Here is a 99286-nt window from a genome sequence, read left to right as displayed (position 1 = left end):
CGTCACCAGGCGGACGACCTCGCCCAGGAGATCCGGCAGCTGGCGAGGCGAGGCAAGGAACTGGGCAAGCTCCGCAGCCAGTTGCTCCTGCTCGCCGCGCTCCAGCGCCGCGAGGACGTGTTCCTTCGTCGGGAAGTGGAAGTAGAACGTGCTTCGCGCCACGCCCGCGGCGGCGACAATCGCGCCGATATCCGCGTAGCCCATACCCAAACGCCTGAACTCCGCTATCGCGGCATCGAACACGCGCTGTCGCGTCTCGAGCCGCTGCGCCTCACGCCCGGGCGACTTCTCCGGCACCCGCACCATGGGTAGATATGTACCATTTTCGACTGACGACTGTCAATGACATCTGTCGACGAGCCGGCCCGCAGGCGCCGCCTGGCCGGGCCTCCGGAAGGTCCCGGGCCTGCCGGCCGGGCCGGAGCCCGGCCGGCGGGCGCACTCCGGCCGGCCGTGGGTGCGTGGGGTCAGGCGGCGGCACGCTCGAGGATGTGGACGCCGCAGGCGTTCCCGAGGCCGATCACGTGGGCTAGGCCCACCTTGGCGTTCGGCAGCTGGCGGCCGCCGGCCTCGCCGCGCAGGTGGGTCGCGATCTCCCAGACGTTGGCGATCCCGGTGGCCGCGATCGGGTGGCCCTTCGACTCCAGGCCGCCGGAGACGTTGACGGGCGCCCTGCCGTCGCGCCAGGTCGCCCCCGAGTTGAAGAAGTCGACCGCGCCGCCCTGCTCGCACAGCATCAGGTTGTCGTAGTGCACCAGCTCGGCGGTGGCGAAACAGTCGTGCAGCTCGACGAGGTCGAGCTCGCCCGGGCCGATACCGGCCTGCTCGTAGGCCTGGGCCGCCGCCTGCCGGGTCAGCGTGTTGATGTTCGGCAGGACCTGGCAGGCCTCCTCGTACGGGTCCGTCGTCAGGACCGACGCCGAGATCTTCACCGCGCGCCGCTGCTGCTCCAGCGAGAGCGTCCTCAGCTTCGCGCCGGACACGAGGACGGCCGCCGCCGCGCCATCGCAGTTCGCCGAGCACATCGGCCGCGTGTTCGGGTAGGCGATCATGACATCGTTCATGATCTGGTCGAGAGTGAACCGCTTCTGGTAGGACGCCAGCGGGTTCAGCGTCGAGTGCGCGTGGTTCTTCTCGGAGATCTTCGCGAACAGCTCGAAGGACGTGCCGCCGTACTTGTGCCCGTACTCCAGGCCGATCTGGGCGAACACGCCCGGCATCGTCTCGGTACCGATCCGGCCGTCGATCGGCCCGACGGCGCCGAACCGGCCCGACGGCTGCCACGTCTGGGAGTCGCCACCACGGCTGCCCCCGGTGAGCAGGCCAGCACCGGAGAGCTTCTCGACGCCGACCGCGATGCCGTAGTCGACCTCCCCGGCCTTGATCGCCATGCTGACGACCCGGATCGCGGTAGCGCCGGTCGCGCAGGCGTTCGAAACGTTGTAGACCGGGATCCCGGTCTGGCCGATCTGCTTCTGCAGGCTCTGGCCGGCGACCCGGCCGAGCAGCGAGCCGAACGCCATGACCCCCATCTCGCGCATGGTGACACCGGCATCACCAAGCGCCCCCATCGTCGCCTCGGCCGCGAGGTCGATCACGTCCTTGTCGGGGTGCTTGCCGAACTTGGTCATGCTGATGCCGAGGATCCAGACGTCGTCGCTGGCCATCTCCGCCGCTCCGCTTCTCATGTCGAGTTGAAAGTCTGTGGGGCGCCGCACGCCCCGGCGCCGGGGCGTGGCCGCCCGGGCCGGTGGCCAGGGCTCAGCGCTGTGGCTCGAAGCCGAAGCTGACGGCCTCGGTGCCGGCCTCGTCGGTACCGACCGACTGCAGCGCGAAACGGACCTTCATCCCGACGTGCACCGCCTCGGGCGTCGGCTCGACGTTGATCAGGTTCGCGCGGACGGTGGTACCACCACAGTCGACGGTCGCGGAGACGAACGGGACCGGGATCCCCGGCGCGGCCAGCGAGACGATCGTGAAGGCCCGGACCTCGCCCTCGGTGGCGACGCCGACCTTGCGGAACCCGGTGCCGAAGCAGGCCGCGCAGGCATTGCGGCGGTCGAAGAACCGGGCCCCGCAGCGGGCACACTCGTTCGCGACGAGGTGCGGGCTGTCGCCGAGAACCAGGTACTCGACAAACGGGATCGACTGCGACACGGTCGGCACTCCTACGCGGTACGGCCCCGGGGGGGCGGTCATGGAAGCGAAATGGCGGAACCGCACTCGGCTGAGCTGATCCGGCGGCCCCGGGCCCGGCGGGCGCCTCGGCGAGGCCGGCTCGGCGCCCGGACCCCACCGGGCAACGGACCGGGACGCTCGGCGCGGCGCATGCTGTTGGAGCTGTTCTTCATGGGGCCGGCCACTGCCAGGAAAACCCTCGGACGGCACCATCTCAGCGGCGTCGCAGTGTCATCTCAGCGTCGCCCCGGTGTCGCAGTGCCGCCTCGGCGGCTCAGTATCCCGGGTGCGCGACCGACTTGGTCTCCAGATACTGCCGGAACCCGGCGTGGCCATTCTGACGGCCGATGCCGCTGGCCTTGTAGCCGCCGAAGGGCAGATCGGACCCGTAGGCGGCGGCACCGTTCACGCCGATGCTGCCGGTCCGCACCCGGCGGGCGACCGCCAACGAGTGCTCCACCGAGCCGGAGATCACGTTCCCGGCAAGGCCGTAGACGCTGTCGTTCGCGATGCGGACCGCATCGTCCTCGTCATCGAACGGGATTACGACGAGCACCGGGCCGAAGATCTCCTCCTGGGCGATCGTCATCGCATTGTCGACGTCGACGAACAGGGTGGGGCTGACGTAGAAGCCCTTGTCGCGGCCCGCCGGCGGGCTGGTTCCTCCGACCAGCAGTGTCGCGCCCTCGTCGATGCCCTTCTGGATGTAGCCGACCACCCGCTCGCGCTGCTTGGCCGAAATCACCGGACCGCACAGGGAGCTGATGTCCTGCGGATCACCGGGCACGATGTTCTCGTACATGTTCCTGAGTATCGCGACGCCCTCGGCGTAACGCGATCGAGGCAGCAGCATCCGGGTGGGGATGGCGCAGCCCTGGCCGGCGTGCACGCAGGGGCCGATGCCGCTGCGGCAGGCCACCGCGAGGTCGGCATCCTCCAGCACGATGGTCGCCGACTTGCCGCCGAGCTCCAGGAACAGGCGCTTCATCGTCGCGGCGCCCTTTTCCATGATTCGCTTCCCGACGGCAGTTGAGCCGGTGAAGGAGATCAGGTCCACCTTCGGTGAGAGTGTGAGCTCCTCGCCGACAAGGTGGTCGGACGCTGTCACGAAGTTGACGACGCCAGGCGGGATGTCCGTGCGTTCGAGAATCAGGCGCCCGAGCCGTGTCGCGTTGAACGGCGTGTCCGGTGCCGGCTTCACCACGACCGTGTTCCCGGTGGCCAGGGCCTGGCCGAGCTTGTTCAGCGTCACCTCGAACGGGAAGTTCCAGGGCACGATCGCGCCGACCACCCCGACCGGCTCGTGCCAGACCTGCCGCCAGGCCCGCTGATGGGTAACCTCGACGATCGCGTCGCCGAGGTCGATCTCCCAGGGGAACTCGTCGATCAGCCTCGCCGGGTAGGACAGGGCGTTGGACAGGGGGGCGTCCAGCTGCGGCCCGTGCGTCAGTGACCGCGGACATCCGACCTCGGAGATCAGCTCCTCGCGCAGCTCCTCCCGCTCGGCTTCCAGCGCCGCCTGCAACTGCTCAAGACAGCGCTTGCGGAATGCGCGGTTCATCGACCAGTCGGTGTCGTCGAAGGCCCGGCGGGCAGCATCGATGGCCCGGTGCATATCGGCGCGGGAGGCGTCCGCGACCTCGCCGAGCACCTCCTCCGTGGCTGGGTTGACGTTGGTGAACGTGCCGTTCTCGCCGTCGATGAGCTTGCCGTCGATCAGCATCCGGGCCTCGTGCCGGGTCGTCGCGGTGTCAGCCATCGGCTGCTCCCTCTCGTAGGGCGTGGGGGTGGCCTGAGGCCGGCCTGTGGTCACGAGCCGCGGGATGCGCTGCGGGGCACGTCCCGGAAGGCGACGTCGCGGTCGAGCGTGCGTTCCCGCGGCATGCCGAGCACCCGTTCGGCGACCACGTTGCGGGCCATCTCGGTGGTGCCGCCGCCGATGCATGAGGTCTGGCGCATGAGGTAGGCGAGGCCGGTGTCGGCCGCGGCTCGGTCGTCGTCGGACCAGGCCGCCGCGACGGCACCCGCGATCTCGGACCTGATGGTGGCCGTACGGGCTCGGGCGATGCCGCCGAACAGCCGGCTCACCGCGGCCGACTGATCGGACATCCGGCGGCTCCTCATGCCAGCGCCGACCCGTCGGGACAGTTCCCGGACTGCTACCTCGAGCATCCGTGCCTCGCCGATGAGGTCTCGGGCCAGTGGGTCGTCGAGCCGGCCGACGTCGCGGGCGACCTGCAGCGGGGTGGAGACGGTGCCGCCGCGGGGGGAGCCCGCCGGGTGGGTGACATAGGCCGACTCGAAGATCGTCCGCTCGTGGTACATCCAGCGGGTACACACCGACCAGCCGCCGTCGATGTCGCCGACGCGGTCGCTGTCGGGAACAATGACGTCGGTGAGGTACTCCTGGCAGAAGTCCTTGCCGCCGTTGAGCATCTCGATCTGGCTGACCTCGATGCCCGGCTGGCGGATCGGCAGGAGGAAGACCGTGAGCCCGCGATGCTTCGGTACGTCCCAGTTGGTCCGGGCCAGGCAGAGCGCCCAGTCGGACCACCATGCGCCCGTCGTCCAGATCTTCGAACCGTTGAGCACCCAGTCGTCACCCTGGCGCACGGCGGAGGTGAGCGCGCCGGCGAGGTCCGAGCCACCGGAGGGCTCGGAGAGGAACTGCATCCAGATCTCCTCGCCCTTGAGGATGGCGGGGAGGTGGCGGCGCTTCTGCTCCTCGGTGCCGAAATCCAGCAGCACTGCCGCGCAGGGCGCCATCGTCGGAATCTGGAACCGGGTCGGGCACTCGTAGCCGGCGAGCTCCTCGTTGAAGGCGTGCTGGTGCGCCGGGGTGAGCCCCTGGCCGCCGTACTCGCGGGGGATGCAGATCCCGGCGAACCCGGCGTCGAAGAACTTCCGCTGCAGCTGCCGGTCGTACTCGACGGCGGCGAGCTCCTCGCCCGCCGGGACGCTGCGCAGCCCCATCGCCTTCTCGGCGGAGAACGGCTCGAGGCTGCCCCGGATCCAGGCCCGCGCCCGCAGCCGGAAGCTCTCGATGCCCTCGATCTCCTCGCCGCCGGCGCCGGTCATGCCGCTCCCTCACGCAGTTCGACAAGGCCGGCGATCCGCGCGCGGTGCTCGGCGGGGGTGCCGAGGAGCATCCGGTTCAGCGCGGTGCGCCGGAGGAACAGGTGCAGATCGTGCTCGAAGGTCAGCCCGATCCCGCCGTGCAGCTGCACGCACTCCTGCAGCAGCTCGCCGCCGTAGTGGCCGATGAACGCCTTGGCGATGCTGACGAGCTCCGCCGCGTCGCCGGCCTGGTCCTGGACGGCGGCCGCGGCCGCGTCGCTGAGGGCGTGGGCTGTTTCCAGCCAGACCTTCATGTCGGCGTAGCGGTGTTTGAGGGCCTGGTACGAGGCCAGCGGCCGACCGAAGCTGTAGCGGTCGAAGGCCCAGGCGACAGCGCTGTCAAAGCCGGTCTGCATCGCGCCGACGGCCTCCGCGCACAGGATGGTCAGAGCAAGCTGGAGCTGGCGTTCCACCTGGCTGTCGGCCGCGCCGATCTCGCCGAGGACGGCGTCGGCCGGCAGGCGAACGCCGTCGAAGGTCACGGTGGCGAACCGACGGGTCAGGTCCACGGTGCGCATCGGGGCGATCGACACCCCGGCCGCGTCGGCGGGCACCAGCACCTGAGTCAGCCCGCTGCCGGTCCGGCCGGTCACCAGCAGGTACTTCGCCTGGCCCCCGGCCTCGACGGGACGCTTGACGCCGTTCAGCACAACGTCGCCGCCGTCGGCGCGGATCTCGAGCGCGATGTCCCCGAGCCGGCTGTGCGGCGGCGGCTCGCCGAGGCACCACGTTGCGACCGCCGCGCCGGACAGCAGCTCGCCGATGACGTCTGCGCGGTCCGCGCCGCCGGCCTCGCTCAGCGCCGCGGCGACGACGTTCGCCGGGACAAGCGGCCCCGGCGCGGCGTGCCGGCCGAACTCGTACGCGATCAGCGACAGGTCGACGACGCCCTTCCCGCTGATGCTGCCGCCACCGGCCTCCTCGCTGACCAGCAACGACGTCCAGCCCAGATCGGCGCCGCGCTTCCAGTACTCGCCGTCGTGGCCGGCGGGGTCGTCGCGCAGCCGCCGCACCGCCTCCGCGGGAACCTGCTCCTGGAGGAACTTCGCGGTCGTCTCCCGGAAGAACTCCTGGTCCGGGCTCAACTCCACCAGCATCTGCCTGCTCGCTCCTGTGGTTGGTGGCCGGGCCCAGCCCGGACTAACAGCCGCCGCGCCCTGGGGTCCGCGGGCCTCGGCCGAGGCCCAGCGGCCGGCCCGCGGGACCTCCCGCCCGCGTGCCGGCCGGAACGCGCGTGATCCTCGGGGACGCCCCCGGCGTCCCCGAGGATCAGCGCACGACGCTGTCCGGCACGCGCATCAGGCGCGCCAGGTTGCCACCCATGATCTTGCGGACGACCTCGTCGGAGACGCCGTGGATCTCCTCGACGTAGGACGGCGGGTGGGCGAGGCCCTCGGGGTGCGGGTAGTCGGAGCCGAACAGGACGTTGTCCTCGCCGATCAGCTGCGTGAGCGCCCCCATGTCCTCTTCCCAGAAGGGGCTGATGTGGATCTGGCGCTTGAAGACCGCCACCGGGTCCTCAAGGAAGTCCTGCGGCATCTTCTTGTAGAGATCGGCGAGCTTCTTCAGCAGCGGGGCAGCCCAGGTGCCGCCGTTCTCGATGACGGCGACCCGCAGCGCCGGGAAGCGCGACAGCGCACCGTGGCAGATGAAGGCCGAGACCGCGTCCTCGATCGCGCGTGACTGGTGGAGCATCCGGAAGGCCTGCGGCTGGAACGGCAGCATCTCCTGGTTGTTGCCCATCCACGCGTTGGCATAGAGGTTGTAGCCGGAGTCGGACGCGTGCATGGCGACGAGGACGTCGTGTTCGACGACCCTGGCCCAGAAGGGGTCGAACTCGGGAAAGGCGAACGAGCGGGAGCCGACCGCCGCGGGCACGGGCGCTGGCCGGATGAGGACGACCTTCGCGCCGTTCGCGACGACCCAGTCGAGCTCCTCGATCGCCTTGTCGACGATCGGCAGCGTGATGACCGGGGTGGGGAAGATGCGGTCGGCGTAGTTGAAGGTCCAGGTCTCGAGCATCCACTGGTTGAGCGCATGGACCGCCGCGTGGGTGAGGTTCAGGTCGTCCTTCATGCGTTCCTCGACGAGGCTTGCCAGCGTCGGGAACAGCAGGGTCCGGTCGATGCCCTGCTCGTCCATGAGCTCGAGGCGCGGCGCCGGCTCACGCCAGGCCGGAATAGCGCGGACCGGCTTGCCGAAGATCTCCCGGCGGCTTTTCCCCTCCGGGTTGCCCTTCCGGTAGTAGTCCTCCTGGGCGCCGGGCCGGGCGACGACGTCGAAGGTCGGGTTGGGGATGTACTCCGAGACCTTCCCCCGGACCATGATCTTCGTGCGGCCGCGGACGTCGACGTAGTCGATCGCGCCCTTGTAGCGGTCGGGCAGGAACTTGGTGAGCGCCTCCCTGGTCTCGTACAGGTGATTGTCCGCGTCGAAGATCGGGACGCCCCGCAGATCTGTCGTCATGTCGTCGCTCCGGGTCGTGGAGCCGGCAACGTCGTCGGGTAAGCCACGTGCCGCCTCCTGTGATGCCGCGGTCGCCCCGAAGGCCGGGGCGTGATCGCGTGGTCTTGACGTATATTCGCGCAGCGAGTATGACATGAAACCGAGGAGGGGTCCAGCCCCGCCAGCCCGGAAGGCTCCCGATGACGATCACGAACAGCAACGACGTCTACTACGACCCCTACGACGTCGAGACCGGCGCCGACCCCTTCCCGGTGTTCCGCCGCCTCCGTAATGAAACACCTCTGTATCACAACGAACGGTACGACTTCTACGCCCTCAGCCGCCACGAGGATGTCGAGCGGGCGCTCGCGCGCAACGACATCTACATCTCCGGCCGCGGCGTCGTGCTCGAGCAGATCCGGGCCAACATGCCCATCCCGCCCGGGACAGTGATCTTCGAGGACCCGCCGACGCACGGGATCCACCGCAGCCTGCTGGCCCGGCTCTTCACGCCGAGGAAGATCGCCGCCCTCGAGCCGCAGATCCGCGACTTCACCGTCCGCACCCTCGACCCACTTGTCGGCGCGGGCGGCTTCGACTTCATCAGGGACCTCGCGCTGCAGCTGCCGATGCGGGTGATCGGGATGCTGCTTGGCATCCCGGAGCAGGACCAGGCCAGCGTGCGCGACTCGTATCTGGGCGGCCAGATCGGGCGGCCTCAGGAGTTCGAGGAGGGCCTGCTCGACGGCGCGATGTTCGCCGACTACATCGACTGGCGGGCCGCGCACCCCTCGGACGACCTCATGACCGAGCTCATGACCGCGGAGTTCACCGACGAGCACGGGGTTTCCCGGCGGCTGACCCGCGACGAGGTCCTCGCCTACGTGAACATCCTCGCGGCCGCCGGCAACGAGACCACCGGCCGGCTCATCGGGTGGACCGGCAAGACGCTGGCCGACCACCCCGACCAGCGCCGCGAGCTCGCCCAGGACCCGTCCCTGATCCCGAACGCGATCGAGGAGATCCTTCGCTTCGACCCGCCCGCGCTGCAGACCTGCCGCTACGTCGCGACGGACGTCGAGGTCCACGGGCAGACCGTGCCGGCGGGCAGCGTGATGATGCTGATCCTCGCCTCCGCGAACCGCGACCCGCGCCGCTACCCCGACCCGGACCCGGAGACCTTCGACATCCACCGCTCGATCGGCCAGCACCTCACGTTCGCCCTCGGCGCCCACTACTGCCTCGGAGCGGCGCTCGCGCGGCTCGAGGGCCGGGTCGCCCTCGACGAGGTGCTGCGGCGCTTCCCCGACTGGGAGGTCGACGAGGCGAACGCCCACCTGGTCTCCACGTCGACGTTCCGCGGCTGGTCGCGGCTTCCCGTCCGCACCGCCTGACCGGCCCGGCCACCCCGGCTGCTCCCGCGCGCCGCGCCAGCGGCCGGCGCACCGCGGCCATCGTTTCAACCGAAAGGGGCACACCTTGCCTTCCGCACAACAAGCACGGGAGTGGGTGGCCGACGGCGGCCTGCACGGGATCGGGGACTCGTTGTACACCCCGTTCAGCGGGCCTGACGGCGACGACATCGACTACGACGCCTACCGGGCCCTCGTGCGCTACTGCGTCGGCGACCTGGGGCACCCGATGCTCTGGCTGACCAGCGGCCTGGCCGAGTGGTGGGCGCTGACGCTCGACGAGCGCAAGAAGCTCCTCGAGGTCGCCGTCGAAGAGGCCCGGGCCGTCGCCCCGTCGACCGTCATCCAGGCCTGCACGATCGCGAACTCGGCGAAGGAGACCGTCGAGCTGACCCGGCACGCCCAGCAGGCCGGCGCCGACATCTGCTTCCTGCAGACCCCGCCGATGGAGGTCCACGGCGGCGAAGGCCTGCTGCGGTTCTTCCACTACATCGCCGACCGCACCGACATCGCCTTGGGCCTGTTCAACTCGCCGTCCTCGGGCTACGTGCTCACCCCGGCGGATATCGGCCAGATCGCCGCCGAGATCCCCGCGGTATGCGCGCTCAAGCAGGGCACGATGCACTACGGCGAGTCGGCGGCCATCCACCGGGCCGCGCCGGAGCTGTTCATCTGGGAGTGCGACTCGATCGCCTACCGGGCCGGGATGCTCCAGCAGGGCATCGTCGGCGCGGCGCAGCTCGGCACCGCCGGCTACCTGTTCGAGACCCCCGAGAAGCGCATGTACACGGAGTACTGGACGCTGATCTGGGAGGGGAAGATCGTCGAGGCGCTCGCCTACGGCAAGGAGTCCGGCCTCGACGCGCTCTACGCCGAGAAGGGCTCCTGGTACACCAGGTTCCCGGGCCGGCCTGGCTACTTCACCCACTGGTCCGAGGCCTACCGATACGTCGCGACGATCATGGGTATGCCCATGGGCGACTACCCGCACGGCCGTCCCCCGCAGGCGGTCCTGCCGGAGGCGGCAAAGACCCAGCTGCGACGTGCCTACGAGAATGCCGGCCTGGTCAAGCAGCCGGCGGAGGTCTGAACCATGGTGCGCGACATCCGCGAGCTGACCGACGACGCAGAGGCCTACGCCGCCGAGCTGCGCCGGCGCTGGACCGGGCTACTGAGCTACCGCTACATCGGCCGCAGCCACTCCTCCATGAACAACGGGCCGGTCGACAACACAGTCACCCTGCGCAGCGACATGCGCAACGCGGCCGGCGGCCTGCTCGTCGCGCCGCTGTCGATCAGCTCGCCCTGCGGCAACGTGGGCTCCGACCTCGTCTCGGTCCCGAACCCCGTCATCCACTCCTGCCAGATCCTCGACGGCGCGCAGGACGTCAAGCGCATCGAGGTGGTCGGCTCCGACGTGCTGCACATCGGCAGCCGGATGGGCTACAGCCGCGCGAAGATCGTCGACGCGGACGACCCCAGCCGGGTCATCGCCTACACCGAGGGCCAGGGCGTCAAGATCGGCGTCCCGCCCGGCGGCTTGAAGAAGATGGACGAGGACAAGCTGGAGATCGTCGACGGCCCGGACCTGCCGCCGCTGTGGGACGCGTTCGGCTGCGTGCTGCGCGACGACGGCCACTGGACGCTGCCGCCGCTGTCGGTCGAGCTCGCCTCGCCTGACGCGGCGCTGCACATCGGCCCGCAGCATGTCCTGCTCGAGACCGCCGCCGCCTCGGCCGCCGCGGCGGCGATGGGCACCGACCGGCTGCAGATGCGGGCCTGGCACGTCATGTTCCTCTCCCGGGCGAAGGTGGGGCCGTTCCGCGCGGACGCCGAGGCCGACAGGGGCCCCGACGGCCGGGTCGGGGTCCGGGTGGTCCTGCACGACGAGGGGAACCAGGACCGGAAGGTCTCGACGGCCTCGGCCGTCCTGCAGGTGGTCCCCGCATGACCGCCGTGATGGAGGGCGTGCGCATCCTCGAGGTGGCCGAGCACACGTTCGTGCCCGCGGCGTCCGCGCTGCTGGCCGACTGGGGCGCCGAGGTCATCAAGATCGAACATGTCGAGCGCGGGGACGCGATGCGCGGCCTGGCCTCCACCGGGGTCCTCGACCTGCCCTCGGATGTGCACGTCCTGCTGGAGCACTCGAACCGGGGGAAGAAGAGCCTGGGCCTCGACCTCACCACCGACGAGGGCCTCGACATCCTCTACCGGCTCGCCGCGACCTGCGACGTCTTCCTGACCAACAAGCTGCCGCGGGTTCGGCAGAAGCTCAGGATCGACACCGACACGATCCGCGCCCACAACCCGAACATCATCTACGTGCGCGGCACCGGCCAGGGCGAACGCGGCCCGGACGCCGACAAGGGCTCCTACGACGCACTGGCGTTCTGGAACCGGGCCGGCATGGGCATGGCCGTGGCCCGGCCCGAGTACGGCCACGTCCCCACCCCGCCGGCGCCCGGCTACGGCGACTCGATCGGTGCGATGACGATCGCGGGCGGCATCATGGGTGCCCTGTTCCACCGGGAGCGCACGGGCGAGGTGACGACTGTCGACGTCTCGCTGCTCGGCACCGGGATCTGGGCCATGGGCCAGGCCATGGCCATGTCGATGGCGCTGGGCACCCCGTGGGTCCAGATCCCGGGCGGCCGCAACGGCACCAACCCGCTGGCGCGCAACTACCGGACGAAGGACGGCCACTGGCTTGCGCTGACCTGCCTGCAGGCCGGCAAGTACTGGCCGCCGCTGTGCGAGGTCCTCGAGCGGGCCGACCTCGTCACCGACCCGCGGTTCGCCGACCACGCGTCGCTCAACCGCAACTGCGACGAGGCCGTCGAGATCCTGGGCGCCGCGTTCGCCGAGCGGACCGTCGCGGAGTGGCGGGCCCTGCTCGCCGACTTCACCGGCCAGTGGACGGTCATCCAGGACACCCTCGAGGTCGCCGAGGATCCGCAGACGGTGGCCAACGGCTACGTCCAGGAATGCCACACCGCCGCCGGGACGCCGTTCCGCCTCGCCGCCGCCCCGGTGCAGTTCGGCGACGAGCCCGCCGCGCCGAAGCGGGCGCCGGAGTTCAACGAGCACGGCGACGCGATCCTCGGTGACCTCGGCCTCGGCTGGGACACCGTCGTGGATCTCAAGGTCCGCGGCATCGTCGCCTGATCCCGCGCCGGCCCCTCGACGCGCGCCGGCGGGCAGCCGCCGCGCGCGTCGGGCCGGCCCGGCCGGCCCAGAGCGGCGCGGGCGCCCAGCCCCGGCGCCCGCGTCTCGAACACAAAGGAGCGACAATGCGGCCCCTTCCCGAACTGACCCCGATGAACGAGTGGTTCTGGAAGTCCGGCGCCGACGGCAAGCTGCGGATTCAGGGCTGTTCGGCGTGCCGCGTGCTCGTGCATCCGCCGGCGCCGATCTGTCCGGCCTGCGGGAGCCGCGCCTGGGAGCCCACCGAGGTGTCCGGGCTGGCGACCGTCGTCGGGTTCACCGTCAACGCCCAGCAGTGGCTGCCGGACGTGCCACCGCCGTACGTGATCGCGAACGTGGCGCTCGCGGAGGACGCGGGCGTGCGGCTCACGACGAACATTGTCGGCTGCGGCCCCGCCGAGGTGCGCATCGGCCAGGAGGTCCTGGTCCGGTTCGAGCAGCACGAGGACGTGTGGCTGCCGGTGTTCGCGCCGACAGGGAACACCGACCCGACCGACCGGGTAGGCGAGCCGGTGCTCGCCCCGATCCGGCCGCCCGCCAGCGAGCGCCGGTTCGAGCACGACGCGGTCCTGTCCGGCATCGGCCGGTCGAGGATGGGCCGGCGCCTGATGGTCGACCCGCTGTCGCTGACCATCGACGCCTGCCTGGAGGCGATCGCCGACGCGGGGCTGACCCGCGACGACATCGACGGGCTCGCGACCTACCCGGGCGGGGCCACGTCCTCCGGGATGAACGAGGGCGGCATCACCGCCGTCGAGGAGGCGCTGCGGCTGAACCCGACCTGGATTCAGGGCGGCTCCGAGCAGCCAGGCCCCGGCGGCGCGCTCATCGCCGCCATGCTCGCCGTCTCCTCAGGTCTGTGCCGGCACGTGCTGTGCTTCCGCACCGTGTGGGAGTCGACGTACAAGGCGCTGCGCCTCGGCGGGGGCGGCGGCCGGGTCTCGGGGACGATGATGCCGTGGCGGGTGCCGTTCGGCGCGATGTCCGCGGCGAACTGGATCGGGATGAACGCGAGCCAGTACCTGCACCGCTATGGCGCGACCAGGGAGCTGTTCGGGGCGGTCGCGGTCAACAGCCGGGCGAACGCCGGCCGCAACCCGGCGGCGATCTACCGCGACCCGCTCACGATGGACGACTACCTGTCCGCGCGGATGATCTCCTCCCCGTTCGGCCTGTACGACTGCGACGTGCCGTGCGACGCGGCCATCGCCGTCGTCGTCTCCGCCGCCTCCGTCGCGCCGGACCTGCCGAAGCCCGCGGTGCGCGTCGAGGCCGTCGGCACCCAGATCCGGGAGCGGGTCTCGTGGGACCAGGGCGTCATCACGCACGAACCGCAGGTTCTCAGCCAGGCGCAGCACCTGTGGAGCCGCAGCGGCCTGCGCCCCGCCGACGTCGACCTCGCCCTGCTCTACGACGGCTTCACCTTCAACGCCGTGTCCTGGCTCGAGGGCCTTGGTTTCTGCGGGCTCGGCGAGGCCCAGGACTGGATCGACAAGGGCCGGCGGATCGCGCTCGACGGCGAGCTGCCGGTCAACCCGCACGGCGGCCAGCTCTCCGAGGGCCGCACCCACGGGTTCGGGTTCATCTACGAGGCCATCACCCAGCTGCGCCATGAGGCCGGCGAGCGACAGGTCGCGAATGCCCGCACCGCGGTCGTCACCTCAGGCGGCGGCACCCCGTCCGGTGTGCTCCTGCTCCAGCGCGACGGTGTCTGAGGCCGGCCTGGCCCATCCCGGCCCGGTGAAAGCCGCGACCGGCCCCCATCTCCCCCATAACCGTCCGTCCTCTGGTGAGGAGTCCCGATGAACCTCGAAGACATGATCATGGTCAGCATCGACGACCACATGATCGAGCCGCCCGACATGTACAAGAACCACGTGCCTCTCAAGTGGCGCGACCAGGCACCGAAGGTCGTCCGCAGCGAGGGCGTTGACGAGTGGGTATTCCAAGGACAGAAGACCTCCACTCCGTTCGGGATGGCGGCGACCGTCGGCTGGCCGAAGGAGGAGTGGGGGTTCTCCCCCGGCGCGTTCAACGAGCTGCGGCCTGGCTGCTTCGACGTCCACGAGCGGGTTCGGGACATGAACGCCGGCGGAGTGCTCGCGTCGATGTGCTTCCCGACGATGGCCGGCTTCAACGCGCGGACATTCAGCGAAGCCGCCGACCTCGACCTGTCCCTGATCATGCTGCAGGCATACAACGACTGGCACATCGACGAGTGGTGCGCCGCTTACCCCGGCCGGTTCATCCCGCTGGGCATCGTCCCGATGTGGGACGTAGACCTGGCCGTCGCCGAGGTCCGCCGGCTCGCCGCCAAGGGCTGCCGGGCGATCAGCTTCCTCGAGGCCCCGCACGGGAAGGGCTGGCCGAGCTTCCTGTCGGGCCACTGGGACCCCATGCTCGCCGCCCTCGTCGACGAGAACATGGTGCTCTGCCTGCACATCGGCGGCGCGTGGGACCTGGTTCGGCTCGCCCCGGAGGCGCCGGTCGACCACACCATCGTCATCCCGTCGCAGCTGACCATGCTCACCGCGCAGGACCTGCTTTTCGGCCCGACGCTGCGCCGGTTCCCGGCGCTGCGGGTCGCCCTGTCCGAGGGCGGCATCGGCTGGATCCCGTTCTACCTGGACCGGATCGACCGGCACTACCAGAACCAGGCGTGGATCGACAACAGCTTCGGCGACAAGCTGCCGTCGGATGTGTTCCGCGAGCACTTCCTCGCCTGCTACATCACCGACCCGGCGGGGCTGAAGCTGCGCCACGAGATCGGCATGGACGTCATCGCGTGGGAGTGCGACTACCCGCACACCGACACGACCTGGCCCGAGGCCCCCGAGTACGCGTGGGCGGAGTTCCAGGGAGCGGGCTGCACCGACGAGGAGATCAGCAAGATCACCTGGGAGAACGCCTGCCGCTTCTTCGGCTGGAACCCGTTCACCCACCTGAAGAAGCAGGACGCGACGGTCGGGGCGTTGCGCGCCGCCGCCGCCGACGTCGACACCACCAGGATGTCCCGCGCCGAGTGGCGCCAGCGCAACGAGGCGGCGGGCATCGGCCTCATCTGAGCCTCATCTGAGCCGCGGCCCTCGACGCCCGGGCATCCCGACGACCATCCCGAACGGAGACGGACCATGGACAGCACCGAGGAGACCATCCGCGCGTTGGCCGCGCGCGTCGCGCGCCTGGAGGACCTGGAGGAGATCCGCAGGCTTTACGTCGACTATGGCCGCCACCTCGACGCCGGCGACGCCGCGGCCTACGCGTCGTTGTTCGCCCGGGACGCCAAGCTGCGCCTGGGCCCGGTGATGCGGGCCGACGGCCGCGAGGAAATCGAACGGGCTGCCAGCAAGGTCATCGGGTCGACGGCCGAGGGCGCGTCCCGATCGGTGCACCTGCTCGGGTCGCCGAGTGTCGAGCTCGGGGACGACGGCACCGCGACCGGGGAGTGCGTGTGGTCGGCGATCTCCCGTCACGAGGACGGCACCCCCGGAGTGCTCGTCGGCCGCCACGTCGACCGGCTCGTGAAGGAGGAAGGCCGCTGGCGCATCGCCCGCCGGGTCGGCCTCGTCGACGTCGGGGCGCTGCGCTGAACCGGCGGCTGTGCCGCCCGGCCGGCACAGCCGTTCGGCCCCCCAGGATCACCCCGCCCAGGCCCGCCGGGCAGCACGCCACGGAATCCGGCGGGCTGGTGGGCTTTGGCTGTCCGGATATCGTCGCCCGGTGAACCCAACACCGGCGGGCGACATGCACAGCGACGCGACCCCGGGCCGCCGCTCCTACGACAGCGCGCTGCGCCGCCAGCAGGCAGCCGACACCCGCCGACGGATCCTGGAGGCAGGTAGCGAACTGCTGCACGTGTCCCCTGTGTGGAACTGGCCGGCGCTGACAGTCCGCACGGTGGCAAGCAAGGCTGGCGTCAACGAACGGACCGTCTATCGCTACTTCGGCAGCGAGCGGGAGTTGCGCGACGCGGTGATGACCCAGATCCTGCAGGAGTCCGGCGTCGACCTCGGCCATCTGCGGCTCGACGACATCGACGAGGTGAGCCGGCGCGTCTTCGCCTATCTGGCTTCGTTCCCGCCGCCGCCGCAAGAGGCGCAGCAGCCCCGGGAACAGCTGCCCGACCCGACGATCGCCGACGTGCGGCGGCGCAAACGGGGGGCGCTGCTGGCCGCGGTGACGCCGACGACCCCAGCCTGGTCGGCCGAGGACCGGGAGGTCGCGGCGGCGGCGCTTGACCTGCTGTGGAGTGTCACGTCCTACCGACACCTGATCTACGAGTGGGAGCTCGAGCCGTCTGCCGCGGTCCGCTGTGTCAGCTGGCTCCTTCGACTCGTCACCGACGCCGTGCGTAGCGGCGAGACACCGCCCCGCTGACTGGTGACGGCGGCGTCTGTTCCGCGCTCCGTCAGACCGCGACGCGGCTGAAGGCGGCGATCAGCGCGTCGACGACGGGGGTGATGCTCGCGGGCTTGATCTTCTCCTGCCCGGTGACCCGGCGATAGATGAACGGCGAGATGAGCAGGTCGATGAACAGCTCGACGTCGGTCTCCTCGAGCAGGTCGCCGCGGTCGATCGCGCGACGGATGACCCGCGTGTAGGCCAGGCGGGACTCGTGGTCGGTCTCGTCCCGCAGAGCCGCGAGTTTCGGGTCTCGGACCGAGGCCTCCATCAGCGACGGGAACACACGGATGTGGTTCAGATAGATGACGAGCTGGCACAGCATCCCGACGAGGTCGTCGCGCAGCGATCCGGTGTCCGGGTCGGTCAGCGCCTGTTGGATCCGCGCGAACGCGGCGTGAATGAGGCGGTCCCGGGAGCCCCAGTGGCGGTAGATGGTCGGCCTGCTGACGCCTGAGCGTTCGGCGACAGCCTCGACGGTGACGACGGAGACGCCCTGCTCGGCGATCAGGTCGATGGTGGCCTGCAGGACGATGTCCTCCGGCGTGCGCGGACGCGGGGACAACAGCTCACGCGCCTGTCGTGATGGCCATGACGCGCGGGAACCCTGGCCACGGGAACCCCGGACGCCCGGCCTGTGGGCGCCGCGAGTTCACGTGCGGCCGCCGATCTGCTCTGCTGAGACGAAGCGGGCTCATTGTAGGCGGTTCCTCTCAGGTGCCTGGGCGGGACATAGCCGAGATCCCGGCATCACGGTCCGGTCGCGACCTCGTGGCCGGGTGCCATATGCACGACCCCACAGACCGGCGGCCCTGGTCGCAACCGCCCCGGCACGAGGCCGTTCCGCATTTTCCCCACCCGTCGAATGATACGAGACAGTTTCATAACTTTCGGCAGACTGGTCCGAGAAACCAGACGCAGGCCGCGCCGCGCAGGACGGAATGGAGACACAGTGGCGATGGAGTTCGATCTCAAGGGACGCCGAGTGCTCATCACCGGCGCCGGGCAGGGTGTCGGCCGCGGCATCGCCCACGGCTTCGCCGCCGCCGGCGCGCAGGTCGTGGTCAACGACCTGTTCACCGACCGTGCCCAGGAAGTCGCCGACGAGCTGGCCGCCACGGGCGCGGCGGCGCTCGCCTGCCCATTCGACGTGACCGACTACGCGGCCGTGGCGGCGGCCGTCGACGAACTGGGCGGTGTCGACATCCTCGTGAACAACGCGGGCAACGCCGGCGCCGACGGCTGGACGGGCCTGGCGAAGTTCGTCGACACAACGCCCGATCAGTGGGAGCCGTTTCTGCGGGTCAACCTCTACGGCGTCCTGTACTGCGCTCGGGCCACCCTCCCCAGCATGATCGCAAAAGGCTGGGGCCGGATCGTCACCATCATCTCGGACGCCGGCCGCACCGGCGAGGCGAACATGGCGGCCTACTGCACCGCGAAGGCGGGCGCCGCCGGGCTGACCCGGGCGCTCGCGATCGAGAACGGCCGACACGGGATCACGGTCAACAACATCTCGCTCGGCACGATGCGCACCCGGGAGACCGGCACCATCTGGGCCGACCCGGACAACCCGACGGCGAAGAGCATGCTCGCGCGCTACGTCGTGCGCCGCCCTGGACTGCCCGAAGACGCCGCGGCCCTGGCCGTGTTCCTCGCCAGCGAGCAGGCGTCGTGGATCACGGGCCAGACCTGCCCGCTCAACGGCGGCATCTCCTTCGCCCAGTGACAGCGAGGGCCTCGCCATCCTCGGAGCGGGGGCCGTGCGGCAGCCAGCGCCGGCGGCCACGGCCATGCGCGCGGGTCAGCAGAAGTCAGAGCCGCCGTCGACGTTGATGTTCGCGCCGGTCATGTAGCCATTGGCCTTGGACGCGACGAAGGCGATCACTCGGCCCACCTCGGGCGGCGTGCCCGCGCGCGGCAGGAATGCGGGGTGACCGATGATCTCAGTGATGCCGGCCATCACCGCGTACGGGTCGTCGGCGTCGAGGCCGTTGCGCCGTGCCCAGGCGGCCAGCGTGCCGGACAGCACCGCTCCCGGCGACACCGTGTTGACGAGGATCTCGTCCTTGGCCAGCGACTGTGCGAGGTTCTTCGTCACGCTGGTGACCACGGACTTCGCGGCCGTATAGGCGACGAGCGACGGCGACTGGCGCTTCGTGGACTGCGCCGCGACGTTGACGATGCGCCCCCATGCGGCGGCCCGCAGCAGCGGCAGCGCGGCGCGCACGCAGCGGACCATACCCAGCGCGCCGGAGTCGAGAACCCGGACCCAGTCGTCGTCGGAAAGGCTCTCGAACCCGCCGCCGCCGCTCGGGCCGGCGGCGTTGACGAGGATGTTGAGCTCGCCCCACCGGTCACGGACCGTCCTGAAGGCTGCCTCAACCTCCTCGAGCCGGGTGACGTCGGCGGGCAGCGCGACGGCGTCCGCCGCGCCCAACTCGAGCAGGCGGGCAACCGTCTTGTCGAGCTCCGCGCGGTCGCGGGCGAGGACGCCGATCCTCGCGCCCTCGGCGGCGAAGCACTCCGCGGCCGCACGGCCCATGCCCTGGCTCCCACCCTGCACCACGGCCGTCGCGCCGGCCAGCCCCAGGTCCACCCTGCCGCACCTCCCATGACGTGGCCGGAGACGAGGGGCCACGCCCGCGAACCGACCTCCCGGCGGGCGGATCGCCCGTTCGCGGGCCGGCACGCCGACGCTCGCCGGCCCCATTCCCGGCACCGTTGACTCCCTGGCCTGGCCACCGTCCATGAACCGGCCAGCGCCGGCCGGGCCTTGACTGTAGAGCCGGCCAGGCCCAAAGTAAACGAGACAGTATCGTCTCAATTCACGCCCGCTCGATGCACGCCCGCTCGATGCACGCCCGCTCGATGCACGCCCGCGCCAGCTGAGGGGCGTGACCGTGACCGGCGAACGTCGGCCCCGCGCGCCGCGACCGTCAGGCGGGCGGTGAGGCCAGACGATCCAGACCGCCGCGACGGGCCTCACCCCCGCACTGGCTCGCGCCGGTCGGCCCAACTTCAGGAGTATGACCGCCTTGAGGACCATCGGACACTGGATCCAGGGGCAGCCGGCCAGCGAGCCCGCCGGCCGCGTCGGCACTGTCTACGACCCGGCTCGGGGCGCCCAGGTCGCTGAGGTGCTGCTGGCGTCACGCGCGCAGGTCGACGAGGCCGTAAAGGCCGCCGTCGCCGCGGCGGACACCTGGGGCGCGTCGTCGCTGAGCCAGCGCGCCACCCTGCTCTTCCAGCTGCGGCAGCTCCTCGACGCCCACCGCGACGACCTGGCCGCCCTCGTCACCTCCGAGCACGGCAAGGTGCGGTCCGATGCCCTCGGCGAGGTCGCCCGCGGCATCGAGTGCGTCGAGTTCGCCTGCGGCATCCCGCACCTGCTCAAGGGCGAGCGCAGCGCCGAGGTCTCCCGCGGCGTCGACGTGCACACCGCTCTGCACCCCGTCGGCGTCGTCGCCGGGGTCACCCCGTTCAACTTTCCGGTCATGGTGCCGCTGTGGATGCTGGCGAACGCTCTGGCCTGCGGGAACGCCTTCGTGCTCAAGCCGTCGGAGAAGGACCCGTCGGCGTCGCTGCTGCTCGCCGAGCTGGTGAGCAAGGCCGGGTTCCCCGACGGGGTGTTCACGGTGCTGCAGGGCGACGCCGAGGCCGTCGACGCGCTGCTGGCCCACCCCGATGTCGACGCCGTGTCGTTCGTCGGCAGCACCCCGGTGGCCCGCCACGTCTACGAGACCGGCACGAAGGCCGGCAAGCGGGTGCAGGCTCTCGGCGGCGCGAAGAACCACCTGGTCGTGCTCCCCGACGCCGACCTCGACGCGGCGGCGGACGCCGCCGTGTCCGCCGCGTACGGCTCAGCAGGCGAACGGTGCATGGCGATCTCGGTGGTCGTCGCGGTCGGAGGTGTGGCCGATCGCCTCGTCGAGGCGATCGCGGCCAGGATCCCGAGCGTCGTCATCGGCCCCGGCGACGACCCGGCGTCGATGATGGGCCCGCTCATCACCGCCGAGCACCGCGACCGGGTCCGCTCCTACGTCCAGGGCGCGGCCGGCGAGGGCGCACGGGTCGTCGTCGACGGCGCCGCCGCCCCGACGGGGGCGGGGTTCTTCCTCGGCTGCTCGCTGGTCGACCAGGTCTCCCCCGAGATGCGGGTCTACACCGACGAGATCTTCGGACCGGTGCTGTCCGTCGTGCGGGTGGACACCTTTGACGAGGCGGTCAGACTGGTCAACGCAAACCCCTATGGCAACGGCGTCGCGCTGTTCACCCGCGACGGGGGCGCGGCCCGCCGGTTCGAGCGGCAGATCGAGGTCGGCATGGTCGGGATCAATGTGCCGATCCCGGTGCCGGTGGCCTGGTACTCGTTCGGCGGCTGGAAGAACTCGATCTTCGGGGACGCGTCGATCTACGGCCCGGACGGGATCCGCTTCTACACCCGTACGAAGGTGGTCACGTCCCGCTGGCCCGACCAGCCTTCCCGGGTCGACCTCGACTTCCCGGCAGTCCTGTGACCAGCACCGCGGGCCCGGTCGGCGAGCAGCCCGTGCGGGACGCCCAGGCCGGCGGGCCTGGCGGGGTGCCCATGCCTCGCCGCCCCAGCAGCCTGTCGCGCCGCTTCCGCGTCGAGCTGCCGGCCTTCGTCGGCGACACGGTGCGCGCGACGATCCACCCGGGGCCATGGAGTTGTTGGCCCGCAGGCCAGTCGTCGGCCGGCGCGTTCGGCGTCGCGCTCGACAACGTCCTCGGCGTGAGCACCCTGCGCGTCCGGCCGCCGGGGCACCGGACGGTCACCGCCGAGATCTCCCTCGACGTGCTCGCTCCCGAGAGGCTGTACTACGGCACCCTCGTCGCGGTCGGCCAGATCCTGCGCCTCGACGCCACGGGTGGGTTCGCGCGCTGCGACCTCGTCAACGGCGCCGAGACGACGGTGGCGGCCGGGATCGGCCGCTTCCAGTTTGCCCCGCTCCCCGTTTCGCGGCCCGGCGCTCCCCGGCCGCCGGCTCCGCCGAACGGGGTGCCCGAGCCCGATATGGAGCCGGCGACGGGCCGGGACCTGGCGGAGATCCTCAACGCCTGGGTCGAGCCCGGCGACCTCCGTGCCCGGGTCGTCGTCAACGACCCGTCGGAGCTGGGCAACCCCAGCGGGACGATCCATGGCGGGGTGCTGTTCTGTGTGTCCGAGCTCGCCGCGAGCGCGCTCGTGCGCCCCGGCGGGGAGCAGACCCGGTCGGTACGGATGAACTTCCTGCGCCCCGGCCGGGTCGACACGCCACTGGTCGTCACTGCCGAGGTGGTGCACCGCGGCCGGACGGCGACCGTGTGCCGAACGGCGGCGGCTGGGCCCGACGGCAGGCCGTACGCGGTCGCCACGGTGACCCGGCTGGTCCCGGGCGGCACTGTGGAGGCCTCGCCGCCGGCCCAGCGAGGCGGAGGCAGTGAGCACCTGGACGGCCCCACAATCCGCGAAATGTTATGAGACCGTCTCGTTTACTTTCAGCATCTACAGCTCTACAGTCAAGGCTCGCGAACCGGCCAGCCGGGTTCCTCGGATCCACTCGGTCGGCCGCTGGACGGCACCGCGACGCGTCATCGACCCAGCCCCTACCTGTTGCAGCCGAGGCAGCGGGTCGGGGCGAATCGCTACGGCCGCCGCCCGATCCCCAGCCCATGCCCGCGCGCCGGCGGCGGCACAGCTCAGCGGAGGAACGCATGCAGTTCGAGCACGTCCGCCTCGAGGTCGAGGACGCCATCGGGACCATCATCCTGGACCGGCCGGAGAAGGCCAACGCCCAGAGCCCGAAGGTCCTCGAGGAGCTCGACGCGGCCTGGAAGGCGGCGGACGAGGACAGCCGGGTCAAAGTGATCGTGTTCCGGACGACGGGTAAGAACTTCTCCGCCGGCCACGACATGACGCCCACCGAGCAGGCCGCGCCGCGGCCCGCGTGGCAGGCCGACCGGCACTACGACTGGGAGACCCGCCGTTTCCTGCACTACGCCAAGACGTGGCGGGAGGTGCCCAAGCCGTCGATCGCCGCCGTGCAGGGCAAATGCATCGCCGCCGGGCTCATGCTGTGCTGGCCCTGCGATCTGATCATCGCCGCGGACGACGCGCAGTTCTCCGACCCCGTGCTCTACATGGGGATCGCCGGGGTCGAGTTCCACGGCCACACCTGGGAGTTCGGCCCCCGCAAGGCCAAGGAGCTGTTGTTCACCGGTGAGGCGCTCAGCGCCGACGAAGCGCGGCTGCTCGGCATGGTCAACCGGGTCGTCCCCGCGGACCAGCTCACCGACGCGACGCTGGCGCTGGCCCGGCGGATCGCCCGGCAGGACAGCTTCGCGCTGCGGATGGCGAAGCGGGCGGTGAACCACACCCTCGACGTACAGGGCTTCACCACCGCGGTCGACGCGGTGTTCGACATGCACCAGCTCGGCCACGCCCGGGCCGCGGTCGTCAACGGCGGGAAGTCGTCGGTGCTCGCCGGGCTGACCGCGATGAAGGACCAGGTCAAGGGGAGCTGACCGGCGGGCGGCCATCCCGCCCACCTGCTTGGCCCGTCACGACGGCCGAGACAGCGGGACAAGCAGCGTCCCCGGACAGCGTCGCCCGGAAGCGCCCAATACACACAGAGACGAGGTGGGGTCGATGCGCGCGGTTGTCGTCGGCGCGTCCAGCGGACTAGGCCGCTCCATCGGGGTCGATCTCGCGCGGCACGGGGCGCAGGTCGCGCTGCTCGCGCGACGGCACGACCGACTGGTGGAGGCGGCGAAGGACGCTGGGCCCGGCACCCTGGCCATCACCTGCGACGTCACACGGGAATCCTCCTGCCGGGACGCCATTGAGGAGGCCGCGAAGCGCCTCGGCGGCATCGACGCCCTGGTCTATGCGTCCGGCATCGGCCCGATGGGGCACATCGAGGACCTCAGCATGGACACCTGGCGGCGCACCTTCGACACGAACGTGATCGGCGCGTCGGTCGTCACCGCGGCGGCCTTGCCTCATCTGAAAGCCTCTGCGGGCCACGCCGTCTACCTGTCGTCCATCAGCGCCTCCTACACACCGCCGTGGCCTGGCCTCGGCGCCTACGCCGTCAGCAAGGCGGCGCTCGACAAGCTGACCGACGCCTGGCGCGGCGAGCACCCCACCGTCGGGTTCACCCGGATCGCGATGGGCGTCTGCAGCGGCGGCGGCGGCGGCTCGCACACGGACTTCACCGCCGAATGGGACATGAGCATGGCCGCCACGTTCGCCAAGACGTGGGCGGACCGGAACCTGTTCCGCGGCGACTTCGTCAACGTCGACGACCTGCTGAGGATCGTACGCGGGCTCCTGGAGGCCGGCGGCGCCGTGGCCCTTCCTGCAGTAGTCGTGACGGCGAGGACAAAGCAGTGAGCATTTTCGGCCCCATCGGTATCAATCAGCTTCTCCATACGTCGAAGGCGGCGACCGGCAAGACTCAGCCCTAAGACCTGAGTGTGGCGGCCGCAACCCACCCTGATCTCGTTGCTGGCCGGCGAGCCGCCTGTCTCCGGTCCCGGAATCCCAGCAGCTCCCGGGCTGATCCTTGCCAGGGACGGGGCGAAGCATTCCCCAGGACAGGCTGGCCCGGACACGATGGGAAAGCGAGTCCCTGCCGGCAAGGAAATCTGCTGGCAGTAGTCTCCAGGCGCAGGCCTGCGGAAGAAACGGAGCAATGGGTGAACCTGCAGGGACGCTCGGCGATCGTGACGGGTGGCGCTGGCGGGCTCGGATCGGCGACGGTACACAGACTCGTCGAGATCGGCATGCACGCCGTCATCTTCGACCGGGACGCCGACCGCGCCGCTGAGCTCGCAAAGGAACTCGGCGACAGCGCGAGCGCCGTCAGCGGCGACGTCCTGGCCGACGACGACGTCACCGCGGCGATCGACGCCGCCCGTGCCGTCGGCCCGCTCTCGCTACTCGTCAACGTCGCGGGGGGTGGCGCCGGCGGCGGGCGTCTGGTCGCCCGCGACGGGACCCCGCACGACAAGACCGCGTTCATCCGGACCCTCGAGATGAACGTGCTGACGACGTTCAACATGACGCGGCTGACCGCGGCGGCGATGGCGGGCAACCAGCCTGACGAGTTCGGCCAGCGCGGCGTCGTCGTCAACACCGCCTCGATCGCCGGGATGGAAGGCCGCACCGGCCAGGTCGCCTACGCTTCAGCGAAGGCGGCCATTCTCGGGATGACGCTGCCCATGGCCCGCGACCTCGCCCCGATTGGTGTCCGGGTGTGCGCGATCGCCCCTGGCACCATGGGCACCCCGATCATGTACACGCTGCGCGAGGAGCTCCGGGAGAAGCTCGTCGAGGGCATCGTCTTCCCGCACCGGTTCGGCCGGCCTGAGGAGTACGCCCTGCTCGTCGAGGCGATCGCGACCAACCCCTATCTCAACGGCGAGAACATCCGCCTCGACGGCGCACTGCGGTTCGCGCCTTGACCAGCTGGGAGCGCATTTCCCCTCGCTGGCCCTACGCCTGAGGCGGCCACCGCGCCAACCCGTCGACCGGCCGTCCTGACGTCAGTCTTGGCCTCTCCAAATCGGCATGGACTCTCACCTGCCGGCCACCCGAATCACGGACACCGCAGTTAGGCATAATCATGAGCGAGCTGTACTGGGATCCCTATGACAAGGCGATCGATGCCGACCCGTATCCTGTCTGGCGTCGGATGCGCGACGAGCAGCCGGTCTATCGCAACGAGAAGCTAGACTTCTACGCGCTGTCCCGGCACGCCGACGTCGAGGCGCTGCACCGCGACCCGCAGACCTTCAGCTCGGCGTACGGCATCGTGCTCGAGCTCATGCGGTCCGAGCCGATGAACAGCGCGCACATCATCTCGATGGACCCCCCGAAGCACACCCTCCTGCGAGCCCTGGTGTCCCGGGCGTTCACCCCTCGGCGCGTCGGCTCCCTTGAGGACCAGGTCCGCGCGTTGTGCGTCGAGATGCTCGACGCACGGGTCGGCTCGGGCGGGTTCGACTACGTCCAGGACTTCGCCGCCCAGCTGCCCTCGAAGGTGATCTCCGCGCTGATCGGCGTCGATCCGGAGGACCGGGAGGAGATTCGGCAAACCATCGACCTGATGTTCCATCTGGACCCCGACCGAGGGATGATCAACGACATCGCCATCGGGGCCAACATCAAGCTCCATGGCTACTTCGTGGACCGCATCGAGGCCCGGCGCAAGGCACCCCGTGACGACATGCTGACCGCTCTCACGGAAGCCGAGCTAAAGACCGAGGAGGGCACCCGGCGCCTCACCACCGAGGAGGGTGCGCACTTCAGCAACCTGCTGGTCGCCGCGGGCACCGAGACGGTCGCGCGGCTGCTCGGGTGGGCCTGCGTCGCGCTTGAGGCGCATCCGGACCAGCGCGCCGACCTCGCGGCCGACCCGTCGCTGCTCAGGAACGCCATCGAGGAGATCCTCCGCTACGAGGCACCGTCCCCGGTCCAGGGCCGCACCACCACCCGCGACGTCGAGCTACATGGGACAACCATCCCCGCGCGGTCGAAGGTGCTGGCGCTCACCGGCTCCGCCGGCCGCGATGAGCGCAAGTACACCGACCCCGACCAGTTCGACATCCGCCGGCGCTTCGACAGCCACGTCTCGTTCGGCCACGGCATCCACTTCTGCCTCGGCGCCTCACTTGCCCGGCTGGAGGGCCGCGTGGCACTGGAGGAGACGCTGCGCCGCTTCCCGGTCTGGGAGGTCGACCACGAGAACACGGTACGGCTGCACACCAGCACCGTGCGCGGGTACGCGCGACTTCCAGTCAAGGTCTGAGGACTCGTCTCTCCATACCGGCCAGGCAGCACCTCGCGCCAGCGCGGGAGCGTTCATTGACACGCATTGTAACTACGTGTGAGATCTTGCTGGAGACGCTCGGAAATCTGTCACAGTGATCTCGACCAGAGAGGAACCAATGAAAAGGAAGAGCATTTCGATGCTTTCTGCGGCGGCAGCGCTGATCGTCGCCGCCGGCTGTTCGTCGGGCGGCGGCGGGAGCGGCGGCAGCGCCGGCGCCGGCGCCAGCGGTAGCGCATCGGCCCTGCAGACCGTGACGGTTGGGCTGTTAGCCGACATCACCGGCCCGGCCGCGTCCTCGAGCAAGACCGTGGTCGGCGGCGTGAAGGCGGGGACGTACTACGCGGCCCGCGAAGGCTACAAGATCAAGTATGTGGTCGGCGACTCTCAGACAAACCCCACCACGGCGCTGTCGGTCGCCCAGAAGTTCGTCACCCAGGACCACGTCCAGGCCGTGATCTCCTTCTCCTCGCTGGCCTTCGGAGCCGCGAACTACCTCACCGCCCACCACATCCCGGTGGTCGGGTCCTCTCATGACGGGCCCGAGTGGATCACGGCCGAGAACATGTTCTCGATCACCGGCGCCACGCACACGACGATGGTTACCACGACCGCGGGCAAGTACCTCAAGATGCAGGGGGTCACCCGCCTGGCATCCGTTGGCTACTCGATCTCGCCGTCCTCCTCCGAGGCTGCCTCCGCGGCCGCCGAGTCGGCGAAGGCGGCCGGGATCAGCGTCGGCTTCCTCGATGCCAAGTTCCCCTTCGGCAGCACCAATGTCGGCCCCGAGGTGCTGGGGATGAAGAACGCCAAGATCGACGGCTTCTACGCCTCGGTCGAGCCGAACACTGCCTTCGCGCTGCTCACCGGGCTGCGGGACCAGGGAGTGAACCTCAAGACCGCGCTGCTGTTCACCGGCTACGGCGGCGACCTGACGCAGGGCGGCCCGGGCGCGATTGACGCCGCCCAGGGCGTCTCCTTCGCCGTGCCCTTCGAGCCCGTCGAGATGCAGACGCCCGCGACCAAGCAGTTCGAGAGCGACCTGAGGAGCGCTGGGCTGGCCGGGGAGCCCACGTTCGCGAACTACGGCGGCTACGTCTCCGTCGGTCTCCTCGTCCAGGGCCTCAAGGCGGCCGGGCCGAAGCCGACCAACGCCTCGCTCATCACGGCCTTGTCCAACATCCACGACTTCACCGCTCTCGGCCTCTACGGCAGCCACAAGCTGGACATCAACGACCGCACGAACATCGTCGGAGGCGTGGACAACTGCCTCTGGATGGTCAAGCTCCAGGGCAGCTCCTTCAAGCTGGTCAACGGCGCGACCCCGGTCTGCGGCGACATCCTCAAGGGCGTGACAGTGGCACCCGCGTCGTAAGTAGCGGGCCAACGCACCACGAAGCACGGCGGCCCGGGCCTGCCATTACGCAGCGGGCCCGGGCCGCCGAGTCCGGGGACCGGGCAAACGCGGCACCGAGCTCATGGAAAGGAGCCCCAAAGTAATGCGGTTCATGTTCCAGTACCCAGAGAAGAAGGGCACCGCCGGCGATCTTCTCGATGCCGGGGCTATCGGCGAGGTGGCGCGGGCGGTCGAGCGGAACGGCTTTTCCGGTTTCTCGCTCACGGAGCACCCGGCGCCCGGAGCCGCCTGGCTTGCCGCCGGCGGTCACCAAACGCTCGACCCGTTCGTCGCCCTGGCCTACGCGGCTGCCGTCACGGAACGCATCCGGCTTCTCACCTACCTGGCCGTCGCTCCTTACCGGAACCCGTTTGTCCTCGCCAAGGCCGCGGCGACCGTAGACAAGCTCTCCGGCGGCCGGATGATCCTCGGCCTGGGCGCGGGATACCAGAAAAGCGAGTTCCACGCCCTCGGCGTCGAGTTCGCCGAACGCAACGCGCTGTTCGACGAGGTGCTCGACGTTCTTCCACTGCACTGGAGCGGGGAACCCTTCACCTACCAGGGCCGCCATTTCAGCGCCCGGGACGTCGTAGCCCTCCCCCGGCCCGTGCAGAGCCCGATCCCGGTCTGGATCGGGGGCAACTCGGCACTGAGCCGCCGCCGGGCCGCCGAACGAGCACAGGGCTGGATGCCGATGGCGGGCGGCGCGCTGGTGAGCGCCTCCGCCCGCACGCCGTCCCTCGACTCGCTCGGCGACCTGGACGTCACCATCGCCAGCCTGCGGGAGGCCGCCGCCGCCGCCGGCCGCACCGACCAGGTCGACGTACTGTATTCCTACCGCGACTTCGGGCTCGAGACGCCGGCCGTCGACGCCGACCGCCACCGCGAAGCCTTCGACGATCTCAAGAAGACCGGCGTCACCTGGATCTCAGTAACGACACGCAGCAGCTCCCCCGCAGCCACGCTGGAATTCCTCGAGGCATTCGGCTCCACCTATTTGACCTGACGGCACGGGTGCCCGCCGGCCCCTCGACACATCACGATCCGTACACGCGTCACCACATTGGCAGATCTCTCGACCTTTCGCCAGCGCGGATGTCCCCACCCGCTGTTGCCCCATCACCTCCACAAGTTCACGCAGTCAGCCAGGTCGAAGAGCGAACAGGGTCCAACCACACTCGGGCACCCCACGATATTCGGGAACGACTACTCCGCAGAGCCCTCTGTCCACATTCGACGCAGGGTGCGGTATCTTCCCGGAATCTGGTCCGACCGACACGACGGCATTCAGAGAGATCGCGGCCGTCACATCGCCGGTAGGCCAGCCATGAGTCCGAGGGGGACGATCCGAGTTGGCGATCCAGTTTTGCTTATATGACCCTTGCTCACCCACGATGCTCCGACGTACCCGTCTCCGTACACCGCTGGCGATCGTGACGGCCTTCGTCGCCGCGCTGGCGGCGAGTGGCTGCGCCGGCACCTCGGGGCCTTCTCAGTCCTGCGTCTCCCCAGGAGTTTCGGCACATGAGGTCCGGATTGGCTTCGTCGACCCGGACGACGGTGCAGTCGGTAAGGCGCTCGAGGCCGCGCGTGGCGGCATCGACGCCCGCCTCGGACTGGTGAACGACGCCGGCGGGGTCTACGGGCGAAAGATCACATACACCTGGCAGAGCGACCAGTCCACGCCCGCGGGCAACGACGCCGCCGTACGGAGCCTCGTGGGGTCCAGCGGGGTCTTCGGGCTTATCGAGGCGTCGACCAGCGCGGCCGGCGGCGCGGACTACCTCCGGACCCTCCAAGTGCCCACCGTGGGTCTTCCCATCGAGCGCATCTGGGCCGATCCGGCCTACCCGAACATGTTCTCCTACCCGTCGGTGCTTGCCGGCGGATCGGTTTCGGACGTCTTCGGCAGGTATGCAAGCGGGCAGGGCGGGCACCGAGCCGTCATCGTCACAACCGACTCGGCCGCGGCTGCGCAGCAGTTCACTCCCGCGCTGGAACAGAGCCTTGCCGCCGCCGGGATTTCGACGACGAGGCTCGAGTACAACTCGGCGGTCACCAGCCCGGCGCAGCTCGCCAATCGACTTCGCGGGTCTGGCACGGACGTCCTCGCGCTGGACCTCCCGTCGATCCAAGCTCCGCAGATCCTCGCGGCCACCAGAGCCGCGGGTATCTCCTTCCGGGCAGTCATCTCCGTCGCCGGCTACAGCGACGATACGATCCAGCGTTACGGCAGTTCGGTCGCCGGCCTCACAACCTTCTCCACCCTCGTGCCGCTTCAGACCCACCTTCCCGCCCAGCAGGCCTATCTGGCCGCGGCAGCCAAGTACGCGCCCGAGCTCCAGACGCCGACTCAGGACGTGGCGTACGGGGCCTATGTCGCCACCGATATTCTCCTGCGAGGGCTGACGGCCGCAGGGGCCTGCCCAACCCGCCAAGGTTTCATCAAGTCTCTACGGGCGGTGAAGGACTACAACGCCGGTGGGCTGCTCGCCGGGCAGATCGACCTCACCCACAGCGCCGGGCAGTCGATCAAGTGCCTGATCTTCATGCGGGTGAACGCGGCTGGATCGGCCTTTGAGCTCGTCCCCGACCCTCTCCCGGGAGCGTCGTCCAAGACGGAATGGTGCGGCGGCGGCGGCGGTCCCCCCAGCTCCTGATCCACCCAGGCGAGTCGTGAACGGTCGGGGGGAATGGGCCAGATCGCGCGCGTTCCCCCCGACACGCACCCCCGGCTGGTGTCGACGCCGACCGCCACCGCGAAGCCTTCGACGATCTCAAGAGAACCGGCGTCACCTGGATCTCAGTAACGACACGCAGCAGCTCCCCCGCAGCCACGCTGGAATTCCTCGAGACGACACTCTCGTGCAGTCAACGGCAAGCGACCGGCCGGCTACACAGACCGATTTCGCGATTTCGCGGACACCGATGGACGTATGTGCGTGCGCCGGCCCTCGACGATTTGTGGAAGCCTGGGCAAATGCTACCTGTTCAGGTGGAGGCGCCGGCCTCCATAACGCGCATCGACGGTGCCCCCCATTGGGGGCGTCGACCGGTACCCGCACCTCCGCATGGTGCGATATCTTCCCGGGCAGCTGACCCGGCCGACACGGCCGACACGGCCGACATCTCGAGGACCTCGGCCGTAGCCTCGCCGGTAGGTCAGTTCTGGCGACCCGAGGAGACGAGCAGTGTTCGCGACCCAGTTTCGCTTATGTTTTCGCCACTTGTCCACCGGCCCTCTAAGCTCCCGCGGTGGCACGGCGCTGGCGGTTGCGGCTACGCTACTCGTAGCGGTGTCTGCGATCGGTGGCTGCGCCGGCGCGGTGGGGTCTGCTCCAGTGTGCGACTCCCCAGGCGTATCGGCCCACGAGATCCGGATCGGCCTGATCTACCCCGACAGCGGCGCCGTCGGGGCCGCCCTCGAGGCCGCCCGTGGCGGTGTGGATGCCCGCCTCGGGCTCGTGAACGACGCCGGAGGCGTCTACGGCCGGAAGGTCACCTATGTGTGGCAGGGCGACGAGGCCACTCCCACGAGCAACGACACCGCCGTGCGAAGCCTAGTCGAGTCCAGTGGGGTCTTCGGCATCTTCGAAGCATCGACGAGCGCGTCCGGCGGCGCGGACTACCTCCGGTCGCACCAGGTGCCCACCGTGGGTCTTCCCATCGAGCACATCTGGGCCGACCCGGCCTACCCGAATTTCTTCTCCTATCCGTCCGTCCTCACTGGCGGGTCCGTCTCGGACGTCTTCGGGCGTTATACGACGGCGCAGGGCGGGCACCAGGCCGTCATCGTCACTACCGACTCGGCCTCGGCCACGCAACAGTTCACGCCCACGCTTGAGCAAAGTCTCAGCGCGGCGAGGATCCCGACGACGAGGCTCGAGTACAACTCGGCGGTCACCAGCCCGGCGCAGCTCGCCAATCGGCTGCGTGGGACCGCCGCGGACGTCCTCGTACTGGACCTCGCGTCGTCCGACGTTCCGCAGGTCGTCGCCGCCACCCGGGCGGCGCACATACCCTTCCGGCTGATTCTCTCCGTCGCTGGCTACGGCGACGAGACGATCCAGCACTACGGCAGCGCGGTCACCGGCCTCACGACCTTCTCCACTCTCTTGCCCCTTCAGGCGCACCTTCCCGCCCAGCAGACCTATCTGGCCGCAGCCGACAGGTACGCACCCGAGCTCCAGACGCCGACGCAGGACGTGGCGTACGGGACCTATGTCGCCGCCGACCTCCTCGTGCGCGGTCTGACGGCTGCTGGGCCGTGCCCGACCCGCGCAGGGTTCATAAAGGCCCTGCACGGGGTGAAGGACTACAACGCCGATGGGCTTCTCGCCGGGCGGGTCGACTTCAGCCACAGCGTCACGCAGTCCATCAACTGCCTGATCTTCATGCAGGTGAACGCGGCCGGAACGGCGTTCGACCTCGTCCCCAATACGATTCCAGGCGCGCCGTCGCCGACGGAGTGGTGCGGAGACAAGCCCGCCCGATCCTGACCCACCCAGCCAGGCCGGGACCGGTCGGTGGGAACCTGGGTCACGTCGTGTGCGTCCCAGCCAACGCCCGACGCGCACCCCACGCTCGCGTAGGGCGGAGGACCGGGGCCCCGGCGGGTGGCGCGTGCACCACCCGCCGGGCGGGGTCAACGATTCAGCCAGATGTCGGCGGCGCGGGTGTAGCCACAGGACGTGAACGAGGCGGGCATCTGGACCTCGTCCTTGGCGATGAGCCCGCTGATGTAGGGGCCGAACCAGATGTAGAAGAAGCCGGCCGCGTCCAGCTGCTCGATCTTCTTCACGGCCGCGACGCGACTGTTCTTGTCGACTGCCTTGGTCGCTTGGTCGAGCAGGTTCTCCAGCGTCGGGTCGACCGGGCCGCCCTGCATGTGCCGGCCGCCAGCAACGTTCGACAACAGGTTGCGGTAGTAGCCGCGTGCCGGGCCAGCGAACGGTTGGATGCCGTTCCACGTCAGGTCATAGGCCTGCCTGGACAGCCGGGAGACATAGTCCGCAGTCTGCAGCACAGTCAGCGTGACATGGATCCCGATGCCAGCCAGCGTCTGCTGGAGGAACTGTGCCTGGTCAGGGTAGGTCGCGAGCCCGAGCAGCTCGTAGTGGTCCTTCAGCGGGCCCTTCTCCGCGACATAGTCCGCGACGAGCTTCTTCGCCTCGGCCAGGTCCGTCTTCGGCCACAGCCCCTGCGCGCATTCCGGCAGGTTCGGCGCATACGGCGCGCACGGCAGGCTGCCCGACCACGCACCCTGGAACAGCGAGGCGTTCACCGCCCGCGGGTCGATCGCCAGCGCGATCGCCTTACGGATCCGCACGTCGTCGAACGGCGCCCGGCTCTCGTTCGGCACGATCCCGGCACCACCGGTCAGGCTCGTGCTCACGACCCGGACGCCCGGCGTGCCGCGCAGCGCCGCCTGCACCGTCGGGTAGTTCGCGGCGACGTCGACCGCGCCGCTGGCCAGCGACTGGCCCAGCGTCACCGGATCGGTGATGACCTGGAACACGACCTTGTCGAGATACGGCCTGCCCACATCCCAGTAGTGCGGGTTACGCACCAGCACAGCCTGCGAGTCCCGCGTCCACGACTGCAGCATGAACGGCCCCGCCCCGACCGGGCGCTGCGCGAACCCTCGCGGGTCGGCCTGGTACGCCGTCGGCGACACCATCATCCCAACGAGCGACGTGAAGGCGTAGGGGAACGAGCCGTCCGGCCCACCGAGAACGAACTGAACCGTGGCCGGGTCGACCACATTCATGGCCTTGATGTCCGACACCGTCGCCAACTGCGACGAGCCCAGTGAAGGGTCCTTCGTGAGGCCCACGTTGAACTTCACCGCCGCCGCGTCCAGCGGCGTCCCGTCGGTGAACGTGACCCCGGGCCGCAGCTTCATCGTCCACGTGACCGAGTCCGAGGTCGTCATGCTGGTCGCCAGGTTCGGCTGCCAGTCCCCCTTCGCGTCCAGCTTCAGCAGCGTGTCATAGACGAAGTTGCCCCGGTCCTCACCGGAGTTCGCCTCCTTGAGCTGCTGCGGCGTCCACCCCGCGATCTCGTTGTTCACGCCGACGGTCAGCGTGCCACCGTGCTTCGGGGCACCGGTCCCGGCCACCGTCCCGACCGTCCCACCCCCCGAAGCCCCGCACGCCGCCAGCGCGAACCCGGTGGCTAAGAGGAACGGCAACAACCGCCCCACGAAACACCTGCGACGCCCGCCCACGATCACCCTCCGTCTCCATGACATCCAGGACTGGATTCTAAAATGACATCCAATATTGGACACAGTGTTGTGCTGGAGACGGAGCGGGTGTGCCCGGCGGGGGACGCGGTGGTCAGTCGGCGGTCAGCAGGCAGGCCCAGTAATAGGAGTTCGTCCACAGCGCGGTCTTCGCGTCCGGGACCTGGCGGGCACCGGACTGGCCGCGCAACTGGTGGACCGACTCGATGCAGAAGTTGGCGCCATGGCGACGGCCCACGTTGCAGGCCCCACCGTCGGTGTTCATCGGCAGCGCGCCGCCCAGGCGGGTCGCCCCTGACTGGATGAATGGCCCTGCCGTGCCGGGCTCGCAGAACCCCAGTGCCTCGAGCCACATCATCGGCCAGATCGTGAAGCCGTCGTAGAACTGCACGGTATCCACATCGGCTGGCCGGAGGCTCGTTCGGCTCCAGAGCGCCTCGGCGGTCGCCGCTGGCGAGTCCCACATGTAGAATGGGCTTTCCGGGCCGCCGTCCCGCGGCTTCCAGGACATGCCGTAGGCCGACGCCTCGACGAACACCGGCTTCTGCCGGAAGTCGCGCGCCCGTTCCTCGGTCGTGAAGATCACCGCCGAGCCGGAGTCGACCGGGTAGTCGCAGTCGAAAAGACGCAACGGCTTGCTGATGTAGCGGCTGGCGAAGTAGTCGTCGAGCGTCATCGGCTTGCGCAGCAGCGCATCCTCGTTGAGCGACGCATGGTAGCGCTGGGTGATGACATGGCTGCCGAACTGCTCTTCGGTCGCGCCGTAGAGGTCCAGATAGCGCTGCGCGGTCAGCGCACCGGGCCACTGCACCGGCAGGATCTGCCCGAACGGCCGGCCGAACTGGAAGTCGTTGAAATGGTCGGGTACCCGCTCGGGCTCGCCCGGCTCGTCGCTGACCAGGTCGGAGACACTGAGCCGCTGGTTGATCACTCGGAACGCGATGCAGGTGTGGCAGTTGCCGGCCTGAATAGCCGTGATCGCTTCCCGGGCCGGGTGGGCAAAGACGACGCCGCCGCCGGAGGAGCTCACGTGCAGCGGGTCGACGCCGAGCATGTGCCCAAGGTCGTCGGAGTTGATGACGTCCAGCCCGACCGGAGCCGGCCCGGCCGTGTCCCACGAAAGGGTGACGCCGTCAAGGTCCGCCGGTGTCATGCCCGCGTCCTCGAGCGCCGCCTTCCCGGCCTGCATCGCGAGCTGGCGCGACGACAGGCCGGTCCGGCGACCGGTCGTCGAGTACCCGACCCCGACGATCGCCACGCGATCGGTTGCCACGGGTGTCCCTACCTCCTGAATGGTCGCGCGTCAGCCAGCCGCGCCTGAGCGCGGGTGGAAGACCGGAAGCGTCAGCCCCGGCGCGGCGTCGGTGAAGGTCACCTCGACCGGCAGCCCGACTCGCAACCGCTTCTCAGGGCAGTCGATGATGTTGGTTGTCACCGCCAGGCCAGGCTGCTCGTCGAGCTCGACGACGGCGAGCACGAACGGGACCTTGTCCGTCCAGTACGGGTGGTACGCGGCGACGGAGACGGTGTAGGTGTAAAGGGTGCCCAGCCCGCTGACCCGCTCTGGGGTCATGTTCACCGACAGGCACCGACGGCAGATCGGCCGCGGCGGGTGGACGTAGTAACCGCAGTCCTGGCAGCGCAGGATCAGCAGTTCCCGGCGCGCCGCGCCCTCCCAGAAGAACCGGGTGTTGTCGGTGAGCTCGGGCATCGGCGGGTAGACCACCCGCCGATGCCCGTCCTGCCGGGCCACGGGCCCCGTCACGCCTGCGCGGGCGTCGGCAGGTCGATGCGGTAGAGCTCGGCCGCGTTGTCCTGCAGGATGCGCCGGCGACTTTCCGGAGCGACCTCGGCCAGCGTCGAGTTGAGGTGCTCGCGGTGCGGGTAGAGGCAGGTCGGGTGCGGGTAGTCGGTCTCGACGAGGACGTTGTTCACACCGATCGCGTCGAGGTACTTCAGCGCCTCGCGCTCGAACCAGAACGTCGCGTAGAAGTGGTCGCGGAAGTACTCCGTAGGCCGCTTCTGGAGGTTCTTCCCCTCGTTCGGCATCATCTCGACCAGCTGGTACTCCATGGCTTCGAGGAAGTACGGGATCCAGCCGATCCCGCTTTCCACTGAAACCAGCTTCAGCCCGGGGTGGCGGTCCAGAAGACCGCTGTAGATAAAGCACATCATGGTCCGGGCGCTGCCGAGGGCGAACAGGGGCGCGGTGATCGCCATCCAGGCCTCGGGGCCGAAGTTGTCCCACGGCATCTTCATGATGGGGCTCGCGTCGAGGTTCCCACCGACGTGGAAGTTGACCGGTGTCCCGGTTGACGAGCAGAAGTCCCAGAAACCCGCCCAGTAGGACGTCGTGAAGTCGGGCAGACCAATCTGCTCGGGCTTGTCGGAGATGACCACCCCGTGCAGGCCGAGGTCCTCGACGGCTCGCCGGGCCTCCCGCTCGAGCGCCTCCTGGTCCCAGAACGGCAGGATCGCCTGCGGGAGCAGCCGGCCACCCGACTCCTGCTGCCACTCGGCTATCGCGTCGTTGTAGATCTGGACGAGAGCCAGCCGCAGGTCGGGGTCCTTGACGTCGTTCATGAACTTCAGCGTCGCCAGCCCGGCGGCGTTCGGGTAGACGACCTGCGCCCAGATGCCGAGGCTGTCGAGCAGTTTCACCCGTGCCGTGGCGTCGTAGGCGGCCGCGTGGACGTCGTCGAAGGTCGGCCGGCTCGGGTCCTTGAAGTTCGCCAGCGCGTCCGAGTCGACGACCTCCTGGGTCTCGGGCGCCTCGATACCGCGGTGCTTGACGCCGTCCTTGTCGACGATGCAGGTGCCGAGATGACCGAAGCTCTGGCCGCCCTCAATGAACCAGTGGTCACGGCCGTTGACCCGCTTCACGTAAGGCAGGCGGTCCTTCAGGCTCGCCGGAGCGCGCGACACCCACAGGTCCGGCGGCTCCGTCCAGTGTGCGTCACCGTCGATCACATGGTACGAGCCCAAAATATCCTGAGGACTTTCCGCAGTTGTCATCGAGGTCTCCTCTCGGTCCGTCGTCACTGTAACTTCGCGATTCGGCCGCCCACAAGCAAACGTGCACGAGAAAGGCACGCCGCACGCGTTCGGCAATCACTTGAGCGGGAATTGCCAGCTGCCCGCGGTGTGCAGCTGCCCAATGTGGTCAGCTGGACGGCACCGCTAGACGACGCGGGCGTCGGCGCAGGCCCAGGCTTTCGTCATCATGTCGACGATGCAGGGGTTGACGTCGATCGACTGGCAGCCCGGGTGGGACACCATGAACTCGGCGACGGAGGCGAGCGCCGCGGCCAGCTCGTCGACGAGGGCGGGCGCCTTGGCGTCCAGGTAGCGGCCGATCCGGGTACCTGTGACCAGCTCCCGCGCCGCGGTGCCCGTCACCAGGTCGGCCAGCGCCAGGCGGGTGTCGTCAAGGAACTCCACCGGGCCGCCGCCGGAGCCGAACAGGACCACGGGACCGAACTCGGGATCCCGGTGAGCGCCGACGATCAGCTGCACCTGCCCGGGAGCGAATCCCTCGACGACGACCGACGACACGTCCCACTCCTCGCCAGCGGCGAGGATGCGGTCGTAGGCGGCCCGGACGCTTTCCGGGCCGCTGCCGCCATGGACGAACTCGAGCAGGCCGTGGTCGGCCTTGTGCACGGCGCTGGGCACGTTCGCCTTGAGGACGATCTGCCCGCCGAGCGCGGCCGAGGCCTCGGCCGCGGCCTCGGCCGAGACACACGTGCGGGCCTCGACGAACGGCAGGCCGAGCTTGCCGAGCAGCGCCCGGGCCGCGGCGTACGACAACGGCGTGAACGCGGCGCTCACCGCCTCCGCCGCGGGCGCCCGCCGCCGGGCGAGCGTGGCCAGCAGGTCCGGGCCGCGCAGCCCATAGTCCTGGTAGAGGGACATCGCGCGCACGGCCCGGGCCGAGTTCGGGAAGACTGGCCGCCCGGTCGAGGCCAGCAGCGAGACCTGGGTGCCGGTGAACTCGCCCGCCGGCCACGCGGACAGGGCGGCCTTCGCCTCGACGGCCTCGAGGGCCCGGGGCAGCTCGGCGTAGTAGCGCTGCGCGAGGTCGCCGCCGAAGACCGGCGACGCGACGAGCATATGGCTGTAGTCGTTGGTGCGGACGAACGCCTCGATGCCCTCCCGCAGCCGGTGCGGGCGGCTGACGACCTCGCCGGTCGGGTCGAACGGGTTGGCGCCGGAGGCGTACTCGAACGTGGAGTCGACGAAGGCGGCGAACTCCTCGGTCGCCGGCGGCAGCGCGATCCCGTGCTCCGCGCACTGGTCGGCGATGAGCGCGGCCTCGCCGCCTGAGACGGAGACAACGCCCAGCCGGATCGGCTGCGCTGGCGGCGGGCCCCAGGACTCCACCAGCCGGGCGACCTCCCAGAGCTCGTCGAGGTCGCGGACGGCGATGATTCCATGATCGCGCAGGACGGCCGCCTGCACCGCGGCGTTCCCCGCGATCGAGCCCGAATGCGCGCGCACGACCGCGCCGCCGACCGAGGACTGGCCGACCTTGAGCAGCACGATCGGCTTGCCCACGGCCAGGGCCGCGCTGGCGGTGGCGCGCGCCTTCGCCACATCGCCGAACGACTCGAGCACGGCCATGATGACGCTGATCCGGGGGTCGGCGAGGAAGTGCTCGACGAGGTCCCACACGTCGAGGTCGATCTGGTCTCCGGTCGCGACCGAGATGCTGACGCCGACGCCGTTGGCCTGGGCCCGGTTGAACAGGGTGTTCCCGCAGGCGCCGCTCTGGCTGACCAGTGCCACCCGGCCGACGCGCACCTGGTCGGGACCGTGGTGGTTGTGCGCGGCACGCGGGACGTAGTCGTCGAACAGGTTGACCAGGCCCGCGGTGTTCGGCCCGAGGACTCGCAGGCCGCTGCTGTGGATGAGCTCCTCGAGCTCGGCCGCGCGGGCCTGGCCCTCGTCACCGGCCGCCCCCTCCCCGAAGCCCGAGGAGACCAGCGTGACCGACCCGACGCCCTTGGCGGCACATTCCCGCAGCACGGGCAGGGCGACTCGCGCGGGAACCGTCACGACCGCCGTGTCGACCTCTCCTGGAATGTCGAGAACGGAGGCGTGGCAGGTGATTCCCTGGACCTGGGACCTGCCCGGGTTCACCGCGTAGATCTCGCCGCGGTAGCCGAAGCTGCGTAGGTTGTGGATCGGGGCGCCGTTGAACGTCGTCGGGACCTCGCCGGCCCCGATGATCGCCACCGAGCGTGGCGTGAGCAGCGTCTCCAACGCTCGCTGCCTGCCGGTATGGCCAGTCACGTCACCGCTCCTGTTCGGTTTCCTGGGCCAGCTCCGTCGGGAAGACGACGCCGTCGTGCTCGCCGAGGGTCGGTGGCGCCAGGTAGGGCTCAAGAATCTGGTCGTGGACCCGGATCGGCGTCATCGCATGCGTGATGACGCCGAGGCTCGGATGTGTGACGGTCCGCACCGACCTGGCCTCAGGCGCGGTGACGGCCTCGGGCACTTCGCGCACGACGCCGTTCGGGACACCCCGCGCTTCGAGCGAGTCGGCCCAAGCGTCGGCGCTGTCGGCGGCGAGCGCCTGCTCGAGCTCCTTGCGCAGGGCGTCACGGTAGGCCACCCTCGCGCCGTTCGAGTGGAACCTGGGGTCCGTGGAGAGGTCGGGACGCCCAAGGACCATGCACAGCTCGCGGAACTGGGCGTCGGTGCCGGCCGCGATCACCAGGGGGCTGGTCGCCGTTGGGTAGACGCCGTAGGGGACGACATGCGGGTGCTCCGTGCCGAGGCGCCCCGCCGGGGCCCCGGCGAGGAACCAGCCGGCTGCCTGGTTCGACAACAGCGACAGAACCGACTCGTAGAGCGAGACGTGCACCGGTGTCCCGGTGCCGGTCCGGTCCCGCTCGTACAACGCCGACGTGACCGCGCTGACCGCGTAGAGCCCGGCGGACAGGTCCGCGATCGGAACGCCGACCTTCACAGGGCCGCCAGCCGGCTCGCCGGTGACGGCCATGAGCCCGCCGAGGGCCTGGATGATGAGGTCGTAGCCCCGCCGTTCCGGCTCCTCGGGCCCGAACCCGGAAAGCGTCAGGTGGACGATCCGTGGGTTGATGCTGGCCACACGCTCCCAGTCCACGCCCAGCCGGGTCGCGATCTCGCCGGTGAAGTTGTGGACGACGACGTCGGCCTCAGCCAGCAGCGTGTCGAGCCGTTCCCGGCCGGTCGGGCTGGCCAGGTCGAGGACGATCCCCCACTTGTTGCGGTTGGGCCCGAAGTAGTAAGCGGCGGTGCCCTGGAAGAAGGGCGGCCCCCAGCGGCGGGTCTCGTCACCGGCCGGGCTCTCGACCTTGACGACGTCGGCGCCCAGGTCGGCGAGGACCATGGTGCAGTAGGGCCCGGCCAGCACACGGGACAGGTCGAGGACCTTCACCCCATCGAGGGGGCGGCCGCTGTTCGCCGGGGAGCGCGGCCACCGCGCCTCGGGGGTCAACGGTCACGCTCCCCGGCCCGCGGCGAGCACCGAGCGCCGCCTTGATCGGATGACGGACGAGGCTCGCGCATCGTCAGGGTTCCACCTCCAGGGACCTGGATCATGTCGAGGGTGCCAGGGCGTCGGCGCCGCCGGGCGGCGCCGACGCCCATCAGGCGTCCTTGCCGCTGCTCCCGCCGCGGCCTGACGGGTTGTTCAGGCGTTGGTCGTAGAGGGCCTGGGCGGGGCTGGTGTGATGGCTGAGCTGGTGGGTCATGAAGTGGTACCGGTCGAAGTCGTCCCACCCCTGCCGGGCAGCCAGGAACTGGAAGCTCAGCTTGGACAGTTCGAGGGTCTCCCGGGAGACCTGCAGCAGGCGGTCCGCGGTGGCTTCGACGTGCTTGTCGAGCTGGTCGTGCTCGACGACCCAGTTGACCAGGCCGGCCTCAAGTGCCTCCTGGGCGCCGAGTCGTTCATTGAGCCACAGCAGCGACTTGGCCCGTCGTACCCCGACGTTGCGGACGAACGTCGGCACCTCTGCGTCGTTGATCTCGAGCGGCCCCAGAATCGGGGAGCCGAAGACCGAGTCCGGGGTCGCGACCACGAAGTCACAGGCCTCGACGAACATCATGCCAGCGGCCAGGCAGTGGCCCTGCGCCCGGCAGATCGTCGGGATCGGCAGCCGCCTGACTCTTTCCACTGGCTGCACGAACATCTGCCATTCCTGGCGCCACCGGCGTTCCGCCGTCGACTGGTTGGACCGGTAGCGGGGGTTGTCGGCCGACTGCCGGAGGTCATGGCCGGCGCTGAACGACTTCCCCTTCCCGCCCAGGACCAGCACCCGCACCGACTCGGACCGCTCCAGGTCGTCGAGCGCGGCGCACAGCGCCTCGAGCATGTCGAGGTTCTGAGCGTTGTGGACCCGGGGGCGGTTCAGCCAGATCCACCGGACTGGGCCCCGGTCCTCGACGAGGACCGGGGGCTCGTCGGCCGGCGTGGCCGCTTCAGATGCCACCTGGGCGCACCTCCTCCGGCAGCTGGGCCTGGGCGGGGCTCACTTCGCCGGCTCCAGCGCCTTCTGCTGGAGCCGCTCGACCTCGGCGGCCCGCTCGACGGCCTCGTTCGCGCGCTGGAGGATCTGGAACGCGCTGCGGACGAACGGGCCGTCGGTCATCTGGCCCTCCACGACGCGGACCGTCTCGCCGACGGCCTCGGCCTCCTCCGCGGCGGCGACGACCTTCTGCGCCCACTCGATGTCACGCTCGGACGGGGTGAACTCGCCGTGGATCGGCGGGAGCTGCCGCGGGGAGATGACGAACGACCCGTCGAAGCCAAGCTGAGCCGAAGCCCGCGCGCAGAACGCCGTCCCCTCCGCGTCGTACATGTTCGCCCACCCGGTGTCGATGGCCTTCAGGCCGGCGGCACGAGCCGCGATGATCAGCCGCTCCTTGGAGTACAGGTGCTCGAACGGGTAGTCCCAGATGACCCGGTCGCCGCCGATACCGATCCGGCGGACCCGCAGCTCGCTGGACAGGTCGCCGCCGCCGAAGGCGAGGCCGCGCAGCCGCGGCATCCGGCTGATCTCGTCGATGTTCTGCACCGCGGCGGCGGTCTCGACCATCGACCACAGGCCGACGGAGCCGATCTCCCGCCCGGCGGCGTGCTCGGCCCGGGCGAGCAGGTCGCCCGCGACCTCCAGGTCCTTCGGACCGCGGACCTCGGCGAGCATCACCGACGGGACGCCCGCGTCGACGAGGGCGTGGAGGTCCTCCGGGCCCTCGTTGCCGAAGACGCTGTTGATCCGGACGGTGACTTCCTTGGTGCCGAAGTCGGCCGACCTGATGAACTTCGCGACCGCCGCGCGGGCCTCGGCCTTACGCGACGCGTGGACGCCGTCCTCAAGTTCGATCATCAGGCCGTCGGCCGCCGACCGGGCGGCCTTGTCGAGCAGCTTGGGCTGCAGGGCCGGGACGATGAGCATCGAGCGCAGCAGAGTCATGTGCACACCTCCGGGGCTAGCTGAAGATCTTGCGGGTGCCGCGGTCGACCTGGATGTCGACGAGGCGCGGCTCGCGGGACGCAACCGCTTCCAGGACCGCGGCGACCGCGGTCTCGACGGTGTCGACCCGTACGCCGTCGACTCCGAGGGAGCGGCCGAGGCCGACGAAGTCGACTTCGGGAGAGACGATGTTGAGCCCCGGTACCTTCTCGACCTCTTCGAGGCTGATGCCGGTCAAGGACATCAGACCGCCCTTGAGAATCCGGTAGCTGGCGTTGTTGAGCACGCAGACGACAATCGGGACGTTGTAGCGTGCGGCCGTCCACAGCGCCTGGATCGAGTGCAGGGACGACCCGTCACCGATGACGGCCACGACGCTGCGGTCCGGGCGGCCGATGGCCGCGCCGACCGCCTCCGGCAGGCCGAAGCCGATGCCGCCGCCCTTGGTCCCGCCGAGGTAGCCGAGCTCGTCGGTGAACTGGCCGGCCAGCTGCACCCAGGCCGAGTTCGACAGCGACTCGTCGACGACGGTGGCGTTCTCCGGCAGCTTCTCGTAGAGCGCCGTCATGAGGGATGCGGTGTTGATCGGGACGTCGAGCGCCCGCTTCGCGGCCGAGGCGACGACCCGCGCCCGTGCGGCGGCGTGCTTCTCGACGAGCTGGGCGTGCCGCTGCGCCACCTGCTCCGCGAGCTCGGGCTTCATCGCCGCCGCCGAGGCCTCGGCGAGTGCCGTCAGCGTCGCCGCGGCGTCGCCGAGAAGCGTGACGTCGACGTCGATGCCCGGCCCCTGCGAGCTGTGGTCCGTCAGGGCGATGACCCGGTGCCCGGGCGCGGACCAGTTGGTGCCGCCGAACAGGGCGGGCGCGCGCAGGCCGAGCCCGCAGGCCAGCACGACGTCGTGCTTGGCGAAGATCTCTTCGAAGTTCTTCGCGTTCGGGAACATGATCCCCTGGGACATCGGGTCCGAGGTGGGATAGTTCGCGTACGTCGAGACCGGCTCCCAGTAGACGGCCGCCGCCAGTTCGTGCGCGAGCCGGCGCAGCTCGGGGACCGCCCGGCCAGCTCCGATGATGTCGCCGGCGATGATCGCCGGGCTCTCCGCCGCGTGCAGCATCGCGACCGCGGCCTCGACCATCGCCGCCGGCGCGGTGCCCAGGGCGGGGACCGGGCCGGCGTCCGGCAGGTCACCCGAGTCCGGCAGAGGCATCGTCTGCAGGTCGAGGGGGATGCTGACGAACGTCGGCGCCTGCGCTGGGGACAGCGCGTCGCGGATGGCCCGGCCGACCGCGACCGGCACCTCCTCCGCGGTCTGGGCCTCCCAGGCCCACTTGGTCACCGGCCGCATGAGACTGACCAGGTCGCCGTAGAGCACCGGGTTGAGCAGCGTGTGGCGGCGGTCCTGCTGGCCGGACAGCACGACCAGGGGCGTGCCGTTGCGGAAGGCATTGTAGATGTTGCCCAGTCCGCAGGCCAGCCCCGGGGCGACGTGCAGCAGGCTGACCCCGGCTTTCCCGGTCGCGATCGCGTAGCCGGCGGCCATGCCCGTCGCGACGTTCTCCTGGAGGCAGAGGTAGTAGGACATCCCTGGGGTGCGGCCGATCGCGTCGACCAGTGGGAGCTCGGTCGTCCCGGGATTGCCGAACACCGCGGTGACGCCGTGGGCGCGCAAGGTCCCGGCGAGTACCGAACTCACGTCGGGAGACGTTGTGGTCACCTGACCTCCGATGGGTGTAAATCTTTTCCCGCGAGCGCGCGAAAATCGACGCGAAATGCGTCACGCTTGATTCACTGAAGTTCCGCGAGCTTGCCATCGCGGTTATTGTGCGCAAGATTTGATTTACGGTTACGAGACGGTATAGTAACGATACACCAACGCCCACGCAAGAGGCGCTGTCAACCATTCCGAGGGGGTCTGTCCGTTGCAGTCCGCGACCGTTTCGATCGACGAGGTGTTCCAGGTGCAAGCGCCACCGGACGCCGCGTGGAAGTTGCTGACCGACCCGGCCGTCGTGGTGCGGTGCATGCCCGGCGCCGAGATCCTCGAGGAACGCGCGGACGGGACGCTGCTGGGCACACTGAAAGTGAGGCTCGGTCCCACCGTAGTCGCTTTCAGGGGCGAAGTCACTCCGACGTTCGACCACCCCATGTACCAGGGCAGCCTGGCCGCTCAGGGTGCCGACGGCCAGGGCAGGACGCGCGCGAGGGCGACAACTGGTTTCTCCGTGGCACCTGGCCAGTGTTCAGGTGCGCAGGTTTCCCTCACTGGCAAAATCGAGGTCGCGGGCCCACTCGCGCCGTTCGTGCGGACCGGTGGTGCCCACCTTACCCGCCGCATGGTCGCCGACTTCTCGGCAAACCTGGCCGCTCAACTCGAGACCGCCGCCGCCTCCGCGGATGATCCGCCCACGGACGGGAACGTGGCGCCGCGTCCCGTCCCGGCCGCGGCACCAGTGAACGGGTTCCGTCTCCTGGCCGCGACCGTGCTCGACCTGTTGCGCTCCGGTATTCGCCGTCTCGGCGCCCTGATACGGCGGCCGGCCCCACGAAAGGACCACCCGTGAAGGTCTACGAAGCCCTCGCCCGCGCCGTCCTCGACGAGGGGACCCGCACGGTGTTCAGCCTGCTCGGCGACGCCAACATGGAGTTCGTCGCCTCGCTGGGCCGGCTGGGCCTGGCCGACATCCGGCAGTCCCGGCACGAGAGCGGCTCGGTCGCCGAGGCAGAGGGCTACGCCCGTGCGTCCGGCTCGCCCGGGGTCTGTTCGGTGACCTGCGGGCCAGGCCTCGCCAACGCCCTGACATCGCTGACGGGCGCCGCCCGGTCCCACGCGCCGATTGTCCTGGTCACCGGGCAGCCGTCCCGCGACGACACCACCAACCTGCAGCGCTTCGACCACCGCGGCCTCGCCCAGCTGGCCGGCGCCGCCTACCAGACGGTGGGCAGCCCAGGGGCGGTCCTCGACGCCGTGCGGGCCGCGTTCCGGACCGCCCGCACCGAGCGGGTCCCGGTGCTTTTGGACGTCGACATCGACATCCAGAACGCCGAGTATCCGTGGGACTACGCCTATGAGCCGTCGACTGTCGGCCTGGCCCCGGCGCAGCGCCCCCGCCCGGACGCCGCGGCGCTCGCCGCCGCGGTCGAGGCGCTGAGCGCAGCCGAGAGGCCAGTCGTCCTGGCCGGCGAGGGGGCGCCGGACGGCGCCGTCGATGTGCTGCGCGAGATCGCCGCCCGCGCTGGGGCGCTGCTGGCCTGCACGATGCCCGCCCGCGGCCTGTTCCACCCCGACCCGTTCAACATCGGCGTCGCCGGGCTGTTCTCCTCCCCCGCCGCCAGCGAGCTCCTGGCCGAGGCCGACTGCGTGCTCGCCGTCGGCGCGAGCCTGAACTACTTCACCACCGAGGGCGGCTACCTGTTCCCGGCCGCCTCGATCATCCATGTCGACACGGCCGCGCAGATCACCATGTCGACCGGCCGGTCCGCGGACGTGTACGTCCGCGCGGACGGGCTCGCCGCGGCCGAGGAGATCCTCGCCGCGCTGCGCGCCGCGCCGGCGCGGACCGGGTTCCGCACCGACGAGGTCGCGCGGAAGATCCGCCAGACCCCGGTCGACGCGACGACGCCCGAGCTCGAACCGGGCACGGCCGACCCGCGCGAGGTCTGCGAGGAGCTCGAGCGCAGCCTGCCGGCGGAGGCCGGGCTCGTCATCGGCGGCGGGCATTTCTGGGCCTTCCCGATCATGCACATGGCCCGGCGCTACAGCCCGCAGCTGTTCGGCCATCACTTCGGCGCCATCGGCCAGGGCCTGCCGCTCGCGCTTGGCGCCGCCGCGGCTACCCCCGGCCGGCCGCTCGTGCTCGTCGAGGGCGACGGCAGCGTGCTCCTGGCCGCCGGCGAGCTCGAGGCTCTCGCCCGCCCCGGCAACCACGTGCTCGTCCTCGTCCTCAACGACCAGGCGTTCGGGGCCGAGTACCACAAGCTGCGGGCGAAGGGCTTCGAGCCCGACCTGGGCCTGATCCCGCCGACCGACATCGCCGCGGTCGCCCGGGCGTTCGGCTGCCCGGCGGCGACGATCACCGACGCCCGCGAGCTCGCCCCGCTGGTGAAGGAGTTCCTCGCCGGGAGCGGGCCGCTGCTCGTCGACTGCCGGATCTCCCGGTCCGTGATCAGCGCGCCGTACCGGCGCATGCACTTCGGCCTGGACCACTGAGCCATCCCCTCCTACTGGATCTGCTCACGGAGACGCAGGCGAGGCGGCGACGGGCCAGCCGCACCGACGCCGGCCCGCGCCGCGTGACCCGCGAAGGGAGACACAGGTGACACCCCCGAGCGAGACCGGCCTGCTGGCGCACCCGGACCGTTTCTTCATCGACGGCGCGTGGGCCGCGCCGTCGTCCGACGCACGCCTGGAGGTCGTCGACTCCAACACCGAGGAGGTGTTCCTGCGGGTCGCGGAGGCCCGTCCGGCGGACCTCGACCGCGCTGTCGGCGCGGCACGCCGCGCCTTCGACGACGGTCCGTGGCCACGCCTCACCCACGCCCGCCGCGCCGAGTACCTGCGCGCGATGGCCGCGCAGCTGCGGACCCGGTCCGAGACGCTGGCCCAGCTGTGGCCACGCGAATCCGGGGCGTTGTTCCGCCTCGCCCGCCACAGCGCGGGCATCGGGGCCTCCGCGCTCGAGCGCTACGCGGACCTGGCGTCTGGCTACCCGTGGGAGGAGCCGGCCCAGCCCACCGCCGGCGGGGCGTTCGGGCTGCTGGTCCGCGAGCCGGTCGGCGTCGTCGGGGCGATCGTTCCCTGGAACCTGCCACTCGAGCTCTCGCTCCACAAGATTGCCCCCGCGCTCCTCGCGGGCTGCACCGCGGTCCTCAAGGCCGCGCCCGAAGCGCCCGGCGAGCCGTACGTCATCGCCGAGGTCGCCGAGGCCGTTGGCCTGCCTCCGGGGGTCCTCAACGTGCTGACGGCGGGCCGGGAGGTCTCCGAGCTCCTGGTCCGCGACCCCCGCGTCGACAAGATAGCTTTTACGGGGTCGACCGCCGCCGGCCGGAGGATTGGCTCGATCATGGGCGAGCGGATCGGCCGGTACACGCTCGAGCTCGGCGGCAAGTCGGCGGCGGTGATCCTCGACGACGCCGACCTCGGCGCCGCGGCGGCGGCGATCGCCGCCTCCGAATGCCTGGTCACGGGGCAGACCTGTGCGTCGTTGACCCGCCTCGTCGTCACCCGCGGCCGCCACGACGCGTTCGTCGAGGCGCTGACGGACGTCTTCGCCGGCAAGCGCGTCGGCGACGCGTTCGACCGGGAGTCCCAGATGGGACCGCTGGCCATGGAACGCCAGCGGGAGCGGGTCGAGGACTACATCGCCAAGGGCGTCGCCGAGGGGGCGCGGCTCGTCACCGGGGGCGGCCGGCCCAAGCATCTCGACCGGGGCTACTTCATCGAGCCGACCCTGTTCGACGGCGTCGACAGCAGCTCGACGATCGCCCAGGAGGAGATCTTCGGCCCGGTGCTGACCGTCATCGAGGCGGCCGACGAGGACGACGCGGTCCGGATCGCCAACGACACCGTCTACGGGCTCAACGCCTCGGTGTTCACCACCGACGTCGACCGGGCCCGCGAGGTCGCCGGGCGGCTGCGCAGCGGGACGGTCGGCCACAACGCGCTGCGTACCGACTTCGGGGTCGCCTTCGGAGGCTTCAAGCAGTCCGGGGTCGGCCGGGAGGGCGGCCGCGAGGGCCTGCTCCCCTATCTGGAGACGAAGACCGTCATCCTCGACGACATCCCCGCCCGCTACCGCGGCTGACCACCCGGGCACCACACGCCCTGACAGGCGAACAGAGACGGCCGCCGGCATCGCCGGCGGCCGTCTCTGTTCGCCTGGTGGCGCAGAACCCGCTACCTCGGCTCGGGGGCCGTCGGCCAGCCGGTCTCCGACAGGTCGAAGATCAGTCCGTCGGGCGAGAGCCACTTGACCTCGAACCCGGCCTCCGGCGCGGGCTCCCCCTCGGCTGGCTCGTCCTCAAGGACCTTCTCGGCACCCAGCCCGGCCAGACGGGCCTCCACCTCGTCCCTCGAGTCGACCTTGAAGCCCATGTGGTGGAAGCCGACGTGGCCGGGGCGGCGTACCGCCGCCGGCTCGAACAGCTCGCCGCGGACCAGGACGATGTTCATCACGCCGTCGGTGAGCACCGACAGCTTGTCGTTGTTGACCAGCAGCTCGAGGCCCAGGGCCTCTGCGTAGAACAGCCCCATGCCTTTCGGGTCCTCGGACCCGATCGCGATGTGCCGCAGACGAGCTCCCACCGACGCCCTCCTTCTGTGCCGCACGACGGGCGCGGGCGGCGGCGTGCCGCCCTGGCCCCGACAGACACGGGGTGGGACGCCGACGTCGGCGTCCCACCCCGTGGACAAAACCGTCCGGCGAACCCTCTGGTGGGACCGCCGGCCATCCGCGACTCAGCCGGCGGCCGGCTCGGCGGCGAACACCGCGCCGCCGGCGCGCAACGCCGCGATCTCCGCGGCCTCGTAGCCGAACTCGGCGAGCAGGGCCAGCGTCGACTCGCCGAGCAGCGTCGCCGGCCGGGGCGGGCCGGCGACCCCATCGAAGGTCACCCGCCCCGGCAGCCGCCAGTAGGGGCCGTGCTCCGGATGCACGTCCGGCGTGACCAGGCCGCCGCGCACGAGCAGGTCCTCGAAGGTGCCCTCGTCGGCCCGGACCGCGCCGACGTCGACGGCGGTGAGCGCGGCCTCCCAGTCGTCGGCCGCCCGCGTCCGCAGCACCGGGCCGACCAGCCCGGCCAGCGCCTCGCCGGCCGCGAGCCGCGCCGCGGTGTCGGCGAACCGCGGGTCGTCGACCCACTCTGGATGCCCCAGCACCGTCGCGAACGCCCGCCATTCCCGGTCGGTGACGACGGCGGCGAACAGCCAGCCCGCCGCGCACGGGTAGAGCCGGTAGAGCGCGTGCAGGCCGTGCTGCGCGGGGTCGACGGTGAGCCGCGCAGGCGCGCCCTCGTAGGTGACCAGTTCGGCCGCGTACACATAGCCAGTGCTCGCCAGCATGGTCGTCTCCAGGTACTGCGCCGCTCCGGTCCGGCCGCGGGCGGCCAGGCCGAGCAGGATCGCCGAGGCGACCGCGATCCCCGAACAGGGGTCGGGATAGGAGTCGTCGACCGGTGGATTGCCCCGGCCGGCCTGGAGGATCCCGCCGCCGGTCAGGGCGTTCGGCGTCGAGTGGAACGCTGCCCGGTTCGCCTCCGGGCCCTTCGAGCCGTAAGCCGCGGCGTTGACGTAGACGACGCGCGGGTTGACCCCGCGGATCGCGGCGAAGTCACAGCCGAGCCGCTCGATCGGGCCGCCGCGGAAGTTGTGGAAGAACACGTCCGCGCCGGCGACGAGGCGGCGCAGGACCTCCCGGCCGCCGGCGGTCTTCAGGTTGAGCGCGATCGACTCCTTGCCGTGCTGCAGGTGGACGAACTGCAGGCCGACGCGGCGGAACGGGTCGCCCTCGACTGGCTCGATCTTGATGACGCGGGCGCCCATCTCCGCGAGGAGGGTCGACCCCAGCGGCCCGGCCAGGTAGGTCGCCAGCTCGACGATCGTGGTCCCCTCGAGCGGCCCGCGTGGACGCGGGCCGTCCGCCGGCCGTGCGCTGGCGTCGAACCGGTCGAGGCCGCCGGCGGTGAACACCGGCGGGTGCTCGCCGAGGCGGGGCGCGCCGCGGGTGACCGGGACGGCTTCGCCTCCGGTGCAGGCGATCGGGGCGAGCTGGCGCACCGGGCCCAGGCTCGGGTCCGGGATCACCGCCACGCGGTCGTTGGCGGTCAGCTGCGGGTGGGCGAGGAAGCCGTCGAAGTCGAGGAACGGATCCGCGCCGACGTCGAACTCCAGGAACCGGGCCATCCACTCGGCCTGGGTGCGTTCCGCCATCCGCTTGCGGATAACGTCCTCGAGCTCTTCGATGTCGCCGAAGGACCGGAACAGCATCGGCCCGTCGGCGTAGCGCGGATCGGCGAGCACCGTCTCCAGGCCGATCGCCTTCATCCAGGACCGGAAATGGTGGTCCTGGCGGGCGCACATCTGGATCCACCGGCCGTCGGAGCACTGGGCCGTCAGGAAGGTCAGCGCGATCCCGCGCAGCTGCAGCGACGGGCCGGCGGACACGGCGCCGGCCACCGGGCCGGCCGGCTCGGTCTGGCGGCGCAGGTCCTGGCGCATCGTCGCGGTGATCGCGCCCAGCAGCAGGGACGTCTCGACGTGGCGGCCCGCCCCGGTCCGGTCACGCTCGAGCAGAGCGGCCACCACCCCCTGGAACGCCAGCTGCGCGGCCGCGTAGCCCGCGACCGGGGCCGCCGAGTAGAGTGGCCGGCCGCCGGCGAAGCCGGGAGCAGCGCCGCTGAGCGCGTCGAGGCCCATCATCTTCCCGGCCTTCGCCGCGACGACCCCCTCGTAGGCCTTCAGCCGGCGGTGCGGACCGGTTGGGCCGAAGCCGGAGATCGTGCAGGAGACGGCCCGCGGGTTGAGCGCCCGGATCTGCTCGGGGGACACCCCGAGCCGTTCGGCGACGCCGGGGCGGAAGTTCGTCAGCACGACGTCGCTAACCGCGACCAGCGACCGCAACGCCTCCCGGTCGGCCCCGGCGGCGGCCAGGTCGAGGACGACGCCGCGCTTGCCCCGGTTGAGCATCGGGAAGCCCCGTGTCCCCCGCGCCCAGTCCCCCGCCGGGGGCTCGACCTTGACGACCTCGGCCCCGTAGTCGGCGAACATCATGCCGGTCATCGGCCCCGCGGTGCCCGAGGCCAGCTCGAGCACCGCCAGACCGGTGAACGGCGATCCGTTGGGTGATGCGCTCATGGTGGGACCGTTTCCTTCACTCGCCGGAGGGGGCCGCGTGACCGGCGCGGCCCCGGTGCCGAACACCGCCGAAGCGCGGCGGCCTAGCCCGGATGCCTGGACAGCAGCAGCGAGCCGGCAAGGTCCGGGGCGCCGGAGGAGGTGTAGGCGACGTCGGCGCGGACCGTCACCTGGCGGTCCCCGGCCTGGCCGCGCAGCTGCTCGACTGAGTCGTGGTGGTGCGCGGTGCGGGTACGGCCGCAGCCGAGGTTCCCGCCGCCCGAGATGAACGGGTGCGGCCCGGTCACCGACAGGTCACCGGCGTAGAAGTCAAAGGCCTCGCCGCGCTTCACCCCGTGCCACTCGAAGGCTTCGAGGGTGAACTGCGGCAGTGTGAGGAACCCGTCGTAGGCGTTGAAGATGTCGACGTCCCCGGGGCCGAGCCCCGAGCCTTCCCAGAGCAGCTCCGCCTGCAGCCGCGTCCATTCCTCGACCTCGTCGAGGCTGGGGATCTGGCCACGGGCCTGCCCGAAGATCTGGGCGTGCGCGAGAACGTAGACCGGCGGCTGCCGCAGGTCCCGGGCCTTCTCGGCGGTGGTCACCAGGTAGGCGCCGACGCCGTTCATCGGCCGGTCGCAGTCGAGCATCCGCAGCGGCTCGTGGATGAAGCGGGACGCCAGGTACTCCTGTTCGCTGATCTGGCTCGGCTCGGAGTTGGCGTAGAAGCCCCAGGGGACCATCAGGCCGTTGCGGCGCAGCGCGACCGCGAGCGGTGCCAGGCCGTCCTCGCTCTTGCCGTACCGGCGGCAGTACTCCCGGTGAACGAGAGTGAGCCGGGTGCCGGCCGAGAGGTAGTAGCCCCACGGCGCCATCCACTGCGCCGGCCCGGCCGCCGCGGCCGCGGCGTTGTCTCCCGAATGCTGGTAGCGGCCAGGCAGGTTGCCCATCGGGTAGACCACCAGGCAGGTGGTGCATCTCCCGTCGCCGACCGCCTGGGCGGCCAGGCCCAGCGCGTGGCCGCTGAGGTAGTAGCCCTGCCGGACGTTGACGGAGTACTCGACCCCCGGCAGGCCGAGCTCGCGGGTCAGCCATTCGGCGGTGACCGTCGTCAGGCCGTCCTCCGAGTCGTACGGAGCCGCCGGGTAGGGCCGTGGCGCCCACGCGTCGCCGGTCGGTCCCGGGCAGATGACCAGGCCGTCGACCTCGCCGGCCGGCACCCCGGCGTCCTCAAGGGCGCCGCGGGCGGCGACCTGCGCGAACGCGCCCAGGGTGCGATCGAGCGAGTGACCGTCCCAGCGCCGGTCGACCGGCGAGTGCCCGAGGCCCGCGATCGCGACCTCGCCGCGGTGCTCCCACCGGCCACGCCCCGGGGCGTCACGGTGCCACCAGGCCTGATAGCCCGTCACAGCGCAGCCCTCCATTCGTGGACCAGAACTCCCGGCGCCGCCTCGACAAAGGTCAGCTCCACGGCGGCGCCGACCGGGGCCGCGCCGACGGGCGTTCCCGGCAGGTTGGAGAAGAAGGTGATGCCCGGGTCCTCGTCGAGCGTCACCACGGCCAGGTTGAACGGCTGGTCGGGCTGCTTGAGCGCGATCCGGGTGTCATGGCTGACCAGGTAGGTGCGGATGTGGCCGCGGCCTTCGACCTCGCGCCAGCTCAGGTGCCCGGCCGAGCCGCACCCGGAGCAGGACGGCCCCGGCGGATACAGCAGACGGTCGCAGCTGTCGCAGTGCTGCAGCAGGAGACGGCGGTCGTTGACCGCGTCCCAGAAGGGCTTGCTGAGCTCGTCCGGAACCGGCACGGGATAGGGCATGTCGCTGTGTCTCTCCGTAGGCTGGGCGCGCCCGTCAAGGCCCGCTCATGTCCAGCAGGGGTGCGCCGCGGCCGCGCGAGGATTCGGGCCGGTGCCGGCGCCGCCCGGGTGTGCCCCAAGCGGCGCCGGCGCGGGCAAAGCCCGCGAGAACTCAGAAATTGCGGGCGGCCGGGAACGCCGCGCCGGTGAGGTCACAGATCTCGTCGAGACCCGCGGCGACGTCCTCGAGGGTCAGGTCGGGCTTCGTGATGCCCTTGCTGATCGCGAGCGTCAGCCGGTGGACCGCGCCGCCGCCGACGACGAGGACCTCGCCGTTCAGCGCACAGGACTCGTGCGCCAGGTAGGCCGCCGCCGGGGAGATCAGCGCCGGGTCGAGCGCCGCCAGGACCGCCTCGGCCCGCCGCCGGACCACGGGGTCCGTCTGGGCGGCGGCGCTTTCCTCGGACATCCGGGTCCGCGCCCGAGGGGCGACCGCGTTGACCCGTACCCTCACCTTGGCGCCCTCCCCCGCGAGGCTCTTGGTGAGCCCGAGGACCGCGCCCTTCCCCGAGGCGTAGCTGGTCAGCTGCTCCAGGGTGCCGAGCACGGCCTCCGAGGTCGTGTTGACGACCCGGCCGGTCCCGGACGCGATGAGGTGCGGCCACGCCGCCCGGGTGACGTAGAGCGTGCCGAGGAAGTGCACGTCGACCATGCGGCGGAACTTCTCGTTCGTCAGCTCCTCGAACGGCGCCTTGTCGCTGATCCCGGCGTTGTTGACCACAATGTCAAGGCGGCCGAAACTGTCCAGCGCGGTCGCGACGATCGACGCGGCGCCGTCCTCCTCCGCGACCGACGCGAACGACGCCACCGCCTCGCCGCCCGCCGCCGCGATCTCCTTGACGACCTCCTCCGCGGGGGCCGCCGAGGACCCGGTGCCGTCGGTGGAACCGCCGTAGTCGGCGACGACGACCTTGGCGCCGCGAGCCGCGAGGAGCAGCGCGTGACAGCGGCCGATTCCCCGGCCGGCGCCGGTCACCACGGCGACCCTGCCGTCAAATCTCAGCTCATCCATTGATGCACCCCAGAAACGTAGAAAAGGGCGGTAAGCGGGCAGAGTAACCGCCGTCGCGCGGCCCCTGCCGGCGGCGCGCCGGGCGTCATCCGGCCCGCGGCGTGCTCTGCTGGGCGATCAGCCGCCACTGGCCGTCCTGGCGGCGCCAGACCTGCAGGACGTCGGAGACGAACAGCGCCGGCTCGCCGGCGCCGTCCGCGGGCGGCACACCGACGACGAGGCCACCGGTGGTCACCGCGACGTCGCCGTACACCGCCACGTCGAACGAATCCCGCTCGACCGTGCGGCGACCGACCTTCAGCATCGCGACCAGCGAGTGCTTGTCGTCGTGGCGGCCGTTCGTGTGCACATACCAGAGATCCTCGTGCAGGAGGTCCTCCAGCGGGGAGACGTCCTCCCCCGACCAGGCCTCGCACCGCCTCCGTTCCGCCTCGGCGACCTCGGCGCGGTCCGCGCTCATCGCCCCCTCCTTCCGTGCGTCGTCTCCCGGCCGCGGTCCCGTTCCGGGGAGGGCTCCCGCGTCACAGCGGCGCCTGGTCCTTGAACAACGCCGCGAGCACCGCGGCGCCCGCTGGGTCCAGTACCTCCGGGAACCGGTCGCGCACCTTCTCGAGGGTCAGCCCGGCGTCGTTGATGCCGCGGGTCATCGCGTACGACACGCGGCGCACCTCGCCGACCTGGGCCCGGATGAACTCCCCGGTCACCGTGCAGTCCGGGTGGCACAGCCAGGCGACGACAGCGGCGGCGAGCGCCGTGGACCGGTCGACGACCGCATCGCGGTCGTCGGGGTCGACGCCCATCTGGACCGCCAGCCAGCGGGCACGGGGGTGCTCGACCCCGGTCAGCGCCGAGGGCAGCACGGCGTTGACACAGATTCCGTGCTCCGCGCCCTCCATCGCCAGCTGACGGGTCATCCCCAGCACCGCGCCCTTCGCGGTGCCGTAGTGGGTGAGGTCCCGGGTCTCGCCCCACAGCGTCGCCTTCGCCGAGACCATCACGACCCGGCCGCGGCCGCTCTCCACCAGGTACGGCCAGGCATACCTGGTGGTGAAGAACGGGCCATAGATATGTACCCGTTGCATCAGGTCGAAGACGTCCCAGGTCATCTCGGGAAACGGCATCGCCGGGAAGACACCCGCGTTGTTCACGATCGCGTCGATCGCGCCAAATGCGTCGACAGCGGTCTGTACGAGGCCGCGGGCGCCGTCCTCGGTGGAGATGTCGTGCCCGTCGGCGACTGCCTTGCCGCCCAGGCCTTCCAGCTCCGCTACGACCTCGGGTGCGTTGCGCAGGTCGTTCACGACGACCCGCGCGCCGCGCGCCGCGAGCAGCCGCGCATAGCCGCGGCCTAGCCCCCGGCCGGCACCGGTCACGATCACGGCCCGGTCGTCGAAGCGCAGCTCGGACGGCATCCGTCCTCCTCTGCCCGATGCGCGGGCGCCTAGTAGAGGTATTCGCCGGACTTGATGTTGCGGCCCATCTGCGCCGGGTTCGGGCCCTCGGGGCCGTACTCGTAGTGCAGGAAGTCGCCCATCAGCCAGCGGAACCGCTCCGGGTTGCGGTCGATGACCTCCTGGGGCGCGTTGCCCCGGAACGCCTCCGTCGTGTGCATGAAGTGCCGGGAGAACTGGATGTGCAGACTGACCCGCAGCCCAGGCATGGTGCGGGCGAGCGCGCCGTGCCAGGTGCTGCCGTGGAACACCAGCAGCGACCCGCGCGGCGCCACGAGCGGAACCTGGCGGTCGGTGCCCTCGCCGGGCAGCGGCTGCCGCCGCAGCTTGTGGCTGCCCGGGACCAGCACCGTCGCGCCGTTGTCGCCGGAGAAGTCGGTCAGCAGCCAGATCGCGGTACAGCGGTAGTCGGCCTCAGGATGGGGCGCCGGCATGTGGTGGTCGCAGTGCAGCGGCAGCGGCGGCGAGCCCGCACCCTTGACGAATGGCGAGTAGGTGTAGAGAACGGGGTTGGTGCCGACGCAGATGTTCGTCAACGCTTCCAGCGTCTCGTTGAGCAGAACCTCCTCGAACGGCCGGCCCTCGAACAGGACATGGGTCAGGGTGAGGCCGAACGGGCTCTGGTTCGGGGCGTCGGCGCTCAGCTCCGCTGACGTCGAGGTGAACCCGGTCTCGAGGTCACACTTGAGCGGCAGGCGTTCCTCGACGATCCCGAGTACGCGCTCCAGTGCCCGGTCGGTGACGTCGATCGGGGCGACCTTCTCCGGCTCGACGATGGTGTAGCCGAGCAGCTCGAGCTCCATGGCGTTCCGCTCGAGGCCCAGCTCACGGATCTTGTCGACCGTCCGGAAGAGGCCGTCATCGGCGTGCGGCAGGCCGGTGTTGGAGACCGCCGAAGGCGCGGCCGCGTAGGCCGACGCGGGCTTCCCGCCGCCGACCATCATGCCCTTGGAGATCTGGACGTTGTCGGGAGCGTCAGACTTCGATTCCACCATGCTGGCCATTTCCTCTGTCCTCGCTTTTCGCCCGCTCAGCCGAGCGGTATCCGGTAAAGCTCGGCCGCGTTGTCCTGGAGAATGCGGCGCCGGCCGTGGTCGTCGGCCGCGGCGAGCGAGGCGGCCAGCCGCTCCCGCGTGTCCGGGTAAAGGCAGGTCGGGTGCGGCACGTCGGTCTCGACGAGAATGTTGTTCACGCCGATGTCCTCGATCAGCTTCGCCGGCGCCGACTGCTCGAACCAGTACATGACGTACAGGTGGTCGTGGAAGTACTCCGACGGCATCCGGCGGGCCAGGCCCCGTTCCTCGGGCAGGGTGACCATCTCGTGGTACTGGTAGTCAAGGTCCTCCAGCAGGAACGGCACCCAGCCGATCCCGCTCTCGGCTGAGACGATCTTCAGCTTCGGGTACCGGTCGAACAGGTCGCTGTTGCAGAGGTTCGCGACGATCCGCATGTTACTGACGTGCGCCAGGCTGGCCGACACCGCCAGCGTGCGCTGCCGCCCGAACCAGCGCCAGGCCGGCGGGGCGACCGTCGGCGGCCCCGGCTGCTGGGCGGCCTTGCCCCGGAACGCCACCCCCTGCCGGCTGGACTCGACCTCCTCACGCCGCAGCCCCGCACCGATGTGGAAGTTCGGCACCGTGCCGCTCTCGTTGAACAGGTCCCACATCGGGTCGAAGTAGGCCTCCGGCAGCTCGGGCAGGCCGAGCAGCTCGGGCTTGTCCGAGAGGGTGAAGCCGCGGATCCCCTGGTCGATGCGCTTGGTCATCTCGCGCACGGTCAGGTCCATGTCCCAGATCGGCAGGATCACCTGGGGGAACAGCCGGTCGTTCGAGGCCTTCTGCACCTCGACCATGTAGTCGTTGTAGATCGTCAGGATCAGCAGGCGCTGCTCGACGTCCTCGATCGCGAAGATGTGGTTGGAGGAGAAGCCGATCCCGTTCGGGTAGAGGATCTGCGCGTGGATGCCCATCTCGTCGAGGATCGCGAGACGCTCGGTCACGTCCCAGGACGAGGGGTCGATGGCCGAGAACGGCTGCACCACGTGCGTGCCAAGGACCTTCTGCCGGTTGTGCCCGATCGTGTTCCCGCCGGTCGAGGCCCAGGTCTCGCCGTTGATACTCCACAGCGTCATGCCCTCGACGAAGCTCTGTACCGGGACCTGGTCCTTCATCGACGCGGGGACGCGCGCGGTCCACAGGTCGGGCGGCTCGGTCCAGTGGGCGTCACAGTCTATGATCTTCAATCCGGCGAGCAGGTCGATGCTCGACGCCGTCTGCGTCACTGTCATGCGGGACCTCCAGGTGGTTGGCGCCTAGCCGCGGCCGGGGGCCGGTGCCGGCTGCGGCGGTGCCGCGCAGACGACGCGACGTGACCGGCGCGGCCCGAGCCGCGCGATTCCCGGGTGGCGTCGGCATTACGCGGGGACCCGTGTGTTCTGCCACGTGGGAGCTGGCCGCCGCCGGTCGGGTGGCGGCCACGTGCTCGCTCGACGGGCCGGGGCCGACGACTGGCCAGCTCGCCTGGTGACCAGATCAGAGAAATATCACCTGGCCGGGCGTCTCACGAGTTCTTGCAGCATATTCTCGCTCCAGGTCGACGGCAAGGAACCAATTCCGGCCCGCGCAGGTGTTCACCTGCGCATTCTGCGCAGCTGAACACCTGGCCTACGCGCCGGTGACGACCGGCAGCCGTTCCCACGCCCGGAAGGTCGCGGTGCGGACCAGTTTTGAGTTCTCCGCGTCGACGTACCAGTCCGGAAAACGCTTGAGGATCTCTTCCAGCACCACCCTTCCCTCGATACGCGCCAGTGCGGCACCCAGGCAGAAATGCGCGCCGAAACCGAACGTGAGGTGCCGGTTCCCCTTCCGGTGGATGTCAAACCTCTCGGGATCGCCGTACTGGCGGTCGTCGCGGTTGGCGGACGCCAGCAGAAGCCCGAGCGCGCTGCCCGCGGGGATGCGCACGCCGTGCTCTTCGCTGTCACGGGCGACATAGCGCCAGGTCTGCAGGCCGGGCGGCGCGTAACGGAGGATCTCGTCGATGGCGCCGGGGATGAGGGCGGGGTCCGCCGCCAGCTGCCGCCGCTGGTCGGGGTGGTCCGCGAGCAGACTGCCGGTCCAGCCGATCAGGACCGTGGTGGTCTCGTTACCCGCGATCGCGAGCATGTTGACCGCCGTCAGGACCTCCTCGCGGGTGAGCCGGCGTTTACCGTCCGCCGTGTCGTACTCCGCGAACAGGAGCTGGGTCATCAGGTCGTCGGACGGATGGCCGGCCCGCCAGTTGATGTAGTCGGTGAAAAGGCCGCCCGAATAGAAGTCGGTGCTGGTCAGCCGTTCCTGGGGCCGCCCGGGGTCGTGCGTCGCCACGGTCAGCCGCTCGCGGATCTCCCGCTGGTCCTCTTCCGGAATGCCGAGCAGCATGCCGATCGACTGGGTGGGGACGTACACGCCGAGATCGGCGACGAAGTCGAACCGCCCGCCGGCCGCGGCCAGGGGGTCTAGGATGTCTGCGCAGAACTTCCGGATCTTGGGCTCGACGGCACTCATCGCCTTCGCGCTGAATAATCGGCCGAGCAACGCACGGTGGATGGTGTGCGCCGGCGGGTCCTCGAAGATGAGGGTTCCCGACGGCATGGTCATGTTCGCTTTGATCTGCTCGAGGACCACCCCTCGTCCCGACGCGTATACCCGGGAGTTCTTGAGCCCGCGCTCGACGTCGTCGAAACGGCTGAGCGCGTAGAAGTCGTACTGCTCGTTGTAGTAGAGGGGCGCCTCGTCGCGAAGCCGCCGGAAGACAGGGAATGGGTCGGCACCGATCTCGGTGTCATAGGGGTCGTAGTACGGCACGACCGGCGCAGAAAATACCACAGTAATCTCCCGGAACTGGGCCACCGTTGTCTGGCTGTGAGTCGTCTACCCGCGGGACGGCTTCATGTCAACAGGCGGCGGTGTCCTGACCGGCCACCGGGCAGCGCCGTCTCGGCGCCAGCAGGCGAGCGCCGCTCGGGACGCGCGCCGGACCAGGGCGTTCAGCTGCTCGTTGCGGCCAGCTGGACGCCCGGGCTAACGCCGGGCCGGGCTGTCGCCGACGGTGTCGGCGAAAAGGCCGAGAACAGTGCGTTCGGCGGAGTTGCGGTGCTGCTCGGCGATGTCCACCAACCGGCCGAGGTCGTAGTCGGCCAGCGCGTCGACCATCGCGAGATGCTCGGCGACAATCCGGTCCCGGGTCTCGGGAATCCAGAGATATCCCGCCCGATAGGCCTCGGAGAGATGCCACAGCCGCACGACCTCGCGGCGGACCAGGAGCAGCGGGGAGAGGCCCAGCAGCGCGAAGTGGAACCGCCGGTTCGCCACCAGCATCTCGGTGATGGAGCCCGCTTCGCCCCCGGCGGTTACCGCCGCGTTGTGGGCGCGCAGCGCGGCGAGGTCGTCATCCGCGGGCCGGCGCGCGGTGCGGAGCAGCTCTGCCTCGAGAAGACGGCGCATCAGGTAGATCTGCTGGAGCTCGGCGGCATTGAACTCGGCGACGAAGTAACCCTGGTTGACGACGTAACGAACCAGCCCCTCGGTCTCGAGGATCCGCAGCGCCTCACGCACGGGACTGCGGGAGAGGTTCAGCTGCTCGGCTAGCTGGTCCTGACGGAGCTGCTGGCCGGGCATCAGCCGACGGCGCATGACCATGTCGCGCAGGGCGGTGGTCGCCTTTGCCGTCGCGTTCGTCTCCCCGCCGTGCTCCGTCACGTCACGTCGCTCATTCCTGCTGTTTCCGCTGCCGCCGAGGGTCTCAGTCTGCCGCGCCGGCTCCCCCGCCCGGCTGGGCGGCCCGGGCCCCGGGTGACCGCTCCCCACCCTGCGCCGCGCCGGACGCCGCGCCCGGCGGCCGGCCACCTCGCTCGGCCAGCGCGTTGCAGGCCAGAACCGTGAGGAACAGCGTGACCGCCGGGATCAACACGATATGCGGCCGGCTCGACAGGAATGGCCGGCCGTCTGCGATCATGTTCCCCCACGACGGCCTCGGCGGCTGGACACCCAGGCCGAGGAAGCTCAGCGAGCCCTCGATGACGAGTACCAGGCCGAGTGCCGCGAACGCGTAGGCAAGCACCGAAGGCAGCACGTTCGGCAGGACCTCGCGCCGCATCACCCGGGCGTCGCGGGCGCCGAGGCCCTGCGCGGCGAGGACGAACTCGCGCCGCGCGAACGTCATCGTGTTCGCCCGCGCGAGGCGCATGAACGTCGGGAAGGTGAACAGGGCGATCCCGATGACCAGAGTACGGACCGACGACCCGGCGAGCGCCGAGATGACCATGAGGAAGACCAGCCCCGGGACGGACAGGATCACATCGCCAACCGCCGTGACGACGGCATCGGCCTTGCCGCCGTAGTAGCCGGCAACCAGGCCCAGCGCTACTCCCACCACGAGCGCGAGCCCGACGCTGAGCACCCCGACGAGCAGCGACGTCTGCGCCCCGGACACGACCCGGCTGAGCATGTCCCGGCCGAGCTGGTCGGTGCCGAGCAGGTGGTGCGCGGACGGCGGCCGCGCGATGGCGAGGCTGCCCTGCGCGTAGCCGGGCAGCGGCAGCACCGGCGCGAGCACGGCCATACCGACCACGAGCAGCACCCAGGCCGCGGCGACGGTGCGTACCACCGACGGGCGTCGCCGGCGCGGCGGCACGGCAGCGGCGTCCACGGAGGTGACGCCGGCGGGCGGTGCCGTGGACGCGGGCGCGGTGTTGTCAGCGAGCATGGCGGACCCTCGGGTCGAGAAGGCCGTAAAGCACATCAACGAGCGCGTTGACCACGACGTACGCGATGGCGATCACCGCGACGATGGCCTGGATCGCCGCGATGTCATGGAAGCTGATGGAGTCGTAGAGCAGCCGGCCGAGACCGGGCAATGCGAAGATCGTCTCGACGATGACGGTGCCGGCGATCGCGGAGCCGGTCGTCACCCCGACGAGGGTGACCAACGAGAACAGCGACGGCCGCAGCGCGTGGCGCAGCAGCACCCGCGCGGTCGACTGGCCCTTCGCCTCCGCCATCAGGATGAAGTCCTCCTGCAGGGTCGCGCGCATGTCGTTGCGCAGCACCCGCTGGTACACGGCGGCGGGATGCGCGGCGACCACCACCATCGGCATGATCATGGCCTGCAGGTTGCGCACCGGGTCCCCGGTGAACGGCACGTAGCCCGCCACCGGCAGCCAGTGCAGCCGCAGGGCGAACACGAGCACCAGAACCAGGGCGAGCACGAAGCTCGGCGTCGAGATGAGCCCGAACGAGAGGACTCCGAGGGTCTGGTCACCGGCCCGGCCCGGCCGGTACGCGGCGTAGATCCCCGCCGGGATCGCGAACAGCAGCGCGAGCACCTGGCCGCCGATGAGCAGCTCGAGGCTCACCGGCGCACGCTGCCAGATCAGGTCGACCATCGGCACACCGCCGCGCAGCGACTCGCCGAGGTTGCCCTGGGCCGCGTCCTTCAGCCAGGTCCCATACCGGGCGACGATGGGCTCGTCGAGGTGGAACTGCTGGTGGAAGGCATGGATCTGGTCCGGGGTCGCCGCGTCGCCGAGCACCGCGAGCGCCGGGTCGCCGGGCATCAGCGAGACCATCGCCGACACGAAGAACGTGACGACGGCGAGGATGACCAGCAGGTGGGCCAGCCGGCCGAGCACGTATCTCATCAGGTCCTCCCCCCTGGCCGGGGGCTGGCGCCCACGGCGGCGGTCTTCTCGCCTTCGGCGGCGTGGCAGGCGACGTGGTGGCCGTCCGCGACGGGCCGCAGCTGTGGCTCCTCGACCGCGCAGCGGTCGTGGACCAGCGGGCAGCGGGTCCGGAACCGGCACCCGGACGGCGGGCTCAGCGGCGAGGGCAGCTCGTCGCCGATGACCCGCGCGTCGCTCGGCCTCGCCTCGGGGTCCGGTTCCGGGACCGCCGACAGCAGCGCCGCGGTGTACGGGTGCGCCGGCCTGCCGTAGATGGCGTCGGGCGACCCCACCTCGCAGAGCTTGCCGAGGTACATCACGGCGACCCGGTCGCTGACCCCGCGCACGACCGACAGGTTGTGCGAGATGAACACCATCGTCAGGCCGTAGCGGGCCTTCATGTCCTCGAGCAGGTTGAGGATCTGGGCCTGGACGGAGACGTCGAGCGCGGACACCGCCTCGTCGCAGATCACCAGCCTGGGCCCGAGCACGAGCGCCCGGGCGATCGACACCCGCTGGCACTGGCCGCCGGACAGCTCCCGTGGCCGTTGGCCACCGACCGCTGCCGGGTTGAGCCCCACGGCTTCCAGGATCTCGTCGACCGCCCCGGCCCGGGCCGGGGCGTCGCCGCGGCGCCAGATCCGCAACGGCTCCTCGACGATCTGACGCACCGTGCGCCGTGGGTTGAGCGAGGACACAGGATCCTGATGGACGAGCTGCATCCGGGGGCGCAGCGGGCGAAGGCCGGCCCGCGAGACCGCGGTGAGGTCCCTGCCCTCGAAGACGACCCGGCCAGCCGTGGGCCGGGGCAACTGGACGATCGCGCGCCCGGTCGTCGACTTCCCGCAGCCCGACTCGCCGACGAGACCCAGCGTCTCCCCCGGCGCCACGTCGAGACTGACCTCGGAGACGGCGTGCACGACCCGGCCGCGGCCGGCGGGGAACTCCACGCGCAGGTCCTCGACCCGCAGCAGAACGTCCTGTGACTCGCGCAGGTGCGCCGAGCCGCCGCCCGCCATCAGGACCCTCCTTCGCCCGGTCCGCCCGGCGCCGCTGCGAGCGCCGCCGACGCCGGCGCCTGGCCCGCCGCCGTGTCGACCGGGAACCAGCAGCGCACGAGATGCCGCGGCGCGCCGGCGACCGGGGCCAGCGGCGGCATCGCCTCGCGGCACCGCTGCCGCGCGTAGCGGCACCGCGGCGCGAACCGGCAGCCGGCGGGCCGGCTGGTCAGTACCGGAGGCTGGCCGGGGATCGCCTCGAGTGGCTCGTGCGGCTTGCGGCCGAGCCGGGGCACCGAGCGCAGCAAGGCCTCGGTGTAGGGCATCCGAGTGGACCGGAACAGCTCCCGCGTCGGCGCCTGCTCGACGACCTGCCCGGCATACATGACGATGATCTGGTCGGTTCTCGTCGCGACGACGCCCAGGTCGTGCGTCACGATGATCATTCCCATGTGGCGGCCGTCACGCAACGTGGCGAGCAGGTCGAGGATCTGCTTTTGGACGGTGACGTCGAGCGCCGTCGTCGGCTCGTCGGCGAGCAGCAGCGCCGGGTCGCCGGCGATCGCGATCGCGATCGCGATCCGCTGGCGCATCCCGCCGGACAGCTGGTGCGGATATTGGCGCAGCCGCCGCTCCGGCTCGGGGATGCCCACCGACCGGAGCAGTTCGGCGGCCCGGCGCTGCTTCTCGCCGCGCCGCGCGCCGCTGGCCGTGAGCAGCACCTCGCCGAGCTGGCGGCCGACGCGCACGACCGGGTTGAGCGAGGTCATCGGGTTCTGGAGCACGATCGACAGGTCCGTGCCCCACAGCCGGCGCAGCTCGCGGCGCGGCAGGCCGACGAGTTCGCGGCCCCCGAACAGCACGCTGCCCGACCAGGCCGCGGTGCCCGGCGGCAGCAGGCCCATGATGGCCCGCAGCGTCGCCGACTTCCCCGAGCCCGACTCGCCGACGATCCCCAGGGTCTCGCCGCGCGCGACGTGCAGGTCAACGCCGTCGACCGCGCGCAGCAGGCCCTGAGGCGTGCTGAAGGCGACCGTCAGGCCGGTGACCTTCAGCAGCGCCTCAGCCGGAGCAGCGGCAGTCATGCGCCGGTCATCGGTCGAGCCAGATGTCGGCGGCGCGGGTATAGGCACAGGCGGTGAACGAGGCCGGCATCTCGACGTCGTCCTTGGCGATGAACCCGCTGATGTACGGCCCGAACCAGATGTAGAGGAACTGGGTCGCGTTCAGCTGCTCGATCTTCTTCACGGCGGCGACGCGGCTGTTCCGGTCGACAGCCTTGGTGGCCTGGTTGAGCAGGCTCTCCAGCGCCGGGTCGACCGGGCCGCCCTGGACATGACGACCGCCGGCGGGCTTGCTGTACAGGTTGCGGAAGAAGCCGCGGGCCGGGCCGGCGAACGGGGTGTTCGCGCTCCAGGCCAGATCGAAGTCGTTCTTCACCGCGAACTGGGTGTTGTAGTCCGCCGTCTGCAGGAGGTTGAGCGTGACGTGGATACCGATGCTGGCGAGCACCTGCTGCAGGTACTGTGCCTGGTCCTGGTTGAAAGGCACACCGAGCAGCTCGTAGTGGTCCTTGAGCGGGCCCTTCTCCGCGACATAGTCCGCGACGAGCTTCTTCGCCTCGGCCAGGTCCGTCTTCGGCCACAGCCCCTGCGCGCATTCCGGCAGGTTCGGCGCATACGGCGCGCACGGCAGGCTGCCCGACCACGCACCCTGGAACAGCGAGGCGTTCACCGCCCGCGGGTCGATCGCCAGCGCGATCGCCTTACGGATCCGCACGTCGTCGAACGGCGCCCGGCTCTCGTTCGGCACGATCCCGGCACCACCGGTCAGGCTCGTGTTGACGACGTGGATCCCGGGCGTTCCCTTGAGCGTGGCCTGCACGGCGGGGCCGTTCGCGGCGACGTCGATCTCGCCGCTGGCCAGCGACTGGCCCAGCGTCACCGGATCGGTGATGACCTGGAACACGACCTTGTCGAGATACGGCCTGCCCACATCCCAGTAGTGCGGGTTACGCACCAGCACAGCCTGCGAGTCCCGCGTCCACGACTGCAGCATGAACGGCCCCGCCCCGACCGGGTGCTGCGCGAACCCTCGCGGGTCGGCCTGGTACGCCGTCGGCGACACCATCATCCCGGCCATCGAGGTGAAGGCGTAGGGGAACGAGCCGTCCGGCCCACCGAGAACGAACTGAACCGTGGCCGGGTCGAGGACGGTGATCGCCTTGATGTCGGAGACGGTGAGCAGGGCCGATGAGCCCAGCGAAGGGTCCTTCGTGAGGCCCACGTTGAACTTCACCGCCGCCGCGTCCAGCGGCGTCCCGTCGGTGAACGTGACCCCGGGCCGCAGCTTCATCGTCCACGTGACCGAGTCCGAGGTCGTCATGCTGGTCGCCAGGTTCGGCTGCCAGTCCCCCTTCGCGTCCAGCTTCAGCAGCGTGTCATAGACGAAGTTGCCGCGGTCCTCACCGAAGGTCGTGTCCCGCAGCATCTGCGGCGACCAGCCGGCGATCTCGTTGTTCACGCCGACGGTCAGCGTGCCACCGTGCTTCGGGGCACCGGTCGCGGCCACCGTCCCGACCGTCCCACCCCCCGAAGCCCCGCACGCCGCCAGCGCGAACCCGATGGCTAAGAGGAACGGCAAGAACCGTCCTAGGAAACGCCTACGATGCCCGCCCACGGTCACCCCCCTGACTCGAGTCAGAAACACCCGCGCACGCCCGGGCGCCGCGGGGAACTCGTCAGAGACTAGGATTATCCAAGATTGGATGCAACATTGGATATTGGTCGTGGCCAGGCCCGCGTGGCTCGAGGCGCGCTAGCCGCGCTGGTCGAAGCGCACGCCGAGGTACTCGGAGGCGATGCGGATCTTCTGGATGTTGAGAGTGCCGCCGGCGAGCGCCCAGCCGTGGGCATCGCGGTGCAGCCGCTCGATCTCGTACTCCTCGGAGTAGCCGTAGCCTCCGTGCAGCTGGATCGCCTGGGCGGAGACGAACTGAGCCGCCTCGTTCGCGGCGCACTTGGCCACCGACGCGGCGAGCGCGCTGGGCGCTCCGGTGCCCGCGCCCTGCGCCGCGGCGTAGAGCAGCATCCGGGCCGACTCGACGCGCACGACCATGTCGGCGATCGCGCCCTGGACGAGCTGGTAGTCGGCGACACGGTGGCCGAACTGGCGGCGCTCGAGCACGTAGCGCGCGGTGCGGTCGAGCGCGGTCTGCGCGACGGCCAGCGACATCGTGGCGTTGCCGAGGCGCTCGATCGAGAACGCGGTGAACAGCTTCGAGAAGCCGCCGGCGGGGACGATCAGGTTCTCCAACGGCACCCGGACGTCGTCGAAGAAGATGTCGGCCGAGCAGATCCCGCGGAAGCCCATCAGGTTCTCCTGCGGGCCGAAGCTCACCCCCGGCGCGGCGCCGTCGACGAGCACCGCGCCGATCGCCTTGCCGCCCCTCGCCTCCGACAGCCGCAGGTAGACGAGGTACTGCTCGGAGTGCCCCGCGCCAGAGCACCAGCGCTTCACCCCGTTGACGACGATGGTGTCGCCCTCGACGCGTCCCGTCGTCGTCATGTCGGTGGCCGCAGACCCGGCCTCCGGCTCGGAGATGGACACGGCGATCGTCTTGTCCCCGGACACGACCGGGCCGAGCAGACGGGTCTTCTGCTCCTCGGTGCCGAACTGCTCGATGACCCGGGCCGGGCCCGTGCACGCCTCGAACACCGGCCACGCGGCGATGGGGCTCGCCTTGGCCAGCTCCTCCAACGCAATCAGCGCGTCCAGCACCGGACGCCCCTCGCCGCCGTACCGGGTAGGGATGGTCAGGCCGAGCAGGCCGAGCCCGGCGAGGAGCTTGCGCTCGTCGGCCGGGAGCGGCTGGCGCTCGCGGTCCCACTCACGGGCGCGCGGAGCGTAACGCTCCGCCGCGACCCGGGCGACCATCTCGCGCAGCGCGCGCTGGTCGTCGTCCAGCACGGTCCCGGCGTACAGGTCGCGCCCACTGGCACCCGTTGTCATCGTCGTCGTCCAGCCTGTCTCGTCGGTGGTCAGTCGGAGCTGGGCAGGGGCTTGGCCGTCTTGAGGGACAGCGGCGCGCCGCCGAGCGACAGCGAACCGGGCCCGGCCTTCGTGCACAGCAGCTCCAGGCCGCCGGCCGCGTCGGTGTAGCGCTTGCCGACCTCGGTGCCGGCGGCGAACGACGGGTCCAGCGCGGGCCGGGCCGCCGGGGCGTCGCCGACGGGAAGCATCGGGTGGCCGCCGCAACGCAGGTCGACCTCATCGCCGGGCGCGCGGACAACCACCACCTCAGTCGCGTCGGCGGCGCCCCGCAGCCGCGTACCAGGCTTGAGTGCCATGTCTGCCTTTCTTCGGTAGGTCTTCTCCAGGCCGCGGGCGCCGCGCCGGGATCACCAGGATCGGGGTCAGGCTCTGCCCGCCGCCACCGCCTCGTCGCCCCGCTCGGCGAGCAGGCCGACGACCTCCTCGATGGTCCGCGGGGCGCGGTAGTCGAACGGCGCCGGTTCCATGGGCCCGCACCTCCCGCCGTGCTTCCGTTCCGGTCAGGTGACGACGGCATCGTCCTTAAGCTTGGCGATCTCCGGCCAGTCCAGGCCGAGATCGAGGAGGATCTCCTCGGTATGCTGGCCGACCTCGGGCGCGCCGGAGCGCAGGCGCAGCTTCTCGTTGTCGAACTGGACCGGGCTCGCCGCCAGCCGGGCGCCGGCTCGGCTCGGGTGCTCCACCAGATAGCCGTTCGCGACCGACTGCGGGTCTTCGCCGACCTCCAGCGGGGTCTGCACCGCGGACCACAGGCAGCCCGCCGCGTCGAAGCGCTCGCGCCAGTGGGCCAGTGGCTGGGTCAGCAGCGTCTCCGTGATGATCGTGAACAGCGCCCCGTTGCCGGTCCGCTTGTCGAAGGCGTTGTAGTCCGGGTGGTCGGCCAGGTCGTCGCGGCCGAGTGCGTGGCAGAACCCCGGCCAGTACTGGTCCGACTTGAGCATGCCGAAGACCAGGGCACGCCCGTCCCCGGTGCGGTACAGGGCGCTGAGCGGGTTCGGCGGCACGTGGCCGAAGCTCGGCGGGGTCGGCAGGTGGCCCATGTAGTCCGAGGAGACGACGTCGGCGGCAAGCATCCACATCGCGGTGCCGAGCAGCGAGACGTCGACGAGAGCGCCCTCGCCGGTCGCGCCGCGCCGGAACAGCGCGGCCGCGATGCCGCCGGCGAGGAACATCCCCGCCGTCAGGTCGCCGTAGCCCTGCCGCGCCGGCAGCTTCGGGTCGGCGGGGTCGGAGAACACATAGCCCATGCCGCTGCGGGCCCAGAACGCGACGGTGTCGATGCCGCCGTGGTGGGCAGCCGGGCCCTGCTGGCCCTGGCCGTGGCCACGGGCGTAGATCAGCCGCGGGTTGATCGCCTTGAGGTCGTCGTAGGTGATGCCGAGGCGTTCGCGCGAGGGTTCGAGCAGGCTGGTGACCAGGACGTCCGCCTCGGCGACAAGCTTGAGAAAGATCGCGCGGCCGTCCGGGTGCGCGAGGTCCAGCCCGAGGCTGCGCTTGCCCCGGTTGGACTGCTCGACAAGGTAGTTGAAGTCGCCGGTGTCGTAGCCATGGGCCGAGAAGATGCTCAGATGGCCCCGCAGCGTGTCCCCTCGCTGCGGATGTTCGATCTTGACAACGTCGGCGCCCCAGTCGGCGAGGATGGCGGCGGCTGAAGGTATGAAAACGAACTCGCCGACCTCGACGACCTTCACACCTTCCAGGAGCGAACCCATCGCACCGTGTGTCCCTTCTCGTCGCATGCCTGGACCGAGCCCTCGTCCGAGGTCACGGGTGGCCGGGGTCTATCGGGGCAGCCCGAGACCGCGGGTGGCGATGATGTTCCGCTGGATCTCGCTCGACCCGGCGCCGATCGTGTTCGCGAAGCTCCACAGGTAGCCGCTCTGAATGCTGTGGGTGAGCTGGCCGGCCAGCGGCGAGCGCGGGTCGTCGCGGTCGAGGGCCGCGTAGGGCCCGAAGACCTTCATCCCGGTCTGGGCGACCCGCTGGGTGAGCTCGGAGTTGTAGACCTTCGACGCGCTCGCCTCGTAGGTCATCGCCTTGCCCTGGGTCGCCAGGTGCACCGCCCGGTAGCACAGCAGCGCGCCGACCTCAACCTCGATGGCCCGGTCGGCGAGCTCGTAGCGCAGCTGCGGGTTGTACTCGAGGATCTCCTTGTGCTCCCGCACATGGGCGAGGATCTGGTCGAGCCGGCGGCGTGCCTTGGCAATCCACTCGATGCCGGACCGCTCAAACTCCAGTGCCGTGGCGATGTTGTACCAGCCGCGGCCCGGCTCCCCAATGAGGTTGGCCCGCGGCACCCGGACCTCGTCGAAGAATACCTCGTTGAACGCGTGCTGCCCGGCCATGTTGATCAGCGGGCGGATGGTGAGGCCCGGCGAGTCCATGGCGACGACGAACGTCGACAAGCCCCGGTGCTTGCGCGCGGTCGGGTCCGTACGGGCGGCCAGCCATCCCAGGTTCGCGTGGTGGGCCCCAGACGTCCACACTTTCTGGCCGGTGATGACGTAGTCGTCGCCGTCGAGCACGGCCTTCGTCTGCATCGCCGCCAGGTCCGACCCGGCGCCGGGCTCGGAGTACAGGGTGCAGTAGACGTCCTCGCCGGTGGCCATCCGCGGCAGCAGGCGCGCCTTCTGCTCCTCGTTGCCATAGAGCATGACCGCCGGGCCGACCCAGGCAACGGCCATCGTGAACGCCGGCGCGTGGTAGTAGTCCATCGTCTCGTGGTAGATCAGCTGCGTCAGGATGTCGGCGCCGAGGCCGCCGAGCTCGCGCGGCCAGGCCATCGCCAGCCACTTCTTGTCGGCAAGCTTGCGCTGGAACTCGCAGGTGATCTCCCAGGCACGCTCTCCCTCGGGGTCGATCTCCTCCCATTCAGCCGGGAGCTCGCTCTCGACGAACGCGCGGACCTGGGCCCGGAACTCCTCCTGCTCAGGGGTGAATCGAAAGTCCATGGCTTCTCCCTGCCGCCTGCGACGCTTCCGCGGCAACGCCTCGATGACTCATTGCTGGTTCGACATGATCACGGTGCCGGCGCCGGAGAAGAAATGCGCGATGCCGTGTGCCAGGCTGGTGCGCACCCCTGGTACCTGGGCTTCCGCCTCGCCGCGCAGCTGGCGTACGGACTCCTGCATCGCGAACATTCCGAGCCGGCCGGTGTGCGTGTACGACAGGCCGCCTCCGTTGGTGTTCACCGGAAGGTCGCCGCCGGGCGCCGAATGGCCCTCGGCGAACCACGCCCCGCTCTCCCCCGGCTTGACGAACCCGAGCGCCTCGAGCGCGAACATCGGCGTGTGCGCGAACGCGTCGTAGAGCATGAGGTGGTCGATGTCCGCCGGGCCGAGGCCGGCGAGGCGGAACGCCCGCTCGCCGGAGCGCCGGGAGGCGCGGGCATCGGTGAGGTCGCGCATCGTGGAGATCCCGACGTTCTCGACGCCCTCGCCGGTGCCGAGGATGTAGACCGGGGGCCGCGGCAGGTCGCGGGCCCGCTCCGCCGTGGTCAGGATGAGCGCGCCGCCTCCGTCCGTGACCAGGCAGCACTCGAGCAGGTGGATCGGCCAGGAGACCAGCCGCGAGCTCAGGACGTCCTCGACCGTGATCGGGGTGCGCTTCATCGCCCGGCTGTTGCGGGTCGCCCAGGCCCGGGTCGCGACCGCCACGGAGGCGATCTGCTCCTCGGTCGTCCCGTACTTCGCCATATGCGCGACGATCGGGACGGTAAAGGTCGACGCGGCGCCGAGCGCGCCGTAGGGGACCTCGAACTGGCCCTCCGCCGACGTCGGCGGCACGCCGTGCCAGCCCTCCCCGCCAATCTGGGAGCGCCCGCTCTCCCCGTGGGTGATGAGGACATAGTTGCAGTAGCCCACGGCCAGTGCCGCGGCCGCGTGCGCAACGTGGATCATGAACGAGCCGCCGCCGATCGACGTGCCGTCGACGTAGGACGCCTCGATGCCCAGGTAGTCGGCGACCGCGACCGGGGACATCCCCGCCGAGGCGATGCCGTCTATCTGGCTCTTGTCGAGGCCGGCGTCACGCAGCGCGTTACGGGCCGCGTTGGCGTGCAGCTGGATCGCGGACATGTCCGGGACGATCCCGATCCGGTCCGTCTCGGCGGCGCCGACGACAGCGGCCGCGGCACGAATGTCGACCGGCACGCTCACCGCCCGGCCTTCGGGGTGAACCTGGGCAGCGTGACCGTGTCCGTGACGTCGTCGAAGACGACCGTCACCGGCAGGCCGGCGGGCAGGTTCACGGGCAGCGCCTCGACACCGACGAGGTTTGTCATCAGCCGCGGCCCCTCGGTGAGCTGCACGATCGCGGTCACGTAAGGGACCTCGCCAGTGAACCCGGGCATGGGCCGATGATTGATCACATACGTGTGCAGGGTGCCTTCGCCGGAGACGGTCAGCCACTCCGTGTCCTCGGACAGGCAGTGCGGGCAGTAGGGCCGAGGGTAGAAGTAGTACCGGTCGCAGTCACAGCACCGCTGAATGCGCAGCTCGTGGCGCCGGCAGCCCTCCCAGAAAGGAGCGGTTTCCGGGGTCGGCTCCGGGAGGAGCATCGGGTAGGACGTCGTCAACTCGCCTCCATCGGCTGACCGGCGCTGTTCCCAGAGCCGTTGCGGACGTGTGGGGCCATTGCTGGGGACGCCGTCAGATGCCGAGGGCGTCCGCCACCCTCGCCCGGTGGAAGTCGCCGTCGCCCCACCTGAGCTCGCCGGCCTTCTGCCGCAGGAAGAAGAGCTGGATCTTGTACTCCTTCGTGAACCCGATGCCACCGTGCAGCTGCTGTCCGTGGGTCACCACCCGCAGGCTGGCCTCGCTGACGAAGCTCTTCGCGGCGCTCACGCGGAACGCGGCGTCCGGGGCGTCCTCGTCCAGCGCCCACGCCGCGCGGTAGGTCACGAACCGGCAGGCGTCCGCGTCGATCGCCATGTCCGCCGCCTTGTGCTGCAGCGCCTGGAACCGTCCGATCGGCTGGCCGAACTGCTCGCGCTGCCGGAGGTAGTCGACGGTGATGTCCAGGTCCTGGGCGATCAGGCCGACCAGGTAGGCGCATTCGGCGACGGCGGCGGCGCGCTGGACCCGCTCGAGGATCTCGAAGCCCTGGCCCACGTCGCCGAGCAGCGCCGAGGCGGGCACCTTGACGGACCAGAAGGCCACCTCGGCCTGCTTGTCCGACGCGAGGGTCGCGAGCGGCGTGATCGTGACGCCTGGAGCGAGGGGGTCGACGAGGAACAGCGACAGGCCGTCACTCCCGTGGCCGCCCGTGCGGGCGACGACCACCAGCAGATTGGCCGCAGTCGCGTTCTCGACGAACAGCTTGGTGCCGTCGAGGACGTAGCCGTCGCCGTCGCGGGCCGCGGTCAGCTCCACTGCCTCGGCACCCTGGCGCCCCGACGGCTCGAGGTAGGCAACCGCGCCGACGAGCTCGCCGCTGGCGATCCTCGGCAGGTACTCCCGTTTCTGCGCCTCGGTGCCGCCGTGCAGCAGCGCGGTGCCGACGTGGACGACGGTCGAGATGAACGGCCCGGGCAGCAGTGCCCGGCCGACCTCCTCCAGGAGGACCGCGAGGTCCTGCAGGCCCAGCCCCGCACCCCCGTACTCCTCGGGCACGAGCAGGCCCTGCCAGCCGAGCCCGGCCATCTTCTCCCAGAGCTCGCGGCTGTACCCCAGCTCGTCGGTCTCCATCGCCCGTACCAGCGGCTCCGGGCATTCCTTGGCCAGGAAGTCCCGAGCCACCTTCCGGAGCATCTCCTGCTCGTCGCTGAAGCCTAGGTCCATGTCTGGTCACTTCCCTGCCGTCTGGTCCTAGCCATCTGTTCCTGCCCTGACGGGTGCCGGCGCCCGGAGGCGCCGGCACCCTGCGTGGAGCCGTTCTTCTATACAGGTCGGGTCACGTGTTCAGGCAGCTCGGCTTTCCGTCGCCCACAACGCTGCCCTTCCCGTTGGTGAAATGGCCGATGAACCAGCAGTCCACCGGGTGGTCCTTACCCGGCGCATAGGTCAGCGGTGGGGCCAGGCCCTGCAGGGTGTCGCCGTTCAGCGACTCCAGGCCCTTCTTCAGCTGCGCCGCGGTCAGCGTCGTTCCCTTGGCCGTGCCGCTCGCCTTGGTCGCGTCCTCGACGAGAATGCCCGCGGCCCACATCCCGACGAGGATCTCGGACGGGGTCGTCGCCGCCGTGCGCACGCCCGGGTAGTACTTGTCCATCGCCGTGTTCAAGGCCGTGATGGCGGGGTTGTCAGCGAAGAACGGCAGATTCGCGTACGGGCTCCAGGTGTTGTCCTTGAGCCCGGGCAAGGTGGCCATTGAGGTGCTCCACTGGACGCCGAGTACAACATAGACCGGGCGGAAGCCCTGCCGCTCGCAGTCCGCCGCGACCCGCGCCGTCCCCTCCGGGCTGGAGCCCACGGAAAGGGCCTGCACCCCGGCCTGCTTGGCGGCGAGGCACTGCGCGGTGAAGTCGGTGCCGGTCAGCGAGATCGCCGCGCTGTAGACCAGCGGGACCCCCGCTCCGGCGCCCTGCGCCTTGAGGCCGTCGACGGTCTGCTTGCAGACGACGACCTCTGCGCAGTAAAGGTCGCCGAGGTTGGTCGCGCCGGCCGCCTTGGCGACCCCGATCTCCGACGGGATGTAGCTCGCGTGGGTCTGGCCCACGGGGTAGTAGTCCGGCCCATGGAGCGAGCTCTGGGCGCTCGGGATGATCGGGATGTTGGCCGCCACAACCTTGGGCGCCCAGGCCTGGTCGGTGTTGGACAGGTCGACGACGACGGCCGCGTCCGCGGAGATGAGCGCCTGCGCGGCGGTGACACCGGAGCCGGGGTTGTTCGCGTCGTCCTTGTTGATCACATCAACGGTGCGCCCATCAATCCCGCCCGAGGCGTTCACCGTCTTCGCCCAGGCCTCGAACGCCCGCTCGCCGGCCTGGTACGCGCTGCCGGACGCGCCGGAGCAGCTGCAGATCACGCCGACCTTGACCGTTCCGGCCGACGGCTGCCCGGAGCCGGTGGATCCACCGCCCGACGAGCAGGCTGCCACCAGCGCGGCCAGCCCCGCCGCGGCGGCCACCTTCGCCGGTAATCGCCGGAGCAAGAGGCCGGAAATCGTTCTTCCTAACATGATGTCATCACTCCCGTGTTCAGCACTCCGGACAGAGAGAAAACTGAGTGTGACGGCACGGGTCGACACGTGCCCGGCAATGATTAAGGCCGGCGCCGCCTGATCTCGGCTGTCAGCACCCAGACGCCCGGAAAACGTAAGGCGACTATATCCGCCAGGCCGTCCGGGAACAATTGTGCGCGGCCGGCCGGGCATCGCCGCAAAGACGTGGACACACCGGGCGCGCACGGCGCGCCAAGCCAATCACGGTCAGGCCACCCCCTCCTCGAGGCCGAGATATTTCTCGTAGACCTCGGCCGGCGTGATCTCGGCGGCCGCGCCGGCGTGGACGACCTCGCCGCGGCGCAGGACGTACACGGTCCGGGCGAGCTCCAGGACGCGGTGCACGTATTGCTCGACGATGACAACCGACATGCCCCGCTCGACGAGGCGGCCCAGGCTGTCGTAGATCTTGTCGATCACCAGCGGGGCCAGGCCGAGGGACGCCTCGTCGACGAGGACGACCTTCGGGCGGGTCACGTAGGCACGGAACAGAGCGAGCATCTGCTGCTCGCCGCCGGACAGGCTGCCCGCGGTCTGGTTCAGCCGCCCGGTGAGCGCAGGGAACAGCTCGCCGAGCTCGGCGACGGTCTCGCGCACCGCCCGCTGGCCTGCCTGGATGCGCAGGTTGTCCAGGACGGTGAGCGAAGGGAAGACCCCGCGGCTCTCCGGCAGCAGGCAGACGCCGCGGCGGGCGAGCTGGTGCGGGGCCTGGCCGGTGACGTCATCGCCGTCGAGCTCGACCCGGCCAGACTCTGGCGTCACGAACCCGGTGGCCAGGCGCAGCAGAGTGGACTTGCCGGCGCCATTGGGACCGAGGAGCGCGACGACCTCGCCCGCGCCGACCGTGAAGTCGACGTCGCGCAGCACCGTGGACCCACCGTAGCCCGCGGTGACGGAGTGGAGAGTCAGCATGACGCCTACTCCCCCGCCACGGCGCGCGGACGCGTGTCATCCAACGGGCCCTGGCTCGCCGCGCCGGCGGCTACCGGTGACGCCTCCCCCAGATAGGCGGCCCGGACAAGATCCGACTGTTCCATCTCCTCGACCGTCCCCTCGAAGATCAACGAGCCGAAGTCGAGCACGTACACGCGGTCGCAGACCGCACGGACCAGCGCCATGTCGTGCTCGACGAGCAGGATGCCGACGCCCCGGGTCGCGGCCGCATCGCGCAGCAGGCGGCCGAACTGCTCGGTCTCCTGGCCGTCGAGACCCGAGGACGGCTCGTCGAGCAGCAGCAGGTCGAACGGGCCGGCGAACACGGTGGCCAGTTCGACGAGGCGCCGCTGCCCGATCGTGAGCAGGCCGACCTGCCGGTCGGCGAGGGTCGTGATCCCGGTCAGCGCGAGCGCCTCGTCGGTCGCGGCCGCGACGAGCCGGTTCGCCGCCGGGGACCCGGCCGCCTGAGTCAGGGGGCTGCCGCCCGCCAGCGACGCCTCGCGGCCCATCGCCACGTTCTGGCGGACCGTCAGCCCGTTGAAGAGCTCGGGTCGTTGGAAGGTCCGGCCGAGTCCACGCCGGGCCCGCCGCGGCGGGCTGAAGCGGCTGACGTCGAGGCCGTGCAAGCGGACCTGGCCGGAGCTGGGCCGGTTCAGCCCGCCGCAGGCGTTGAAGGTCGTGCTCTTGCCCGCACCGTTCGGCCCGATCAGGCCCGTGATCGCCCCCATCGGGACGGTGAGGCTAACCCCGTTGACCGCCTTGACGCCGCCGAAGGCAACGGAAAGATCCCGCGTCTCGAGGCCGGGCCCGGCCGCCGCGAGCCGCCGCGCCGGTTGCTGGGCCGCGGCCGGCGCGGTCCCAGCCGCCGCGGGGCGCCGCCGGTGCCACGCCGTCCTGTCGAGCAGCGCCCGCACGGGAGCAGGCAGGCCGCCGAGCCGGCTGCCGAAGGCCACCGTGACCGCGGCGAGCCCGAAGAGCAGCGTGAGCACGCTGTTGACGGTGCTGCCGTGCGCATACCCCGGGACGATCGAGCGGGCCACCGCCGCGACCACCGCGTACCACGGGTCCCCGCCGGTGACGACGACGACCAGCACCACCATCGTCAGCGAGTCGAACGGCGGGAAGTAGGAGCCAACGGCGAACTGGTAGGTCATGCCGATGAGCGCGCCCGCGCCCGACGCCATGGCCGCGGCGATGCAGAAGACGATCACCTTGGACACGCCTGACGACGCACCCCGCGACTCCAGCGCGAGCTGCGAGTCGGCCATCGCCCGCAGCAGCCGGCCAAGCCGACCGCCGGTCAGCGCGGTCACAGCGAGGACGACCAGGACTGTGATCAGCAGCAGCAGGTAGTAGAAGCCGGTGTCCGTCGCGAGGTTCCACGCGCCGAGCGAGACGTTCGGGCGAGGCTCGGCGAGGCCCACCGAGGTGGCGCCGAACATGAAGCTCCGGGTGTAGAACACGCCTTGGACGAGGATGCCGAAGCCAAGGGTGGCCAAGGCCAGGAACACCCCGGAGACCCGGACCGCTGGCACAGCGATCAGCGCGCCCACCGGCACGGCCGCCAGCGAGGCGAGCAGCAGCGCCGCGAGCCACGGAATCCCCAGCGCCGCGAAGTGGCCGAAGGCCGCCGCACCGACCGCCGCGAACGCGACATGGCACAGGGAGATCTGCCCCGAGTTGCGGACCAGCAGGCCTAGCGAGAGGAACAGGATGATGCCCACCAGCGCGGCCGACCACAGGACCAGGTAACCGGCCTGGATGACTGGCACAATCGCCAGCAGCGCCACCGCGACCGTGCCGGCTCCCAGCCGCGCCGGTGCCGGCGCCCGGTAGGGACGGCGCACCGATGCCGGGGGCGCCAGCCGGCGGCTGGCGAGCCGGGCCCGCGGGGTGACCACCAGCACGGCGAACAGAAGGATGAACGGCAGGCTCGCGGGGATTCCGCCGACCCAGGCGACGGTGCCGGTGTACTTGTCGATCAGCGCGCCGACGACGCCGATCAGCAGCCCGCCGACGAAGGTCAGCGGCAGGTTCGTGAAGAAGCCGAGCGCCGCCGCCCCGAACGCGGCGAACACGACCGTCGTCAGCGACACACCGTCCATGGGCAGGCCGGGGGCGAGCATGAGACCGGCGAGCGAGGCGAACACCGTCCCGATCAGCCAGGCCGAACGGCGCACCAGCAGCGGGCTGATCCCGTTCATCGCCACGAGGTCCGGGCTGTCGACGAGCCCGCGCATGACGACGCCGGCGCGTACCGACCGGAAGAACCAGTAGAGCATCCCGGAGGACGCCGCCGAGAACGCGAAGACGATGATCTGTTCCCAGGTGATGTTCACCCCGGCCAGCCGGACCGTCGCCTGGGGCAGGAAATGCGGGAACGTCGGCGCGTTGGCCGGGTACCGCAGCGACGAGACCGCCTGGACGATGAGGATGAGGCCGACGGTGGCGACCACCTTCGACTGCTCGCCCGCCGCGTGCAGCGAACGGGCCATCAGTTCGAGCGCGGCGCCGGCGGCGGGGGCGAACACAACCAGGACCACCGCGGCCGCGACGGGCCAGGGAACGCCGTGCTCGACGCGTAAGGCGTAGAAGATCAGGGCGGCCAGGGCGGCCACGGCGCCGTAGCCGAAGTTGAAAACACCGGACGTCTTGTAGGTGAGCACCAGGCCCAGCCCGGACAGGCCATAGACCGACCCGGTGGCGAGTCCCGCCACGACAAACGGAAGGAAATCCCGCAATGCACTCTCCCTCGAACGGAATGGGCCGCCACCGGGAGTTGAGCGGCAGCTTCGCCGAGCAGAGCCGTCGTGGCGGGATGGTCGGTCAAGTATCTGGCGGCCGTGCTGGTCGCGCGGCCCGCCCGGATCGGCCGCACCAGTCCGGGAGGGCCGGCGCCGGCCCGGCGCAGGCCTGCGCCGGGGCGTGCGCGGTGTCAGGCGCGGCCAGCACCCACGATCAGGTCGCAGGCATCCTCGCTCAGAATGGTGGCGCGGGCGACGCCGCTGCGCAGGAACGCGCCGCGCGGCATTCCTGGCACGGCGACGCCGGCCACATAGTGGCCGTGCCCGGTCAGCAGCCGCCGATCCTCCTTGCGGCCCGCCGACGCGCCCACGCGGCGGCCCGCCGTTCCAGCACCCATCTCCACCTTCTCGCATCGCCACCGGACGGAGGCCCCACGGATTTGGTTCCGGGTTCAGGGCAGCCTGGCCGCGCCGCCGGCCGCGGAAATGGCGCGACGTCTCTCCCCCCGACCGGACCGCGACTCTCGGCGAGCGTCAGGCGCCCACGCGCACCTCGCCCGGATGCATTTCCGCCTCCAGCGCCGAGGCGAACTCCAGCCAGGACCGCGCGCGCCGCCGGGCCTCGTCGAGAACCTCGCGGACCTTCGCCGCGGGAACGCTGGGGACCAGCTCCCGCCACTCGTCGGTGACGTCGGTGCGCTCGAACCAGCGCGTGAACGTCGCGACCTCGGCGGCGGGGAACGCGGCCGGGTCGCCGGTCCGTGACCGCGGCGGGACAGCCACCGCGGGGCTCTTCACCAGCGCCACCGGCGGGGGCGCCGCGGCGGGGCGGGCGAGTCCCATCTTCACGGCGCGCACCGTCGAGGGCGAGGTTCCCGTCGCCTGGGCGACGCTGCGCAGCGACCGGTCCGGCTCCTCGCGCAGCAGCCGGATGATGCGCTCCCGGGACGCGTCCGGGTCGACGGGATACCGTTTCCCGTCGCGGCCCAGCCGTACGTTCAGCTGGCCGTTTTGCTCAGGTGCACACCCGTTGGCGTCGCGCAGCCGGCCAACCGTGCCCGGCGCCAGGCCGCAGGCCTCGCCGAGCCGCCGGTCCGACCAGTCCGGGTGGAAGGCCAGCGCCTGGTGGGCCGCCGCCTCCCGCTCGCGCAGGGACAGCGGGAGCCCGTGCCGCAGGTTGCGGCGCACCGCCTCGAGGAAGGCCTCCTCGGACCGGCCGTCGAAGTAGACGCAGTCCATCTCGCCGTAGCCCAGCTGACGCGCCGCGAGGTACCGGTAGAACCCGTCGACGATCGTGTGGTCCTCGCGCCGGACCAGGATGGGCGGCCAGTCCCCGCCAGTGTGGGCCAGCGCCTCGACATGGTCACGGTTGATACGCCCCATACGCACCCTGGGACCGGGACGTAACACTCCGACCTCAAGGCGCACCACCGCGCCCAGGGGCTCCACGACCGGCGCCGGAATCTCGCGCAAGCTGACTACATCCGACATGGACTCCCCCATGCGAGAAAACGTATTTCAAGACCGGCTCCGGGCCGGCGAATGTTACATAGTCTGATCTATGTACATTAGCGCGGCCCGGCCGGCATGTCCACAAGCGAACTTTCCACCCAGGGAGCGCGGATCTTCGCGCCGGAAAAATCTTTAGTCCCGGGAGCGGGGGCACGGAAACACAGACGGTTCTTGCTGGATGTCCGGATAGCCGGAATTCTTCCTTTCGGCCGGCGCCGCCACGGTGCGTGGCCTGGCCGTCAGGTCGCGATGACGGCCGATTTCTCGCGGGTGAACTCCAGGATGCGGTCGTGGCCGTACCCGCTGTCCTTGATGCCGCCGAACGGCAGCTCCTGGCCCGTCTGACGGTAGATGTTCACCCACACGTTGCCCGATTCGAGGTCACGGAAGAACCGGTGCGCGCGCGCCAGATCACGGGTCCACACCCCCGCCGCCAGGCCGTACCGCGTGTCGTTGGCGATCGCGAGGGCCTCCTCGTCGGTATCGAATGGGATAATTACCGCGACCGGGCCGAAAATCTCCTCCTGGCAGATACTCAGGGAGTTGTCGTCGGTGCGGAAAAGCGTGGGCTCGACCCAGTAGCCGCCCGGCAGGCTGGGGACGACCTCGGCGCCGTGCCGGCCGCCGAATACAAGCTCCGCCTCCTTGGCACCGGTCTCGAGAAAGCCCACGACGCGGTCGTACTGCGCCTGGGAGACGAGCGGCCCCATGGTGGTCGTCGTCTCAAGCGGGTCGCCGAGCACGACCTTCTCGGCGATCGCCCGGATGCGCCCAAGCATCTCGTCGAGCACCGGGCGCTGCACGAGGATGCGCGAGCCGGCCACGCAGACCTGCCCCGCGTTGCCGGTGAAGACCGAGGTACGCGTGACACCCACGGCGGCGGCGTCCAGATCCGCGTCGGCGAAGACGATGTTGGGGGACTTGCCGCCGAGCTCGAAGATGGACGGAGTGAGCGCGTCGGCGGCGGCGCGCTGGATCAGGCGGCCGGTCTCGGTCGACCCGGTCATAGTGATCTTGTTGACGCCCCGGTGGCGGACAAGGGCGTCGCCGGCCTCGGCACCGAGTCCGGAGACGATGTTGAGGACGCCCGGAGGGAGCACGCCGACGAGCAGCTCGCCGAGGCGCAGCACCGACACACTCGCCTGCTCAGCGGATTTGACGACCACAGTGTTGCCGGCGGCGAGCGCGAAGGCGGCCTTGGCGGACAGCATCGAGATCGGCGCGTTCCAGGGAATGACCGCCGCGATGACGCCGTAGGGCTCGCGCCTGGTCAGGCCGAGGCTGTTCGGGCCGAGCACGACCGTCTGGCCGGTGACTGCCTCGAGGGTCTGGCCGGCCGCCAGCGTCCACATGTGCGTCATGCCGGGACCGTTGCGCGGGAGATTCTCCCGGACGATCCGACCGTTGTCCAGGGTCTCCAGGCGTCCCAGATCCGCGCCATGCTCTCTGAAGAGAGCGGCGACCTTCCGTAAGTAGCCGGCGCGCTGGTCCGCCGTCAGCGCCGACCAGGCCGGGAACGCGGCACGCGCCGCGGCGACAGCGGCGTCCACGTCTGTCCGGTCACCGGCAGGGATCCGCGCGAACACCTCACCCGTGGCAGGATTCACCGCGTCGAGGAGCCGCCCGGACGCGGCCGGGCGCAGCTCGCCGCCGATGAGGTTCCTGTACTCCGCAAGCTCCGCCATTGCTGTCCTTCCTACTCGGCCAACGAGATGACCGCTCACTGGCCCGGACGGGAGCCGGCCAGCTGAGCCCCGTCACCACCGGCCTACCAGTCGGGACCGGTGGTCCCGGTCCGCAGTTCCTCGCCCAGCTCGTGCAGGCGCCGCAGCGCCGGAGCGGCCGCCCGCAAAGCGGCCACCTCGTCGGGTTTCAGCTTCTCGATAAGCCGAACGAACGCCTCCGCCCCGCCGAGCCGGCGGGCCACCAGGTACTGGGCGCCCGGCGGAGTCAACGCCACGAGCACCACGCGCTGGTCCTGCGGGTCCTGGCGGCGCTCGGCGAGGCCAGCCCGCACCAGGGTGGTGACCAACGCGGTCATCGACGGCTGGGTGATGCGCTCGGTCACAGCCAGGTCGGTGATGCGGCGCGGGCCAGTGCGCTCGATCGTGGCCAGCGTCGAGGCCGCGGTCAGGCTGATCTCCCTGGGCTGCTGGCGCACCGCGGCGGTCAGCAGGTGGTGCAGCGCCTCCCCGGCCTCGTGCAGGCCATCGGGGACCTCGTTCGTGTGCGGGCTCACGGCGATGAGCATAGAGTGTCTATATTGATGAGGCAATGGATTCCGCCGGGCAGCCGGTGCCGGCAGCGCCCGCCAACCTGGTCAGCACGATCGCGGCCCGGTTGCCAAGCGCGCGCTCCCCGCCCTGGCGGCGCTCGTCATCCTCTGCCTGCTGTTGCGCCGTCGGCCGGCCGGAAAGTCTCTAGCCTGACCGAAGCGGTGGACCATCTTCTCGTCATGGCCAGCGGCGACGGCGCATCGCGCCGATCCCCTGGCGCGAAGGAGTGACTGGTGGACGCTGAGGTGAGCCTGGCGCGCCGGATCCGTGAGCTGGCCCGCACCCATCCCGAGGACGCCGTCTACCGGCAGATCGCTCTGGACGGGTCGGCGGCCACCTTCACCTGGGGCTGGCTGGACCGGAGGTCGAGCCAGCTCGCCGGCGCCCTTGCGGCACGCGGGCTCGGCAGGGGCGACTTTCTCGCGCTCGGCCTGCACAACTCGCCGCGTCTCGTTCTCAGCGTGTTCGCCGCCTGGAAGCTCGGCGCGATCCCGGTGCCGGTGCGGTGGGATCTCCCCGACTGGGAGCTGGGCCGGGTGCGCGACGTGATCCAGCCCAGGGTCTACCTGGGCGCCGAAGACAACGCGTGGGTCGACGCCACCGCCGAGCTCGCCGTCCCCGAACTGCCCGACGCGGTCTCCCCACACCGCCACGGCATCTGCAGCAGCGGCTCGACCGGCACGCCGAAAGTGATCCTCGCCGGGACCGCCTCGACCTTCAACCCGCACTACGGCTCGCCGCTCATGGAAGGGTGGCGGCCAGTCCCGAGGCCGCAGCACATCATGGTGCCGGCGCCGATGTACCACGTCACCGCGTTCTCCATGCTCTACGTCATGCTCGCTGGCGACCGGCTCACGGTCCTGGAGAAGTTCGACGCCACCCGCGCTCTCGACGTGATCGAGCGCTATCGCGTCTCGCATTTCATCGCGACGCCGACGATGCTCCAGCGCATGGCGGACCTGCCCGGCGTCGAGGCGCGCGATCTGTCCAGCCTCGAGTGGATCAACCAGGGCGCGGCACCCATGCCCCCGTCACTGGTCCACCGGTGGGCGAAGCTGATCGGGGCGGGGCGGATCCTCATGTCGTACGGCATGAGCGAAGGGCTCGGCCTCACCGCGCTCACCGGCGACGAGTGGATGGCCCACCAGGGCAGCGTCGGCCGGCCACTGCGTGGCACGCAGGTCCGCGTCCTTGATGGCGCCGGCAACGACATGCCGCTCGGCGAGGTCGGTGAGATCTACCTGCGCTCGGCGTCGTTGCCCTCCGCGGGCGCCCGCTACCTCGGCGACGTCCCGCCACCACGCGGGACCGCTGACGGTTTCAAGACCGTCGGCGATCTGGGCTACCTCGACGAGGACGGCTACCTGTACCTGGTCGACCGCCGTGTCGACATGATCGTCACAGGTGGGGCCAACGTCTTCCCAGCCGAGGTGGAGATGGCGCTCATCGACCACCCGAAGGTTGCCGACGTCGTGGTCATTGGGCTGCGCGACCCCGAGTGGGGCCGACGGGTCCACGCCGTGATCGAAGCGGCCGACCACAGCGACCCGCCGACGCTCGAGGACATCAGGGCCTTCGCCAAGGACCGTCTGGCCGCCTACAAGGTTCCCAAGACCATCGAGATCGTCGGCGCGATCCCGCGCAGCGAGGCGACCAAGGTCAGCCGCGGCCGGCTCGTCGAAGCCCGCGGCGGCTGACCAGCGTCGGCCGCCGCGCGGTCAGGCCCGCTGCGGTGCGCGCACGAAGGGTCGTCATGCGACCGCTTGCGGCCCCGGTCCTCGGAGGTCACGGCCACGACCGGCCCGATCTCCGACGACGCGCGTCGATATGGGCAGTTTCGTTTACTTTCAACCCTTGTGGCCCTAGAGTCGGCCTCAAAGAACCATCAAGATCATCTACGGTGGAGCGCCAGCTCAGCATCCGGTGACGACGTGCCAGTCGTGGCGGATGTCCTCGAGCAGGGGCGGTGTCCGCGCGGATCGCTCGAGTGCCCGCGAGCGGAGTACGCCGGATGTACCAGGGACGGAAAGGTGGTTGGAGTCAAATGACCATGTCTGAAGAGGACCGGCCCGGCCGGCCGGCCGAGCCGGCGACGCTCCGCCGCCGGGTGGCGACCTCGCGGCTGCTCCTCTTGATCGCCGTGGTCTGTGTCGCGACGGCGGGGCTCGCGGCCTGTTCGAGTAGCGGTAGCGGCGGGCCTCCGCCGTCCGGGGCCGCCAGGACGACCGCGCCCGCCCGCCCGAGCGGGCCGGCCGCCGACCTCTCGAAAGAGATCGCCGACGGCAACAAGGCCTTCATGGGCGAGGCCGCGCCGCCAGACCTGAAGCGCGACGGCTATGTGCAGCACGAGTACCTCGCCACCGGGACCGCGTCGTCGTACCGGGCGGCTGACCCCCTCACCCACGACGGGCGGTGGGCCTTCACCACAGATTCGAGCGCGTCCTACCGGACCCGGATCGTGGTCCGCCAGCCGGCGAAGGCGGCGGCGTTCAGCGGCAACGTCGTTGTCGAATGGCTGAACGTCAGCGGCGGGTCGGACGCCGATCCCGAATGGGTAAGCCTCCAGGAAGAGATCGTCCGCCGGGGTGATGTCTGGGTCGGCGTGTCGGCGCAAATGATCGGCGTCACGGGCGGCCCGGTGCGGGTGCCGACCAACATCGGTGCCGACATCGCCGGCAAGGGCCTCGCGGCGATCGACCCGGCCCGGTACGGCGCCCTGCGACTTGAGCATCCTGGCGACGGCTTCTCCTTCGACATGTACACCCAGGTCGCCCGCGCGATTCGAGCGGGCGCGGGCCTGCACGGGCTGCGACCGCAACGGCTGATCGCGGCGGGTGAATCGCAGTCGGCGTTCGCGATGGTCACCTACTACAACGGCGTGCAGCCACTCACCCGCGAGTTCGACGGCTTCTTCGTGCACAGCCGCGGCGCGGTCGGGCTGCCGATCGTGGGACCCGGCAAGCCCGCGGACATCGCCGCCGCGCTCGGCGGCACGCCTACGATCCTCCGCACGGACCAGGACACGCCCGTGCTCGACGTCCAGACCGAGTCCGATGTCACGAGCGTTCTCAACTCGTACGCGGCACGCCAACCGGACACAGACCGATTCCGGCTCTGGGAGGTCGCCGGCACCGCCCACGCCGATGCCCATCTCGTCGGCCCGGCCGCCGCGTCGTTCGACTGCGGCCTGCCGATCAACGACGGCCCCATGCACCTCGTCGCCAAGTCCGCGCTGCGCGCGCTCACGACGTGGATCGCAACGGGCAAGGCCCCGGTCATCGCGCCGCGCATCACCGTGCAGTCAGCCGCGACACCACAGATCAGCCGGGATGCCGACGGCATCGCCCTCGGGGGGATCCGCACGCCCCCGATCGACGTGCCGATCGCGGCCCTGTCCGGTGTACCCGGTCCGAAGACCTCGGCGATCTGCCTACTGGTCGGCTCGACCAAGCCGCTGTCGGCTGACCGGCTCGCCGAGCTCTACCCGTCCCCCGCGGCCTATCTGGAGCGCTACAAGGCCGACGCCGACAAGACCATCAAGGCGGGCTACGTGCTGCCCGAGGACCGCGCCGCACTCCTGGCGTTCGCGAAGCCCGCGAGCATCGCCGGAGGATGACCCGCCGCCTCGCCGGCAGACTCTGGAGAAGACCGCGGGCTGGTCCCCGCGGCACACTGGAGGGGGGCGGGGCCGTCGTCAACCTCCGGCTCGGGCGGGAGGCGGGTCGCAACAGGTGATCCGCCTCCCCGCCGGGGCCCCGAAAGCACGGCGTGCCAGCGCTCCGCAGTCGTGAGTGCCAGCATGTTCCGTAGCCGTTGAACCGTTCGCCGCGCGCCATCGGTGCGCGGCCTGGCAACTGGAGGTGGGCGTGTTACGCATCGCGCAGTGGGGTACTGGGACCGTCGGCCGGGACGCGGTGCGCGCCGTCTGCGAACACCCGGACCTGGAGCTGGTCGGGGCGTTCGTCTACAGCGATGCCAAGGCGGGCCTGGACGTCGGCGAGATCTGCGGGATCGGCGAGGTCGGGGTGACCGCGACCAGGAACCCGGCCGACATCGTCGGCCTCGAGGCGGACTGCGTCCTCTACATGTCGCAAGGCGAGTGGAATCCGACGGCTGCGCTCGACGACATCTGCATGCTGCTGGCTTCCGGAAAAAACGTGGTCTCCACGGCGGTGACGTCCCTCATCTACCCGAAGTACCTCGGCGACGAGGTCGTGCAGCGGCTGGAGACCGCGTGCGCCGAAGGCAATACCTCGTTTCATGCCACCGGCATCGAGCCGGGCTGGGCCGCCGAGGTGCTGCCGCTCACCATGTCGGGCCTGTTCGAGCGGATCGATTCGCTACTCATCCAGGAGCTCCTGGACTACGCGACCTACGACAGCCCACATATGCTCTTCGAGATCATGGGCTTCGGGAAGCCGCCGGGCGACCTGGTGGTCAACCGGTTTGGCCAGTTTCACCCGTTCGGCGCGTCGCTCATGCTTCTGGCCGACGCTTTCGGTGCCACGATCGACGAGTTCGTGTTCGACCAGCAGGTGCTCGTCGCCGAGGAATCCTTCGAAATCAAGGCTGGCCGCGTCGAGGCCGGGACCGTGTCGGCCAAGCGCTTCTCCTATTCGGCCATCGTCGACGGCCGCCGCGCACTCACGGTGGAGCACATCACGCGCCTTGCCCCGGACCAGGCGCCGGACTGGCCGACAGGACGGGGCTGGAAGGTGACGGTCGAAGGACGGCCATCAATGGTCCTCGAAGCTAGGATCGCCGTCCACGGCGAGGACCAGAACGACCAGGGCTGTCTGGGCGCCGCGATGCACGCCGTGCACGCGATCGCGCCAGTCTGCGCCGCGGCGCCGGGGATCCGCACTTTCCTCGATCTTCCGATAATCAGCGGCCGGCACGTGCTGGCCCGCCCCGCGGGTGGGCGCTGACCGCTGGAGCTGGAAGCCAGGCACACCTCACCAGGCCGAACGTGCCGCGCTCGCGGCCAGGCCGAACGTGCCGCGCTCGCGACCAGGCCGAACCCCAGGCGCCAGGTCGTCCAGCCCCGCCCGGCAGCTGCCGCGACGCCGCCGGCAACGCCCCCGATCGTTGGGGAACCTGGGCGAACGCCGCGAACCCTACTTGTCGCTCATAGGTGATTTTTAGGGCGCGGGCCTGGCGCCTGGGGCAGCGGTGTGTGTTCTCCCCGCAGACCAAATGCCTGAGTACCGCGACGGGAGGGCAGCCGACCACCTCACCAGGCCATCGCTATCCGCTACCGAATGACTGCGGTACGCTTACTCAGGGGTGAGCGATGTCCGGACTCCGCAGTGTCGTCGACGGCGCACAGATCCCGTGGCGTCCACCCGGCGCGGACAGTACGCCGCTGATCTTCCTTTACGCCTTGATGGCCTCGGGCCTCTTTGGACTGGACGTCGCCTTCGCGGTGCTGCTGGATCTGAAGCCCGCCCGAATCGCCACGAATTTCGTCGATATCGTGGCCCAGGCTGCTGCCGCCACCGCCTGCTTCTGGTCCGCTCGACGCCTGCGCGGGGCGGAACGCCGCTGGCGGGCGCTCATTGGCCTCACGGCCCTCAGCGCGCTGTTCGGCAGCCTCGCCATCACACCGTCGTTGCTGGCGGGGCACGTCCCCACCGGTGACACCTCTGTCTGGTCCGACCTCGCGCTCGTCGTCTTCTACGGGATGGCTCTGGCAGGGCTGCTGTCGTTGCCCACCGACCCGTTAGAGAACCGGGACGGCGCCAGGCGGCGGGGCGGGCAGTATCGGTGGCGTGCGATCACCGTGCTGGACTGCCTGCTGATCGTCGGGGCGATCATCCTGCTGCAGTGGGAGACGGTGCTCGCCGCACCCATCCGGAAGGGCGCGCTCGTAACCTCACCGCTCCGGCTCGACCTGATCCACCTCGCCGCCGGCCTGGTCCTCGCCTCCACCGTCGTATTGATCGCTTGCTTCCGCCGGCCGCGGTCCCCGGCGACGCTGGCCCTGCTCGCCGCCGGCCTGCTGATCAATGGCCTCAACTTCGACGTCGGCGTCTACATCGCTGCCTCGGGCCGGGAGTCTCTTCCGTCCTGGCGGCTGCTCGGGTTCGCCTTGTCGTTCCTGCTGATATTCTTCGCCGCGCTGGTACCGGTCCCGTCCCGTCCGCGCTCCGACCGGTATGCAGCACCCAGCCCGCGCACGATGTGGGTCCACGCAGCGCTGCCCTACACCATCCTCACCGCCGTCGGATTTGTAGTCTTTGCCAAGCTGGCCATCGGCGCGCCGCTCGACCGGTTCGAGGCTCACGGCATGGTGGCCCTCGTGGTGCTGGCCCTGATACGGCAGATGCTCACCGTGGCCGAGAACACCCGGCTGCTCGCCGAGATCCGCATCCGCGAACAGCAGCTGCACCACCAGGCGTTCCATGACCCGCTCACCGGACTGGCCAACCGCACGCTGTTCACCCGCCGTCTGATGCGTGCACTCTCATGCCGCACCGACGGCGTCCCCAGCCGAGTCCCCACCGCCCAGGCCCACACCGACGCCGCTGAGGTGAGAGTGTCCGTCCTGTTCATGGACCTGGACAACTTCAAACAGGTAAACGACACCTTCGGCCACGCCGCCGGCGACGAGCTCCTCAAGATCAGCGCTGACCGGCTGCGGGCGGAGACCCGCGCGGTCGACACCGTCGCCCGTCTAGGTGGCGACGAGTTCGCTGTCATCCTTGACGGCGGCGGGCCCGACGATCCGCACCACATCGGCGAACGGCTCGCCACCGCCGTCCGGACCCCGTGCCTCCTGGCCGGGCACCTCTATGCCCCCCGTGCCAGCCTCGGCCTGGTCACCCTTGACGGCAACACCCCAGCGACCCCCGACGTCCTGCTCCACCAGGCGGACCAGGCCATGTACGCGGCCAAACGAGAACACAGCGGCAATCTGGTCATCTATCGGGCCGATCTGCTCGGCCCGCCTACGAGTTAACCGGGCTTCAGCGGATCGCAAGGCCGTCGCGGGCCGGCGGCCTTGCGATCCTCGGTGCCGGGGCTACGCCGGGGCGTTCGACCAGTCGGCTGCCGCCTGGTCGAGCAGTGTCTGCCGGTCGCCGTCGAGCAGCAGCCCGCCGTTGACCAGCCGGGTGATCTGGGCGTCGTAGCTGGCCCGGTACTGGTCGAGTGAGCCATAGCGCTGCGCGAGCTGACTGGCGGTGAAGGGATGCCAGCCACCGAAGTTGCCGCAGATGGCCGTGATGCTCGCGGTGGACACCGGTGTCAGGGCTGGCGGGACCGGTGAGCCGAGCGGCAGGCCGGCGGCGGGGAAGTGCACTCCCCCGAGCGGGAAACCGTCGGTGTCAACCTGCGGCACCGACACCGGGTCGCGAGGCAGCCCGTTGAGAAGGGCTGGGTCGGCGGGCTGCGCGCCAGCCGTGAACATCCGCTCCGCTGGCATCGCCACCCGCGGTCCGTTGATGCCGAGGCGGCGCTCCAGCGCCACGAGCAACGCCCTCCCGTACGGGCGGCTGTCGATCGCGTTCAGCGGTATCACCTGGCCGTTGTTGCAACCGGACTGCTGGAATACGAAGGCCGCCGCGGCCGGAACCAGCACCGGGGCGTGGGCCGCGGGCCAGTCGTACCGGTAATAGCCGTTCGCTGCGTCTGCCTGCCGGGAGATGCTGGCCCGGAGCCGGTAGTAGTCGGTGTAGGCGGCCACGTCGACGAAGGCTGGGTCAGTCTTCGGCCGGCGCAGCACCTGCCGCGGGGTAAGCGGCACCCCGTCGGGCCTGAGGTAGGCCTGCTGCGGCCCGCCGTCCGACGCGGCGACGGCATTCAGTGCCAGCTGGTTACCCACACCGTCCTGGGCGAACGCGCCCTGGAAGACCTGGCCGTCAGCATCATTGAATCCTTCGGCTACGAGGCTGGTGACAAACCAGGCGGCCTGGCTCCACCCGACCAGAATCCGGTACCGGTAGGCGCCAAGGACGGACGGCGTGTCGCCGAGCCGGCCGTCACGCAGGAGCCGGCCGAAGTCACGGACGATGACCTGGCCCACACCCTGAGCCGTGGCGGGAACTCCGGGAGAGATGCCGGTCTGCCACTGCACGCGAGCGTAGGAACGCCCCCCCTGAAACAGGAAACCGTTTCCCAGCCCGGCCGGATACGACACATCCTGCGGCGGGCCCGCCGGTGTGCCGAAGGAGTTGAGGTTGCCGAACATCACCGGCATTCCTCTGTTCTCCGCCTCCACCACGACCTCGCTGCGCCCGCTCGGCCGGACCGGGCGGATGAGCTCGAAGCCGGATGTGTAGCTGAAGGTGCCGTCGGCACCGATGACGGAGTCGAGCCCGGCCACCGGCTCACGGCCTGACACAGTGCCAGAAACGGTACCGGCCAGCCGTTCGTACTGAGCACCACCGAACGCTCCCAGGGATTCCACCCGGGTCACGTTGACGCTGACGATACCCGAGCGGCCATGGACACCTTCAGTGCCGTCGCCATCTCCAGCCAAAGCCGGAATAGGCGCTAGTACAGCAAGTGCCACGCCCAGGGGCAGAAGCACGCGACGTTTTATCACAAATTCTCCTGGAAGAGATTTCAGGCGCCGTCCGCCAAGCGGCGGAGTGTCCTGTCGATGACCGGCATAATATCGCAGACGGCCAGCTCGCCGGCCGCGAACCGAATGATTATAGCGTACACGACATGGTTGAGGATCAGCCGGATATCTTCGGCACGCCCAGGATCAACGTCGCGGAGGAGACCAAGCGTAACGGGCTTGACGGCGGTGAATCCTTGGATCTGGAGACGGTCTCCGCCTGGGCCGAACCGCGCACGCATGAACGCTTCGGCCATGCGCGGGTTCCGCTGCCACGGCTCGAAGATGTGACGGAACTGCTGCGTCAGCGCGTCGAAGAGCGGCAGATCCGGCTGGGATTCAGCCAGCGGCCGGTACACCTGCTCGTCCATCCAGGACTCGACCGCGGCAAGAATGAGCTCGTCGCGCGATGCGAAGTGCTTGTAGATCGTCGTGAGCGACACGCGAGCCTGCTGCGCGACCTCGGCCAGCTGCACCACCTCGGTCCCGCCGGCCGTGATCATTTCGGTCACGACCAGGAGGACGCGCTGTGCCGCCGAGCCGGATCCGCCGGCGGTCTGCTGGCCGTCCGCTTTCCGTGAGGCTGGCGGCGGGGTGTCCTCACCTCGATTCTTCATCGTGCGCGTGGCTCGTCGGGCCAGCTGTGAGCGCGGCAACGGCCCCGCCGTCGACCAGCAGGTCAGTGCCGGTGACGAACGTCGAGTGGGGTCCAGCCAAGAACTCCACCGCGGCCGCGATGTCGTGCGGAGTTCCGACCCTTCCCATCGGGCTCGCCGCAATCATGCCGCGCATCATGTCGCCACTCGCGCTCTCGAGTTCGGCTGCGCCCATCGGCGTCGAGATGATCCCGGGCGAGATCGTGTTGACTCTCGCGCGGCGGCGACCCCACACAAGGGATGCTGCTCGTACACGGACTTGATTCGCCCGCTTCGCGATCCCGTATGCGTGCCCCTGGTTGACGATGGCTGTCAGCTCCGGCAGATCGAGGAGCGACTCGGTCGGTGTCGTCGCCAAGCGCCGCTCGAAATCGGGATCCTGCGCGGCCAACGCGCCGGCCATGGATGCGATGAAGACCCCCGCACCGCCCGGTGCGATGACAGGGGCGAACGCGTCGAGCATCAACGCCGTGCCGAGGAGGTCGACACGCAAGATCGCGTTGACCGGAGCTTGGGCGGGAGACAGCCCCGCGGTGTGAACGACTACCCCGACGCGACCGAGCCGGCTCGCGGTGTCCGCCAACGCGGCGACGGCTTCGGCATCTGAGACGTCGGTCGGCTGCTCGACGATCTCGTAGCCCTCCGCTCGTAGCTCGCGCCCAACCGTGCCAACGACGGTCGAGCTGACATCGGCGAGCACGACCACTGAGCCGCAGCCCAGGCGCCGGGCGACGGCGGTTCCCATGCCGCCCAGGCCGGTGATGACTACAACTCTCGTTTCCTCGCCCACGGTGTCCCCCTTCATCTCGCCCTCTCCTCATCCTGGTGGCTGCCACCAGGACAGGTCCTACCGCACGCTCTCGCCACGAGCGATGGCCGCCACGGCGGCGCGTTTGTACAACGAGCGCGGTTGGGCCGCGCCGATGGCTTCCCGGGGCCGCGGCATTCGGCACGCGGTATCTGGAGCGGGTCGATCGTTCGTGCGGTCAGTTGAACGCCACCGCCGCGGCCGCGGCCTTCCAGTTGCGGGCCGAGGACGCCAGCCAGAAGCCGGCCTTCACAGTCTGGTCCGCGTCCTTGGCGAAGGCCGCGACGTAGTCGCTGCCGCCATGAGGGTATAGCTGTGCCAGCGTAGTGGCGTCGAAGGCAGAGGACGTCCCGAACGCGGCGCAGAAGGGCGAGGCGCCAGTGTTCACTTCGCCGGTGTTGCGCACGACAGGTACGTCGACGAGCGGCGTGCGGACCCCGCCGACGGCGATCCCGTGTGCATCTCTCGCGATGTTGATGTTGTCGCCTGAGCCGGTGAGCTCAAGGCGTGCCGCGCTCGGCGGGGGCGTGCCGTCCCGTACCCACTTCTCGAGGCCGGCGAGCGCGGCCACCACCACGGGCTGCTGCACGCCGGCATTGATAGTGGACGCGCAGGCGAGTGGCCCGTGTGTCAACTTCGTCGGGCCGAGCAGCGCGGCTTCCGCTGCCCCGTCCCCGTCGTCGCCCAGCCCGTTGTACGCGTCGACGTGCGACCCGCCCGCGATCTCCCACAGCCGGAAGTTGTCCGAATCCGGCTGTGTGGCGGAGGCGTATCCCAGCCAGCGGACGTCACTTTCGGTCTGGACCATCATGACCGGCACGTCGACATCATCGCGGATCTTCACTCCGTTCGGGATAGTCCGGTCGCCGCGGCTTTCCCCGTTGATCGCGAGTGACGCCGCGTCACCGCCGCGGCTGTGGATGAAAAACCCGTCATACACCTTCGCGAGCGGCTGCACCGCATCGACATACGAGGTGAGCCGGAAGGCCGACTGCGACTCCCCGTCGGCGATCACCCGCTTCACCTGGTAGCCCGCGAGCGGGTTCACACCCTTGCCGTCCCCGCGCACAGCAAGACCGGCCTGAGAGAAAATGTCATACGAGTACCCGTCACCGGGATGACTCAGCGATGCATACCGCACTGGATCGGTTGTCTTGAGTCCGCCGGGCGGCGCGGCCGCCGAAGACATGATGCTCGGGCCGCCCACGATGCCGGCGGCCTGCGCGGAAACGCCGATCCAGGCGGCATGCTCATCGAGGACGTAGTTGTGGTCCGTGAACCAGTCGAAAGGCACATCGAAGCCCGCGCTCACGTTCAGCCACTCGACGAACACCGTCCCGTCGAAATCGGCCGGATTCTGCGGCTTCCACATAACCATGCGCGTCTTGTACGGCGCGGTGGTGCTCTCCTTCACCTGCCACTTGCCGTCGACGCCAAGGGGGCCGACAGGCTGGTAGGCGGTCGCGGTGCCCTGGAGGAAGTACTCGTCAACCGAATAGCCGTACGTTGCCGGCTTGAGCGTCAGGTCGAGCAGCGCCGGCTGCCCCTTCCCGCCGGTCACCGGGCCGGTCACAGTCGGAGTCCGCGCAACGGACCGAGACGTCGTCGCCGACGTCGATGTGCCCGCCGCGCCGCTGCTCGAGCAGCCGGCGGCCACGACGGCCAGCGATAAGGCCGCCAGCGAGACGGCCCAGCGCCGCCCTGCTCGCGTCACGTTTTGCCCACTCATCGTCCACCTCAGCAGAACAGTAATCAGATTACTCTCGGGTGCGGGCACGCTAGTTCGCCTCCTCGCACGAAGTCAAGGAGCCCTTCTCAGATACGCCGGCCCCGTGGGGTCCGACGGAGCCGATCGGCGACGCGCCGAAGTGCTCGTGCGCTCGGGCGACGCCTGGTTCCTCTGGACGAGCCCCGCACCTTCCAGGACGGCGCAATGACGCGGCCCCACCACTTGCCTCTTCAAGGTGACGCTGACACGGCAACAGTCCTGGGCGGGCCGTCCAGCCGACGTTGCCCGGTCAGCGTCGGCTGGCACCGCCGGGAGACCCAGGAGATGATGGTGTCGGCGCAGTGGCGGTCGGTAAGGCCAGCTCGGGCCGGTAGACGACCAGCCTGCCCGCCCGTTCCCGCTTCGCCGCGTACATCGCCAGGTCTGCCTGGTGGAGCAGGATGTCAGGACTGGCAGGCAGGTTGGCGGGGTCAAGGGTGACCAGGCCGAGGCTAGCCCGAGGGGCGTATGGCCGCCCGGCCAGCGGGCAGGGCGCCTGGATCGCCGCCGCGAGCCGTTCGCCGACCATGCGGGGATCCACGGGGCCGCAGCCGGCGAGGATGATGGCGAACTCGTCGCCACCGAGCCGAGCGACGGTGTCCGTCGGGCGCGTCCCGGCCCGCAACCGTTTCGCGCTGATCTTCAGAAGCTCGTCTCCGACGGCGTGACCGAAGGTGTCGTTCACCTGCTTGAACTCATCGAGATCCAGGAACAGCACGGACAACGGCCGCGGACCGTCGACATTGTCGAGGTCACCACGGTCGTGTTCGAGCGCCCGCCCCAGCTGTCGGGTGAACATCGCCCGGTTCGCCAGACCGGTCAGCGGGTCGTGGAAAGCCTGGTGGTGCAACTGCCGCTCCCGCTTCCGCACCGCGGCGAGCAGCTGGGTGTTCTCCCGCAACGTGACTATTTGCCGGACCAAAGCCACCAGCAGCAGCCCGACCATGCCATAAGTCTCGAACCGGTCCAGTCCAACGCCGCCGAGCAGCTTGCCAACAGCCAGCGCCCCCGCCGCGCAGAGGACCCCGTAGGGCAGCATGGCGTGCATCCACATCGCCCGCGCGCTGGGCGAAACGAGGCGGTCCGGCCGCGAGGCGGCCGGGACTGGGACGAGCACGGCGAGGAACATCAGCAAGAATGCAATGATGAAGCCGATCAGAAGCCACGGTGGCAACTCGGTCCTGCCGTGCGCGACGCTGTAGACGAAGATGTTGCTGGTGATCCCGCTGGCTAGCAGGCCCAGGCCGAGGAAACCAAGCGCCGCGGGAGACCGGGGCCGCCGGAAGCTCGCGATCAGCACGACCGCCGTGGCTAGGACCAGGCCGCCCACCGGATAGGCCAAAGCCAGCACGAACTGGGTCAGGTTGGGAACATCCGCGCGTACCAAAGCGCCGAGCGCCGTCCCCCACTCCAGAAGGGCGAGCGAGCCAACTACCAGCGCACAGTCCAGCAGAGTGATCGCATACCAGCGGTAGGCACCGCTATGGCCGCCCATCGACTCCGTGGGCAGAGACAACAGCCCGGCCAGCGCCACCGCGTAGTTGACAAGGAAGAACGCATAGCCGCGGCCTATGTGACCGCTGACATCGGCCCCAGCCTGCAACATCAGCACAAACAGCAGGCTGCCGAGCAATCCACCGCCGGCCTGGATACCGATCAGCACCCGCCATCGGCGCTCGGCACCGCAAACCCGACGAGCGGTCCACAAACAGGCGGCCAGGGCCGCGCCTTGGGCGATGGCGTCGACCAGGTTCGTGCCGATCAAGCCGTGCCGCGGCTCCAGAAGTACCGCGAATGCGACGGCCAGCCCGACGAGCAACACGCAGATCGCGACGGCGTACCGCAACAACCGTGGCGTCCAACCCGCGCCGGTCGAACGCCACGGGGCCGACGTGACGCCAAGGACGCTGCGTAGTCGGACCATGACACAACACCCCAGGGTAAGTCTACCCACGCCCCGCTGGCGGCTCGTGATCCAGCGAAGGCACTTCTGGATCTGGCGGGGCCACGACGACCAAGCTCCGGGAGTCATCCGGCCACTCCGGCCACGAGCGGATCGCATGTTGCACTCAGTTGACGGCCGACTGAAGGACGTAACAGAATTCGCCCGGTCACCTGTCTAGTCGGAAGGTTCGAGTGGCCGTTATGCCAACGTTTCCCTTTCCAGGGCCGGCCCATCACACCGCGCTGCCCCCCGCCCGGCTGGGCGCCGGCGGTACCCGAATCCTCAGCGGCGTTCCGTACGCGAGCACGATGGGCAGCCGGCCCCTGGAGCTCGATCTCTACTTACCGCCACAGGGCCCCGCGCCGCTCACCCTGTTCTTCCACGGCGGCGGCTGGGCCCTGGGCAGCCGGCAGTTCATCGGATATGACCACGCCGGGATCAGCCCGAGCCCGTTCGAGCGGATGGCTACGGCGGGGATCGCCGTGGCCAGCGTCGACTACCGGCTCTCCGGGGAGGCAACCTGGCCGGCGCAGCTCCACGATGCCAAGGCGGCGGTCCGCTGGCTGCGCAGCAGGGCCGGGGAGATAGGCGTCGACCCCGAGCGGATCGCCGCCTGGGGTGAGTCCGCGGGGGCGCACCTCGCGGCGCTCCTGGGCCTGACCGGTGGCCATCCGGTCCTTGAGGGCGACGTCGGCGTGACGGGGCCGCCGAGCACGGTCGCGGCCGTCGTCACCTGGTACTGCCCCAGCGACCTGGCCGGCCTGGCCCACGACGTCGGGGCCGACCCCCTGGACGCCACCAGCCGGGAGGCCCGCCTCCTCGGCGCGCCTCCCGCGAGCGTTCCGGAGCTGGCGGCGGAGGCCAGTCCGGTCACTCATGTCAGTGGGGACGCGCCACCGTTCCTGCTGTTGCACGGCACGGCCGACAGCCTGGTCCCGCACGTGCAGAGCGAGCGCCTGCATGCGGCGCTGGAGGCCGCTGGAGCCAAGGCGCAGTCGCAGACCTTCGACGGGGCGAACCACATCTGGGTGGGCGCTCCGCATGCCGGCGCGGCGGCCCTGGACCGCACGATCGAGTTCCTCGTCGAGCAGTTCCGTCAGGCGCCCAGCCAGGCAGTCATGGAGCCTTCGTGAAGCCGAGGTCGCTGGTGTTCGACCTGTTCGGAGACTATCTGCGCTATCGGGGCGGCGAGGTCCGCCTGCGCGGCCTCGTCGCCCTGATGGGCTGCTTCGACGTCCCCGAGGCCACGGTCCGGGTGGTGGTGACCCGGCTGCGCAAGGAGGGCTGGCTGGAGAGCCGGCGCGAAGGCCGCGAGACGATCTACGCACTCACCCCGGCGGCCTGGAAGCTGTTCGACGAGGGCCGCGCGCGGATCTTCGACCGGGTGCGGGCCCCGTGGGACGGCCAGTGGCACATGGTGCTCTACACGGTGCCTGAGACCGAACGGACGCTACGCGACCAGCTGCGCAAGAAGCTTGCGTGGTGGGGCTTCGGGCCACTTTCTCCCGGCGTCTGGCTCAGCCCGCACAACCGGGTCGAGCAGGTCAAGGCGGAGTTTGTCGGCGAGCCCACGATCCAGCTCGACGTGTTCCGGTCCCGCTCCACCGGGCTGCGCTCCGATCGTGACATCGCCTCCCGAGCGTGGGACCTCAAGCAGCTGGACCGCGACTACGCCGACCTGCTCGACGTCTACCGTCCACGGCTGGCCGACTACCGCGCCGGCCGGCTGACGGGCGCTGCGGCGCTGGTGGAGCGCACCCGGCTGATCCACGACTACCGCCTCTTCCCGTTCCGCGACCCCGACCTGCCCCCCGAGCTGCTGCCCGAAGGCTGGCATGGGCGCCTGGCCGACGAGATCTTCCTCGAGGCGCACGGGTTCCTGCGACCGGCGGCCGACGCGTTCGTCGACGAACTGACCGCCACCAGCCCTTGATCACCCGATCTAGGCCCGATATGTTTCAAATTCTAGACGGTCGTCATAGACTTGACCCAGAACTCAGCTCTCGACGCGTGCCGCACGCGCGGCGACCCGTCTGACCCGAAGCGGGTGATCATGACTTCAGCGCTGTCCCCGAGCGTCTCCGCTCGGGATCAGGCCGAGCTCGACCAGCTCTACAAGCGCTTCGCCGCAGCGCACATGTCGCCGCTGTGGACCCACATCGGCGACCTGATGCCAGCCATCCCGCGGCCGGAGGCCGTGCCCATGGTGTGGCGTTGGCCCACGCTGCTGGGCCTGGCCGAGCGCGCCGGCGTTCTCGTGCCGGTCGGCCGCGGCGGGGAGCGCCGCGCGATCGCGCTGGCCAACCCCGGCCTGGCCGGTGCGCCGTACGCCACGCCGACGCTGTGGGCGGCGGTCCAGTACCTCGGCCCACGCGAGAAGGCCCCGGCCCACCGGCACAGCCAGACCGCGTTCCGGTTCGTGATCGACGGCGAGGGGGTGTGGACCAACGTCGAAGGCGACCCGGTCGCGATGCGGCGCGGCGACCTCCTCCTGACACCGGGCATGCACTTCCACGAGCACCACAACACCACCGACCGGGCGATGGCCTGGGTCGATGGGCTGGACATTCCGCTGGTGCGGCAGATCGATGCGGGGTTCTTCGAGTTCGGCCCGGACGAGCTGGGCACCCAGGCCACACCCGCCTCGTCCCGCAACGAGCGGCTCTGGGGTCACCCGGGGCTCACCCCGGTCGGTGCGCCGACGCCGAAAGCGTCCCCGTTGATGGCCTATCGATGGGAGCACACCGACGCCGCGCTGACCGCACAGCTCGACCTGGAGCTCGAGGGCCACCCCGGCGTCGTCGAGCCGGGCCACGCCGTGGTCCGGTTCACCAATCCGGCCACGGCCCGAGATTGTCTGACCACCATGCGCTGCGAGATGCACCGGCTGCGCCCCGGCACCCGCACCGCCGTCACCCGCTCCACCGGGTCGTCCGTGTACCAGATCTTCGCGGGCTCAGGCGTCGTCCGGATCGGAGACGAACGCTTCGAGGTGGGAACCGGTGACCTTTTCGCCGTGCCGTCCTGGGCACCACTGGGACTGATGTCAGAACCCGGCTTGGACGCGTTCCGCTACTCGGACGAGCCGGTATTCGAGGCCCTTGGCCTAGCCCACACCGAGCGTGAGGAGATGGCGTAATGCGGCTCGCGACCATTCGGGTAAGCACTGGTACCGCCGCGGCGCGCGTGGACGACGACGGCGCCGTGGAGGTGGGCGCCGCCGACGTCGGCGAGCTGCTCGCGCGGCCCGGCTGGAAGACGGCTGCCGAACAGGCGGCTGGCCCGCGCCACGCGCTCGACACGCTTGACTACGCACCCGTCGT

The 99286-nt window shown here is 70.3% G+C and carries 83 protein-coding genes (1 of these 83 cut by a window edge); 30 read left to right on the top strand and 53 right to left on the bottom strand.

Going from position 1 to position 99286, the window contains the following annotated elements; all coding sequences use genetic code 11:
• The 7 genes from FRADC12_RS20370 to FRADC12_RS20340 form a co-directional block, all read right to left on the bottom strand.
• Window positions 1-306, bottom strand: a 306-nt coding sequence (locus tag FRADC12_RS20370; protein WP_157489154.1) for a TetR family transcriptional regulator, incomplete at its 3' end; no start/stop codon positions are given.
• Window positions 307-467: 161 nt separating this feature from the next.
• Window positions 468-1667 carry a thiolase family protein gene (locus FRADC12_RS20365; protein WP_045877833.1) on the bottom strand — a complete coding sequence of 400 codons (1200 nt, stop codon included), beginning with the start codon at window positions 1665-1667 and terminating at the stop codon, window positions 468-470.
• 94 nt (window positions 1668-1761) lie between these two features.
• A complete protein-coding gene (locus tag FRADC12_RS20360) occupies window positions 1762-2157 on the bottom strand; it encodes a Zn-ribbon domain-containing OB-fold protein (RefSeq protein ID WP_045879933.1) in 396 nt (131 codons plus the stop codon).
• 295 nt (window positions 2158-2452) lie between these two features.
• Complete coding sequence (locus FRADC12_RS20355) at window positions 2453-3937, bottom strand: aldehyde dehydrogenase family protein (protein WP_045877832.1); 1485 nt, start codon at window positions 3935-3937, stop codon at window positions 2453-2455.
• A 50-nt stretch (window positions 3938-3987) separates the two neighbouring features.
• Entirely contained in the window at window positions 3988-5256 is a 1269-nt protein-coding gene (locus FRADC12_RS20350) for an acyl-CoA dehydrogenase family protein (RefSeq protein WP_045877831.1), read from the bottom strand.
• Window positions 5253-6392 (bottom strand): acyl-CoA dehydrogenase family protein, encoded by a 1140-nt coding sequence (locus FRADC12_RS20345; protein ID WP_045877830.1) that lies wholly within the window; start codon window positions 6390-6392, stop codon window positions 5253-5255. The genes FRADC12_RS20350 and FRADC12_RS20345 overlap by 4 nt, the downstream gene beginning before the upstream one ends.
• Before the next feature lie 172 nt (window positions 6393-6564).
• Window positions 6565-7761 carry an amidohydrolase family protein gene (locus FRADC12_RS20340; RefSeq protein ID WP_045877829.1) on the bottom strand — a complete coding sequence of 399 codons (1197 nt, stop codon included), beginning with the start codon at window positions 7759-7761 and terminating at the stop codon, window positions 6565-6567.
• Between the two features lie 179 nt (window positions 7762-7940).
• Here FRADC12_RS20340 and FRADC12_RS20335 point away from each other — a divergent pair, with 179 nt between their 5' ends.
• The 8 genes from FRADC12_RS20335 (at window position 7941) to FRADC12_RS20300 (ending at window position 16733) form a co-directional block, all read left to right on the top strand.
• Window positions 7941-9134 (top strand): cytochrome P450, encoded by a 1194-nt coding sequence (locus FRADC12_RS20335; protein ID WP_045877828.1) that lies wholly within the window; start codon window positions 7941-7943, stop codon window positions 9132-9134.
• An 85-nt stretch (window positions 9135-9219) separates the two neighbouring features.
• Complete coding sequence (locus FRADC12_RS20330) at window positions 9220-10242, top strand: dihydrodipicolinate synthase family protein (RefSeq protein WP_045877827.1); 1023 nt, start codon at window positions 9220-9222, stop codon at window positions 10240-10242.
• Between the two features lie 3 nt (window positions 10243-10245).
• Entirely contained in the window at window positions 10246-11103 is an 858-nt protein-coding gene (locus tag FRADC12_RS20325) for a hypothetical protein (protein WP_045877826.1), read from the top strand.
• Complete coding sequence (locus tag FRADC12_RS20320; protein ID WP_045877825.1) at window positions 11100-12317, top strand: CaiB/BaiF CoA transferase family protein; 1218 nt, start codon at window positions 11100-11102, stop codon at window positions 12315-12317. The genes FRADC12_RS20325 and FRADC12_RS20320 overlap by 4 nt, the downstream gene beginning before the upstream one ends.
• Window positions 12318-12442: 125 nt before the next feature.
• Window positions 12443-14071 carry a thiolase C-terminal domain-containing protein gene (locus FRADC12_RS20315; protein ID WP_045877824.1) on the top strand — a complete coding sequence of 543 codons (1629 nt, stop codon included), beginning with the start codon at window positions 12443-12445 and terminating at the stop codon, window positions 14069-14071.
• 87 nt (window positions 14072-14158) lie between these two features.
• Window positions 14159-15421, top strand: coding sequence for an amidohydrolase family protein (locus FRADC12_RS20310; RefSeq protein ID WP_045877823.1), 1263 nt, complete (start codon window positions 14159-14161; stop codon window positions 15419-15421).
• A 66-nt stretch (window positions 15422-15487) separates the two neighbouring features.
• Complete coding sequence (locus FRADC12_RS20305; RefSeq protein ID WP_084011072.1) at window positions 15488-15946, top strand: nuclear transport factor 2 family protein; 459 nt, start codon at window positions 15488-15490, stop codon at window positions 15944-15946.
• A 130-nt stretch (window positions 15947-16076) separates the two neighbouring features.
• Window positions 16077-16733 carry a TetR/AcrR family transcriptional regulator gene (locus FRADC12_RS20300; protein WP_232303919.1) on the top strand — a complete coding sequence of 219 codons (657 nt, stop codon included), beginning with the start codon at window positions 16077-16079 and terminating at the stop codon, window positions 16731-16733.
• A 31-nt stretch (window positions 16734-16764) separates the two neighbouring features.
• Here the strand turns inward: FRADC12_RS20300 and FRADC12_RS20295 are convergent, their stop codons facing one another.
• The gene (locus tag FRADC12_RS20295) at window positions 16765-17322 is read right to left on the bottom strand and encodes a TetR/AcrR family transcriptional regulator (protein WP_052711043.1); all 558 of its coding nucleotides are present in this window, start codon (window positions 17320-17322) and stop codon (window positions 16765-16767) included.
• A 393-nt stretch (window positions 17323-17715) separates the two neighbouring features.
• Here FRADC12_RS20295 and FRADC12_RS20290 point away from each other — a divergent pair, with 393 nt between their 5' ends.
• Entirely contained in the window at window positions 17716-18486 is a 771-nt protein-coding gene (locus FRADC12_RS20290) for an SDR family NAD(P)-dependent oxidoreductase (protein ID WP_502685274.1), read from the top strand.
• A 75-nt stretch (window positions 18487-18561) separates the two neighbouring features.
• Here the strand turns inward: FRADC12_RS20290 and FRADC12_RS20285 are convergent, their stop codons facing one another.
• Window positions 18562-19356, bottom strand: a complete 795-nt coding sequence (locus FRADC12_RS20285) for an SDR family NAD(P)-dependent oxidoreductase (protein WP_045877819.1) — start codon at window positions 19354-19356, stop codon at window positions 18562-18564.
• A gap of 439 nt (window positions 19357-19795) precedes the next feature.
• On the opposite strand from FRADC12_RS20285, the gene FRADC12_RS20280 reads away from it, so the two are divergent.
• The 10 genes from FRADC12_RS20280 (at window position 19796) to FRADC12_RS20235 (ending at window position 32491) form a co-directional block, all read left to right on the top strand.
• Entirely contained in the window at window positions 19796-21277 is a 1482-nt protein-coding gene (locus FRADC12_RS20280) for a CoA-acylating methylmalonate-semialdehyde dehydrogenase (RefSeq protein ID WP_045879931.1), read from the top strand.
• Complete coding sequence (locus FRADC12_RS20275) at window positions 21274-22242, top strand: hotdog fold thioesterase (protein ID WP_045877818.1); 969 nt, start codon at window positions 21274-21276, stop codon at window positions 22240-22242. The genes FRADC12_RS20280 and FRADC12_RS20275 overlap by 4 nt, the downstream gene beginning before the upstream one ends.
• A gap of 233 nt (window positions 22243-22475) precedes the next feature.
• Window positions 22476-23285 carry an enoyl-CoA hydratase gene (locus tag FRADC12_RS20270; protein ID WP_045877817.1) on the top strand — a complete coding sequence of 270 codons (810 nt, stop codon included), beginning with the start codon at window positions 22476-22478 and terminating at the stop codon, window positions 23283-23285.
• Between the two features lie 124 nt (window positions 23286-23409).
• Complete coding sequence (locus FRADC12_RS20265) at window positions 23410-24156, top strand: SDR family oxidoreductase (protein ID WP_045877816.1); 747 nt, start codon at window positions 23410-23412, stop codon at window positions 24154-24156.
• Window positions 24157-24461: 305 nt separating this feature from the next.
• Window positions 24462-25229, top strand: a complete 768-nt coding sequence (locus tag FRADC12_RS20260) for an SDR family NAD(P)-dependent oxidoreductase (RefSeq protein WP_045877815.1) — start codon at window positions 24462-24464, stop codon at window positions 25227-25229.
• A 158-nt stretch (window positions 25230-25387) separates the two neighbouring features.
• On the top strand, window positions 25388-26575 hold the full coding sequence (locus FRADC12_RS20255) for a cytochrome P450 (protein WP_157488965.1): 1188 nt from the start codon (window positions 25388-25390) through the stop codon (window positions 26573-26575).
• A gap of 160 nt (window positions 26576-26735) precedes the next feature.
• Window positions 26736-27971, top strand: a complete 1236-nt coding sequence (locus FRADC12_RS20250; protein ID WP_232303918.1) for an ABC transporter substrate-binding protein — start codon at window positions 26736-26738, stop codon at window positions 27969-27971.
• Window positions 27972-28095: 124 nt separating this feature from the next.
• Entirely contained in the window at window positions 28096-28998 is a 903-nt protein-coding gene (locus FRADC12_RS20245) for an LLM class F420-dependent oxidoreductase (RefSeq protein WP_045877812.1), read from the top strand.
• 427 nt (window positions 28999-29425) lie between these two features.
• Window positions 29426-30652 carry an ABC transporter substrate-binding protein gene (locus FRADC12_RS20240; protein ID WP_232303917.1) on the top strand — a complete coding sequence of 409 codons (1227 nt, stop codon included), beginning with the start codon at window positions 29426-29428 and terminating at the stop codon, window positions 30650-30652.
• A 681-nt stretch (window positions 30653-31333) separates the two neighbouring features.
• Complete coding sequence (locus FRADC12_RS20235; protein WP_232303916.1) at window positions 31334-32491, top strand: ABC transporter substrate-binding protein; 1158 nt, start codon at window positions 31334-31336, stop codon at window positions 32489-32491.
• A 146-nt stretch (window positions 32492-32637) separates the two neighbouring features.
• Here FRADC12_RS20235 and FRADC12_RS28600 read toward each other — a convergent pair whose 3' ends face one another.
• The 9 genes from FRADC12_RS28600 to FRADC12_RS20190 form a co-directional block, all read right to left on the bottom strand.
• Complete coding sequence (locus tag FRADC12_RS28600; RefSeq protein WP_052711042.1) at window positions 32638-34113, bottom strand: ABC transporter substrate-binding protein; 1476 nt, start codon at window positions 34111-34113, stop codon at window positions 32638-32640.
• A gap of 220 nt (window positions 34114-34333) precedes the next feature.
• The gene (locus FRADC12_RS20225) at window positions 34334-35512 is read right to left on the bottom strand and encodes a thiolase family protein (RefSeq protein WP_045877810.1); all 1179 of its coding nucleotides are present in this window, start codon (window positions 35510-35512) and stop codon (window positions 34334-34336) included.
• A 30-nt stretch (window positions 35513-35542) separates the two neighbouring features.
• A complete protein-coding gene (locus FRADC12_RS20220) occupies window positions 35543-36004 on the bottom strand; it encodes a Zn-ribbon domain-containing OB-fold protein (protein WP_157488964.1) in 462 nt (153 codons plus the stop codon).
• Entirely contained in the window at window positions 36001-37254 is a 1254-nt protein-coding gene (locus FRADC12_RS20215; RefSeq protein WP_045879927.1) for an amidohydrolase family protein, read from the bottom strand. The genes FRADC12_RS20220 and FRADC12_RS20215 overlap by 4 nt, the downstream gene beginning before the upstream one ends.
• A gap of 165 nt (window positions 37255-37419) precedes the next feature.
• Entirely contained in the window at window positions 37420-39534 is a 2115-nt protein-coding gene (locus tag FRADC12_RS20210) for an acetate--CoA ligase family protein (protein WP_198152987.1), read from the bottom strand.
• A gap of 1 nt (window position 39535) precedes the next feature.
• Window positions 39536-40723: a CaiB/BaiF CoA transferase family protein gene (locus FRADC12_RS20205; RefSeq protein WP_045877808.1), complete on the bottom strand. Its 1188-nt coding sequence runs from the start codon at window positions 40721-40723 to the stop codon at window positions 39536-39538.
• Window positions 40724-40874: 151 nt separating this feature from the next.
• Window positions 40875-41717, bottom strand: a complete 843-nt coding sequence (locus tag FRADC12_RS20200; RefSeq protein WP_045877807.1) for an enoyl-CoA hydratase-related protein — start codon at window positions 41715-41717, stop codon at window positions 40875-40877.
• Window positions 41718-41756: 39 nt separating this feature from the next.
• Window positions 41757-42701, bottom strand: coding sequence for an HpcH/HpaI aldolase/citrate lyase family protein (locus FRADC12_RS20195; protein ID WP_045877806.1), 945 nt, complete (start codon window positions 42699-42701; stop codon window positions 41757-41759).
• Between the two features lie 16 nt (window positions 42702-42717).
• The gene (locus tag FRADC12_RS20190) at window positions 42718-44415 is read right to left on the bottom strand and encodes a thiamine pyrophosphate-binding protein (RefSeq protein WP_084011068.1); all 1698 of its coding nucleotides are present in this window, start codon (window positions 44413-44415) and stop codon (window positions 42718-42720) included.
• Between the two features lie 205 nt (window positions 44416-44620).
• On the opposite strand from FRADC12_RS20190, the gene FRADC12_RS20185 reads away from it, so the two are divergent.
• The 3 genes from FRADC12_RS20185 (at window position 44621) to FRADC12_RS20175 (ending at window position 48502) form a co-directional block, all read left to right on the top strand.
• Window positions 44621-45262 carry an SRPBCC domain-containing protein gene (locus FRADC12_RS20185; RefSeq protein ID WP_084011067.1) on the top strand — a complete coding sequence of 214 codons (642 nt, stop codon included), beginning with the start codon at window positions 44621-44623 and terminating at the stop codon, window positions 45260-45262.
• Window positions 45259-46908 (top strand): thiamine pyrophosphate-binding protein, encoded by a 1650-nt coding sequence (locus tag FRADC12_RS20180; RefSeq protein WP_045877803.1) that lies wholly within the window; start codon window positions 45259-45261, stop codon window positions 46906-46908. The genes FRADC12_RS20185 and FRADC12_RS20180 overlap by 4 nt, the downstream gene beginning before the upstream one ends.
• A 106-nt stretch (window positions 46909-47014) precedes the next feature.
• On the top strand, window positions 47015-48502 hold the full coding sequence (locus FRADC12_RS20175) for an aldehyde dehydrogenase (protein ID WP_045877802.1): 1488 nt from the start codon (window positions 47015-47017) through the stop codon (window positions 48500-48502).
• Window positions 48503-48594: 92 nt separating this feature from the next.
• Here the strand turns inward: FRADC12_RS20175 and FRADC12_RS20170 are convergent, their stop codons facing one another.
• From FRADC12_RS20170 to FRADC12_RS20025, 30 genes are all read right to left on the bottom strand, one after another.
• Window positions 48595-49002, bottom strand: coding sequence for a VOC family protein (locus FRADC12_RS20170; protein WP_198152986.1), 408 nt, complete (start codon window positions 49000-49002; stop codon window positions 48595-48597).
• Window positions 49003-49155: 153 nt separating this feature from the next.
• Window positions 49156-51549, bottom strand: coding sequence for a CaiB/BaiF CoA transferase family protein (locus tag FRADC12_RS20165; RefSeq protein ID WP_045877800.1), 2394 nt, complete (start codon window positions 51547-51549; stop codon window positions 49156-49158).
• Window positions 51550-51632: 83 nt separating this feature from the next.
• A complete protein-coding gene (locus tag FRADC12_RS20160; RefSeq protein WP_045877799.1) occupies window positions 51633-52934 on the bottom strand; it encodes a thiolase family protein in 1302 nt (433 codons plus the stop codon).
• Window positions 52931-53341 (bottom strand): Zn-ribbon domain-containing OB-fold protein, encoded by a 411-nt coding sequence (locus FRADC12_RS20155; protein WP_045877798.1) that lies wholly within the window; start codon window positions 53339-53341, stop codon window positions 52931-52933. Before FRADC12_RS20155 ends, FRADC12_RS20160 begins: the two co-directional genes overlap by 4 nt.
• Window positions 53342-53492: 151 nt before the next feature.
• Window positions 53493-54392 carry an SDR family NAD(P)-dependent oxidoreductase gene (locus FRADC12_RS20150; RefSeq protein WP_045877797.1) on the bottom strand — a complete coding sequence of 300 codons (900 nt, stop codon included), beginning with the start codon at window positions 54390-54392 and terminating at the stop codon, window positions 53493-53495.
• Window positions 54393-54477: 85 nt separating this feature from the next.
• Window positions 54478-54852, bottom strand: coding sequence for a nuclear transport factor 2 family protein (locus FRADC12_RS20145; protein ID WP_045877796.1), 375 nt, complete (start codon window positions 54850-54852; stop codon window positions 54478-54480).
• Between the two features lie 61 nt (window positions 54853-54913).
• A complete protein-coding gene (locus FRADC12_RS20140; protein ID WP_045877795.1) occupies window positions 54914-55804 on the bottom strand; it encodes an SDR family NAD(P)-dependent oxidoreductase in 891 nt (296 codons plus the stop codon).
• 29 nt (window positions 55805-55833) lie between these two features.
• Window positions 55834-56838, bottom strand: coding sequence for a phytanoyl-CoA dioxygenase family protein (locus FRADC12_RS20135; RefSeq protein ID WP_157488962.1), 1005 nt, complete (start codon window positions 56836-56838; stop codon window positions 55834-55836).
• A 35-nt stretch (window positions 56839-56873) separates the two neighbouring features.
• Complete coding sequence (locus FRADC12_RS20130) at window positions 56874-58130, bottom strand: amidohydrolase family protein (RefSeq protein WP_045877793.1); 1257 nt, start codon at window positions 58128-58130, stop codon at window positions 56874-56876.
• A gap of 376 nt (window positions 58131-58506) precedes the next feature.
• Entirely contained in the window at window positions 58507-59733 is a 1227-nt protein-coding gene (locus FRADC12_RS20125) for a cytochrome P450 (protein WP_232303915.1), read from the bottom strand.
• 171 nt (window positions 59734-59904) lie between these two features.
• Window positions 59905-60582, bottom strand: a complete 678-nt coding sequence (locus FRADC12_RS20120) for a GntR family transcriptional regulator (RefSeq protein ID WP_045879925.1) — start codon at window positions 60580-60582, stop codon at window positions 59905-59907.
• A gap of 43 nt (window positions 60583-60625) precedes the next feature.
• A complete protein-coding gene (locus tag FRADC12_RS20115; RefSeq protein ID WP_052711037.1) occupies window positions 60626-61588 on the bottom strand; it encodes an ABC transporter permease in 963 nt (320 codons plus the stop codon).
• The gene (locus FRADC12_RS20110; RefSeq protein ID WP_084011065.1) at window positions 61578-62522 is read right to left on the bottom strand and encodes an ABC transporter permease; all 945 of its coding nucleotides are present in this window, start codon (window positions 62520-62522) and stop codon (window positions 61578-61580) included. Before FRADC12_RS20110 ends, FRADC12_RS20115 begins: the two co-directional genes overlap by 11 nt.
• Window positions 62522-63562, bottom strand: a complete 1041-nt coding sequence (locus tag FRADC12_RS20105) for an ABC transporter ATP-binding protein (RefSeq protein WP_045877792.1) — start codon at window positions 63560-63562, stop codon at window positions 62522-62524. Before FRADC12_RS20105 ends, FRADC12_RS20110 begins: the two co-directional genes overlap by 1 nt.
• Window positions 63562-64626, bottom strand: coding sequence for an ABC transporter ATP-binding protein (locus FRADC12_RS20100; protein ID WP_045877791.1), 1065 nt, complete (start codon window positions 64624-64626; stop codon window positions 63562-63564). The genes FRADC12_RS20105 and FRADC12_RS20100 overlap by 1 nt, the downstream gene beginning before the upstream one ends.
• A gap of 7 nt (window positions 64627-64633) precedes the next feature.
• Window positions 64634-66184, bottom strand: coding sequence for an ABC transporter substrate-binding protein (locus tag FRADC12_RS20095; RefSeq protein ID WP_157488961.1), 1551 nt, complete (start codon window positions 66182-66184; stop codon window positions 64634-64636).
• A gap of 174 nt (window positions 66185-66358) precedes the next feature.
• Window positions 66359-67552: an acyl-CoA dehydrogenase family protein gene (locus FRADC12_RS20090; RefSeq protein WP_045877789.1), complete on the bottom strand. Its 1194-nt coding sequence runs from the start codon at window positions 67550-67552 to the stop codon at window positions 66359-66361.
• Window positions 67553-67581: 29 nt separating this feature from the next.
• Entirely contained in the window at window positions 67582-67890 is a 309-nt protein-coding gene (locus FRADC12_RS20085; protein ID WP_045877788.1) for a hypothetical protein, read from the bottom strand.
• Window positions 67891-68094: 204 nt separating this feature from the next.
• On the bottom strand, window positions 68095-69306 hold the full coding sequence (locus FRADC12_RS20080; protein WP_045877787.1) for a CaiB/BaiF CoA transferase family protein: 1212 nt from the start codon (window positions 69304-69306) through the stop codon (window positions 68095-68097).
• A 69-nt stretch (window positions 69307-69375) separates the two neighbouring features.
• Complete coding sequence (locus FRADC12_RS20075) at window positions 69376-70545, bottom strand: acyl-CoA dehydrogenase family protein (protein WP_045877786.1); 1170 nt, start codon at window positions 70543-70545, stop codon at window positions 69376-69378.
• A gap of 48 nt (window positions 70546-70593) precedes the next feature.
• Window positions 70594-71751, bottom strand: coding sequence for a thiolase C-terminal domain-containing protein (locus tag FRADC12_RS20070; protein WP_198152985.1), 1158 nt, complete (start codon window positions 71749-71751; stop codon window positions 70594-70596).
• Window positions 71748-72170 (bottom strand): Zn-ribbon domain-containing OB-fold protein, encoded by a 423-nt coding sequence (locus tag FRADC12_RS20065; RefSeq protein ID WP_198152984.1) that lies wholly within the window; start codon window positions 72168-72170, stop codon window positions 71748-71750. The genes FRADC12_RS20070 and FRADC12_RS20065 overlap by 4 nt, the downstream gene beginning before the upstream one ends.
• A 73-nt stretch (window positions 72171-72243) precedes the next feature.
• Window positions 72244-73374, bottom strand: coding sequence for an acyl-CoA dehydrogenase family protein (locus FRADC12_RS20060; RefSeq protein WP_045877785.1), 1131 nt, complete (start codon window positions 73372-73374; stop codon window positions 72244-72246).
• A gap of 112 nt (window positions 73375-73486) precedes the next feature.
• Window positions 73487-74683, bottom strand: a complete 1197-nt coding sequence (locus FRADC12_RS20055) for an ABC transporter substrate-binding protein (RefSeq protein WP_198152983.1) — start codon at window positions 74681-74683, stop codon at window positions 73487-73489.
• A gap of 276 nt (window positions 74684-74959) precedes the next feature.
• A complete protein-coding gene (locus FRADC12_RS20050) occupies window positions 74960-75664 on the bottom strand; it encodes an ABC transporter ATP-binding protein (RefSeq protein WP_045877783.1) in 705 nt (234 codons plus the stop codon).
• Between the two features lie 5 nt (window positions 75665-75669).
• The gene (locus tag FRADC12_RS20045) at window positions 75670-78429 is read right to left on the bottom strand and encodes an ABC transporter permease subunit (RefSeq protein WP_045877782.1); all 2760 of its coding nucleotides are present in this window, start codon (window positions 78427-78429) and stop codon (window positions 75670-75672) included.
• Window positions 78430-78623: 194 nt separating this feature from the next.
• Window positions 78624-78830, bottom strand: coding sequence for a hypothetical protein (locus FRADC12_RS31580; RefSeq protein ID WP_157488959.1), 207 nt, complete (start codon window positions 78828-78830; stop codon window positions 78624-78626).
• A gap of 136 nt (window positions 78831-78966) precedes the next feature.
• Window positions 78967-79815, bottom strand: a complete 849-nt coding sequence (locus FRADC12_RS20035; protein WP_052711034.1) for a winged helix-turn-helix transcriptional regulator — start codon at window positions 79813-79815, stop codon at window positions 78967-78969.
• A 368-nt stretch (window positions 79816-80183) separates the two neighbouring features.
• Window positions 80184-81629 carry an aldehyde dehydrogenase family protein gene (locus FRADC12_RS20030; RefSeq protein WP_045877780.1) on the bottom strand — a complete coding sequence of 482 codons (1446 nt, stop codon included), beginning with the start codon at window positions 81627-81629 and terminating at the stop codon, window positions 80184-80186.
• 83 nt (window positions 81630-81712) lie between these two features.
• Window positions 81713-82183 (bottom strand): MarR family winged helix-turn-helix transcriptional regulator, encoded by a 471-nt coding sequence (locus FRADC12_RS20025; RefSeq protein ID WP_232303914.1) that lies wholly within the window; start codon window positions 82181-82183, stop codon window positions 81713-81715.
• 270 nt (window positions 82184-82453) lie between these two features.
• Between FRADC12_RS20025 and FRADC12_RS20020 the strand changes: the two genes are divergently transcribed.
• From FRADC12_RS20020 to FRADC12_RS20005, 4 genes are all read left to right on the top strand, one after another.
• A complete protein-coding gene (locus FRADC12_RS20020) occupies window positions 82454-83917 on the top strand; it encodes a class I adenylate-forming enzyme family protein (protein ID WP_045877779.1) in 1464 nt (487 codons plus the stop codon).
• A gap of 347 nt (window positions 83918-84264) precedes the next feature.
• On the top strand, window positions 84265-85836 hold the full coding sequence (locus FRADC12_RS20015; RefSeq protein WP_157488957.1) for an alpha/beta hydrolase domain-containing protein: 1572 nt from the start codon (window positions 84265-84267) through the stop codon (window positions 85834-85836).
• A gap of 244 nt (window positions 85837-86080) precedes the next feature.
• On the top strand, window positions 86081-87148 hold the full coding sequence (locus tag FRADC12_RS20010; RefSeq protein WP_349305888.1) for an NAD(P)H-dependent amine dehydrogenase family protein: 1068 nt from the start codon (window positions 86081-86083) through the stop codon (window positions 87146-87148).
• A 365-nt stretch (window positions 87149-87513) separates the two neighbouring features.
• On the top strand, window positions 87514-89181 hold the full coding sequence (locus tag FRADC12_RS20005; RefSeq protein WP_045877778.1) for a GGDEF domain-containing protein: 1668 nt from the start codon (window positions 87514-87516) through the stop codon (window positions 89179-89181).
• 63 nt (window positions 89182-89244) lie between these two features.
• Here FRADC12_RS20005 and FRADC12_RS20000 read toward each other — a convergent pair whose 3' ends face one another.
• From FRADC12_RS20000 to FRADC12_RS19980, 5 genes are all read right to left on the bottom strand, one after another.
• A complete protein-coding gene (locus FRADC12_RS20000; RefSeq protein ID WP_198152982.1) occupies window positions 89245-90630 on the bottom strand; it encodes an alpha/beta hydrolase domain-containing protein in 1386 nt (461 codons plus the stop codon).
• 158 nt (window positions 90631-90788) lie between these two features.
• On the bottom strand, window positions 90789-91403 hold the full coding sequence (locus FRADC12_RS19995) for a TetR/AcrR family transcriptional regulator (RefSeq protein WP_084011061.1): 615 nt from the start codon (window positions 91401-91403) through the stop codon (window positions 90789-90791).
• The gene (locus FRADC12_RS19990; RefSeq protein WP_045877775.1) at window positions 91387-92247 is read right to left on the bottom strand and encodes an SDR family oxidoreductase; all 861 of its coding nucleotides are present in this window, start codon (window positions 92245-92247) and stop codon (window positions 91387-91389) included. Before FRADC12_RS19990 ends, FRADC12_RS19995 begins: the two co-directional genes overlap by 17 nt.
• Window positions 92248-92428: 181 nt before the next feature.
• Window positions 92429-93823 (bottom strand): alpha/beta hydrolase domain-containing protein, encoded by a 1395-nt coding sequence (locus tag FRADC12_RS19985; protein WP_052711033.1) that lies wholly within the window; start codon window positions 93821-93823, stop codon window positions 92429-92431.
• 445 nt (window positions 93824-94268) lie between these two features.
• The gene (locus tag FRADC12_RS19980) at window positions 94269-95942 is read right to left on the bottom strand and encodes a GGDEF domain-containing protein (RefSeq protein WP_045877774.1); all 1674 of its coding nucleotides are present in this window, start codon (window positions 95940-95942) and stop codon (window positions 94269-94271) included.
• A gap of 221 nt (window positions 95943-96163) precedes the next feature.
• On the opposite strand from FRADC12_RS19980, the gene FRADC12_RS19975 reads away from it, so the two are divergent.
• The 4 genes from FRADC12_RS19975 to FRADC12_RS19960 all read left to right on the top strand — a co-directional run.
• Window positions 96164-97096, top strand: a complete 933-nt coding sequence (locus tag FRADC12_RS19975; RefSeq protein WP_052711032.1) for an alpha/beta hydrolase — start codon at window positions 96164-96166, stop codon at window positions 97094-97096.
• A complete protein-coding gene (locus FRADC12_RS19970) occupies window positions 97093-97896 on the top strand; it encodes a PaaX family transcriptional regulator (protein ID WP_045877773.1) in 804 nt (267 codons plus the stop codon). The genes FRADC12_RS19975 and FRADC12_RS19970 overlap by 4 nt, the downstream gene beginning before the upstream one ends.
• A 120-nt stretch (window positions 97897-98016) precedes the next feature.
• On the top strand, window positions 98017-99102 hold the full coding sequence (locus FRADC12_RS19965) for a cupin domain-containing protein (RefSeq protein ID WP_045879914.1): 1086 nt from the start codon (window positions 98017-98019) through the stop codon (window positions 99100-99102).
• Window positions 99102-99286, top strand: the 5' end (the start) of a protein-coding gene (locus tag FRADC12_RS19960) for a fumarylacetoacetate hydrolase family protein (RefSeq protein ID WP_045877772.1). The gene runs 628 nt beyond the window's last position; 185 of the gene's 813 nt are visible here — the first part of the coding sequence; the start codon lies at window positions 99102-99104; the stop codon falls past the right edge of the window. Before FRADC12_RS19965 ends, FRADC12_RS19960 begins: the two co-directional genes overlap by 1 nt.

The sequence above is a fragment of the Pseudofrankia sp. DC12 genome (assembly GCF_000966285.1).
Classification (GTDB): Bacteria; Actinomycetota; Actinomycetes; order Frankiales; family Frankiaceae; genus Pseudofrankia.
This window is presented reverse-complemented; position numbering and strand designations above follow the sequence as displayed.

Coding starts and splice junctions, on each gene's coding strand:
- FRADC12_RS20075 (WP_045877786.1), bottom strand. CDS start 70,545: ATGGACTTTCGATTCACCCCTGAGCAGGAGGAGTTCCGGGCCCAGGTC.
- FRADC12_RS20155 (WP_045877798.1), bottom strand. CDS start 53,341: ATGCCCTATCCCGTGCCGGTTCCGGACGAGCTCAGCAAGCCCTTCTGG.
- FRADC12_RS19990 (WP_045877775.1), bottom strand. CDS start 92,247: ATGAAGGGGGACACCGTGGGCGAGGAAACGAGAGTTGTAGTCATCACC.
- FRADC12_RS20105 (WP_045877792.1), bottom strand. CDS start 63,562: ATGGCGGGCGGCGGCTCGGCGCACCTGCGCGAGTCACAGGACGTTCTG.
- FRADC12_RS20150 (WP_045877797.1), bottom strand. CDS start 54,392: ATGGATGAGCTGAGATTTGACGGCAGGGTCGCCGTGGTGACCGGCGCC.
- FRADC12_RS31580 (WP_157488959.1), bottom strand. CDS start 78,830: ATGGGTGCTGGAACGGCGGGCCGCCGCGTGGGCGCGTCGGCGGGCCGC.
- FRADC12_RS20145 (WP_045877796.1), bottom strand. CDS start 54,852: ATGAGCGCGGACCGCGCCGAGGTCGCCGAGGCGGAACGGAGGCGGTGC.
- FRADC12_RS20030 (WP_045877780.1), bottom strand. CDS start 81,629: ATGGCGGAGCTTGCGGAGTACAGGAACCTCATCGGCGGCGAGCTGCGC.
- FRADC12_RS20215 (WP_045879927.1), bottom strand. CDS start 37,254: ATGACAACTGCGGAAAGTCCTCAGGATATTTTGGGCTCGTACCATGTG.
- FRADC12_RS20165 (WP_045877800.1), bottom strand. CDS start 51,549: ATGAGCGCATCACCCAACGGATCGCCGTTCACCGGTCTGGCGGTGCTC.
- FRADC12_RS20325 (WP_045877826.1), top strand. CDS start 10,246: ATGGTGCGCGACATCCGCGAGCTGACCGACGACGCAGAGGCCTACGCC.
- FRADC12_RS20305 (WP_084011072.1), top strand. CDS start 15,488: ATGGACAGCACCGAGGAGACCATCCGCGCGTTGGCCGCGCGCGTCGCG.
- FRADC12_RS20355 (WP_045877832.1), bottom strand. CDS start 3,937: ATGGCTGACACCGCGACGACCCGGCACGAGGCCCGGATGCTGATCGAC.
- FRADC12_RS20110 (WP_084011065.1), bottom strand. CDS start 62,522: ATGAGATACGTGCTCGGCCGGCTGGCCCACCTGCTGGTCATCCTCGCC.
- FRADC12_RS20015 (WP_157488957.1), top strand. CDS start 84,265: ATGACCATGTCTGAAGAGGACCGGCCCGGCCGGCCGGCCGAGCCGGCG.
- FRADC12_RS19980 (WP_045877774.1), bottom strand. CDS start 95,942: ATGGTCCGACTACGCAGCGTCCTTGGCGTCACGTCGGCCCCGTGGCGT.
- FRADC12_RS19995 (WP_084011061.1), bottom strand. CDS start 91,403: ATGAAGAATCGAGGTGAGGACACCCCGCCGCCAGCCTCACGGAAAGCG.
- FRADC12_RS20350 (WP_045877831.1), bottom strand. CDS start 5,256: ATGACCGGCGCCGGCGGCGAGGAGATCGAGGGCATCGAGAGCTTCCGG.
- FRADC12_RS20365 (WP_045877833.1), bottom strand. CDS start 1,667: ATGGCCAGCGACGACGTCTGGATCCTCGGCATCAGCATGACCAAGTTC.
- FRADC12_RS20270 (WP_045877817.1), top strand. CDS start 22,476: ATGCAGTTCGAGCACGTCCGCCTCGAGGTCGAGGACGCCATCGGGACC.
- FRADC12_RS20050 (WP_045877783.1), bottom strand. CDS start 75,664: ATGCTGACTCTCCACTCCGTCACCGCGGGCTACGGTGGGTCCACGGTG.
- FRADC12_RS19975 (WP_052711032.1), top strand. CDS start 96,164: ATGCCAACGTTTCCCTTTCCAGGGCCGGCCCATCACACCGCGCTGCCC.
- FRADC12_RS20035 (WP_052711034.1), bottom strand. CDS start 79,815: ATGGGGCGTATCAACCGTGACCATGTCGAGGCGCTGGCCCACACTGGC.
- FRADC12_RS20340 (WP_045877829.1), bottom strand. CDS start 7,761: ATGACGACAGATCTGCGGGGCGTCCCGATCTTCGACGCGGACAATCAC.
- FRADC12_RS20130 (WP_045877793.1), bottom strand. CDS start 58,130: ATGACAGTGACGCAGACGGCGTCGAGCATCGACCTGCTCGCCGGATTG.
- FRADC12_RS20345 (WP_045877830.1), bottom strand. CDS start 6,392: ATGCTGGTGGAGTTGAGCCCGGACCAGGAGTTCTTCCGGGAGACGACC.
- FRADC12_RS20245 (WP_045877812.1), top strand. CDS start 28,096: ATGCGGTTCATGTTCCAGTACCCAGAGAAGAAGGGCACCGCCGGCGAT.
- FRADC12_RS20310 (WP_045877823.1), top strand. CDS start 14,159: ATGAACCTCGAAGACATGATCATGGTCAGCATCGACGACCACATGATC.
- FRADC12_RS20060 (WP_045877785.1), bottom strand. CDS start 73,374: ATGGACCTAGGCTTCAGCGACGAGCAGGAGATGCTCCGGAAGGTGGCT.
- FRADC12_RS20100 (WP_045877791.1), bottom strand. CDS start 64,626: ATGACTGCCGCTGCTCCGGCTGAGGCGCTGCTGAAGGTCACCGGCCTG.
- FRADC12_RS19965 (WP_045879914.1), top strand. CDS start 98,017: ATGACTTCAGCGCTGTCCCCGAGCGTCTCCGCTCGGGATCAGGCCGAG.
- FRADC12_RS20315 (WP_045877824.1), top strand. CDS start 12,443: ATGCGGCCCCTTCCCGAACTGACCCCGATGAACGAGTGGTTCTGGAAG.
- FRADC12_RS20195 (WP_045877806.1), bottom strand. CDS start 42,701: ATGACTCTGCTGCGCTCGATGCTCATCGTCCCGGCCCTGCAGCCCAAG.
- FRADC12_RS20115 (WP_052711037.1), bottom strand. CDS start 61,588: ATGCTCGCTGACAACACCGCGCCCGCGTCCACGGCACCGCCCGCCGGC.
- FRADC12_RS20335 (WP_045877828.1), top strand. CDS start 7,941: ATGACGATCACGAACAGCAACGACGTCTACTACGACCCCTACGACGTC.
- FRADC12_RS20005 (WP_045877778.1), top strand. CDS start 87,514: ATGTCCGGACTCCGCAGTGTCGTCGACGGCGCACAGATCCCGTGGCGT.
- FRADC12_RS20085 (WP_045877788.1), bottom strand. CDS start 67,890: ATGGCACTCAAGCCTGGTACGCGGCTGCGGGGCGCCGCCGACGCGACT.
- FRADC12_RS20290 (WP_502685274.1), top strand. CDS start 17,716: ATGGAGTTCGATCTCAAGGGACGCCGAGTGCTCATCACCGGCGCCGGG.
- FRADC12_RS20250 (WP_232303918.1), top strand. CDS start 26,736: ATGCTTTCTGCGGCGGCAGCGCTGATCGTCGCCGCCGGCTGTTCGTCG.
- FRADC12_RS20265 (WP_045877816.1), top strand. CDS start 23,410: ATGCGCGCGGTTGTCGTCGGCGCGTCCAGCGGACTAGGCCGCTCCATC.
- FRADC12_RS20135 (WP_157488962.1), bottom strand. CDS start 56,838: ATGGTGGAATCGAAGTCTGACGCTCCCGACAACGTCCAGATCTCCAAG.
- FRADC12_RS20320 (WP_045877825.1), top strand. CDS start 11,100: ATGACCGCCGTGATGGAGGGCGTGCGCATCCTCGAGGTGGCCGAGCAC.
- FRADC12_RS20090 (WP_045877789.1), bottom strand. CDS start 67,552: ATGACAACGGGTGCCAGTGGGCGCGACCTGTACGCCGGGACCGTGCTG.
- FRADC12_RS20080 (WP_045877787.1), bottom strand. CDS start 69,306: ATGGGTTCGCTCCTGGAAGGTGTGAAGGTCGTCGAGGTCGGCGAGTTC.
- FRADC12_RS20140 (WP_045877795.1), bottom strand. CDS start 55,804: ATGCCGTCCGAGCTGCGCTTCGACGACCGGGCCGTGATCGTGACCGGT.